The organism is Microcoleus sp. S13_B4, assembly GCF_036700885.1.
Lineage (GTDB): Bacteria > Cyanobacteriota > Cyanobacteriia > Cyanobacteriales > Microcoleaceae > Microcoleus.
Map to the genome: position 1 here is coordinate 57,672 of NZ_JAUBPU010000008.1, position 94,589 is coordinate 152,260.

A 94,589-nucleotide genomic window follows, 5' to 3' on the forward strand; every position below is an offset into this window, starting at 1 on the left:
CCTTAAGAAGGGGGACTTTGAGTGCCTCCGGTTCCCCCCTTCTTAAGGGGGGCTAGGGGGGTTCGGAGGGCTTAATCGTCAAACCCTAGTCTCGGAGTACCTTTGAGCTTCAGTTAGTTCGATCGACCCGATAATGCAAAAATACCTCTTGTCCCACCTGTTTAACCGCCAAAAGCTCCAATTTCGGAGCTAAATCCGCCAAAAAACCCTTTCCCTCCACTGGTGTCGGTGCATCCGCGCCGCCCAAAATTAACGGGCACACCGTCAGCCAAAGTTCGTCTACCAAGCCCGCAGCCAGCACAGACGCTACCAGTTTTCCGCCGCCCAGAATCGCCAAGCGTTTGATATCGAAGCTTGCTAGCTGTTGAAACGCATCAATCCAATCAATCTCTCCACCTGCGGTTTTCGCATAGATAATTCGATCGAACTTACTGTTTGTCATCCCGTAGGGAGAGGGCAATGCCGTTTCCCCGTCTTTCGTCCCAAGAGGAGACGGCAATGCCGTTTCCCTACTGTCTTGCCCCGTCAGCAGCCAGCGAGGCACCGGTTGCTGGAAAAATCGCAAGTTTGGGTCAAATTGGGACGATCGCGAACACACAATTTGCACCGGTTGTGGGGGCTTCCCTTGCAGTTCCCTCTGTTTGACCAATTCCGGCGAAATCACTCTCATCGTCGTCCCATAAGCCTGTAAAGTGCCGTTGCCGAACAAAACCGCGTCGCTTGCTGCCACTTGCTGTTCGAGGTGGGCTTTGTCGTTGGCAGAACCGAATCTCGCGGGCGATCGGACTACATCTGCAATTTTACCGTCAGCACTGATCGCGAGTATTACTGTTGCGTGAGGTTCAGTCATGACTTATCAGAATTTCGCAGAACAACATTTAACTGTACCAATTCACAACTATTTGTAAAGTTTGTTTTCAACTCGCTCGTACTGGTTTTATTTGACGGATAATGTCAGTTTATTTATTTTGCAACCGCAGCGATCGCCCTACCAAAGTATTTACTTTTCTTTACAAAGATCAGACAAAAAAACGGGGCGGGAGGTAAAAATTCCGTTGCCGACTTTAAATGCGCCGCGCGATCGACTAAAGTAAAAAAAATGGCTTTATCCGTTTATTCATCGCAAAGGAAACAAAGCTCATGGTTCAACGCGGTTCTACAGTCCGGATTCTCCGCAAAGAATCCTACTGGTATCAAGAAGTGGGCACCGTTGCTACGGTAGACCAAAGCGGCATTAAATACCCAGTTATCGTTCGCTTTAACAGCGTAAATTATGCAGGCGTCAACACCAACAACTTCGCCCAAAGCGAATTAGTGGAAGTAACAGCACCCAAAGCAAAAGCGAAAACAGGGACTCCAGTAGCTTCCGGCGGCAAACAAACCACGCTGGACGAGAAAACTCGGAAAACCGGCAGCGGTGGCGCCCCCCAGCAGCCGAAAACTTCCACGGACAGCAAACCGGGCGCCGAAGTAACCGGCAGCGTCGAAGGTTCGCCAAATCAAGGAACAGAACAACGCTAATTGTGCCAGAACTGCCAGAAGTTGAAACTATTTGCCGGGGTTTGAATCAAGCAACCCTCGATCGAGAAATGTTGGGCGGGGACGTGTTGTTAAACAGCACGATCGCCCGCTCAATCTCTGCGACCGATTTTTTGACGAAACTCAAAGGAAAGTCGATCGCCCGCTGGTACAGACGCGGCAAATATCTACTGGCAGAACTATCTCAATTCCCACAAGCAGAAAGGAAGACCGAGAAAGTGGGAGAATTCCCAACTCCTACTTCTAGTTCTTCCCTTCTGCCTTCAAAAGCCGGCTGGTTGGGCGTTCATCTGCGGATGACGGGACAACTGCTGTGGGTGAACCAATCCGAACCCCTGCAAAAACACGCGCGAGTGCGGCTGTTTTTTGAAGGAAACCAAGAATTGAGGTTTGTAGACCAGCGCACCTTCGGGCAAATGTGGTACGTGCCGGCAGAAACCGAGGTTTCCAGCACTGTCATCGGTCTGAAACTTTTAGGGCCCGAACCGTTTTCCGACGAGTTTACAACAGAATATTTGACCCGCAAGCTGCACCGGCGGGCGCGACCCATAAAAACAGCATTGCTAGACCAGTCACTGATAGCGGGTTTAGGAAATATTTACGCAGACGAAACTTTGTTTTTGTCGGGAGTGATGCCCACAACTCTGTGCGCGGATTTGACCGCAGAGCAAATTGGGCGCATCCATACAGCTATTATTCAAGTTTTACAGAAGGCGATCGACTCCGGCGGCACCACTTTTAGCAATTTTCTCAACGTCCAAGGTGTCAACGGCAACTACGGCGGCGTCGCTTGGGTATACAATCGCGCCGGCCAACCCTGCCGCACTTGCTCCGCAACCATCGAACGTATAAAATTAGCAGGGCGATCGACTCATTTTTGCCCCGCCTGTCAGCAATAAGGAGAAGGAAGAAGGAAGAGGGAAGAAGGCGGAAGAAGGAAGAGGGAAGAAGGAAGAGGGAAGAAAGAAGGAAGAAGGAAGAAGGCGGAAGAAGGAAGAAGGAAGAACTGATATCTTGTACCATTGTCAATAAGGCTGTCAGGGGCGGGCAGGACACCGAGCCCACAAGAATATTGAACTATTGTGGAACAGGTCGGAAATCTTGTTAAGCGAGAATGGTGCCAGAGGTCAGAAGAAAGAAGAAGTCCTTTCAAGGCAAATCTAGATTAAAATTTGTATAGTTTTTTAAACTAAACAAAGCAAGTTATGGCAATCAAGAAAGGCAGTATAGTTCGCGCTGTACGCGAAAAATTGGAAAACAGTCTAGAAGCCAAAGCCAGCGACCAGCGCTTTTCCTCGTATATATTTGAAACAAAGGGCGAAGTGATGGATGTTCGCGGCGACTATGCCTTCGTCAAATTTGGCAAAGTACCCACTCCCAACATTTGGCTGCGGGTAGACCAACTCGAAGATTTTAAGTAACTCACCAAAACTAAACATCACTGTTCTTAATGTAGCGAAGGGTGCACACCGCGCACCTTTCCGCAATTAAGCTGATTGCTAAAATCTAAAATCTAAAATCTAAAATCCAATGAATTCTCCATCAAACCGGGTATCAATTATTGGTGCAGGCAAAGTCGGTAGTACGTTAGCCCAGCGAATTGCTGAGAAAAATCTGGCAGATGTAGTATTGCTTGATATTGTGGAGGGTTGGCCGCAGGGCGTTGCTTTGGATTTGATGGAAGCCAGGGGAGTGGAACGCCACGATCGCCAAATTGTCGGTACAAATGATTATACAGATACGGCTAACTCAAATATCATAGTAATTGCCGCCGGAGTGCCGCGCAAACCCGGTATCAATAGGGAAGATTTAATTAAAATCAATGCTCGAATTGTCACCGAAGCCACAAAACAGGCGATCGAGCATTCTCCCGAAGCAATCTTAATCACAGTCACAAATCCCCTCGATATCATGACTTATTTAGCGTGGGAAGCTGCGGATTTGCCAAAACACCGAGTCATGGGTATGGGGGGAGTTCTCGACTCCGCCCGCTTTCAAACTTTTATTGCCATGGAATTGGGCGTTTCAAATGCTGAAATCAATGCAACTGTCATCGGTTCTCATGGCGATTTGATGGTTCCTTTGCCCCACTATTCTACTGTCAACGGTATTCCCATCACTCAACTTATGGATGCTGGGGCGATCGATCGACTCGTACAGCGGACTCGCCACGGCGGCGCAGAAATTGTAGAATTGATGAAGACTGGTAGTGCTTACTTTGCACCCGCCTCTGCTGTCTGTTTGATGGTAGAATCTATTTTATTTAATCAGTTGCGACTCTTGCCTTGCTGCGTTTATTTGCACGGCGAATACGGCGTGCAAGATATCTTTTTAGGAGCACCCTGCCGCTTGGGATATCAGGGAGTCGAACAAATAGTGGAACTCGAACTCAGCGATACTGAAAGAGCAGCCTTTATCGAGTCGGGCAAATTGGTTGCCCACAATATTGAAGAAGCCAGGGCCATACTGAAAACGGCTTCTTAATTTGGTAGCAGTTCGTCGATCATAGCAGCCTGCTCACCGCTTCAATATAATAATTTATATTGAGTATGACAGTGCGATCGCTCTGTCGGAATTGGGCTTCTCGGATTTCAACCGCGCTTTGATAAAAATATCATTTATCAGGCTTGTTAGGCTGTATTTCACAAGCCTGATAAATGGTCGCAATGAACCGATCGATAAATATAAAATTTACTCTCAAAAATTGGGTAAAAACGCAAAAACTGGCAAAAGCAGTTGAACTTGGTCTGCGCCACAATACAATCAGAGTTTCTCTAGAAATTAAAGCAAAAATCTGCCATCTTTTCTTTATTACTAAACCCACAGCAAAAGCAGTCGGTTTTGGGTGATCTCTCACTCGCGATATTATTGTCGAACAACACGGTGGCACTTTAAAGGTAGAAAGTGAAATGGGAGTTTATACGGAATTTGTCATTACTTTGCCCAAACTTTAATCCTCGTGAGCGGCCTTTGTATTGAGCGAGCTTGAAATACCTTTACTTTAGCCAAAAATGTGATACCCTAAATATTTATCTCATCTAAAATTTTTACACTTGTCAAAAATCGGGCAAAAAGTCTCCGCGCGTGCGGAAGCTATCCCGAACGCGCGTGCGAACCCATTGCGGTAGGGAATAGCCCTTGAGTTGAGCCAATTTAACCATAGCCTGCAACTACCTCAACTGTTTGACCTAAAACTAACCTTTGATGCGGTGAATTTTAATCAGTTAAAAAAATCCAATCCCTCGCAGGAAGTAACGAGAATGCAAGGACAAATTTCTCAAGTTTTGGCGGGTACAAAACCCTGTATACAATATAATTTAGGACAGATAAATCGAGAATAACGAAAACTCTACAAAAGGCGCTCGTCTCTATTTAAATTTGTTTAAATATAGGCGAGCGCAACAGGAGATGGGATCGCCAAACAAAGGAAACCATTGTTTGAGTTTGCGGTAATAATAAAAAGGTGACAATTGCAACCGAAGGCGAGCCAAAAAAAGGTCAAAATTAGTCAGGGACGCTCCTCTCGAACGCACAATGGAAGCGGGTTTCTTGTTTTCACTTTTGGAGTTTGCCTGACTTAATTACGTTGAGAAACCGGGTTTATGTGTAAGTTGTGTTACCATAACTATCAATTATTGACAATTTATTAAGTAGCAAATTATGCCACTTTTCCAGTAAATATACGGCAGCTAAGATGGTCGATTGACCTCCAAATAGCGAAAAAATACGGAAATGCAGTGTGAGTAGCTGCTAAGTGCTAGCAGAAGGAGGAAAATATGTTGTTTGCCTTTTTGAGTTACCAGGCTCAACTTGCAGATCACTATTGAGATGTCATCAACCTTGATAACAAACCCCAAAATAACTAAATAAAAAGCATTATGTTTCATGAATATCTGTATCACGAAGTAATCAACCTGCGCGACAAACTCGCTCACCTAGAAAGAGAAACGCAGTCTCAAACCTGGTTCAAAAAGCTGCAAGCGCTCATGGGAGTTATTAGCAAAATTCGTGAATCCCTAGACTTAGAAACAATATTCAAAATCACAGCCACCGAAGTTCGGCAACTCCTCAATGCCGATCGAGTCGTCGTCTACCGTTTCCTCCCCGAATCGGAATGGAACGAAGGCGAAGTAGTCTCCGAAGACGTACTTCCCCAATACAGCCCATCCTTGGGCGCAAAAGTCCACGATCGCTGCTTCGGCGAACAATTTGCAGCAAAGTACCAAAAAGGGTACGTTCAAGCTGTCAGCGACATCTATAAAGCCCGGTTGAGTCCTTGTCACCTCAACATCCTCAAGCGATTTCAAATCCGAGCCAACATAGTCGTACCGCTGCTGCAAGGGCAACATTTGTGGGGATTGCTGTGCGTTCACTCCTGCGGCCAACCCCGCGAGTGGCAGCAAGACGAAATCGAATTTGCCAGACAAGTAGGTGACCATTTAGCAATCGCAATTTATCAGGCCGAACTGCACTTGCAAACCCAGAGGCAGTTAGCAGAAATCGAATCCGCGCAGCAGAAACTCCGCGACAGCGAGCAAAAATATCACCAAATTCTCGATTCGATCGCCGATCTAGTATTAGTCAAAGGCCCTCAATCAAAAATCGTCTGGGCTAATAAAGCATTCCGCGATTATTACGGCATGACTCAAGAGGAACTTCAAGGAATCGTAGATGCACCTTTCTCCGCTCCCGACCATACTCTCGAGTACATTAAAGATGACGCCTTCGTATTTGAAACCGGACAGACTCTAGAAATTTCCGAAGAACCGATCACGCGGCACGATCGAGAAGTGCGGCTGTTCAGCACCGTCAAAACACCCATCCGCAACGAAGACGGCCAAATCGTCATGACAATCGCCGTCTCCCGCGACATGACCGAACGCAAAAAAACAGAAGAAGCCGTCAAAGCCAGTGAAACCAAATACCGCAGCCTGGTAGAAACATCCCAAGACATGATTTGGTCGGTGGATGCGATCGGGCGCTACACCTTCGTCAACCCAGCAGTTAAGTACATCTATGGTTACGAACCAGAAGAAATGCTCGGTCGGCCGTTCTCCGACTTTGCGACCCCAGAACAAAGCCAGAAAGATTTAGAAGTTTTCGCCCGCCTGTTTGCCGGAGAATCAGTTTTCCAGTACGAATGCACCCACATCGCCAAAGACGGCAGCATGAAACATTTGATGTTTAACGCGATCGCCGTGTTCGACGAAACTGGCAACTTCCTCGGCACCACCGGTACAGCCACCGACATTACCGATCGCAAGCGAGCAGAAGCAGCCTTACAACACGCCAACGCAGAACTAGAGCGCAGAGTAGAAGCACGCACCGCTGAACTGCGCCAGACTTTTGCCGCCCTCAGTGCCAGCGAAGCCAGGTTCCGGACGATCGCGGCCACCATCCCCGGAGCTCTGTTCCAATTTTGCAGCAGCCAGGGAGTGTGGAGAGTTGACTACATGAGCGATCGCATCTTCGATATTACCGGCGTCACAGCAGCAGAAATGATGCGAGACATTAGCTGCTTCATTTCCCGTATCCACCCCGAAGACTTGGAAAGCCACCTCGCTTCCGTCAACGAAGCCGTAGAAAATCTCTCTCCCTGGCACTACGAAGGGCGGTTAGTCAAGCCCGACGGTGAGATTCGCTGGTGGCAGGGCGACTCCATGCCCACCCGCAACGAGAGCGGCGAAATAATATTTTGCGGCGTTCTGCTCGACATTACCGATCGCAAAGTTGCCGAAACCGCCATCCGCAAAAGCCAGCGGCAGCTCAAAGAAGCCCAGAGACTCGCCCACGTCGGCAATTGGGAACTCGACGCAGCAACCGAAACCCTCACTTGGTCGGAAGAACTTTTCCGCATCTTCGGGCTCGAACCGGCAGCCTTTGCGCCCAACTTAGCCGAACAGGTCGCTCAGATTCATCCAGAAGATTTGGAATTGTGGCAAACTCAAGTGCAACAGGGACTCGCAACAGGCATCCCTTTTGATTTTGACTTTCGCCTGTACCGTCCCGACGGCACGCTGCGATACCTGAACGCCGTAGGCCGCGCTGAAACCGATGCCAGTGGCAAAGTGCTAAAATTGTTCGGTACGGCGATCGACATTACCGATCGCAAAGCCGCCGAAGCAGCACTACGGCAAGCCGCAGTCGAGTTAGAAGACAGAGTGAGCGATCGCACGGCCGAACTTTCCCAAGCAGTCGCCCAGTTAGAACAAGAAATTGGCGATCGGAAAGAAGCAGAAGCAGCGCTACAAGTTTCCGAACAAAACCTGCGAACCATATTTAACAATGTTTACGATGCTATCTTCATTCACGATGTAGAAGGCAACATTCTCGATGTCAATAATCGAATGTTAGAAATGTATGAAGTGAGCCAGGAACAAGCAACAAAATTATCAATTAAAAACGACTATTCAAGCGCCGACAATCCCCTGGAACAAACGGGAGAACTTTGGGAAAGAGTATTAGCCGGCGAAACACCCCGTGTGGAATGGAAAGCGAGGCGTCCCAACGACGGTTCAACCTTTGATGTAGAAATTGCCCTGTCCAGAATTCATCTCAACGGCAATCTCAGCATCATTGCCAACATCCGAGATATTAGCGATCGCAAACAGGCAGAAGCAGAACTGCAACAGGCTCAACATTTTATGGAATCAGTTCTCAAAACCATACCCGTCGCAGTAGTGGCCAAGGAGGCCCAAGAACTGCGGTTTGTACTGTGGAACCCGGCCGCCGAAGAGTTGCTTGGTTTCAGTGCAGCAGAAGTTATGGGCAAAAATGATTACGACTGTTTCCCAACAGAACAAGCTGATGTTTTCACCGCCAAAGACCGGGAAGTGCTCAACTGCGGGCAAATTGTAGACATCGCCGAAGAAGATATTGAAACTGGCCAAGGAGAATCGCGGATATTTCACACCAAGAAAACAGCAATACTCGATGCTGATGGCAAACCGCAATATCTATTAGCTGTCACCGAAGACATTACCGATCGCAAGCGGGGAGAAATTGCCTTGAGGCGATCGTCAGCGCAACTAAAGCAGCAGGCCGAGCGAGAAAAATTGCTCAACAACCTCACGGCTCAAATCCGCAATTCCCTCGACTTCGACAGCATCGTTACAGTCGCAGTTAAGGAAATTCGCGCTTTCCTGCAGATCGATCGTTGCAATTTTGCCTGGTATCGCGACGACGGAGAGGAGCCTTTCTGGGAAATTATTAAAGAATCTCGCCTTCGGGAACTTCCCGATTTAACAGGTAGCTATCAAGCTTCCGACTTCGGTCCTGTGGGAGAAAAAGTATTGCAGATGGAAATGCTGCGGGTGGATGATGTCGAAACAGTCGCAGATCCTGTTTGGAAACAAATCGTTCGATCGATGGGCTACCAATCTGTATTAATCATTCCCATGCAGGCACTTTCTGGAGTAATAAGTGCAGTTAGCTGCTCCTCCTGCTCTTCTGTACGACCCTGGAGCGACAGCGAAGTAGAATTGTTGCAAGCGATTACAGTTCAATTGGCGATCGCCCTCAACCAAGCCGATCTTTACGCCCAAACTCGCAATAAAGCTCTCGAATTAGAGCAAACGTTGCAGCAATTAACCAGCGCTCAATCGCAGTTAATTCAAAACGAAAAAATGTCATCTCTCGGTCAACTTGTAGCAGGAGTCGCCCACGAAATCAACAACCCAGTTAACTTTATTTACGGCAATCTCACCCACGCCAACGACTATACTCAAGACTTGCTGCACCTGATCGAACTTTACCAAAACCACTATCCCGATCCAGTCCTGGAAATTCAAGAGGAAGTAGAAGCTATTGAACTCGACTTTCTGATGGAGGACTTGCCGAAACTGCTTTCCTCAATGAAAGTCGGTGCAGACAGAATTCAGCAAATCGTGGCATCTCTCCGCACTTTCTCCCGCATGGACGAAGCCGAAATGAAAGAAGTCAACATTCATGACGGCATAGATAGCACCCTGATGATTTTGCAGCACCGGATCAAAGCCAAACACAATCATCCAGAAATTGAGGTGATTAAACAATACGGCAATTTGCCGTTAGTAGAATGTTATGCCGGACAGTTAAATCAAGTATTTATGAATATCTTGAGCAATGCTTTAGATGCTTTGGAAGAAAGAGACTCACGGCTTTCTGCCGCTCAAATCTGCAAAAATCCTAGTATTATTTCCATCAAAACTGAAATGCTGGCTCCCGATCGAGTGAGCATTCGGATTGCTGACAACGGCCCGGGAATGACAAAGACTGTCTGCCATCGACTTTTTGACCCATTTTTTACCACTAAACCTGTGGGAAAAGGCACGGGGATGGGCTTGTCGATTAGCTATCAAATTGTTACAGACAGACACAAAGGTTCGCTGAAATGTACTTCTTCCCCGGGACAAGGTACAGAATTGGCGATCGAGATTCCGCTCAAAGCTAATTGAAAAGTTGTAATTTGTAATTTGTAATTTGTAATGGGCAATTGGAAATTGGGAAAGCGTTATGGTGCGTGAGTTGGGCAATTATCAATCATATCAAATCCGGGCTTCATCGTCCTGATAAAATACAGTGAATAGTCAACAATCACGGACGGTGCAACCGGAATTGCTCTAATTCATCGGCGTGAATCTGTGTTTATCTGCCCTCATCGGCGGTTTTAAAAACAGAATTTCTTCACCCCAGACACCAATGGATTAACGCGGATTAACGCCGATGAAGAAAATAGATATATGAATAATTCCGATGCTAACAGATTTGATATCATCACCGAAAATCTAATTTTGATGTACCATTTATTCCCTGGTGCATCAGTTTTGAAATTGTGAGTTTGTAGCAAAAATGTCTTCACGGGGTGAGGCACCATTTACCAATCTATACCTCACTCAGTCCATAATTGCTCTATTACCGAGATTTATCAGCATTTCTGTCACTGCGGAACTATCCAAAGGTTTAGAAAACCAATATCCCTGAGCTAATTCGCAATCTAGTTCTCGAAGCTGTGCTAACTGTTCGCCTGTCTCCACACCTTCGGCGATCGCATTCAATCCCAAATTGTGAGCCAAAGTTACGATCGCCCGCACAATCTGCAAAGGCTGACCCCCGTCGTCACCGTTTTCGACAGCCCCCAAGCGGCTCACAAAAGATCGATCGATCTTCAGTGTATCCAGCGGAAAACGGTGCAAGTAACTCAAAGACGAATAGCCAGTACCGAAATCGTCGATCGACAATCGAATATTTCTACTTTTTAATTGGGCTAGCACAATATTGGCTTTCTTCACATTTTCCACGAGCGCGCTTTCAGTAATCTCCAATTTTAAACAGCTTGGAGCGCAGCCTGTTTCTGCTAAAATGTCATCGATTTCCTCGATTAGATTCGGCATACCTAACTGTTTAGGAGAGAGATTGACGCTCATTGTTAATTGCGAAGGAGCAATAATTGGTAATTTAAAATTCGGAATTGGTACCTGGGAACTTGTACTGAACGTAGCCGAAGTATTGGTAATCGGGAATTGGGAATTGGTAATAGCGGAGTGGAAATCGGTAATCGGGAATTGGTAACTGGGAATTGGTAATTTTTGAGCGATTCTTTCTTCCCTGTGACCAATACTGGAGCTACGCTCAGTAAAAGTTCCGTGTTCCTCATTCCCTGTATCTGTTACATCAGTTAAATCCCCTACATTGCCCGTTGCCCTCTTCCCTGTTGTTACCCTGAGCGAAGTCGAAGCGCCTTCTTCCTTTTTGTTACCTTGAGCGACTTGCCCAGACTGAAGCCGAAGGGAGTCGAAGTGCCTTGTTCCGACTTCCATTGGACTTCTTCCCTGTTCCTCGGTTAACATTTCTTGCCAAATCCGCAATTGCTGACAAGCTTCCCGCAGCACCCAGGCTCCCAGAGGCACGATCAAACCTGTTTCTTCAGCTACAGGAATAAAAGTAGACGGCGGAACTAGACCCCGAAGCGGGTGGTACCAGCGCACCAAAGCCTCAAAACCTTCGATCGCACCGCTGGCGATCGAAACAATCGGTTGGTAGTGCAACATAAAGTGCGAACATTGATCCTTGCTCTCTCCTAATTCCTCCTTGCCCAAAATAGCCAACCGCAGGTCAGTTTCTAACTGCAACAGCGACATAGTGTGGTCGTGCATCGCCAAATTAAACACTTCGTGCCGGGCCTTGCCCAAAGCTTTAGCACGGTACATAGCAATGTCAGCATCGCGTAGGAATTCTTCCGGGTGAGTGTACGAATTCGAGTGGCCACTGTCGGCTCCTTCGCCTCTACTGAAAACAATGCCAATGCTAGCGGTGGTAAATACTTCGTGCGCTTCGATATGAAACGGCCTAGTCAGTTCTTTTTGTATTTTTTTAGCTGCCAGGATAGCGTCGCTGAGGCTCGGAATGTGGTCTAGCAGAATGGTGAATTCGTCTCCCCCCAGCCGGGCGACGGTATCAGAAACCCGGACGCAGGTTTGCAGTCGCTCCGCGAGGGCGATTAGCAGTTTGTCGCCTAAAACGTGTCCTAAAGAATCATTAACTACTTTGAAGCGGTCTAAATCTAGGAAAAGTAAACCAAATTTGTAATCGGGGGACTGATTGGCTCGGCGGATGGCTTGTCCTAGCCTGTCGATGAACAAAACGCGGTTGGGCAAACCCGTCAGCGCATCGTGAAAAGCGCCGTGCAGCAGTTGCTGTTCTACTCGCTTGCGCTCGGTGACATCTCGGATGATAATCTGGGCAGCCGTTGAGCCTTGATAAGTAGCCGGGATGCCGGCAACTTCAACGTCTATTATTTGTCCGTCGAGCCGCATCAGTTTTTGTTCGGCAAGGTCGAGCGGCTGATTTTCTTGCTCGACTAGCCGAATGCGCTCTCTGGCTGTTTCCACATAGTTTGGATGGACGAAATGCAATACCGGAAAGCCGATTAGCGCCTCGGGAGAACTCGCACCGAGGAGTTTAGCGCCGGCAGCATTGATGTAGGCGATTTTCCCTTGACTGTGAACGGCGATCGCTTCGGGAGATAGTTCTACTAAACGGCGATAGCGTTCTTCACTTTCTTTGAGAGATACTATCAACTCGCATCGCTCTTTTTCAGCCTGCTGGCGTTCGACTTCCATTTTGTGAACCGCCAGAATTTTGCCAATACTTTGAGCCATCAATTCTATAATTTCTATTTCCTCATACTTGAACTTTCTTTTTTTTATTTCTGGCGAACTAAAACTTAAAGTTCCGTAGGTTTTATTGTTAACAAATATCGGCGTTCCGATGTAAGATTCTGATTTGCAGCTTTGATAAGCTGGATGTTCGCGCATCTCTATGTCTGCTCCTATATGAGAATACGCAACTGTTTTGTTGAGCTTAATGACTGCGGCGCAGTAAGTATCGCTGAGGTTCAATTCTAAGCCTCGCACGAAGTATCCTAAATCTGTTTTCGCTGCTTGGACAATAAAAGTTTCGCTCTCAACTTCAGCCAGGATACCTATAGAAAGTCCAAACATCAAACAGCCTGCTGTTAGATAATCGTCAACCAGTTCTTCAAAGTTTTGATAATGATAAGTTGTAATCCGGTGCAAATGTTTGAGATTAGCGCTAAAAGCTGCTAAAGCTTGAGAATTTAAAAATAATTCTTCTTCCGATCGCTGGCGGTCGGTAATGTCTGTTTGCACTCCAATAAAGTGGGTTAAGTGTCGCCGCGAGTTGTACACCGGAGCGATCGACAGTTCGTGCCAAAAAGGCGTGCCGTCTTTCCGAAAGTTACGCAAGATAACTTGAGCTTCTCTGCCTTCTTCAATCGCAATTCGCAATTGTTTGGCAGCGGGAGTGTCAGTGTCTGTCCCCTGCAAAAATCGGCAATTTTTCCCCATTAACTCGTCTCTGCCATAACCAGTAATCCGCTCAAAACTGGGATTGACATAAATAATCGGATTATCTGCAACGGTCGCGTCGGTGATTGCAATGCCGTTGCTGCAACTTTCGATCGCCCGTTCCATCATTTGTAAGCGCTCTTGCGATATAATGCGCTCGATCGCCGCAGCTAACACGTTGGCGATCGCTTCTACAAAATAAACGTCATCTTGACTGAAAACCCGCCTTTGGCTGGTATGAACCCCCAAAATGCCCCAGGCCTGCGAGGAGGAACTGTTTGTTGGTTCTGCTTGTCCCCAGTTACTCCCCAGTCCTCGATTGCCGGGAATGATCACAGTGACGCCACTGACAGCCCGGTGGTTGTGCAGCAGTGGCAACTCGCTAAAGCGCGTTTCCACCCGCAAATCTTCGACGATCGTCGGTTCACCCACTAGCAATGTGTAACCGGCTTGCGATCGGGCAGAAGCGGTAACAGTAGCGCTGCCGACAAGGCCCGGCTGCCACCCAACCCCCGCTCGCAGCATAAAAGCATGACCAGAGGGCAACAGTTCTAACAACTGGCAATAATCAACGTCCAGGGTTTGAGCAATTAAAACCGCAGCTTTTTCCATCAGTGCAGATAAATCGGTTTCGGCCAGAGCCTGCTGCCCCAAGTAAGCGACGGCCGCTTGCTGGCGGGCCCGCAAGTGGATTGACGTGAGCAATTCCTGCTCCTTCGCGGCCGCTCGCTTGCGATCGGTAATGTCGCTGAACACCGACAGAACAGCTTTTCCTGAAACCAATGTCAGATACTGCATCGATACACTTGCCCAAAACAGCGTACCGTCAGCTTTTTTAAGCCGGACTTCTGTCTCGCGGACGTGTTCGTTGCGGGCGAGCCGCACCAGCAGTTCCTGACGGTCTGCCGGGTTGTGGTAGAGCATTTCGGCCTTTTGGCGCTCGATCGACTTGAATGCTGTGAACCCGAAGGCCTGACGGCATAAATCGTTGCTATAAAGAATTGTGCTGTCCGCCAGACTGCTGACGATCAGGGGCATCGGCATCGAGTGGGCGATCGTCAGCAGTAATTCTTTGGTTCCTTGCGGCTCTTTGTACAAGTCTGGCTTGCAGGCCCAGCCGTGACTGTCTTCAGAGTTTTTAGGGATAAAATTTTCCATTATTTAATCGATCCATTAGCAGGACAACTTTTTTAAATTTGTGGTAAATGACGATTTCAGATGCAGAGCATTGGTAACAACTGAAGACTTAATTTGTCAATCAGTAAGATTACTCAAAAAAACTGCTTTTCTAGGATTAGAAAATTCGCGATTTGGGAGTGGGTGGGCATAAATATGGCGCTCGGCATGATTCCTTGATCGCGCCAATCTGAGTTTTGTACCCAAAATTCGAGTAAATTATGAGCATAATTGCTCATTGACAAATGCTTCCCTAGCTTTAGTTGTCAGGGATGGATGCAGAGGACGATCGACAGTAGCCCACAACACATTAATCTTAACCAGAATAATGCAACCGAACGGCCCTAAACTGCTCGGCTGAAGTTGGATCGGGAGCTCTCCGAGTCGAGAGCACATCTGTCTTTGGTATGACAATCTACTGTTTTTAAAGTTGCGTTAAGTTTTTATAAGAGCGAGGTACGTTGCCCAATGTGCAGCGGAAACTCCTAATCTAAAAAGTAAAGTCACCTGCAAACAACCACCGAATACTATCCGAGGAGAGAGGAGAAATGCTTGAATTTTACCGCCGTACCGCTGCCGAACGAGCCGCTTTGGGAATTCCCCCGCTGCCACTAGATGCCCAGCAAACCTCGGAACTGTGTGAATTGCTGAAAAATCCGCCGGCTGGGGAAGAAGAAACCTTAATAGAATTATTGCGCGATCGTGTCCCGCCCGGAGTAGACAGCGCCGCCTACGTCAAAGCTGGTTTTTTAACCGGCATTGCTAAAGGCGAAATCCACAGCCCCCTAATTGCTCCCAAATGGGCAGTTTACCTGCTGGGGACAATGATGGGCGGTTACAACGTCCAATCTTTAATCGATTTGCTCAATCCCACTGCCGAAACCGCCATTCCCGCCACAGCAGCCCGGGCCTTGAGCAAAACGCTGTTAGTATTCGACGCCTTCCACGACATTCTGACTTTATCCGATACCAATCCCTACGCCAAGCAGGTCGTCGATTCTTGGGCGGATGCCGAGTGGTTTACGGGTCGTCCTGTGTTGCCAGAAGCTATTACCGTTACAGTCTTCAAAGTTCCCGGAGAAACCAATACTGACGACTTGTCGCCAGCACCTCATGCTACGACGCGGCCCGATATTCCCCTGCACGCTTTGGCGATGCTCGAAAGTAAGATGCCTGGGGCTTTGCAAACCATTGCACAATTGAAGCAAAAAGGTCATCCCGTCGCCTATGTTGGTGATGTTGTCGGTACCGGTTCGTCACGGAAATCGGCGATTAATTCTGTGCTGTGGCACATTGGCAATGATATTCCGTTTGTGCCGAACAAGCGCAGTGGCGGTTATATTTTAGGAAGTGCGATCGCCCCGATATTCTTTAATACCGCTGAAGATTCCGGCGCTTTGCCGATCGAATGCGATGTCTCCAAAATGGAAACAGGAATGGTAATTACCATTCATCCCTACAAAGGCGAAATCACCAATGAAGCCGGAGAAATCATCTCCACATTCACCCTCAAACCCGACACAATTCTAGACGAAGTTCGCGCTGGTGGCCGAATTCCGCTATTAATTGGACGAACTTTAACCGACAAAACCCGCGCAGCTTTAGGACTAGCACCTAGCACTATTTTTACCCGTCCTACAATCCCAGTAGATACGGGCAAAGGCTTCACTTTAGCACAAAAAATGGTAGGCAAAGCTTGCGGTTTGTCCGGCGTTCGTCCCGGTACATCTTGCGAACCAGTCATGACAACAGTCGGCTCGCAAGATACTACCGGGCCGATGACTCGGGACGAATTAAAAGAACTTGCTTGTTTGGGATTTAGCGCCGATTTGGTAATTCAAAGTTTCTGCCACACCGCCGCTTATCCAAAACCAGTTGATGTCAAAACTCACCATGAATTACCCGATTTCATGTCACAGCGCGCCGGCATAGCTTTGCGTCCCGGAGACGGCATTATTCACTCTTGGCTGAACCGAATGTTATTGCCGGATACAGTGGGAACTGGTGGCGACTCACACACTCGTTTTCCTTTGGGAATTTCCTTTCCTGCGGGTTCGGGGTTGGTGGCATTTGCTGCGGCCTTGGGTGTCATGCCTTTGGATATGCCGGAATCAGTTTTAGTGCGGTTTAAGGGTGAATTGCAGCCCGGAGTAACGCTCAGGGATGTTGTGAATGCCATTCCCTACGTGGCGATTCAAAAAGGTTTGCTGACAGTCTCGAAACAGAATAAGAAAAATGTCTTTTCGGGGCGGATAATGGAGATTGAAGGTTTGCCCGATTTGAAGGTCGAGCAGGCTTTTGAATTGACCGATGCCTCCGCCGAGCGTTCTTGCGCGGGATGCACGATTAAATTGAGCGTGGAGACTGTTTCCGAGTACATTCGTTCCAATGTCGCGCTGCTGAAAAACATGGTGGCGCGGGGCTATCAAGATGCGCGGACGATGATGCGCCGGGTAGCGAAGATGGAGGAATGGCTGGCAAATCCGGTGCTGATGGAGGCGGATGCTGATGCGGAATATGTGGAGATAATTGAGATCGATCTGAACGAGATTACAGAACCCATTGTGGCTGCTCCCAATGACCCGGATAATGTTAAGTTGTTGAGTGAGGTTGCGGGCGATCGGGTTGACGAAGTATTTGTCGGTTCTTGCATGACAAATATCGGTCACTACCGCGCCACTGCCAAGGTGTTGGAAGGTGCAGGGGAAGTGAAAACTCGCCTGTGGATTTGTCCGCCAACTCGCATGGACGAACAGCAACTCAAAGAAGAAGGTTATTACAGCATTTTTGGAGCTGCTGGAGCGCGTACAGAAATGCCCGGTTGCAGTCTTTGTATGGGCAATCAAGCGCGGGTTAAAGACGCGACAACGGTTTTTTCAACTTCTACTCGCAACTTTAACAACCGCATGGGCAAAGATGCACAAGTTTATCTAGGTTCGGCGGAATTGGCGGCTGTTTGTTCGCTGTTAGGTCGCATTCCTACAGTCCAAGAATACAATGACATTGTGTCGAAGAGAATCGATCCTTTCGCTGGTGATTTGTATCGGTATTTGAATTTCGATCAAATTGCTGGTTTTGAGGATGAAGGTCGAGTGATTGCTTTGGAAGATATGCCTCGCATTGAGGATCTTTTGGGAATTCCCGATGGTGTATTGAGCAAGTAAAAAGCGGGGCGGGCTATCGCCCGCCCTTTGTTTATAATATGAGTAAATGAGAGAAAGGAAAAAAGTAATTATGTCCGAACAAGTTTTAAGCAGCGAAAGCCAAGGGACAGTAAAATCCGCGCCCGAAATTCCTACGGTTGCAGACAAAGAAAGCGATCGCCCCTTAAGCCAGCCCATCGCGGAATTTCTCCGCGTAATTCAGCAAACTCCCAGAGAATATTGGCCGCATTTACTTCAGATGATGCGCTTATTTATGGAAACGGTGACAGTAAAGCCCGTATTGTCCGAGCCTCCCCAGACATCTGAGAAAATAGACATTACTAAACTGTCGCTGGAGGAACGGATACAAAGAAATCAAGGTGCCATTGAATTATTGCGATCGTGGCGAGAAGAGGATGACGAACAAGAACAAAAAGAAACTGCGGAATATCTAGAACAAGTGATAAATGAAGATCGGATGTCTAATCGACCCTTGTTTCAATGAGCATAATAATTATTTTGGATTCTGACCCATTAGGGATGGTAACAAACCCTCAAGCCAAACCTCCTTATTGGGAATGCCAACTTTGGCTAGACTCCTTACTACAAAATGGCGAAATGGTAATCCTGCCTGAAATTGCTGATTATGAGGTGCGGCGAAAATTGATTCGAGCGGGAAAAGAGAGAGGTATCAGAAAACTTGACCTATTCAAGAATGTCCTTACATATCGTCCTTTGACTACAGAAGTAATGCTTTTGGCCGCTCAGTTGTGGGCGCAAGCGAGAAGGAGAGGAAGACCAACCGCAGAAGCCAATGCACTTGACGGGGATGTGATTTTGGCGGCTCAAGCAATATTGGAGGCAAGTGAAGGAAATCAGGTGGTAATTGCCACAACAAATGTGGGGCATTTGTAGCAATTTGTTGATGCTCGCGAGTGGCGACTAATTGAGTAATGTTTAAATCGATCGCACTTACCCTATCCCTGCTATACTTTGAACTACAGATATTTTTACAGACACCGTTAGCGAGATAAACAGCATGGTGGAAACAGTGGACACAATCGAAAAAATTGACGATCGCACACAAACCCGTTTTTGGGGCCAAGTTACAGTCATAGACGCGGGCGATCGTTATAAGATCAATCGCATTGAAGTCAAGCCGGGGCATCACATCAGAACCCAAATGCACTATCACCGCAGCGAGCACTGGGTTGTCGTCTCGGGTACGGCTAAAGTTATCTGCGACGACAAAGAGACGATTCTCATGCAGAAACAATCAACCTACGTTCCCATGAATACTGCTCACCGCGTAGAAAATCCAGGCGTTATTCCCCTGGTGATGATTGAAATCCAAAATGGCGAATACCTCGGCGATGATGACATTATCCGCTTTGCCCAAGATGCTCACGAGGAAGATTGATCTGACATCAAAATATGAAGCAATCGCAGATGGCAGGGGAAAGCGTCGCACACCGGACAATGACCCACGCAGCTACCGCAAACAAGATAAATCCTACCATTAAAAATGTAGGGGCAATTTCAGAATTGCCCCTACATTTTTATATTAAGTTTTTTAAGCACCAGAATTTGATATAGCAATTGGCGATCGTCCTACGGCAAAGAAGCGTTTTTCAAATCTACATTTGCCATATTGGCATCCTTTAAATTAGCACCTGTCAAGTCCGAACCGTTCAAATTTGCACCGTTCAAATTTGCATTCGTCAAATTTGCATCCCGCAAGTTGACTCCCTGTACGTCTATTCCCGACAAGCTGCCACCTCTGAGGCTGACATTCGCTAAATTTGCTAGAGACTGGCGAGCATTTCTCAGATTCGCACCTGCCAAATTGGCACTTTCTAAATTTGCACCGATTAAATTAGCGCTGGTGAGGTTGGTATTTTTCAAAGTGGCAATCACTAAACCCGCCAGACTCAGATTAGCGTGGCTCAAATCAGCACCCTCCAAATTAGCCCCGTGCATTTTAGCCCCAATTAAACTCGCACCTTGCAATTTAGCTTGTTTCAGATTTGCTTCATTCAGTTTGGCTTCGTTCAAATTTGCACCGTTCAAATTTGCACCGTTCAAATTTGCACCGCTCAAATCTGCACCGCTCAGGTTCTTACCAGCAAGCTGCGCTCCTGTCAAGTCACATTGGCTACATTGTTTAGTTTCTAATAATTGCTTGACTTGTGATACGTTTTCTGCCTTTACTCCCGAGGCACAACCCATCACAATTAGCAGCCCTGTTGTTAAAATCCCAAGTTTCATATACCCACCCTCAGCAATATCTCTCTTTTAATAATATCCCCGATTATTAAAGAGGTTAGGGTGATCAGTCTCTTTGATAAACTGTGACAATCATCACCCTATTGTGTACAAACTATGCAATAATTATTGACGTTTCAACTCCTGGAAATTCTTGTAAAGAATTATTGCTTTTTCAGGAACCAAAAAGGAAAAGATTGCGTCGGTTCAAGACGGACGCCGGAGATGCTGTTCTGAGCAAATGTATAGTCCTTATCTTGCCACAGAGGGATGAAAGGTACATCTTTACCCAGTATGTCTTGAATTTCGGCAAACAGGGCTTTGCGGGTTTCAGGGTTTGGTTCTTTTCGTTGCTTGTCGATCAGTTGATTTACCCGATCGCTATAATAAAACGAACCCTGACCTTGACTTTGACCCTTGGAGCAGCCCCCAGCCTCGGAACCCGTGGCACAATCTAAAAACGGCTGGATGTAATTGTCAGCGTCAAAAAAGTCGGCCGACCAATCCACTAAAACCGCAGGATAAATTCCCTTCTCTATGTTTTGAAACAAAGTCGGAGATTCAACGCTGTTAATTTCTACCTGCATTATCCCGTCCATTTTGAGTTTAGCTTGCGCCTCCATCATACTCACCACTAAAGCTCGTTTTGTGGAAGATGAAGCATACCAAATTGGCAGAACGAAAGGATTTGTGGCTGAGTATCCCGCTTTCGTTAAAAGTTCCTTAGCCTTGGTCGTGTTGGCATCGCCGTACAGTTCTTTAAAAACAGGTTTTTGAACGTCAAAGGTTGTGGGAATCAGACTGTAAAGAGGTTGTGCTTGTCCCCGCAGTACGCGCTCATTAATCAGGGGGCGATCCATGACTGCTGCGATCGCCTGTCTGACTTCTAACTTGTCCAGCGGTTTAGACTTGGTATTCAGCGTTATGTAATTAACCGTACTGCTTTCCCCGGCGATTTCCTGCCATTTCCCTTTTTTTGCTCCCTCGTCCAAGCTTTGAACTTGGTCTGCATCCAGAGACAAATAAGCCACATCAACTGCACCAGTCTGAAAAGTATTAAACAAATTTGACGAACTAGAAAGCAGCAAAATGTCAATTCCTTGATTAACCGGCTTTTCCCCCCAATACTTGTCAAACACGTCAAACTTAAGAGAATCGCTGCCGTACTTCGCCAGCTTGTAACGTCCAGTTCCCACAAACGTATCGGGTTTAAATTTACCCTGTCCAATCTCGTAAGCTTTCGGAGAAACCGCACACATACCGGAAAATGTCAACAGGGAAGGAAAAGCAGAAAAAGGCTTTTTGAGTTTAAAAGTTAATTCGTATTCGCCTGTGGCTTTCACCGATTCTACTGCATCGCTCAACAACATAGCCGGACTGCCGCCATTTTTGATAAACCGCTGCAAGGAAAATTCCATTGCTGCGGCGTTAAACGGTGTGTCGTCGTGAAAAACAACGCCTTGACGCAAGGGGATTGTATATGTCAATCCGTCTTGGCTAACTTTTGGCATTGCTGTCGCTAAGTGGGGGATTAACTTAGTAGTTCCAGACTCGTAGGCGTAGAGAGTGTCGCCCAAATTTCGCAGCAATTGTCCTGATAAGGTTTCGTAACCGTCCGCAGGGTCGATCGTCCGCAACTTCAAGGTTGTGCCAATAGTAATGCGGTTATTAGCATTTTCGCCGCTCGCAGTGACCGAGCGACGTGATCCCTGTCCACAACTTGCAGTTAACAAGCAGCACAGAAAGAACAGAGCTATAGCTTTAATCAGTGAAGGTTTTATAAATATTTTAGGCTGCTGCTTGTTAATTCTCATCGTCTTTTTTTGACACTCCAATTTACTGATTATATTATCAGGACTTACGCACTGTTAGACTAAAAACCGGATTTATTAATAGATTCTCCTGTAATACAAATATCGCTGCCTAACCAGAGCAACTTAAAAGCTTGGTGATGTTCGATCGGTTTGAGAGCCTTCGGCTCAATTTTTATAGCTTGCTGGGTCATAAGTGTTCTTGCTAAGAAGTGCGGTGATCGTCTTAATTAATTTATCCGGTTCGATCGGCTTTGCCAGATGTCGCTGAAATCCAGCTTGCAAAGCTTGCTGTTGATTAAACTCCCCCGCATAGGCAGTCAGGGCGATCGCGGGAATCAGCCCACCCCGTTCTGGCGGCAGGGCTCGCACTTGCCGCAACAGCATATAGCCATCCATCCCCGGCATTCCAATGTCGCTCAACAGGACATCTGGCTGGAACCTAGCCAACGCTGTGAGGGCTTCTTGAGGGACAGCAAAACTAACTACCTCTGCACCTGCATCTTCTAGCAAAAAGGAAATCAACTCTCGCATATCCGGCTCATCATCTACCACAAGTATCCGCATCCCGGATAACGGTTCATCCGCAGTCGATCGTTCCGAAAGTCCTGCAAGAGAGTTTTCTTGTCTTACCTTCCCTGATAGAGGCAGTCTTACGGTAAAGGTAGCTCCTAACCCTTCACCCTGGCTCTCTGCCCCAACGGTGCCACCGTGCAGTTCGACTAGATGCCGCACGATCGCCAGCCCCAATCCCAAGCCACCAAACTTGCGGGTTGTAGCGCCATCTTTTTGCCGGAAGTAGTCAAACACGTAGGGTAAAAACTCCCGTGCGATGCCAATCCCTGTATCAGTCACCGTAATTTGAGCGTGATTGCCAACACGAGTCAAATTCACCTCAACGCGCCCCCGGGCTGAGGTGAATTTGACCGCATTAGAAACAAGATTCCAGACAATCTGCTGCAAACGACCCGAATCCCCCAAAATCTGTCCGATCTGAGGCTCTAACACAGTCCGAATGTCAATGGATTTGGCAACAGCAGCCAAATTGACAGTTTCGATCGCCGATTCTACAGTTAAAGCTAAATCGACTGGACGAATATTAAGACTGAGCTTGCCTTGGAGAATTTTCGACACATCAAGCAAATCTTCAATCAATTCTGTTTGCAGCTTGGCATTGCGTTCGATCGTCGCTAGCGCCTGTGCAGTTTTGGCCTCATCCAGCTTGCCAGTTTGCAGCAGCTTTGTCCACCCCAGGATGGGATTGAGGGGCGATCGCAATTCATGGGACAGTACCGCTAAAAACTCATCCTTGATGCGATTTGCCTGTCTTAGCTGTTCCGCTTGCTCCTGGAGTGAAGCGTTCAGGTTTGTCCGTTCCAGAGCGATCGCGATCTGGTCACAGGTCGATCGCAGTAGCTCGATTTCTGCAGGCGTGAAGTGCGTCCGAGTCCGACTGGCAAATGAGAGCGTTCCTAATAACCGCCCCTGAGCGATTAACGGTTGACCCGCGTAAGCCGTGATGCCCATGTCACAGACGGCTTTAGCATTTGGATGAGTGGAAATTTGGGCTTGATTCAAGACAATTTGCTGCTGCGTTTGGGCAACCAGTCCACAGAGATATTCCCCTAATTCGATCCATGCGATCGCCTGCGCTGTTTCTTCAGAGATGCCATCGTAGTTTTTCAAATGCAGCATCAAGCGGTTGTCTTTTTCTTCCACCATGAAGTTGTAGTAAGAATGCAGATCGAGTTGCACAGCAAGTTTGCGGAATAGCGTGTCCATCAACGCCAGAGGCTGTTCTATCTGCATCAGATCGCGGGTAGTTTCATAGAGCAATTGCAGTCGCTCACTTGCTTGCCGTTGTGCGGTCTTGTCCTGTATGATTTTGACAAGTCCCTGCGGACAATCCGCATCATTAAGCAGGGGCATCATCAATCCACTTGCCCAAAAGCGATTCCCATCTTTACAAATATGCCAGCGTTCGTTTTCAGCTCGTCCTTGCGTTAGAGCCGTTTGTATTTCGTGCTCGGCTTGTCCTTGTTCGTTATCTTCGGCTGTGAACATCATCCGACTCGGGCAACCAATTGCTTCTGTCTCGGTATAGCCCAAGAGGCGTTCTGCCCCTGAGTTCCAACTGGAAATGAGGCCGTTAAGGTCGAGGGTGAAGATCGCATAATCTTTGGCGCTTTCAAAGATCAGACGGAGGCGGGATTCACTCTGGCGCAGGGCTTCCTCAGCTTGTTTATGGTCTTCAATATCAACACAGGAGCCGATGTAGCCCAAGAACTCACCTTCCAATCCGTACCGAGGAACAGCTTCATACATAATCCAACGGTATATGCCATCAAAGCGTTTCAAGCGATATTCCATCTTGAACGGTTGACGGGCATCAAAGGCAGTCACATAGGTGTGTAAACATCGATCGAGGTCGTCGGGGTGGACTCCTTCTGTCCAACCATTGCCCCTTTCTTGCTCGATCGTCCGTCCCGTAAAGTTTAGCCACGGGAGGTTGAAGTAATTACAGAGTTTATCGGTGCCAGCCATCCAAATCAGCACAGGGGCAGCATCTGCCATCAGCCGGAACCGTGCCTCACTCTCCCGTAGTGTGGCTTCGGCTTGTTTGCGATCCGTGATATCGTTGACCAGTGCTACAAACCCTTCAACTTTTCCCTGGCTATTGAAGCGGGGAACATAGGTTGCATTGACATAACGGGTTACACCATCTTTGTAGGGAATTTGGCTTTCAAAGGTTACTTCCTCTCCTGCCAAGACTTGCTCAACATAAGGACGAATCGCTTCATACCCCGTTTCGCCTAAAACCTCTTGGAGGTGCTTGCCATAGATTTGCGCTGCCGGATGTCCAAACCATTCTTCATATGCTCGATTGGTGAAGCGATAGCGCTGGTCTGAGTCTACAAAGGAAATCAAGGCCGGCACGGCATTGGTGACTAAACGAAGTTCTGCTTCTCGTTGTTGCAATACCTCCTCGGCAAGTTTTCGATCGGTAATATTTCGGAAATAAATGGTAATCCCGTTCGCGGCGGGGTAGGTGTGAACGTCATACCACCGATCGTGATCGGGATAAAACGCCGTCAGTGACAAAGCCACGCGCTCGTTTGCCACGCGGCGATGAACCCGCTCAAACTCGCTGCCCTCGAGTCCTGGGAATTCTTCCCAAAAATTCTTACCAATCAGATTGCCCGAAGTGCAATCTAGCAGAATTTCCGCTGATTGATTCACGTAAGTGAAACGCCAATTCTCATCAAGGGCAAAGAATCCATCATCAATGCTCTCGATAATGTTCCGACTCTGCTCTTCGCTTTGACGCAAAGCTTCTTCGGCTTGTTTACGATCGCTGATGTCAATGAATACGCCCCGCGTCGAAATTAGGATGCCATCAGCGTTGTAGGCGCAATCGCCCTTTGCCAAAATCCAACGAACGGTGCCATCTGCCCACAGCGTCCGATACTCTATTTCAGTATGCGCTTGATTCGCTTTTAGCTCACTGAGGACGGTGTGAACGAACGGGCGATCGTCGTGATGCACGGCTTCTAAAAACACCTGCACCGACATTGCTGTATTGACGGGTAAACCAAACATCGCTTTGGCTCTATCCGTAAAACTCAGCGTGTCAGTTTCTATATCCCAATACCACAAACCAAAATTGCCGCCTTCGGAAGCCAGTCGGAGTTGTTCTTCGCTCTCACGCAACGCCTGGAACGATCGATCGCGCTCGAAGGCGATGCTGGCAACTTGGGTGCCGAACTCGGCGAGTTTATGTTCCCAATCCGTCGGCCTCCGCACCTCGCTAAAGCACAGCATCAGCGACCCCAGAGGTAGATTGTCCTGCCTGAACACGGGCTGAGAATGACACGCTAGAATGCCATGAGCCACACATAAATTTCGCCATGCTTGCGACCAGCGATCGTCGTTGGCAATGTCAGCGCAGGTCACGGACTGACCGCTATACACTGCTTCGCCGCAGGTTCCAATGCACAAATCGTTAATGGGAGCATCTTGGAGTCCTTCAGCAAAAGACGGTGGAAAGTCTGGAGTAATGGATCGGTTAAAAGTTAACCGCTGAGCATCGACTAGCAGGAAGCAGGCGCGGGTACCCGGATTCAGCCTGGATACTGAGTCACACACGGCTGCCAGACAGTCGTCTAGCGGCTGCCCGAATGCGATCGACTCCAGCAGTCGTTTCTGCTCGACCAGGAGGAGTTGCGTCTGTTTGCGCTCGGTAATGTCAGCAAGCAAAACGGTCAGTCCACTCGGCGAAGGGTAAATTCGATGGTCATGCCAACCATTCCAAGGTGAGTACAGATAATCAAACTGGAGCGGCGTTTGTTCGCGCATTGCCCGATGAAACTGCACGTAAGCATCGGTGTCAACTGCCGCCGGAAATAGCTCCCAAACATTCTGACCCAGAATCGCTGACCGCTGCATTCCAACCATTTCACAGTAGCGATCGTTGGCATAGGTGTAGCGCCAATCGCGATCGAGGATGTAAAACCCATCGTTGATGCTAGAAAGTACCGTTTCTAGCTGTTCTTTTGCCTCAGTTGCCGCAGTTTGTGCTGCTTCGCTCCGAGCCTGCGCGTTGTGTTCTAGCGACCTTGCCTCCTGTAAAGTTTGCAAGGCTGCTGTGGCGTTTTTTTGAGCAGTGCGCCGGGATAAACTGAGTGAAGCGATCCATCCTGCGGCGATCGAAAATATACCCAGCCGAACAATTGTCTCTACATTAACTATCTGTAACGAATACAACGGCTCAATAAAAAAATAGTTGATGGCCAGCGTGGATAAAATTGTTGCCAGCAACCCAGCCCCCAAACTGCCATACCAGGCACTCACTATCACTGCGAGGAAAAACAGAGGCGTCGTGGTTGGGTAAAGCCACGGTAAAAGCGATCGCGTTAGCCCCAGTGCCAGAGCCACGGAGAGGGTCGCCACACCATAGGGAAGTAGTCGAACTCTGAAAATGCTGTTGATTCCCTCAAAAATCACCCTTTGTACTCCTTATCCGAAAAATATCTTGCTCGCAGTGCCTGACTGCATTCGCGAAGCACTGCATCTGGCAAATTACCTAACTCATCCAGCAATATCTAACTTTGCTTGAGTGCCCAGCGAGAATGCGTAGCCTGTCCATTTTCCCCACCATTAATCGGGGAAAGGTCATCCCTAATTCATCCGCCAACTTTTTTTGAGACAGGTTCAGCGCTGACCACCGTTCTGGCACCAAATTACCGATCGCTGGTTTTTGAGCCCTAAGCCGTTCAATTTTGAGAAACCTCAGAAGTAACAGCTATAAAGCTGTTTATATTTTACACCTTTGACAGATCCCAGAGGTCAGTCATCTCTCTCAAGATATAGAGCAATCCTTACAGGAGTCGTAAATTTTTTACCCCATCCCAACCCTTCCCGAACCTGCTCGGAGAAAGTAAGAAATTCACAAGTAATGGGAGGATTGCTATATGGAGTCAATCTAAAATCTCAAATAGAGTAACTTGCTTTAAATTCCTTTGAGGAGCGATCGCCAATCCCGACAGCGTTTCAGGTAAATGCGAGCTACATGATCGCTGGGATTTGTTCGCAAACACTCTTCAAATAATTTTCCAGCTTCTCGGAACTCCTTGCGCTCGCACAGTAACATAGCTTCATTATATACAGACAAATTTGCTCGCTTCGCTGACAGAATTTCCGGCGGATCTGCATCAAATACCTCATAAACTACCACATATTGAGATTTTCCTTTTACCTGTACTTTATCCACAATCCTAATAGCATAATCCTTCGGATTTCGCAACCGTTCCAAAGTCTGCTGAGAAATTAACAGAGGTACGCCGTAATCTTTAGTCAATCCTTCAATGCGAGATGCTAAATTAACAGCATCGCTAATCACAGTGCTGTCCATTCGGCTTTTACCCCCGACTGTCCCCAGCATCAAAGAACCCGAATTGATGCCAATTCCAATTTGAATCGGGACGTAGCCGACACCTTTACGGTGTTCGTTGTAACCAGTTAGAATATTTAGCATCGCAATACCCGCTTTCACTGCATCATCTGCACAGTCGCTAAACAAAGCCATAATTGCATCGCCGATGTATTTATCAATAAAGCCGTTATTGCTAGTAATAGCAGGCTCCATCCGCGAAAGGTAAGCATTAATAAAATTAAAATTTTCTTGCGGCGTCATAGTTTCCGAAAGCGCCGTGAAGTCGCGGATATCAGCAAACAGCACCGACATTTCCTGCTGCACTTGGTCGCCTAAATTGACATCTATAATACTTTCATATCCCAACAGATTGAGAAATTGATGTGGCACAAATCTACCGTAAGCATCCGTTAATTCTGATTCGGCATCCAGAAATTTTTCCAAGTTTAGATTGAGTTCAAATAGTTTTTTAATAGATTTATGGCGATCTGCTTCAGCTTGTTTGCGTTCCGTGACATCTTGAAAAACTGCGATCGCAAAAGCAACTTTGCCACCCTCCTCAAAAATTGGCGTTCCCCAAATTTCAAGGGGAATTTTCTTGTCAGGTTGATGAATTTCCATATCATCAGCAGTCGCGCTTTCGCCCCTCAAAGCTCGGACTATCGGCAAATTCTCGGAAGGGTAAATAGTATCAGTTCCCGCGATATAAATTTGATAACTTTCTGAAAAATCATTAACGTTATTTAACGGCAAAACCCCTTGACGGAATAACTGCTGTCCAGCGTGATTGACGTAGTAAGGTCTGCCTTGAGAATCGAGCACGGCCACGCCTATTGGAATCGCTTCCAAAAATTGAGCCAGCTTGTTTTCGCCTTCGCGCACCGCCTCGAATGCGCGAGATCGTAACTCAGTTTCAACCGTATCGGAATGTTGAGCAGTAGTTTCCAGCAAGATTTCCAGATCCGCTTTTTCCTCCTTCAAGTCTTCCACTTGCTGGCGCAATCTTTCTATCTCTAAAAGTAGCTGTTCTCTAGATGGTTGTTCTTCCAGCATAACTCGAGAATTGGCGCCTCGACTAACAAAAAATCGCTTAACAGCTCGCACCCTAAAAGTAATTGTGTTTCTAGAGAAATTCCAACTGCAAACCAGGCATCAGGCGCTGGAAATTCCTCAAAGATTTACCGTGCCAAGCTATACTTTGAGAGCCTTCCACCGCCATTTGCACCCTGGCTGTTTTGCGGATCTCGATAATAAACTTCGATAGCATATTGATGCCAGAACTATTCAAAAATTCTAACTGCTGCAAATTGAGGGTAATTTTCGTCGGTTCCAAGTCGGCAACCTTCGTCAGCAACTGCGCTATCGGCGCGTACTCCGCAGGCCCGCTCAGCCTTAGAGATCCAATAAAACTCACGGTTTCCGTTGCTGGATCGTAACAGATCTGGTAATCTTCTGTATAAATTTCCATAGCCACAAAAAAAAGTTCCTTAGATATTATCTACCGCCAGCGTGGCTTATACTGTTAATTGCACCATAGTTGTTACCGCAATTACTTCCGGGTCTTTGTGCACGGTCTGGAATTTCCAGCCAAGTTTGGCGGTATAATCGGTGAGCATGGTCAACAAACCCAATCCAGAACTGGTACAGCTTTCGTCAGCAGCATTTTTTTCCAACCGCTGAATGTAAAGTTCGCTGGGCTCGCAGGTCAGCAACTGGTGAATATAAGCCTGAAACTTGTCCACAGCTTGCGGAGAGATGCTGTTAGCAACTGAGAAAATCACTCCGTCGCTCTCTAATTGCAGTTTAATATCGATCGGGTACTCCGAGGTTTCATCATTAAACTTCATGGCATTTTCCAATAACTCGTTGGCAATGTAGCTAACAGCGCTTTTTATTTGAGCTTGTCTTTCAATTGTCGATGGTTCATCTTGGTTGCCGGGAAAAAAAGTCGTCAGGTAGTCAGCCAGAAAATCCGCTGACAAACCGTTGTTCCGCCACCGCTGCTTGAGAGGAACCGAACTCGGAGAAAATCCAATTATTAAGTATTCTTGGCTAGCGAACTGCTCGATGAAATCGCCGAAGATTTGAGTCATACCCATGTGAGAGCTAAAGTTTGAGAGGAGGGGGATCACTGAATATATTTTAAACTTTAGAAGCGAGCTCCAAGTATTTATTTTTGTTTTCGTACCAACAATGTGATGTCATCAAAAACTTTTTGTTCGCCGATGTGCGATCGCACGTCGTTAATTACAGCGTGCCTAGTTTCGGCAGCCGAACGCTGCCAATTAATCTCTATTACCTTAATTAACCTATCTAAACCATAAAGCAGTTTCTCCATATTTTCAGCTTCCGTAATCCCGTCAGTGTACAGCACAACCACATCTCCTGAACGCAAATACACAATTTTCTCAGCAACAAATTCAGCAATATCTACATCCAGCCCGATCGGGAAACCCAAATCGATCGTATCAAACCTCTCTGCACAACCGTTACACCGTACAACAATCATTTCTTCGTGCTGGCCGCTCAACTTCAGCATCCCCTCCTCATAGTCTAGCAAGGCTAGGCTAGCGTTTTTGTCGCATTTCATCCGCTGCACATTATCGTAAATTACACTGTTAATAGCACTTGAAAATCTTACTGGGCCTGGTTCATTTTAGGCGAGCAAAGTTCGCACTGCCGTTTGAACCATAATCATTAAAACACCGCTCTCCAATCCGTGTCCCGTCACATCGCCAATGCCAATTTTTACTCTCCCTTTGTGTTGGAGTACGTCGTAATAGTCGCCGCCTACTTCCTCAGCCGCCTCCATAAATCCCGCAATATCTAAGCCGATAACTTCCTTGAGTTCTCGGTCTTTCGGCAGCAGCATCTGCTGAATCTTGCGAGTAACGTCTAGTTCGGTGCTCATTCGCATATTTTCAGCTTTTAGGCGATCGTTGAGAACAGTAATTTCTTGATTTACACCAACTAAAGCATCGGTAATCTTGTTAAACGCACCCACAACTTGCCCGAGTTCATCTCGGTTATCCAAAATAATTTTGTGGTCGAGATTGCCGCTTGCCATTTTTTTTGAGGCTTCGGTCAGCACAAATACAGTTTGCATAACTGCCCTGTAGAAAGACACAAATAAATAACAATTTCTAAAATTGCTAACACAAAAATCAACATTAGGCGTTTTCTGGCAACAAAATTATCAATACGTTTTTGCAGGAGAAAGTCTACTTCATTGACTGTTTCGTCCCACAGTTCAAAACTCGAACTCAGAACTCGATCGCTCCCATCAATATAGGCATAATATTCCATTACGGCTGTGGAATTAATCAGTTTATCTATGTGCCCAGTTAGCTGCTCTACTACGGAGTTAAATTTTGTCCATGCTCGCTTAATTTCGGTCACAAATTCCCGCGAGGATTATTGCTAAATCCTACCTCCATATTAATTGATAAATCCTGAGTGAATTCTCTCACTTTGCCCACCAAAGTAATCAATTTCGCTCTTTCTTCAGGTGTGGCAGCGGAACGCGAGCTACTTTTTTGACAAATTAGCCTAATCTATGAAAATATTTTTTGCATTGCTGGAAGCTTCAGCAAAGTAGCATCCATCAAATAATAGGTATCTCGATCTGGTTCTAATGTTAGAGTGGAAGTATCACCGACGCGAGCGCTTAAATTATTAACATCTGATCTTAACTCTTGATATAAAAAATCGTAATTTTATAAACTCCACTGGCGGCGACGCAGTTTAAAATTTTGCCATTTTGATAAATTTTATTAAATTTATCGCCCGCCAGTAAAATTTGTCCTAACTGGCGGGTATTTGCCAGGAATTGAAAGTTCGCGTTAATCTTAGCTTCTAAATTAACCGGGGACTCTGGATTGCTTAAATTGGCATTTAAACCCTGATAATTTAACCGTTGAAGTTTCGGTATTTGTTCCCGCAACTGGCGCAGCGGGCGCAGGTATTGATTACCCTAGATTTCTTTTTGGGCAAAATCAACCCTGCTGTTAATTTCGGAAATCAGCAAGTACATGACCAAGGTTAACGGTATTGCAAATAGAAAACCGATTAAGGTAAATTTTTTTTAAGGATAGCTCAGCCGGTTCATTAAATGGATTCCTAGGGATTTTCTGTTCATAATCGATACATTTCAACAATCTTCTACTAAACAAGTAACCTTTGCTACTAAAGTAGTTTCGGGGACGCTCGCTCAAGAAAACCACAATACTAATACAATTAATCAGCAATAGCTGATTTTATTTCTAATGCGTTTTTGTCCTGTTGGAACAAACTTTGTGGCATCCTTGTGATATCCTTGGCTCAGCTCGCCTCCCACAGTCTAAAACACGTTTAGCAGTTTTGGAACGAAGAATAGTAATTTGTACTGAGATTGGGGGGCAGGATTAGAGGCTTTTAAGAATATTTACTTAAGCATAAATTTTTCTTAATACCCTGAGACAAAAAGTAAAAATTAAGTAATAACTGGGTAGTGCAAGTTTCCTGAAACACAACTGCAGGCAGCGAGTAGGAAATACTTGCGTTGCACCAGCAACCAGCAGTCAAGTCGGTTCTGCACAAAGGAACCAATAGCACCAGCAAGAGTGTCTAAATAAGTATCTGCAGTTGAGTGTTCAGGAGCGATCGCGCATTGTGTAAAGTGAGGCAGAGGGCGTATGATAGAAAGAATCTCCAAAAATAAAATTCAAAAAAATAAAAACCGAGACCAAAAGCAGCCCAATCCTGTAATCTTGGCTTTGGTGCTGACAGGAATTCTAGTATGGGAAATGTATCCGGCGCTAAGAAACACCGCAGCAGCTAAGGCGGGCGCCCTCAAAGATTCCCTTGCCCAGTTGGAAAGTCAACAGCAGCAAACCGCGCAGCAATTTTCCTCAGCCGCGGTGCGCCCAAAAATCAGCTATTCGGTATTGGCACTTAATACTCTAATTTCCGAACCGGGCAATTTGGCCGAGGCTACGCGCCAAAATCCCCCGAACAAATTGCCCGCAACTGTGGCAGCAGCCGTTCGCCAAGAGTTGTCGGACTCCACTGGCATTGCTGCTGAGAAGTTGAAAGTAACTGAATCCAGCGGACAAAGTTGGCCGAATACTTGTTTAGGACTCGCGAAAGCAGATGAAATTTGCGGTCAAATGATTGTCGAAGGTTGGCGGGTTGTGGTTTCTGATGGTAGGCAAACTTGGGTTTACCGTACTAATGCTAGGGGAAATATCTTGCGTTTGGAAAAAAAGTTACCTCGGTAAATTTGAGGCTGTGAAATCAAAAATAAACTTCCTTTTGGAACAGGCATCTTGCCTGTTCCACAAAGAGTGAGTTTTTTTGTGGGTGGGGATCACAACAGGCAAGATGCCTGTTCCACAAAGAGTGAGTTTTTTTGTGGGTGGGGATCACGCAAGATGCCTGTTCCACAAAGAGTGAGTTTTTTGTGTGGGTGGTTTCTTGTGGGGAGTAGGGGTTGGGCTTCTAGCCCGCCCCTTGCTTTAATTTGCGAGTTGGTTTCTTTCGATGATACCACCGCCCAACAGCACGTCTCCGTCATACCAAACAGCCGCTTGTCCGGGGGTAATGCTCAACTGCGGTTCATCAAAAATTAACTTAACTCTTGTACGGTAGGCGTTTTCTTCTCCCGCAGTTTCCAGGGGAATTACAGTGGCGGGGACAGGGTGCGATCGATATCGAATCTGTACCTGAGCCCGAATCGGAGCCGTCGGTGCAGCTACAGAAACCCAATTCACTTTATCGACAGTACACTCAGATTCTACTGCCAACTGTCGATCGCCCACAATTACCCGATTGCCAGCAGCATCAAGTTCAATCACGTACAGCGGTTCCGGTGCAGCAATTCCGAGTCCCTTCCGCTGACCGATGGTGTAGTGGTGAACGCCGTCGTGCTGTCCGAGCACCCGCCCTGACTTGTCCACAATGTCACCCTTTTGCGGCGCAATGTACTTGTCCAGAAAAGCCCGCATCGAACCGTTACTTTCCACCAAGCACAAATCCTGACTTTCCGGCTTATCAGCAGTTGTCAAGCCAAATTCCGCCGCAATTCTGCGAGTTTCAGTCTTGGTAATTTCCCCCAAAGGAAACTCCGTACCCGCCAACAAATCCTGTGTTAGATCGTACAGGAAATAAGACTGATCTTTCGCAGGGTCGATCGCCCGCAGCAACTGATAGCGACCTGTAGCAGCATCGTAAGCAATCCGAGCGTAGTGCCCTGTAGCGATTTTTTCAATTCCGAGTTCTTCGCGAGCATACTTAAGCATTGGCCCGAACTTCACAGTTTTATTGCACTGCGAACAAGGCAAAGGCGTAACTCCTGCACTGTAACCCTCCACCAAATAATCGACAATACTTGCCTGAAAGACCTCGCGGCTGTCAACAATATGATGTGGAACGCCCAAATCTTCGCAAATTTTAGCGGCATCGACCATTCCCTCAGAGCAACACTGACCTTTGCCCTTCATCAACCACAGCGTTAAACCCACCACTTCATATCCCTGATGGTGTAAAATTGCGGCTGCTGCGGAACTATCGACCCCGCCGGAGAGGCCTACAACAATCTTGTTCATGGTTGGAGAGAAATTGCTATTTTACTGTTACTTCGTTCGATCGAGCTAATTTATTATAACACAAGCATACTACAACCTGCCACGGCTGCTGTTAGCTGAAATTTTAGCACTAATATGACTATTCAAAAATTTGTTGTCACCGCCGACCAAATGCGGCAAATAGAAACTAGAATCTTTGCTGCTGGAATGCCAGTCGCAGCTTTAATGGAAAAAGTCGCGGGACTGATTGCCCTACGCATTCAGGAGCTTTTGAAAGCGGAAGGAAGTTGGGCAACGAGCAGTGTACGGGATTTAACGGATAGAAGGAAAAGGCAAGAAGGAAAAAATCTTGTTAATTCTCAATTGCCAATTATCGGCGTATTGGTGGGGCCGGGACACAACGGCGGCGATGCTTTGGTTGTTGCCCGCGAATTGCACTTTCAAGGGTTCCAAGTAGTTATTTACTGCCCGTTTTCTAAACTCAAAGAACTAACAAAAAGTCACGCTGATTATGCGCGTTCTTTAAATATTCCATTTGTTGATAAAATTGAAAATCTGAAAAACTGCACTTTGCTCGTAGATGGTTTATTTGGATTGGGATTAGAACGAGAAATTACTAACGCCGCTGCGACCGCGATTGACGAAATAAATAATTTAAATATACCCGTTTTAAGTATAGACATTCCCTCGGGAATTCATACAGATACCGGAGAAGTGTTGGGGACGGCAATCAGGGCAAAACATACATTATGTTTGGGTTTGTGGAAAATGGCTTTTCTGCAAGACAGAGCGTTAGAATATATCGGCACTTCCGAATTAATTGATTTTGATATTCCGGCCGCAGATATTGCCGAAATATTGGGCGAAACGCCAGCAATACAACGCATTACAACAGCCTCGGCAACTCAGCATTTGCCGTTACCCCGATCGCCAATTTCGCACAAATACACCAACGGTCACTTACTAATTATTGCAGGTTCCCGCCGCTACAGCGGAGCAGCAATTTTGGCAGCATTGGGAGCAAGAGCAAGTGGCGTCGGAATGCTGTCAATTGCTGTTCCCGAGTCAATTAAACCGATGTTGAGCAGTCAGTTGCCAGAGGCATTAGTTATAGGATGTCCCGAAACCCAGAACGGTGCAATTAGCCAGTTGCCAGTAGCCATTGATTTGAGCATCTATGATGCGATCGCGGCAGGGCCAGGTCTGACATTGGAAGCGGCAATAGCTGTAGAATCTGTACTGGAGAGCGATCGACCTCTGGTTTTAGATGCTGACGGTTTAAATATCCTCGCTCAACTTGGCACAGTCCCGATTTTGTCGGAACGTTCAGCACTGACAATTATCACGCCTCACCCGGGGGAATTCAAGCGTTTATTTCCCGAATTAGCCGACGAAACCGGCGACGATCGAATTGCCGCAACTCAAGCAGCAGCTCAGCTTTGTGGCGCAACGATATTGCTCAAAGGAGCCAGAGTGTGCATAAGTTGGAAGGATGAAGGCGATTCCCTACGGGATAGCTACGCTTCACGTACCATCACCTACCTCAATCCCGAAAGCACCCCAGCCCTCGCCAGAGGCGGCAGTGGCGACGTTCTCACCGGCTTGTTAGGGGGACTATTAGCAACAGCGATCGCCCGCAAATCCCCCCCCCAATCAGTTGCTGCAACAGCAGCTTGGTGGCACGCTCAAGCCGGAATCATGGCTGCCAAAGAACGGACGGAATTAGGAGTAGATGCCTTTACTTTGACACAGTATTTAATTCCAACATTGCGAGAATTGGCTGAGTAAACAATCAATAGTAATGGGTAGGGTGCGTACCCCGCATCTTTGTATTTTGTAGGGGTATTTTGTAGGGTGCACACCGCGCACCTTACCTGTTGGTTTGTAGTGATGACAAGTCCTCATAAAAATCTTAGGACTTGGATTCCTTACTAAAAACCAACGGGTAACTCAAACGAGTGTCACTCATTTGAGTGTCACTCGAAAAAGGGACTGTGCATTCACAAATCCCACCAGTTATACCTGAAATATCAAAAACCAAAACTTAAATGTTGATAGGAACCACATTATGTTCACCGAAGAAAGAAGCCTGAACAATGAAACTATGGCTCTCGTCGCCGATACTACTGCTCAATCAACTCTTGCATTTGCTGAAACCACTGGAGTAAACAAACCCACTTTACAAATCGGTTCAACAGGTCAAGCTGTCAAGGAACTACAACAGCTTCTATATCATTGGGCATATTATTTCGGCCCGATTGACGGTATTTTCGGCGTCCAAGTTCAAAACGCTGTCAAAGGCTATCAACACCGCGTCTTTTTAAAAGAAGATGGGATTGTCGGCCCTATAACTTGGGAAGCACTATACTCTGGTGCACCTGTGAATATGCCGATCGTCATGAAGGGCAGTTCTGGTAATGCTGTTAAAATTGTTCAGAATGTCTTGAAAATCAATGGATACTATTTCGGCTCCATTGACGGATTCTTCGGGGCGATGACAGATGTAGCAGTGCGACAATTGCAACTGAGCAAGGCTTTACCGCAAGATGGAATTGTCGGCTACAGAACTTGGCACGCCCTCAGCAAGTTACCCCACTAATGACTGCTTAGATTCCTAGGAATTACGCTCTAACTATAAATGTAGGGTGCGCACCGCGCACCTTACTTACCCGATCGTAGGGCGCGCACGGAGTATTTAAGCGCTTAACAGTTATTCCACATTGAGCACTCTAACAAACCAACTGCATCAAAACTCAATTCTATTTATTTAGCCAAGGCATTTGTCCTATGACAACCACACCTCTATATGTTCCACAGCCCAACGGAGATTTGTGTCAAAGCGCTTGTATTGCTATGGCTTTAGGTACAAGCGATGTTTGGGGAATTCGCTCTGACTTAGAAGCGATTGTTGCGAGTCAAGGAGCTGAGCAGACTGGTGATCCTTATGTAATGGGTGAGTACCTTACATCTCGGGTTTCATCTTATAAGTTTCTTGTTGATGGCTCCTTAAATGATGCCAAAGAAGCCCTCAACAATGGCTGCATTGTGATTACTCACGGATGGTTCACTCGTCTCGGTCACATCATTCTACTGTTTGGATCTGAGCCTGATATGCGCACGATGTCCTACCGTTTTATGCTTCACGATCCGAATGGAGAGTACGATTTTCCCAGTGGTGTACATGACACATCTACATCGGGCGCAAATATGCGTTATTCAAGCTACGGTGTATATGCTACCTGTGTCGCGTCACTGGACTACGACCATGCTCGTGCTATATACAGCGAAAAGAGGTTAGATTCAAATCTTCAGAACGCTTGGTTGCATATTATTAAAAACTAAATAACTTTTAGTTTGTAGGGTGCGCACCGCGCACCTTTGTGTTTCGTTTGTAGTGAGGACTGAAGTCTTCATAAAAATCATTTGAGATTTTAGATTTTAGATAGCATCCCCCTGGCGAGGGTCGCGCTGCCGCTGGACTCAGAAAATTATTATTCCGATACTTACCTAAAAAGACTTACGCATCGGGGGCTTCTTCCCGGTTTCTACGAAAGATTCCAGGTTTAGTAACGATAAATCTAGAAATCAACCGGGTTTTTAAGCCAAGCGAGCGCAAGCCCCGAACTAGCCTTTGATGAACTTTTCTAATTTGTGAGCCATCTTCTCGACAATTCCCTCTGAAGTATCTGCAGCCGATGATTCAGCTTCAATACGCTTGACCACATCCTCTGAAAGATTCAGCAACTGCACTAATTTTTGATAAGCTGCGGCTTCTTCAGCGTTAATTTTTGGTTCATCTGGAGTACGAGAACTAGAGGAAATCACTTCATAGCCGAGTTGCAGGACCAATTCCTTTTCATCTTGAGTTTCTAGTTGACCGATCAACTCATCAAGGGGAATATTTTGCATGATGTAATCCCGCAGTTCTTGTTGCATTTGTTGTCCGTCGGTATCTGGGGCAAACAAACGACAAAAGCGATCGAGCATTAAATTAACTTCTTCGGTGGCGAGTTGGCCGTCAGCCCAGGCCATAGAAGCAACAATTCTCAGCAGATTCATCTGGCGGGGCGTAATTGATGGAGGAGGTGGGGTTTGCATAATCAAAATTGGTTATTGGGAATTGGGAATTGGGAATTGGGAATTGGGAATTGGGAATTGGGGATTGAGGCTGATTCCTTCTTGTCTTTTATTTCCCTTTCCCCTTCATTTATGTCACAATTTCGATAAAGGAACTCCCAGCCATCCAGTAAAGTTTTGTTTCTGAATAGCCGTGGGCTGTTCCACCGGCACGATCGAGTAACGCGTCGGTCGCGGCGGGGCGAGAGTAACACGACGAGTCCGCAGTTCATCTTGGTGAAAAACTGTCACCTCTATTGTGTCCCCCGGCTGATAATCTTTTAGTCTCTCGCCCGCTTGTTCTGAATTTACCCGAAAACCTTCGATCGCTAGCAACTCGTCCCCAGCGTCAATTCCCGCCAATTGTGCCGGAGAGCCTATTTCGACAAATTTAACCATTTCCCGCCCGTTTTCCGTTCCCAACGTCCAACCAGTGCGAGGCGTTTGGTCACTTTTATCTACCCAAATTTGCAGCCCGAAAGGTTCCAGATATTGGTTGTAAGGCAGCTCTTCTGTGCCGTCTATATAGCGCGCAAAAAAGTCGCTCAAATCGATGCCGGCGACTGACTCGATCGTACTTTGCAACTGTTCGGGAGTAAAGCCTATTTCTGCTGGCAGCGACTGAGCATTTAACTCTCCGTTTGAGGTTAAATGCGCCAATTGGCCGTCTGTTTCCGACTTCAGGTCTAAATCGCCGTTTTCAGCCGAATTAGCATTGCCAAACTGCTGCCACATCAAACGCATCACATCGTCGAGCGATCGCTCGTTGCCGTGTCTGGCTCGAATCAACAAATCGAGCAAAAACGAAACAACTTCCCCTTTCAAATAATAGGAAATCTGCGAGTTGTCGCTGTTAGAATCCCTGCGATAAAGTTTAATCCAAGCATCCCAGCTTGACTCACTGACAGGCTGTACGCTCCGTCCTGGAGTCGTCTGCAAGCGAGTGATTTCCTTACCCATACATTGGAAATAACTTTTCACGCTGTAGAGACCAGCTCGAAAAGGAATCACCAAATCGTAATAACTGGTCGTACCTTCAGAGAACCATAAAGAAGGAGTGTAGTTCTCTTGTTCGTAGTCAAATACTTCCAGAGCTTTCGGTCGAATGCGCTTGACATTCCAGAGGTGAAAAAACTCGTGAGCCACCAATTGAATAAAACGTTCGTACTTTTCCTTAGCCCTAAAATTAAAACGCGGATAGTTGAGAGTGCAGCTCTCCTTGTGTTCCAAACCGCCAAAACCTGAGCTGGACAAATGCAGAAAAAAGACATAGCGTTCGTAAGGCAAACCGCCAAACATTTTGGCTTCAACCTCAATGACTTTTTGAATGTCTTGAATCGCCCGCTCTGGTTCTAAATTGCCTTTTCCCCAAACAACTAGCTGGTGGGGTTTTCCCATCACTTCAAAATCGTATACTTCGTGACAGCCAATCTCAAAAGGACTATCGACAAGGGTATCAAAATCCGCAGCAGCGAAAGTAAGATTTTGGCCAGAAACAGGCGGCAAAGCAGTAACGGTGTGCCATTCCGGCTGCGGCGGCACAACTGTCACGGTGTAACAGTTGCGCTCAAAACCGGGCAAGAAAAAGCACAAAGCCGCCGGATTGAAATAACCGTGAGTCGAGTCTAAATGATTGGTTCGCACTGTCAGTTCGTTGGCAAAAATGCGGTAGCGAACTGTGACATCTGACACCGAATCGGTCTCAATTTGCCAGTGATTTTTGCTGAGCTTGCGCCAAGGTAAAGCACGCGCGGCGTAGCTATCCCGTAGGGAATCGCCCGCCTGGGAGCTAAAATCTTGCAAGTGGCGGGCGTACTCTCGAACCAAGTATGAACCGGGAGTCCAGACAGGCATTTTTAAATCCAGAACCGGCTTCGACCAACCTTGCACGCGCAAAGTTACTTCAAACAGGTGGGATTCCGGATTGGGCATCGCCACCGAATATTGAATTGTCGGTGCTGTTAGTTGCCCCTGACGGTTGCCCGCAGCCGACGAGGTATCCACAGAAGTAACATCAGTCATTGACTTGCCAAATTAATCAAGTGCTTGAGGTTGATCAAATGGATAGTTTGGCGGTCTGGATCGATTTTGATCCAACCTTTACTATCGAGTTTTTCCATAATTTTGCTGGCTTCATCTAGGGTGATATCTGTGACATCAGCTAAGTCTTCATAAGGAATATTGAAGATCTCTTTGCCCTCAGCAGTTTTCTGACCGTAGTTTTCTGCCAGCTCGACTAAAGTATTTGCTAGTTTAACCGCTGGCTGGCGGTTTCGGAGTTGATAGCGGAGATTGGTTTGGCGCAGTCGCCGCACCATCAGTTGCAACATCCGGTGGTGCAATTGCGGGTCTTTAAACAGGGTTTGGATAAATCGCTGAGCTGTGACGCTCAGCAGTCGCACGGGCGATAGAGCAAGTACGTCATTTGATCGGGGAGATTCGTCAAGAATGGCCATTTCGCCGAAGAAGGCACCCCGTCCTAAAATAGCCATTGATACAGCTCGATCGTCTGACAAGCGCCGGACTTTTACCCAGCCAGACACGACAAAGTAAATCGCGTTGCCCCAAGAATCCTCCATCACCACAGCTCGGCCCGGGGGATACTCATGCTTGACGGCATTTGATAGCAGCCCTCCCAAGGTTTCTGGGTTAGCACCCTTAAATAGAGGAAATAGCTCACTGAAAGCTTCTGTCTTCATGCAAACTCGCGGAGGTGGGAAATATGATTAGGCGACACCCAACAGCTAGGGAACGATCGATGTTTGGGAACACAAACAATCCGTTGCTCCTTTAATTGATGATAAGGGTGCAGAGGCCCGGTTCACGTAAAATTGGCAGATTCTTTAATCTTAAACAGGTTTACAAGCCTGCCACTGCCTGTTGAACTTTGCCCAACAGAGGTTCTATGTATTCCGGCCAGCCGATCGCGATTGACTGCGTGTGGGCCAGAGTGTCGGGCTCGATCACATCTTTAGTCCACCTCAGCGGTTGACCTTGCAAGTCGCAACAAACCAATCCGGCTGCTTTTGCTAAAGCCAGAGGGCCGGCGGTATCCCACACTTTTACTCTGCCGTTGAGATACAGGTACAAACCAGCTCGACCGAAGATAACTTCCATCACTTTTAGGCCAAAGCTGCCCAGCGAGTAAAATTCTGCTCCGGGGATGCTTTGGGCGATCGCCCGGGCGTAGTTTTTTTGGTCTTTGTCTCCGAGAATAATTTTACAATTTTCCGCTGTCGGGGCCGGGGGTTTGCACAGCGCGATCGGCTGCGGCGTTTGGGTTCCGACTGTTTGGAACAATCCCCAATCTTTGCCACCAAAATACATTTGGTCAAAAGCCTGGGCGTAGATCCAACCGGCCACCGGTTCCCCCTCAAGCAGCAGCCCCACCATCGAAGCGTAGTGCAGTTTTCCCCGAATAAATTCTTCTGTCCCGTCGAGGGGATCGATGCACCAGAGGCGCTGGTAATTAGCCCCGTAAGCTGCTCTGGAGGCGGCATTTTCCTCGGTGATCCTGCCGTCTTCAGGAAACAAAGCGCTAAATGCTGCCGATAGTTGTCGGTCTAGGTATTGATCGATACTCGTCACGTAGTCGTTGGGCCCTTTCTCGGAAACTTCAAAAGGTTGGGCTGCGAGCTTGTAAGCTTCTTGACCGCACTCGCGCATGGTGTAGCGAATTTTTTGGTCTTGCTCTGGAGAAATATACATGAGGTTAAACATAAATGCTTTAGCTAACTTCAGCATAAAAGCTTAAGTCCTTGGAATCGATCGGCGCGTGTCACTGTTTTTGACTCGTACAGGATTTGCGCCCGGGTGTCGAGAAACCCGGTTTCCTAAGCATCAGTCGCGTTGGGATACAAGCCCAAGACAGGATGGGTGGAACTCACAAAAATTTAGACATTCGGGAGAACCCCCCAGATTAATCTTTAGAGTAAAATCTAAAATCTAAAATCGACTGACCGATCGCACTAGCACTTTCAACAGTAGAGGATAGAATCTCTGAAGTTAGATAATTTGTGCCAGCACCAGCATAAATAAGGAGAATAATTTGAAATACCATTTGGCATTAGGTCGAAAAATAGACCTAGATGGAATAGAGCGCGATGCCCAACTCGGCAAATGCCCCCGCCACGTCCTGCGCGCCCTCAGAGAGCGCTTAAATGCCACCGTCCACGCCCCGGATGGCGAAGCAATATCGTTGAGTGACAAACTGCGAGCGAAAATTTCTTCTAAACCCGAACATTGGGCCGCCGCCCGCAAATTGTCCGAGCAAGTCAGCAGCGACGACGTGATATTTTGTACCGGCGAGGACATTGGCATCCCAGTGGCGGCGGTGTGCGGTGAATTGTCCCAGCGCCCGAAAATTGTTGTATATTTCCACAATATCGATCGGCTGCGCGGCCGCGTCGCCCTGAAACTATTCGGTTTGGCTGACAAAATTGACGTGTTCATGGCCTGCGCCAGCCCTCAAACAAACTTCCTCCGTAGCTATTTAGGTATACCTGAATCGCGCATCTTAGTGCTTCTAGAACAGACAGACACCCAGTTTTTCACACCGGGTCCAGTTTCGGGGGAAAAAAAGCGGCAAACAGTTGTTAGCGTCGGATTAGAAAAGCGTGACTACCGAGTTTTAGCAGCAGCAACTGCTGACTTAGATGTTGACGTAAAAATTAGCGGCTTTTCTAAAGATGCCAAAGCTTTATCGCAAGCTTTCCCCGATACTATGCCAGAAAATATGTCCCGCAAATTCTACGAATGGCCGGATTTAGTGCAGCTTTACCGGGATGCAGACGTAGTTGCAGTTTGTTTGGCAGACAATAAATATGCTGCTGGAGTGCAGGGTTTAGTCGAAGCAATGGCCTGCAAGCGACCGGTCGTCATTACTCGGACTCAAGGTATCGTCGATTATTTAACGGGCCCGGATATTGCCAAAGTGGTAGATGTGGGAGATGCACCAGGTTTGCGCGAGGCGATCGTCCATTTGCTAAAAAATCCTCAAGAAGCTGAATCTCAAGCGCAGCGGGGCTACGAAATGGTTGTGAACCAGCACAGCAGCGAACGTTATATCGATGTTTTAGTCGAGAAATTGCGATCGCTTTAATAAAACTATAGGGTGTGCATTGCCCACCATAAATCATGTCCAAAGGATGCACAATGCACATCTTACTGCTATACATAAAATGTCAAAGTATTTGTTATCTAAGCCCCCTTTAAAAAGTAATAATTTATGAAGTTTAATTACGAATTAAATCTCCCAGGAATTACGGCACAAATACTAGAAAAGATTGCATTTCCAAGCTCGCCTATCCTCAAATTATCTGCGTTTATCTGTGTGTAGCTGTCTTACATCTGCGGTTTCTGGATCGAAGACTTGTGCAAGAGGTCTAGTAAACAAACGGGGTTTTAAAACATAATCGAAAGCCTTAAGGAAGTATTTTCCTCCATCAAATCCGGCTTATGCGTCCAGGAATGTCTCACTCAAAACTTAAAACTATTAAGACTCCCGTCCACTCGCCCACTTATCCCGCCATTTCACAGTTCCTTCCGAAACTAAAACCCAGCGGCGACAAACCAGATTTTCTCGCAGCGGCGACAGTCCTTCCCGTAGCAGCGCATACTTATAAGAAATCAACTTCCCCGCACTTTCATTAAAAGGAATTTCCCCAAACCAAGTATTAGTATTTATATACTCCAACGGGTAACCCTTACTAATATCCCAATTCCCCAATTCAGGACAATCTCCAATCACCACAATTCTTTCACCAGGCTGAGTTCTAACGCTGTTAAGCTGCGCCCGCACAATAGTTTTCGCCTTAACTCGCTCTCCGACGCGACTAAAAATCATTACTTCCCGCGCACCCAACTCTAAGTTGTACAGCATTCCATCTTTAACTTCAAACTTACGGCGCGATAAAACCTCCGTATGCTCTCCATCAGGCAGCTCAGTATCCACCTCTTTAATTGTAACATAATTGCCACGATTCATCGCTACAAACACCACGGAATCGCGATAGCGGCGCACGTAACAATAAACATCAGCAGTTAGATATTTTGGCCACTGACTCCCCATCGAAATAGCTGGATTCAGTCGCCTCAATCCAGACAGCAACCGTACATCTCGGTAAATCGGGGAATCAGTATCCCACTTTTCCATCATGGGGCGGTTGTAAGGGTCATTTCCCCCTTCAGTATCATCGTGCAGATACTGTTCGGTGCCGTAATAAATGCAAGGAATGCCGCGAGTCGTCATCATTAAACATATCGCCAACCTGAGCATTTTTGGATCGGGATTCAACGACTGAAACCTGGGCATATCGTGGTTGTCAATAAAAGTAATCAACTCCGTCGCCCCGTAGTAGCGGTGATCCAAATTCAGTACATCTTGGACTAACTGAAATCCCGCGCCAGCGCCCTTCCCCAATACTTCTCGAATTGCCACGCACAAACCAAAATCTAAAATAGTCATCCCCGACTCGTTGACAAATTCCACAGAACGATCGTTTCGAGGATCGCTGTAAATCCATTCGCCAAAAATGAAAACATCAGGTCTGTGTGTTAAAATGTCAGCATTAAATTCCTGCCAAAACCAAATAGGCATATGCTTAACTGTATCCACCCGCAAAGCATCAACGCCTCTGTCGAGCCATTGTTTAATTGCTGACTTAATGTAATTCCGGTAGGCAATATTGTTTTCGTTGAAAGTTGCTAAACCCGAGAGTTCGCAATTTTGGACTTGCCATTCATCTTCCCAGTTTGTGACTTCGCCGTAGTGGTGATACCAGTTATCTTCATCGTCGTTAAAGTCAGCTATTTTTACGCCGTCATCGTAGAGTTCCCCTTTTTTTCCGCTAAAATCTGGGTTGCTGTGATTGCAGACAATATCGAGTACGATTTTCATGTTTCGCTGGTGCAACTCGTGTACTAATTTGTCAAATACGGTATCTTGAGTTTCTTGTGTTTGGTTGATAGAAGGATTATCGTTTTTGGCAATAAAGCGGGGATTGAGTCGCTTGAAATCTTTAGTCCAGTAGCCGTGAATCGCCGCTTGTTCGACAAATAATGCTTCTACTTGCTCGAACAGTGGCGTCAGCCAAACTGCGGTAACACCCATATCTTTTAAGTAGTCGAGTTTGTCAATAACTCCTTGCAAGTCGCCGCCCCAATATCTGCCCCAATCTTTGCCTTCTGGATCGTAAAGTTCTGGGTTTGGGCCTTCGTTATTTGTGGGGTCGCCGTCGCAAAAGCGATCGACTACAATGAAATAAATTGTTTCTTGTCGGAATTCAATGTCTCGGGTGTAGAGGAATTCTAAATCTAGTTCGCTTTCTGGCTTAACTTCTTGTACCAGAGACTCAATTTTTTCTTCTTGTTCGCTAACTTCGTATTGAGAGGAAGTTTGATTGGGAGTGACTGATGTCATGAGATGTATTTTTTTATATTGTAAGATTGGTCAGTTATTCGGAGCTAGAGTCGGAGATAGCTTTCCCCTCTGACTGACTTTTACAGCATCATACGGAATTTACTGGTTTAATGAAATCTTCCTTTAGACGGAGGGCAGACTCATCCTTGAGCATTAAGTTGATGAGTGTTAATATTTAGGATAATTCTCAATCAAAGAGGCAGAGCATCAAAAACCTACCCTACCAGGCTGAGGCTCGTAACGATAAAAGGTAGAGTAATTGTGCGATCGCACTTTTTCCCTTCCTTTCATTCCTCCCGCAAGTTTTGGATATCTTCAACGCTCAAACCCGTAGTTTGACTGATGGTTTGAGTGTCAAGAACATTGAGAAGTTACCTAGCGATTTCTACAGCTTTTTCTCTCATTCCTAGCCCGAGTCCTTCTTCTCTGCCTTCTTCTCGCCCTTGTGCGAGTCCTTCTTCAATTCCCTTTCGCAAGATTCCCTGCTGATCCAGAATATACCTTTCGCGTGCTTCTAAATCTGCCAACTCTTCTGCATTCAAGTTAGTTTCATTAGCAATCGCAAAGGCTTTCCGAGACTGTTTCCATTGTTTGCGGTATCACTTCCAAACTGGGAGCATTTTTCATAAAATAAACCCACTTGTCAGTCAAAGTTTCTAATTCATCCAATTGTTTATTGAATTTGGGCAACTCGATAAAGATGAGTTCTATCTCTGGATCGACATAATCAAATAAACGCTTTTTTTCCTTAAACACAAAGTGAGAAATGACTTCTCGGCCATTGAGAAAAAGTAGCTTGTTAAATTTTTTTTTATAGTTATTGTTTTGGCTGCTACCGTTTGATGTTATTTTTGACTTAAGCGCCACGATGGATACCCGCCCCTATTTACAGGCATCGACTGGTATTATGAACGATTATGGCTTTAATTAGCGATCGAACAACTAGCAGGTTCGCGCACCCCGTACACAATTCACATCAACGGGCAATCGAGGTATGACACCCCTCAATCAGCAGTACGGCGTTACATCTTCCCCCTATACGTCAGTCAAATACGAGAGCAATCGAAAACGCAACCCCACTAATTCCTCATACACAGGATTAAGGTTGCATATAGGCGGTATGTGGAAAAGATGGTGTCCCCATAGCTGGATATCTCTCTCACAAGAACCCCGTAGGGGTATAAGTTGGCACAACCACCGAGGTACTTGCGGATCTCCCACGGCAATGTTATCAAGCCACTGTCGCACGGGTTCGACGAGGCGATCGCGAAAAGTTAAGTCTTGGTACTGATTTTCTGGGAAAATACTTGTAGTCAAGTTCATGATTGATCTCAGTAATCATTACTAACAAAAACTTATGAATCACCCGACTTAATCCTCAACGAAACCTGCTGTCGCTCCGGTGACGTGAATAAGTTTTATCCGTGACACTCGCCGCCCCCAAATGTGATGGGAAGAGCTAGCATTTGTGATTTAAAATTCGCAAAACCGTGAGGCAGATCACCGCCGCTGTTCCCTACAGAATCTATACTTAGATAGATGGCAATAAAATAAGACAGAATAACTTGCACCCCTCCCTCGCAGCTCCCCTCTCCCATCATTTGCGATATACGACTCTGTATACTTACTAATATAAGGTTTCAGGCAATGATTAAACAAAAACATAAATATGCCGACCTTGCTCAACTCCCCCACACAGATACCGTGCTCCAAAAACTCCCTGTAGAAGTTAAAGATTGGGCTCAAAGCTTGCCTTGGAACCAACGGCGCTATGTCTTGTCCCTCTGCTACATATTGTGTGCATCTACTCCCGACTTGCAAGCCGAATTTTTAGATAATTATACAGCCGACGGTTTAGTCTCAAAAATGTTTGAAGATGTAGATACTCTACACCGAGTCAAAGAGTATTTAATCAGGTTCCGAGTCAAAAAACAATTAAACGAGTCAGATTTAAGAAGCTACATCAAACAATTTTATATCCACTCAGCTCAACAATCGCGCCTAGAAACAGACCAATATTTAGAATCTGCACTCCGCTTCGTCTTGAGTACAGAAGAACGTAATAATGTTTTTAACTACATTTTGGGCTTTGAATTTATTAAAATTGTGTTTCAAATGAGCTGGTTGCAACACGAAAGATTAGCGAGACTGCAAAAAAATCAGTCCCAGTTTATTGAAACCTATATCAAGCCGATTCAACACGCACACAGAATTAATGGCATAATTCTACCGAAAGATGAGAGGATATTTTTTGCCAGACGCACCTATTACGTTCAACTACCTAACATTCCCTACAGAAGGCTCATTGAGTTAGTCATGGCAACTTTTACTACAGAAATGGTGAGTAATTGCGGATTTTCTATCAGCCGCCACTCTCAAGCTCTGCGTTTTGACTGCGATTACATTTATGATCCAGAACCAGAAGAAGAAAGATTTCCTACTGACTTGCAATTTATTCATTGACTTTAGGTAGTAATTTGTACCATAAGTTGCTTTTTTCTCTTTACTTTTAGTTGGGCGTTGGGTACAGGAGAGTTTTTGAAACATGGGACTTGTAGTCGGTAAGTTGAAACCGAATTTTTCAGGCGGATTTGATATAAAATAGGAGGGCTGTATCAATTAACCTTCCGCTTGCATTTCTTCAATGTCAAACCAGCTAACTATCACTCCCGCTAGCGGAATCGCCAGAAATATACCTAAAAGTCCTGCGGCTCTAGCCCCGACTAACAATGCAAAAAATACGACCACCGGATTTAGGTTAAGCGAATTTTGCATGAGTCTCGGATGAATAAAGTTGTCTTGAATTTGCTGCAAAACAATGCAAGTTGCCAATACTTTTAAAGTTAGCCACACACTTTGAGACAATACAATAAAACAAACTAAGCTAATTCCCAGGGTCGCTCCAATCCCCGGAACTAAATCAAACAATCCGATAATAAAGGCTAAAATTAAGGGAAATTTCACATTTAACAGCAAAAAAATTAAAAAAGTTGCTGTTGTCAAAAATAACATTAACAGGATTTGTGCCTGAAAAAATCCTAAAAAGTTTTTCTCTATTGTTACACTTAAACGCCTGTGCAGGTGTAGAGGTATAAATTTGAGAACCAGCAGCCACAGCCTCTCTCCATCAAGTAACATGAAAGAAGCCACTACCATAATTAATATTAAATTCAATAAATTGGTTAAAAATACTTGTAAAAAAGCAATACTCGAAACAACTCCAGCTAAAACTTGATTTCGCAGTTGTTCCTCAATAACTCGGAGGTTAACTAGCAGGTTTCTCGCCCGCAGGAATGCTTCGAGGCGCTCGGACAGAGGCGCCAGAGCATTCACAAATTCAGTCATGCTGTCAATTAATTGCTGTCCTTGAGATAAAAGAGTGACGCCTACGGTGACGGTGAGACCGCCCAAAACTAAAAGGGTGAGCAAGACAACAAACGCGACAGCTAAACTTCGCGGTAAAAATCTCTGGAGAGTTCGCACCGGATAGTTGAGCAAAAAAGCTACGAGTGCAGCAATGGTGAAAACCGCGACTGCTGTTTCAAAGTAAGCTAAAAGTTGCAGTCCAGCCCAACCAGAAGCAAATAAAAGCAAAAATCGGACTAAGGCTAAATTGCTTAGCATATTCCAAAAATTGGGAGGGGTTCTTTCTTGCTCTTTCACAGGGATTTTTAGGGGTTAATAATAGCTCAAAAATATTGCAGAGTCCTCTTTTAGAATCGCACCCAAGATATATCTGCGGCTATCCCCCTCAAGGCAGAAAACAGATGTCGAACTGAGGCAGGAGTGGGTTCTATTCACCATAAGTTCGATCGTCACGAATGCCCAATGAAACACGCCCGCGATCGAACAAACAACATTTGTGGGGCTAAAACCGCCTCGGAAACTATTTGCGAGGGAAGTATCTGTCGTGGCAGGCCCTCAACTAACACACAAACGCTCAAACTTGCTGGCGCCGAAAAACCCGGTTTCAGTGCCAGTCGCGAAAAATTTCAACTCTGCCTCTTGGAAGATAGTATGAACAGGTCAATTTTTGGGATACTAGAAACTAGCACTCAACTTAGCTGAGGAACAAACGTGCTGCTATCAAAAGGCTTTGAAGTAGAAATGTATACCGGCACTCCCGAAGGTGAGGTTGTCGGTCTCTCCGATCGCATAGTTGCCGATCTAGAGGGATTTGTGCGGGAGCCTGATAGCCGCAATGTGGAGTACACGACCGCCCCGCTGTGCAGCTACGATCGCCTGCTGTGCGCCTTAGTCAAGCCGCGAGTCCGGCTGCGGGAGTATCTCAAAGAATTGGGCGACTATACCTTGCTGCCGGGAAGTACCCTGTCTCTCGGAGGGAGCGATCGATTTTACAGATCCGATCCCAACAACCCCTACCACACCTACATCGAGCAAACCTACGGCACCAAAGTCGTCACCGCCAGCATTCACATCAACATCGGCATCTCCCAGCCAGAAATGCTGATGCGCGCCATCCGCCTCGCCCGCGTCGAAGCACCGCTATACCTTGCCTTGAGCGCCTCTTCCCCCTTCCTCGACGGCGAAGTCACGGGCTATCATTCCACTCGGTGGGGTTTGTTTCCCAAAACTCCCGCCATCGTCCCTCTGTTTGAAAGTCACAGGCATTACATTCAGTGGACTGAAGAACAGCTAGAACTCGGTACTATGCAAAACGTCCGTCATTTGTGGTCGGCAGTGCGACCCAATGGCGATCGCCGCCCATACTGTCTCAACCGCCTCGAACTGAGAATTTGCGACCTCGAAGTCAATCCTCTGGCTTTGTTAGCCATCACTGCCTTACTAGAAGCTCGCATCTGGCAGATGATGGAAGACCCCAGCTTAGACCCCTTAGAACTCAGCACCTTGCCGGCGGCCACCCGCAACCAAGACTTAGTTGCTCTCACAGATGCCAACGAAATTGCTGCATCCCGGCAAAGTTTGGATGCCGAACTTACCCACTGGCAAGACGGCAGAACTATTCTGGCGCGAGATTGGATTGAGGAAATTTACCGCGAAGTGTGGCCTATAGCCAAAAAACGTGGTTTTAGTTGCTTTCTCTCGCCACTCAAAAAGATTCTCCGGGAAGGCAACACGGCCCAGCAGTGGTTGAAGCTACACGAGGGCGGTTCGGACACCCGCAGTATTATTCTGCAAGGGATTCAGGGGATGGCTCACCAAGAATGGGAGCTAGAAGACAACTTGTGCGCCCAGTTAGTTGCCTGAAGTCCCCGCCGTTATTATAAGGGGGGCTTTCACTAGCCCCCTGGCTATGCGTACTCAGCCAATACAAATAGCCCAAACCTCCTGAGAAAAAGTTGCAGAGCGACTATCAAAAACAAATCAGAATATTTAATCAATGGAGCTGGACAAAGGTTATAAATAAAAGCTATAAGGTATATCTACCTTTGGGTAGTTTTATAAATTTCCCCATGGCTGTATTTTTCGCTTTTAATTAGCTTCATGCCCCAACTTGTCTTGATTCACCCGCAAATCCCCCCGAATACTGGCAATATCGCCCGCACTTGCGCTGCCACAGGCACGGAACTGCATTTAGTAGGCCCGCTGGGGTTTGAAATTAGCGATCGCTACCTGAAACGGGCAGGCTTAGATTACTGGCCCTACGTCAACCTCCACTGCCACGAAGACTTAGCGGCTTTTGGGGCCTATCGGGAGCAGCGCGGGGGACGAACGATCGGATTCAGCACTGGCGGGCGATGCAATTACGCGCAATTCCAATTTCAGCCCAGCGACTGGCTGATGTTTGGCTCGGAAACTGTAGGCATTCCCCAATTCGTCTTAGATGCCTGCGACGCCACAGTTTTTATTCCTATGAGCCAGCCTGGAGTCAGGAGTTTGAACCTCTCCGTCAGCGCCGCTGTAGGTTTATTTGAGGCTAAACGACAGTTGGGCGAGCTGGGATAAATCATTATCAACACATAAATATATAGATATTTAATAGCTGCCGGAGGTTGCCAAATCTCATTTTTAATATAAGAAATTTGTATCAAAGGGGTGAAAATCTAGATAGCCGAGATTAATATATTTTATTCATTCAAAAACCGATTGTTATCCGCAACACCAAATTACTCGCAAGATGATTCAGCAACAAAAACAAAGGATTTTAGCGATTTAGGGCGTCAGCGAGCACCAGCTTGGGTCTGAACACTATATCTAGTAAATATACGGTTGTAGGCTGTCCGGAAATTAGCATAAAGTCAGATAATAGGTAAGAGTTCAGAGCCTTACCGGAACGAAGATTTTATATATTCGTTCCAGCTATTGCGGTGTAAGGCTTGTGGGATTAATTGGAGCAGGTTTGACCGAGAATTTTAAAATTTATGACGGTTTGAGCTTGTCTAAATTTAAAAAGCAAGGTAATCTGGCCTAAGCATGATAGCTTTCAACAATCAGAATATTTTTGCTTGTTGATTTAAATTCAGCGTCATGCGATCCCCTTGAGTGTTTCCAAGGACAGTTAGCGCTTCTCAGTAGGAGGTCGTTTTTTTGAAACGAACATATCCCCAAATCAAGCCTGTTCAGGCTAGTGAAATCGACAGAGACGGTTCTGCGGAACCGTCCAAACAGACAACGCTCAGCACAGGCAGAGTTCGCTCTCTCGCCACGATCGGGCTGGCAATATCCGTAGGTGCTTCTGGCATCCTGCTACCAAGAAATGGAGACAGCGCTCGCGCGTCTGAACTCGCACCGACATCTGAATCCACCGCTGAAGTACAGCCATTCTCGGCCAACGGGCCCGCTACCTCCGCACAAGTTGACGGTTCCACGGCCCAACAGCCCGGATCACCTTCTGACCCAGTGACGGTTAAGGTGCAGCAGGGGCAAAGCCTTTGGGAGCTGTCTCGGGATTATGAAGTTGAACCGTTGGCACTAGCAACTGCCAACGACATCAAACCCGATACCCAACTCCAAGTTGGTCAAGAACTGACAATTCCTATGGCTCCGGGAGCCGCGCCACAACAGAACGCCGCCGATACCGCTGTGGCTTCGCGAGACCGCGCAGCGGCGGTCAATCCCGAAGAAAAGTTAAATCTGGCTGGCTCCGAGCCGTTGGATAGTGCTGCCCTGACAGCGCAGCCATCAACCGCAGCGACCCCGCTGGTCACGACGGTACCGGAACAAAGTTCGATCGACATCCCGAACGCAGACGGGGCGATCGACAGTTTGAAAAAACAGGAAAACCGCACCACAGAAGCTGGTCGGGCCCTGTTAGGGTATGAAGGGGGAGCAAATTTATCTACACCTGCGGCATCTTTGCCGGAGTCAGCAACGACGCTGACATCCCCCGGCTCTGCAACTGGGACAACTATCCCAGACCTCGGTGCCACACCTGTAATTTCTAATGCCGGGGTCGGTCAAGCAGCATCGCCCGATCGAGCATTCGAGTCAATTGAACAGTCTTTGGCAACACCCAGTTTGCCCCCGGCTGTGGTAGTCCCCCCTGCGGGAAGTACCGCCGCGCCGGCTGAGGTTCTCTACAGCGTGCGTCCTGGAGATACGGTAGATGCGATCGCCAAAGGTCACGGCGTATCGCCCAACGATCTGATCTCCGTCAACAAGCTCGGCAACCCCAACTTGCTGAATGTCAATCAACGGCTAAAAATTCCCCAAGTTGGGTTGAAAAATCCAGGGGTGCAGGCGGCAGCCTCTTATTCTGCCTCCAACTCTACATCTGTCTGGGCGGCGAGTTCGGTTCCCGCATCTTTGAACCCCAGCTCGTCTACCTCGGAAATAGCCGGTGCTGGCGTTGCAGCACCCGCGCCCACAGTGCCTGTTGTCTCTCCCCTGGAGAACGTGGAAGGTCTGAACAATATTTCAGCGCCCATGGTTCCCCAAATTAACAGCATTCCGCTGACTCAAGTTTCTCAAACCATTAGCGATCCACGGAAGCTGGATCTTCAAGGCGAATCAACATTTACAGGTGCAGTTGACACCAGTGCCCTGCCGGGGCAAGCCAGTGCAACTGCTACGGGAGCATACCCGCAGCAGATCAGCTTCGTGGCAAATACTAGCGCTCAGGGTTCAAATGCCGCTCCAACTAGCGCTTTACCTGAGTCGAATTCGGAGGCTCTCCCCACCGCAGAAGCTCTCAACCCTTATTCCGAACGCTTGAGGGCAGAAGTGGTCAGGCTGCGAGAGGAATATCGTGCCTCGCGCAATTCGATCGGCGCCAATGCGGTGTCCCTGACTCCAACTGACGGGTCCTCGGTCAACCCGTCTGAGGATAGGCCAAGTGTCAATCCATATCTCTACACCCCCGACTATACGGAGGCGGTGCAGAATGAAATCAGCAGACCGCCATCGAGAGCCTGGTCTGAGCAGGTTCAGAAGCAGCAGCAAGAGCGTTTAGACCCCGCTCGCGCAGCGGAACTACAACCGATAAACCTGACGCCGACCTCTGCTCAGCAGGGGCCTGTGGTAGCCACTGCTCCTTTGGGAGCAGACGGTTACGATCCCCTAAGCAACCCGTCTTTGGGACGCATGGTTTCTCCGGAACTGCCTCCGCTTTCTAACCCTGATACTTATCTGCCTAACGGCAAAAAACAGTCGGCTAACGGGTTTATTTGGCCGTCTAAGGGCGTTCTTACTTCTGGCTACGGATGGCGGTGGGGACGGATGCACAAAGGAATTGATATAGCAGGGCCGATCGGCACGCCAGTTGTGGCAGCATCAGACGGGGTGGTTACCTATGCTGAGTGGAACGATGGTGGCTACGGCAATCTGGTGGAAATCACCCATGCAGACGGCACTGAGACTATCTATGCCCACAACAGCCGAATTTTGGTGCAAAAGGGTCAGAAAGTCGCTCAAGGCGAACAAATTTCCGAAATGGGCAGCACGGGCTTCAGTACCGGGCCGCACTTGCACTTTGAAATTCATCCCGCCGGGCAGGGTGCTATCAATCCTATGGCTTTTCTGCCAGACGATGCGTCCAGCGCTTCTCGGTAACGACTGGTCGGAAGTTATGGGTTTTGAATGATTACCAAAACTCATAACTTTTACTGGAAGTCATTAGAAAGAGTGTTGTTTAAAAACAAGACATAGCTAGCCCTACCGTGCTACGATAGTAAATCGTGAAGTAGATTTGGCTCAGTGGCGCAGTGGTTAGCGCAGGGGACTCATAAGCCCAAGGTCGCAGGTTCAAATCCCGCCTGAGCCATTATTTAATCAAAAAAGCTGCGCTCTCAAATTTGAGAGCGTCTTTTTTTGATTGGTCGAGAAGATACTTGTAGTCGTTATGAGTATGATATATTTGTAACAGTTCGTAAAAAAGGAAACAAAATTTATGACCAGTGAATGCCTCCGGGTTGGTCAAGCTGCACCCGATTTCGCAGCTACAGCCGTAGTGGATCAGGAATTCAAGACAGTTAAACTGTCAGACTATAAAGGCAAAAAGTATGTAGTCCTGTTCTTCTACCCCTTGGACTTCACCTTTGTGTGCCCGACTGAGATTACAGCATTTAGCGATCGCTTCGAGGACTTCAAGAAAATCGATACCGAAATCCTCGGCGTATCCGTTGACAGCGAATTCTCTCACCTCGCTTGGATACAAACAGACCGCAAATTAGGCGGTGTCGGCGACCTCAACTATCCTTTAGTTGCTGACCTCAAAAAAACAATTAGTTCAGACTACAACGTCCTCGACCCAGAAGCAGGCGTTGCCCTCAGAGGTCTGTTCATCATCGACAAAGAAGGCATCATCCAACACTCTACTATCAACAATCTTGCCTTCGGCCGCAACGTGGATGAAACTCTCCGTACTCTGCAAGCTATCCAACACGTCCAGTCTCACCCCGATGAAGTTTGTCCCGCTGGCTGGCAGCCCGGTGACAAAACCATGACTCCCGATCCTGTCAAGTCTAAGGTATTCTTTGCTGCGGTTTAAGCAGATTATATTTGTAGGGACACGGCAGTGTCGTGCCCCTACCCGCAGGGGCATTCATTGAACCCGATTTTTAATTAGCAATTAGCACTTACCCAATTAGGAAATATGCTGACTTCTACTAATTTTAGCGGCTTGTTAAATCAGCGGTTTTTCCAAAATTTATTGCCTGTTCCGGCGACTAATGTTCTGAACCTGGGGCTGATGACGCCAGATTTTGAATTGCCGGATATTAATAATGGCAAATTGGTGCGGCTGTCGAATTATCGCGGGGATAAGCCGGTAATTCTGGCTTTTACGCGGATTTTTACGGAAAAGCAATATTGCCCTTTCTGTTTTCCTCACATTAAAGCTTTGAATGAAAACTGGGAAAAATTTGCGGATCGCAATATAGAATTATTGATGGTTGCCAGTACCGACGATCGCCAAAGCCAAATTGTGGTTAGAGATTTAGGCTTGAAAATGCCTCTGCTTTCTGATCCAGGCTGTCAAGTTTTTCGGGCTTATCAAGTCGGTCAGGCTTTAGGTGCTCCTTTGCCGGCTCAGTTTGTTTTGGGTGCAGATGGAAAACTCCTCTTCAAACATTTGTTTTCTTTCATAGACCACAATGCTAGTGTAGACACTTTGCTGCAATATGTCGATCGGTAAGGAAACCGCTGCTGTGTCCTAATTGGGAGTTTTTCACCGCTGATGTACGCTGGTTTAGGCCCATCAGCGGGATTTTTTCCTCGGTTGACACTGGCTGCGACAGATCTTTAGTTATAAATACTTATTGTGCCAATTGCGATGGCGGAATGTTGCCATGTTCGATCAACATTAATCTAGGCTATAGCTTGAAGGTACTTAGTACAAGTTTAAGCCGATGTCGTCTCCCAAAGATCGATCGAGCAAAATTGAATTGAGCGTCTTAGCGTCCCATCCTGAGTTGTTGACAGGTTTAGAAGCCTGGCTGCGGCTGGGCTTGCTTTCGCCTGCGGAGGTTGAGCAATTGTGCCGACAGTATTTAGTCTGCCCGCTTCCCGATCGCGCTGTAGACCTTTCTGAAATTGACGGCCCGCGAACTCCTATTAACGAGCCAAAAATACCTGCCTTATCAACGCCTCAAGCCTTACCTAGCAGCAGAGAAAGCGTTGCTAGGCCCACAGAAACTACTCAAACCCCTAATTTTATCGCTCAAATTTTGCACTCATTAATGGCAGAAATTAGCGTGGTGTGGCTGTTGTTTTTAGGAGTGTTCATGGTAGTTGTCTCCTCTGGAGTCTTAGCGGCCAGTCAGTGGGAAAGATTTCCGGCCGCCGGACAATATGGAGTTTTGTTAGCTTATACTTTAACTTTTTGGGCGATTAGCAGTTGGGCAAACAGACAGCATAATTTGCACTTGACTGCTAAAACTTTGCAAGAAGTGACGCTGTTGCTAGTGCCGATCAATTTTTGGGCAATGGATACTTTTGGATTGTGGCGGTATCCTTGGGATTGGGCCGTAGCAATCACAGCGGCACTTATTTTGACTTGGATAACTGCCCGGATTATAAAAGATCAATATCAAAGCTTTTCAGGAAAAAACATCACTCGCTCGATCGCCCTAAATCACTTGGGATTGAGTTTTTTGCACTGGGGGTGGGCATTTGCAGGCTTTTCCCTTACTGCGGTTTATGTGGGTACAGTGGGAACTGCTGCTACTACAGTTTATCAAGTTCAGCAACAACGATTGCAATCTATCCAACGTGGGGGAAATACTGAAACATTCCCCGCTGCTTTCAGTTTGAGCAGAGATTTTTTGACTTACAAAAAAGCGGCTTTAGTAGCTTACTCGTTAGGAATTTTACTGGGTCGAGCGATATTTGTCAAGGATGTAAATATCGCTGAAATGGGTTTAGCTTTGGCGATTTGTGGTGTGCTTTTAGCATGGCTAGATTGGCAGCAACCCCGGCTATCTGGGACTATTGAAAACAATATATCCGACCAGCCAAATCCCAGCAACTTTTTTTACTGGCAATTAGCGGGAGGGGGTTTGTTGGGTTTGGGGTACCTGGTTTGTTTTCGGGACCTTCCGCTACAGGCGATCGCACTTAGCGGATTGGCTGTTTGGTTTTTTTATAACCGTTTAGTGCGGTTTTGGCAAAAGTTTGATTTGCTAATGCTTGAGGCCGTGGGACTTCAGAGTATTTGGCTGTTTTGGCGAGTGCTTCCTTTAGGGATTAAAACACAATTTGTTGCATTTTTAACTCAGCTTACAAACTCTCAGAACACTCCTTGGGCTTTTTGGGGTGTTCTGCTGTTGCCTTATTTAATTTTAATGGTAAGTGTGGCGCAGTGGCTCTACCGCAAGCGAAAGTTTCAACTTGCCCGTTTTGGCGAAAACCTTGCTCTCGGTTTGGGGATTGTTTTAACTGTTATTAGTTTAGTCAATCCGTTTTGGCGATCGCTCAATTTATTGGTATCTACTTTAATTTTAGGTTGGATCACTTGGAAATACGTAATTACCGATAATTCCCGGCGAGTTTCGAGGCCGGCTTCTGCGGCTGAACAACAGGGAAATCCGGCAATTTTGGTTCCCATAACTCACATTATGGGTTTAGGCGCGCTCGCTTCGGCAATTGACTTATTTTTTCCCAACCAACCACCCAATATTGGCTCGGCCATATTATTGATTTTTATGGCGGCTGAGTGGATATTTTTTGTCTGGATGAAAGCGGCTAATTTCCGCGAAAATTCTGCCTTTTTTCGCTGGCATCCTGCATGGTTCCAAAGTTCCTGGTATCTGGGCTTAGTATTAGCAGGATTCACCTTTATATTGTTGCAAAATTATTTAATTGCGGGTACTGCCACTCATCGCCCTCAGTGGAGTTTGGTCTGGCTGGCGACTCCTTTGGCTTTGACTGCTGTTGCTAAATATACTGAGGTTCCTCACAAACGAGTTGCCAGTACCTTTAGTGCGCTATCCTTAATATTCGCACAATTTCTAATTTTTACTTTTCCGGGATATCGGTTAATTGGTTTTGGCTTGGCAGCCGGATTAATGTTGGTCAATACTTACTACTTAGTAGAGCTACCAGCGGCTGTGATTGGAGTGGGGTTTGGCTTGAGTTTCGTAGCGGCGGCGATCGAGCAATTAGGTTTTGTGTCGGGTTGGGATTGGGGAATTGCCGGGGCGATCGCTCTTTTGTCTCTGTGGTTGCTTCGCAGCATAATAGTTAGTTTTTCCCGGGGTTTACCTGAGCCTTCTCAATTAGGTGAAATTTACGATCGAGCTTTAGATGGGTGGGCAATCTTACTGGCAAGCTTGCTGTTAACAACTATTACTTTTTATTCCTATGAACTCTACGCCGCCAGTAGCTTGAGTTTCCCGCCTTCTGCTGAAGCTTTGGCGGCGATTTTGGTGATAATGGCTGCGATTATTTTCCGAAGTTTACGCCAACTTTCCCCTCTGGCAATTTATGCCTGGGCGTGGAGTTTGGAGTTGTTGACAGCAGTGGGTTTGAGTTTTGTCGATCGCACTACGATTAATTTGGCAGTTGCTAATATCGCTCTCGGATTGTTTACTCAATTATTGGGTGATGTGTGGCGGCGGCGCCACCCCGATCCAACAATTTTACCTAGCATCCATTTTATACCTTTAGTTTACGGGGTATTGGGTTTGATTTTCCGATCGCACACTTTTGCGAATTGGACTGGTTTAACTGTGTTGGGTGCGTCTTTAATTGCGATCGGCATTGGCAGACGGGAGCAAGAATTCAAACCTCTGGTTTATTTAGGATTAATTGGCGTGTCGGTTGCTGCTTACGAATCGCTACTCTATCAACTTTTTCAAACACCAGGAGGAGTTTTTGGCGACGGCTTAATTGTCCTGGCCACTCTCGGCACAACTTTAACCTATATCTATCGCATTTTATCTCCTTGGCTGAGCAATTATTTACATTTAACCAATGCTGAACTAAAAATATTTACTCACCTGCACTGGGTTTTGAGCAGTTCGCTCCTGATTTGGGCTTCGGCAAATGATATTAAATCCGGCCTCAATTTAGGATTAGTCACTGGTGCTTTATTAATTCAATACGCTTTCTTGCAAGGGCGCAATAATGTCGATCGCCAATGGGCAGAAATTTGGATTTACTTGGGTTGGCTAGAAGCTTTTGCAATCCGGCTTTACTGGATCAATACGCCTTTAGTTAAGTATATTTCCGGGCCCCTGGGACCTTGGAAAGTTGCCCTCGCTTCTCTATTTGCCTATTTTATTTACATTTTGCCTTGGGACAACTGGGGTTGGTCAAAAAAACCTTGGCAGGTAATTGCTTCGCTGATTCCAATAGTTACTATTTTGGAAAGTCCGGCTAAGTTTTATCCGATTAGCTTGCTGATAGCTGCCGCCTTCTATGTTTTCCTAGCTTGGGAAAGGCAGGAAGTCCGTTTTACCTATGTGAGTGTGGCGATAATTGACTGGATATTGCTGCGGTGGTTCTGGCAAATAGGATTGACTCCGCCAGAGTTTTATGTTACTCCTTTAGGACTTTCTTTACTTTACATTACTCAGTTCGATCGCACTCTGAAATTACCAGCAGAAAAACCGCTGCGCCACAATCTGCGGATGCTCGCAACGGCGCTGATTTGCGGGATACCTCTTTTTACTCAGCAAAGCCACGGTTTAGTTGCGGGAGCTTTTAGTTTAGTGGCTATTGCAGCGGGTTTGGCACTGCGAATTCGGGCATTTTTGTTGGTGGGAACGGCTGTATTTTTAATCAATGTTTTCTATCAGTTGGTGGTTCTGATCTTCGATTATCCGCTGATAAAATGGGCGATTGGTTTGGCTTTTGGGATTGTGTTTATCTGGATTGCTGCTACTTTTGAAACTCGGCGCGATCGCATTTCTGCTTTGGTACAGCATTGGGTTGTGCAATTGCAATCATGGGATTAGATTCATCGATTGTAAGGCTGGCAAGGCCTGCCCTACTGAAGCACTACTGTTCGATGTAGTATAATCACATTATTAAACCTGCGGTGGCAGACAAAAACTATAATATTCCTGGACGAACCAATGACCACAACTCAGTTAATCAAGCGGTTATTTACAGTAAAAGAATATCATCATATGATTGAAGCTGGCATCTTGACAAAAGATGATAAAGTTGAATTAATCCGAGGAGAAATTGTTCAAATGGCCGCCGTCGGTAGAAGGCATACATCTCATGTCAAGCGTCTGACAGAGTTATTCTATATCCGCTTATTATCGAGAGTAACCATTGGAGTTCAAGATCCGGTTGAATTGGACGATCGCTCCGAACCTGAACCGGATATTTCCTTACTGCGACGGCGCGATGATTTTTACGAATCGGGACATCCTCAGTCTGAGGATATTTTACTAATTGTGGAAGTAGCGGATGCAACCGCTGAAACTGACAGAAATATCAAAATTCCTCTTTATGCCGAAGACAATATTGTAGAAGTTTGGCTGGTAGATATTAACGAGCAATGTGTAGTAGTTTATCGCGAACCTTCTCCCTCGGGATACCAAAATATTCAAAGATTCCAGCGAGGTCAGACTTTATCTATTCTAGCTTTTCCAGATATAGAAATTGCGGTAGATAATGTGTTGGGCTAAAATAGCCAAAACTCATACCATTTTAGATTTTAGAATTGGGAAGGATATCGCCCCCGGTTGCATGAGAATTAATATTACCCACAGTCAGGACACGGCAGTGCCGTGGCCCTACAATTAATGCTTGCGATATAGCAATCCGATCTGAGTCTCACAACACAACGCTCTCTTGTATTCCTAGACTTCTTGTATAGCAAGACTTTCAGATTTTACATATCTAGAAAATCACTTAGGATTGCTATAGTTACATATCGAAAGAGCATTATAGATTATTTTGGGGTAGGGAAACGGTACTGCCGTGTCCTCCGTTGCTTGCTGGTTTTATTTAATTAAAAACCCGGTTTCTCGAAGAAACCGGGTTTTTAATTAACAGTATTTATCCGTTTGTCAATCGCATTAATGGCTTAATGCGAATTCGGGCAATTTTGGCTCAGATGGACCATCCGGCAACACCTTAACCTGACCGTTTTCATCCACATCTACGATCGCCTTTTGGCCGTCTTTCAGCTTCCCGGAGAGCATTTCCTCAGCCAGTACATCTTCCAACAACCGCATGATTGCACGGCGCAAAGGTCGAGCACCGTAGCTGGGATTGTAGCCTTCTGTAACTAAAAGTTCCTTGAACCGTTCCGTCACCGACAAAGTAATACCCTGTTCGGTTAAGCGGCTGAAGACTTGCTGCAACATAATGTCCGCAATCTGCTTGACTTCTTCCCTGTTCAACTGGCGGAAGACGATAATCTCATCCAAGCGGTTGATAAATTCGGGACGGAAAAACTGTTTGAGTTCTTCGTTTACCAAGCTGCGAACGCGGTTGTACTGACCGTCTGCGGCACTTTCAGCAAACTCGAAACCGAGACCGCCACCACCTTTTTCAATCACTCGCGAACCGATGTTTGAGGTCATGATCAGCAGCGTATTCTTAAAGTCAACTGTCCGACCTTTAGCGTCAGTTAAGCGGCCATCTTCCAAGATTTGCAGCATCATGTTGAAGACATCCGGGTGAGCTTTTTCGATTTCGTCGAACAAAATCACCGTGTAAGGACGGCGCCGGACTGCTTCTGTTAGTTGACCGCCTTCATCGTAGCCCACGTAACCGGGAGGCGAACCGATGAGTTTGGAAACCGTGTGACGTTCCATGAATTCGGACATATCTAACCGAATCATGGCTTCTTCGGAACCGAAGAAATAAGTTGCCAGGGCTTTTGTAAGTTCGGTTTTGCCGACGCCTGTGGGGCCGGAAAAGATGAAACTGGCGATCGGGCGATTCGGATTTTTCAAGCCTACCCGCGCGCGGCGGATAGCCCGAGAAACTGCGGTGACAGCTTCTTCTTGACCGATCAAGCGCTGGTGCAAAGTATCTTCCATGTGCAGCAGCAATTCCGATTCGGATTCAGTCAGCTTGCTGACTGGTACTCCCGTCCAATTAGCCACGATGTGGGCGATGTCTTCTTCGGTGACGATGGGAGAGGTTTTGAGTTGGCTTTTGTTGATCGTAGCTTCGGCGATTTCGGCTTCAATTTCTAATTCGCGATCGCGCAATTTTCCAGCTTTGTCGAAGTCTTGCTCGCGCACTGCTGCATCTTTTTCTTTTGTTACTGCCGGCAGTTGCTTTTTGAGCTCTTTAACTTCGGGCGGGGTTTGTGAATTCATCACGCGGACGCGGGAACCTGCTTCGTCAATTAAGTCGATCGCCTTGTCTGGCAAAAACCGATCATTAATGTATCTGTCTGACAGTGTGGCCGCTGCTTCTAAAGCTGCGTCGGAAATTGTCAGTCTGTGATGCTGTTCGTAAGCCGATCGCAACCCGTACAATATTTCTATTGTTTCAGCCACGCTCGGTTCACCGACTTTGATCGGTTGGAAGCGGCGTTCTAAGGCAGCGTCGCGCTCGATGTGCTTACGATATTCGTCCAAGGTAGTTGCGCCGACACACTGTAATTCGCCTCTAGCAAGGGCTGGTTTGAGCATATTGGATGCGTCCATGCTGCCTTGAATTGCGCCTGCACCGACTAAGGTGTGAATTTCATCAATTACCAGAATGATGTTGCCGGCAGCGCGAATTTCGGCCATGATTTTCGTCAGCCGTTCTTCAAATTCGCCTCGGAACTTTGTACCTGCAATCAGCGAACCCATATCGAGGCTGATTACTTGTTTGTCTTCTAAAATTTCCGGGACGTTTCTATTAACAATCCGCTGGGCTAGGCCTTCGGCGAGGGCTGTTTTGCCTACTCCCGGTTCGCCTACTAAAACAGGATTGTTCTTCGTGCGGCGGCCGAGCACTTGGATCACGCGCTCGATTTCATTTTCGCGGCCCACTACGGGGTCGAGTTTGCCTGCTGCGGCTAACTTGGTCAGGTTTGTGCCGAATTCTTCTAAAGTCGGGGTTTTGCGATCGCCGCTATCTCCCCTGCCTCCGGGTACGGCCGCGACTTCTCCCACGGCACGAATTACCTGCGTGCGGACTCTCTGGCGATCGATCCCCAAGTTTTGCAGCACCTTCGCCGCCACCCCTTCATCATCCTGAATCAGCCCCAGCAGGATGTGCTCGGTGCCGATGTAATTGTGGCCTAACTGCCGCGCTTCGTTCAGCGCCGTCTCAAAAATGCGCTTGACACGGGGCGTAAAAGGAATTTCAGGCGGGAGGAACCCGGAACCTCTACCGATGATATTTTCGATTTCATTGCGCGCCTCTTTCAAGTTGAGGCCCATATCCAGTAATACTTTTGCAGCGATGCCAGTGCCTTCGCCGACGAGCCCCAGAAGAATTTGCTCGGTGCCTACAAAATTGTGACCGAGGCGTCGCGCTTCCTCTTGGGCTAGCATGATTGCTTTAATGGCTTGTTCTGTAAAGCGTTCAAACATATTTTTTCTATCCTACTGTCTGGGCGAGGGCTGTATCGCTGCTGGTGAGGAGCGATTTGGAACACTACACAAATTATAGATGTAAATTTTTGTGTATTTCCTTCTCTAACAATGTATCTTGCTAAGGGAGGAGGGACAGTGGGGAGACCCGAATAGTAGGGGTGTGGTTGCCGTCCGCTGTCGATCGGATATTAATTGAGAATAATAGTAGCAAAATGGCTTGATTCCATGAATACTATCATTTTATCTCTAACTAGATTCTTCTACGAGTAAATAAAGCTGGATTTTTTTTGTACCTAAGTACGTGGTTTAATTAAGCATATAAAAGTTTTCCTGTCAAGACTTTTGACGGTTGAGGATGCTCGTGCTGTCAGCAAACAGCCAACACTCAACAGCGAACAGCGACTCGAATCAGATATATTTTCAACTCTGAGGAGAACTCCATGCAATTTCTATCGCAATACCAAATCCACTCCACTCTCCACGAAGGTATCGAAACGATTATTTATCGAGGAAAAATCCCCACCCACCAGGATACAACCATACTCAAAATCCTGAAAGCGGAATATCCCACCCTCGATGCAATTACCCGGATCAAGCACGAGTATCGCATTCGGAAACATTTAGACCATCCGGGCCTAGTTAAAGTCATTAGCCTAGAAACCTTTGACAACCGTCTCGGCTTGCTTTTAGAAGACTTTGAGGGCGAATCTCTCGATCGACTGATGTCGAGACAAAAGCTCGAAGTCATAACCTGTTTGAGGTTTGGCATCCAACTCATAAAAGCCTTAGAATATCTGCACGTTGAAAAAATAATTCACAAAGATATTAAGCCTAGCAATATCATCATCAACCGCGAAACAGGAATTATTAAACTGACAGATTTCGGGATTGCTTCACGATTGTCCAAAGAAAATCCCCAAATTAATAATATTAACTCGATAGTCGGTACTTTTGCTTATATGTCTCCGGAACAAACCGGGAGAATGAACCGCACCCTCGACTACCGCACCGACTTTTATTCTTTCGGGATTACCTTATATGAAATGCTGACAGGTCAGTTACCATTTATGAGTAACGACCCCTTAGAAATAGTTTACAGTCACATAGCCTCTCAAGCAGTTTTAGCCCATCAAATTAATTCATACATTCCACCAGCTATCTCACAAATTGTGAGGAAATTGATGGCCAAAAATGCCGAAGACAGATATCAAACAGCAGGCGGATTGTTAGCCGATTTAGAAATTTGTTTAGATCAGTTAGAAAATACAGGCAAGATAGCCGATTTTACGCCTGGAAATTTAGATATATTGAGTCAGTTGTTGATTCCTCAAAAATTGTACGGTCGCGAAACACAAGTCAGTGAACTACTGGCAGCATTTGAACGTGTAGCTAATCCTTGCGACGAAAATTCTTTCCCTTCCCAAATTGAGCTGATCTTAGTGTCGGGTTATGCAGGTATAGGCAAATCGGCCGTAGTTAGCGAAATTCAAAAACCCATCACCAGACAGCGGGGCTATTTTATTTCTGGTAAATTTGATCAGTTCAAACGGAATATACCTTACGCATCTTTAATTCAAGCTTTTCAATCTTTGAGCCAGCAGTTACTTGCAGAAAATAACGAAAAATTACAAAATTGGCAACATCAACTTTTAGCCGCCCTAGGCGATTCCGGGCAAGTAATTATTGACGTAATTCCCGAACTAGAATTGGTAATTGGCAAACAGCCTGCCGTTGCGGAACTTGCCCCCACAGAAGCACAAAACCGCTTTAACAGGCTATTTAAAGAATTTATCCACGTATTCGCGCAAAAAGATCATCCATTAGTCATATTTATCGATGACTTGCAGTGGTCAGATTCAGCGACCTTGAAATTAATGGAATTGCTGGCGACCGACCCAGATAGCAAATATTTACTATTAATTGGAGCCTATCGAGACCATGAAGTTAGCTCTACACATCCTTTAATGCAAACAGTAGATTACCTTCAAAAAAGGGGAATTATTCTCAACAAATTTGTGCTGGAACCTCTTTCTTTAGCCCAGGTAACAGAGTTAATTTCTGAGACATTGAATGACTCAGAAAGAATTCACCCCTTAGCGGAGTTAATTTGGAATAAAACTGGTGGTAATCCTTTTTTTGTGACGCAATTGCTCAACACTCTTTATCAAGAAAAACTTTTGAAATTTGACTTTACCCGGCTGCTCTCTTCCGGAATAAAAGGGCAGTGGCAGTGGAATATTGAGGAGATTCAAGCTATTGGTATTACAGATAAGAGTGTAGTTGAACTGGTAGCCCGTCGGATTCAAAAACTGCCAGAGATTACACGAGAAATTTTGAAATTAGCCGCTTGTGTTGGGGACAAATTCACTTTAGATGTTCTCTCTACTGTCAACGCAAAATCTCCATCAGTCACTGCGAGTGAGCTCTGGGATGCTTTGCAAGCGGGGTTAATACTTCCCTTGAATGAGAGTTACCTCATTCCTTTATTTTTAGATGGAGAATCAGCCGTTAATTCAACTTTCGATTCTTCGCGAATCAGCTATAAATTTTTGCACGATCGCGTCCAGCAAGCTGCATATTCGCTGATTCCTGATGATGAAAAGAAAGCTACTCATCTTAGCATCGGTAAATTGCTACTTGAAAATACGCCAGCCGATAAAGTAGAAGAGAGAATTTTTGATATTATTAACCAGTTGAATGTAGGAATTGATTGTCTCACCCGGCAATCAGAAAAAGATGAATTAGCACGATTAAATTTAATGGCTGGGCATAAGGCAAAAGCAGCTAACGCTTATGAGCCGGCTGTTAAGTATTTGAATGTGGGAATTTCCTTATTAGCACCGGATAGCTGGGTTCGCAACTATAACATGACGCTGCGGCTGTATGTAGAGACACTGGAAGCGGAATATTTAAACACTAACTTTGAGCAAGCAGAAGTTTTGGCAGAAGTGGTTTTGCGATCGGCGAAACACCAGCTTGACATAGTGAAAGTATATCAGCTAAAGATCATATTTTATCAGGCTCAAGGCCTGATGCTAAAAGCTGTTGAAACAGGTCTAGAAGTGCTGCAAATGCTGGGAGTAAACCTATTAGATAACAAAACCATTGCAGTGCCAAAATTGCCGCGACTTGAGGAATTAGAAAACCTGCCAGTTATGACAGATCCTTATCAACTGGCAACTATGGAAATCCTGACAGCCCTCTATCCTCCTGCTTACATTGCCAAACCAGAAATTGTGTCCTCTCTCGTCTTGACTATGGTCAATCTTTGTATTGATCGCGGTCATTCAGCATTAGCTAGTTTTCCCTATACTCTTTATGGAATGATATTATGCGGCGTCGAAGGCGACACCGAAGCTGGCTACTACGCTGGGCTAATCGCTTTAAAGCTGCTAGAACAATTTAATGCTAGCCAACAGAAAGCTAAGGTTTATGTAATGTTTAATGGTCATATAAGAATATGGAAAGAGTCTACTAAGAATACACTTGCTTCCTTTCTAGAAGGAAGAAATTTTGGTGTGGAAAGTGGTGACTTAGAATGGGCTATTTATAATTCTAAGCACTACATTACCAATTTATTTTTGGTGGGAGAACCGCTAGAATATGTCCAAGAAAAACAAAGCATTTATATGGAATTTTTGGTAAAAAATAAACACGAATTTGCCATAGGTTATGCTAAAATTTGGCAAGTAATTGCTTCAAGCTTAAGAAGCAAAACAGCAGAGCAAGTACGATTAGTTAGCGCCAGGTTGGATGAACCTGCTGTGATGTCGCGTTGGCAGAAAGAAAATAATCGAATGTCGCTGTTTGCAGCTTATGTTGCTAAATTGATGCTGCTTTATTTACTTAAAGATTATGCTCCGGCTGTTGCCAGCGGTAAATTAGCGGCAGAATACGCAGATGGGGCGATCGGCTTAATCACTGTTGGGGTACACAATTTCTATTATTCGCTGGCCCTCCTCGCTCACTATCCTGACAGTGACAATCAAGAAGCATACCTAGCTATTGTTAACTCTAATCAGCAAATTATGAAAAAATGGGCCTATCATGCACCCATGAATTATCAGCACAAGTACGACTTGGTTGAAGCTGAGAAAGCTCGACTTTCCAGCGAGAAACTTGCAGCCATGAATTATTATGACTTAGCTATTAAAGGAGCGGCTGCTAACGGTTACATCCAAGAAGAAGCATTAGCTTATGAATTAGCTGGAGAGTTTTATCAATCTTTGGATAAAGAGATAATTGCTCGAACTTATCTGACACAAGCTTATTATGCCTATATCGGCTGGGGAGCTATAGCAAAAGTTAAACACTTAGAATCCCGTTATCATTATTTAGTCGATCGCAATCAAGGAGCCATATCTAAAAATGTTGATCTCACCACTGCCACAACTACTATCAACAATAGTTTGGTGCTGGATTTGTCCACAGTTGTCAAAGCATCTCAAGCTGTTTCGAGCGAAATAATTCTGAGCCGCTTGCTAGAGAAACTCGTACAGCTTGTCAAGGAAAACGCAGGTGCTGAAAAAGTATTATTTCTGGCCAAGACAGGTAATCAATTATTCATAGAAGCGGCGATGACAGGTGACTGTAAGAATGTAACTGTGTTGCAATCTGTGCCAATTGCCGAATCCGATCTGCTGCCAATTTCCTTGATTAACTATGTAGAAAGAACCAAAAAATACTTGGTTTTAGATGATGCTACCCGAGCCGAGCAATTCCAATTTGACCCTTATATTGCGGTCAATCAACCCCTATCTATCCTGGTATTGCCAATTATCCATCAAGGCAACCTTACGGGAATTATTTATTTAGAAAATAATTTAACAAAAAGTGCTTTTACTAGCGACAGGGTAGAAATTTTGGGATTCCTGTCTGCACAAGCAGCTATTTCTCTAGAAAATGCCCGTTTTTATACTATTCTGGAAACGCGAGTAGCGCAAAGAACTGAAAAATTGCAAACTGCACTGGAAGAACTCCGGCACACTCAATTGCAGCTAATCCAAAGTGAAAAAATGTCTAGTTTAGGAGAAGTGGTAGGGGGAATTGCTCACGAAATTAATAACCCAATTAATTTTATTTATGGAAATTTACATTACACCAATGAATACGCTCAAAATTTATTAGATTTAATACGTTTATACCAAAATAAATACCCAAATTACGAGTCCGAAATAGTAAATAAAAGTGAGGAAATAGATTTAGATTTTTTGATGAATGATTTCACTAAAATGATTGATTCCATGAGAGTGGGTGCTGCGAGGGTTCGCGATATTGTGCTGTCGCTGCGAAACTTTGCTCGACTAGATGAATCCGATAGAAAATGGGTTAACCTCCACGAAGGTATCGATAGCACGTTGATGATTTTGGCTCACAAATTAATTAATATTCAAGTTATCAAGGAGTACGACAATTTGCCTTTAGTGAACTGCTATGCGGGAGAAATTAATCAGGTATTTATGAATGTACTGACCAATGCGATTGATGCTTTTTGTCGCGAAAGAGAAAGTGAAGTTGACTCGAAACAGACTCCGACAATTCAGATTTGCACTGAAGTCGCGGAAGGAAATCAAGTAGCGATTCGCATTGTTGATAATGGTGTGGGGATGAATTCGGAGGTGCTGGGTAAAATATTCGATCCGTTTTTTACTACTAAACCCGTAGGTAAGGGGACTGGTTTGGGATTGTCTATCAGTTATCAAATTGTGGTAGAACAGCATGGAGGAAAGTTAATTTGCAAGTCGGAACCTGGAGAGGGAAGCGAGTTTACTCTACTGCTGCCGTCTTGATGAATTAAAGCCATCGTGAAAGCAACTGTTCCATTACTTTCACAAAGCCGATCGCAATTTGAATCAACGGCCAACCCACGAAACAAATTAACACCGCCCAGCGAGTTTGAATATCCAAACCTTGGCGAACCGCAACAATTACAGCTAGCAAACTCCACACAGCTAATATTCGCTCTATTCCTTCTCCCAGCAAAGGAATTAACGTTAAAAAATTCAGCACTTGGGGGGCGTAGGCAAAGCCGATCGGAACCAGCAACTCCCTATAAGTTACGTGCCCCGGCTTCAACCACTCCCCGATTTTAAAGATAGTGAAAGTCCAAAAATAATAACCCCCTGCGACTGCCAAACCCTCTATCCAAAGTGCTAAAAATAACACTGATAGCTCAGTTCGATTGATTAACAAAATGACGGCGCTGCCCAACACGCGGGACAGCGCAGCTAAAATTACAATTGTTAAAGCTATTCGCTTAGTTCTGCCAGTGTAGGGAGTTTTTTCGTAAAAATTGCCGTTCAAAGAAAGTGCGTTCCAAAGCGTTGCCCCCAAACCAGCAATTGAATCTTCTCCCTTCACGTTGAACTCCTGCTCCTCAAGATAGTTGACAACTTTTACAAAATAAGCTCTAATACAGCAGAATCACCGAACTATTTCTAGGTAATTAGGTAATTAAGTGGCATTCTACCAGATTTTATTAAATGCTAAGATTGATTTTACGGATACTTGCATGGCTGCGCGGGGGAAGTTTAAATTTGTTGCTCATCGCAGGTGTAATCCTGATAATTTGGGGCATTCTTTCGCCGGTGGGTACTGTTATATGGTGGCTGAATCAAAGTGCCGAAACTTTGGGTTTCAAGAAAAATCCGCCGGAGATATTGCCCTCTAACAAGGGCAACCTAGAAGCGCGCAAGTCTTCGCAGCTCAATTGCTATATCATCTTTTTACCGGGAGTTGGCGATTTTTCGGGGGATGAATTAACCCCTGGCGAAGAGTTTTTTCTCAAGCGTTTAGTTAAAAGTCACCCGCAGTGCGTAGCAGTGGGCGATGTTTTTCCTTATTCAGCGTCTAACAAAAGTTTAGGAGGAGAGCGGTGGCTAGCTCCTTTTTGGCGATTTGCAGAACAGGCCAAAAGCGGGCCGATTGCGGGGGATATATTCATCAAAATTCGCAATCTCTGGAGGTTTGCAATTTCTCTAGATTATCGCTACGGCTTTGCATACAATCAGGGAATTGCTAATGCAATTATCGATCGCATGAATGCTCAATCTCCCATTTCAGTTAATCCTCAAAAACCTTTGAAAGTTATTTTAATTGGCACTAGCGGCGGCGCACAAGTTGCTTTGGGTGCTACTCGTTATCTTAAAGAATGGCTGAAGGCAGAAATTACGGTTGTTTCGGTTGGGGGCGTGTTTTCCGGAGAAAAGGGTTTTGCAGAGGCCGATCGCATTTTCCACTTTCGCGGCACTCGCGATTCAATTGAGGATATTGGCGGCATAGTTTTTCCGAGTCGCTGGTACTGGTACGCGACTTCTCCTTTCAATCAAGCTCGTTTGCAAGGCCGCTATGCAGAAGCTTTGAGTGGCCCTCACAAGCACGACGGCGATGATGGATATTTTGGGGAAAATCGGGCGGCGGACGGTAAAAAGTATGTAGATATCACCCTGGACAAGATTAATCAATTGCCTGTTTGGTCTAAGGGCGCGCGCGATTGATGAGTTCTTGCATATTCGATGCCTGTACAATTATAATTTAGTTAGGAGGAAAAATTTTACTTTTAATTTATTCATAAAGAGAGGAGTGGCGTTCATCATTAAAAACAAATTTTATTATAGTCACTCGACCGGAGAGCATATCAATTGCTAACATAAGCTAGTCAGCCTTTAAATTCATCTAAAATAATCATAAAACTCTTCGGGGCAGTTGCTCAGAGCAAGGTTACGGATATACAAGTTAAATACACAACCGCTTAGTCATTAGTCATTAGTTATTAATTGTGTCATTGTTGGTTGTGCGTCGCTTGAAGCTTGCCCTTGTTGCTTTCCAGTCTCTATTTCCAATTCGCAATTCCCGATGCCCGATGCCCGATGCCCAATTCCCAATTCCCAATTCCCAATTCCCCATTCCCTATTATCAATGTCTCGACCAACATTATATATTGCCATCACGAATCACGGATTCGGCCACGCTGTCCGAGTTGCGTCCGTAGCGGCCAAAATTCAAGAATTAAATCCAGATATTTTACTAATTATCACAACAACAGCACCTCGCTGGCTGCTAGAATGTTACATTGGCGGTGACTTTATCCACCGTCCCCGCGCTTTTGATGTGGGTGTCGTGCAAGCTGACAGTTTGAATATGGATAAAGACGCGACGCTGGAAAAATTGCGGGAAATTCGGAAAAAGCAAAATTCCCTAATTGCCAGCGAAGTTAATTTTATCAAACAAAATCGGGTGGGCTTGGTGCTGGCAGATATTCCTCCTTTGGCAACGCGAATGGCGGCATCGGCTGGGGTTCCTTGCTGGATGATGAGCAATTTTGGGTGGGATTTTATCTATCGCGATTGGGGCGGGGAATTTGTAGAAATGGCAGATTGGATTGGGGAATGTTTCGGAATGTGCGATCGGCTTTTTCGTCTTCCTTTACACGAACCGATGCCAGCTTTCCCCAATATTCAAGATGTGGGCTTGACGGGTGGCAATCCTCGCTACAGTAACGAAAAAATTCGGGAAGTATTCGGCATCGAAACACCGCTGGAAAAAACTGTATTGTTAACTTTCGGCGGACTGGGTTTAGAGGAAATTCCTTATCATAATTTACAGCTATTTAGCGACTGGCAATTTATTACTTTTGATGCGGGAGCTCCCGATTTGCCGAATTTGATTTATGTCAAAAAGCAGGATTTTGCACAATCTTTCCCGATTTTACCGCGTCCGGTTGATATTATGCCTGTCTGCGGGCGCTTAGTTTCTAAACCGGGATACAGCACTTTTGCAGAAGCTTTGCGCTTGGAAATACCTGTTATTTCTATAATGAGAGAAGGTTTTGCAGAAGCTGCGGTTTTGCTGGAAGGAATTCAAAATTATGCGGAACATCAAATCTTGACAGAAACGGAGTTTTTTGAGGGGGATTGGGAGTTTTTGCGAAAACCGCTGCATCCGCCCCGTTTGTCGGGTAAATTGGATAAAAATGGTACGGAGGCGATCGCCCAAGCTGTTGTAGACTACTTTTCATAAGTGCGATTAGAAATCGATCTTACACAAACAAAGTCTACCTCCGCCGACAGAAGACTTTTGCATCAGTTTCATCCAAAATCTCAAATCTAAAATCGAATGAATCACTATCAACAGATACTCAAGATTCAAACTACAGGGAAATCTTTGGGCAAAATCACTCCTAAGATAGAAGAGGTGGTGGCAAATTCCGGTATTAAAACGGGACTTTGTAGTTTATTTTTGCGCCATACTTCTGCTAGTTTGGTGATTCAAGAAAATGCTGACCCAGATGTACTTAAGGATTTGGCTAACTTTTTAGCTAAACTGGTACCGGAGGGCGATCGCTACATTCACGATGCGGAAGGCCCAGACGATATGCCGGCGCACATTCGCACTGCGCTGACTCATACTTCTGAACAAATCCCGATCGATCGCGGCAGGTTGCTGTTAGGAACTTGGCAGGGAATTTACCTGTGGGAACACCGCCAGCGGGGTCACATTCGCGAATTAGTTGTTCACGTCAGCGGCACTTGATCGGAATTTGTACCTCGCTGATTTTAGTTGCTTCCGGCGTCATCGGGGAATTGTAAAAAAAGCGGCGCGGCGGCCCGACTATTTCGTATTCGGGATGTTCTTGAAGCCAATCTTTGAGTTTCTGGAGGTTATTTTCGTAGCTTTCCCAAGTGTAGGCCCCGCCCACGCCGATGCTGACAACCATCATCGGCGAAGTATCTGTGACTTCTACAGCGGAGTTAACGCTGCTGGGGGCGATATTTGGTTCGGGATAGAGGAACGAAACTTCTGCTTGGGGAACTCCATCGATTTCCCCGGAAGTTGCAGTGTAGCGCGCTTCTACTGGCGTTGTCATCGCAATTTGGTTGTTGCTGATGTGTTGAAATAAGGGATTGAACGCGATGCCAGTTGCTTGTCGCAAATCGCCCGCGTGGGTGTAGGTGACAGCGCGGTACTGAGGATATTGCTTAACTTCTATGACCCCAATCTGTGCGGGTTCAGGGAATCCAGTAGGTAATACCATTTGAGATTTAAAAGTTGAGATTTTACATTGAAGAATGGGGAAGACTGACTCCGCAAGGGTTTGGAACTTGCTTGCAGTTGCATGGTTTTTGGCAACTGGTATAAATAGGCTGAGATTGTTTGCAGACAATCGTTCAGGTGGCACAATTAGTTTAGCAGTTATTTAAGGCGGTGCTAACTGTCGATCGCCTAGAATTAGTTTAGAGATTATTAATTAACCTCGTAATAATACGGACGGCACTGAGTAAGCAGAGAAACATTAATCTAGTTGTGCTTGAAAAATTAGCGTTTTTCAGGCGTTTGCTATTTGTGTCGGAAAATATTCGGCTGTTGGGCCGATCGAGCTGTGCGTTCTCAGTTATTGCCACGCTTCTAGCGTTCAGTAACGCCTGTCAATTATACTGCTTTCAGGGAATGATGTATGAAAAAGATTCTAGTGATTGAGGACGACCAAGTAATTCGGGAGAATATTCTCAAACTCCTCAAAGCTGAAGGTTTCGACGTGACGGGTGCAGAAAATGGAGCACAAGGTTTAAATGCGGCGGTGTCAAATGTTCCCGACGTGATTATTTGCGACGTGATGATGCCAGAACTTGACGGGTATGGGGTGCTGGTGGCCTTGCGATCGAATCCTGTTACTGCTACAGTACCTTTTGTGTTTCTCACAGGTAAAGCCGATCGCTCCGAAATGCGGCAAGGTATGGAATTGGGAGCAGATGATTACCTGACTAAACCTTTTAGTAAAGCTGAACTTGTGGGCGCCATATCCAGTCGCTTGAAAAAACAAGAAGCTGTCGCCGAACAGTACCATACTTTGCGCTCGCAAAGCAGCGAATTTATCCAAGATACGGCCCACAAATTACAGCAAATAAAAACAAATTTGTGCCACGCATTGGAACGAGAAGAATTCCAAGTTTACTATCAGCCGCAAGTCAATGTCCACACAGGTAAAATTATAAGTGCAGAAGCTTTAGTGCGCTGGCTGCATCCACAAAAAGGGCTGATTTCGCCCGCAGAATTTATTCCGGCGGCCGAAGAAACTGGTTTCATTGTACCGTTAGGCGAGTGGGTTTTGCAGACAGCTTGCAAGCAAATGCAAGTTTGGCAAAATGCTGGTTTTTCGCTCCGAATAGCTGTGAATCTGTCGCCACGCCAATTTCACCAACCGGATCTCAGCAGCAGAGTTGCTCAAATTTTAGCAGAAACTGGTTTGGAACCGAACAGTTTGGAATTAGAGCTGACAGAAAGTTTGATGGTGGAGGATGCCGAAAGTGCGATCGCAACTTTGCAACACTTGAAAAATTTGGGAGTTTGTATATCTCTTGACGATTTCGGCACTGGGTATTCTTCTTTAAGCTATCTAACGCAATACCCATTCGATACTTTAAAAATAGACCGCTGTTTTATCAGCAACATCACCGATGGTTGCACCAATGCAGCGATTGTGAAAGCTATTATTGAAATGGCGCACAGTCTCTGTCTTGAGGTAATTGCCGAAGGAGTTGAGACGGAAGCAGAAAAAGATTTTCTCTGGCGCTACGAGTGCGATACAATGCAAGGATATTTGTTCAGTCCTCCTTTGACAGCAGCGGATTTTGAACACTTGTTGATCGAAGGCAAATAGAAGATTTGTTAAGTCAATATTTGTCCTCTAATTAAGTTCGTTCGGGGTGGAACATGGTTTTAGAATCCAGCAGTAACGTTGACTCACTTAAATCAACCAATAAAAAAAATAATGAATTTTACCTAGCTGTTCAACTAGCTATAGTGATAGTGTTTCTCGCTATTTTGTCCAAATTTTTTATCATAGTCAACGCTGGAGAACGGGGCGTCCTGATGCAATTTGGTAAAGTTCAAGAACAGGTACTCGGAGAAGGAATTCACGCAATATTCCCCACTGTTTATACTGTAAAAAAGTTGAGCGTCAGGGTACAAAAACAGGAAAGTTCCGCTGAAGCTTCCTCAAAAGATTTGCAAGATGTTTTTACAGATGTAGCGCTCAACTGGCATATTATCCCAGAAGAAGCAAATGCTATTTTTCAACAAATAGGTGACGAAAAAGAAGTCGTTGCTCGCATTATAGATCCGGCGGTTGAAGAAGTATTAAAAGCAGTTATGGCAAAATACACGGCTGAAGAAATTATTACTAAACGGGGAGAAGTTAAAGCCGCAGTTGATGATTCTTTGACCTTGAGGCTGGTTACGTATCACATTGCCGTTGACGATATTTCTTTAGTACACGTTCACTTTTCGGAGCGGTTTAGCGAGGCAGTGGAGGCGAAACAAATTGCCGAACAGGAGGCAAAAAGAGGGGAGTTTTTAGCGCTGAAGGCAGTAAAACAGGCCGAGGCTAATGTGAATTTAGCCAAGGGAGAAGCCGAAGTGCAAAGGTTGCTGCGGGACAATTTGACTCCGGAACTTTTGGAAAGGCAGGCTATAGAAAAATGGGATGGGAAATTGCCGCTGATTGTTGGTGATGGGGGTAAAAATTTATTGGATTTGAGGAAACTGGTTGAGAGATAATTATAATCCGGGACGCAGGGGTGGGCAGAAACCGGGTTTTTTACGAAAATACACGGCGTTTAGCTTTTGATGTCGGTAAAAAACCCGGTTTCTTGAGTATTGGTGCGTAAGTCCTGAATTACCAATTACCCGCACCTTGACTTAATATCTCTTCAAAGGCCTTAGTAATTCTAGTTTGAAAACGCTGTCGGTGCTTCAGTTTCAAAACTGGTTTAATTATTTCAAGACCTACATTAGAATTTAGTTGGCTATCTATAATTTTAATCGATCGCAGTGTAGATAGCTGCAATTCTTTTTTTACCATCAATTCAGGAATAGCCGCTGCCCCTACGCCGCTTTCTACTACCGCTTTGACCATTTCACTGCTGTTCAAAACTAAAGTTACATTCAATTCAGGGAGATTAATGCCCCAACTTTGTAAAGCTTGTTCCAACATTTGCTGAACTCCCGAACCAGGTTCTCGCATCACCCAATCCGTTTTGGCAATTTCCGTTAAACTCACCTCTGGACGCTCAAACCAAGGGTGAGATTGGCCCACTACAATCAGCAAGCGTTCGCTGCCTACAACTTCTTCCTCCAGAGTGTTCTTAAGCGAAGCTTTAATATCTCCCGTCACTAAACCCAAATCAAATGTTCCCGTCCCCGTCCCCGCACAAATTTCTTCGGCATTTGCCAGAGTACAATTCACGTAAATACCAGGATATTTCTGTTTAAACTTGCTAATTTTATCAGGCAACCAATAATTACCAATGGTCAGACTGCAACCCAAGTTTAATTCGCCTCGCTGCAAGTCGTTCAACTCCCGCAAACCTCTCTCAGTCAAAGCAACTTGGTCGATAATTTTCTGCGTTTCAAGTTGCAGCAACTTCCCAGCTTGTGTGATTTCTATATGGCGGCCGATGCGGTGAAACAATTTTACTTGGTATTGCTCCTCTAAGTTTTGGATTGCTGCACTTACCGCGGGTTGAGTGATGTAAAGTTCCTCCGCTGCGCGGCTGAAGTGCAGGTGTTCCGCTACAGCTAGAAAAACTCGCAGTTGGTCTAGCGTCATTCCGGCCATTCTGAGTACCCCTTTACCAAATACAGTTAATTTTTGAGACTAAAATCTATTGCGGCTAAGCTTTAACCTGAACTTTTCGATCGACTTTATTCTACAGGTTGGAATTAACAAGAAAGCACGGTTGCCAGCCGCTATTTAATTTTCCTTTTAACGTCAAGGGTTTGAGCTTGTGGCGACAGATACGTCTGGTATTCCAACAGTTATTTTGCGGTGGCACTGCATCACTTGTATTTATTAATTCGATAAAAAACAACATTTGATTTTACCTCAGAAGGGGATTAGAGTTATATTCAAGCTTCTCATGCAGGGCCCCATGCTGAAGCAGCACCGACAAGTTTAAGCCGATCGCCAAAAGTCGATCGACAAAAAGAGAGAAGATAAATGACCAAGAAAACGCCAAAAAATCAGAGTGCACACGGCTTAAAGCCGGACTGCCTCTCCTTCGGGGAGGTTTTAGCTCAATCCTTTGCCGTCATTGCACCTACAACTATACCCGCATCTAATATAGGGTTAATTGTCGCTCTTTCGGGTAACGGGGCTTGGCTGAGCTTTCTCATCGGCTTGATGGGCCTAGTATTTGTCAGCATCAATATCAACCAATTTGCGAGTCGATCGGCTTCTGCAGGTTCTCTTTATTCTTATATTGTTAAAGGACTAGGCCCGACTGCTGGCGTAATTTGCGGCTGGAGTTTGGTACTGGCTTATCTATTTACTGCGATGGCCGTTTTGTGTGGTTTTGCCAACTTTACGGGTACTTTCATCGGTCATTTAGGCATCCATCCGTCACCGATTACCCTGTTATCGATCGGGGCTGGCGTTGCTTGGTATGCAGGTTATAAAGATATCCAGCTTTCAGCTATGGCGATGCTGTGGTTGGAGGGAGCATCAGTGGCGGCGATCGCACTTTTAGGAATGATCGTCTGGGCGCACAAAGGTTTTGCTTTAGATATGTCCCAACTGACTTTGGAAGGCGTAACTCCGGGGAACATAGCGACGGGACTTGTCTTAGTAATGTTTGGTTTCTCTGGTTTTGAAAGTGCTACATCTCTGGGCGACGAAGCGAAAAAACCCTTAAAAAATATCCCCAGGGCTGTCATGGGCAGTGCTGTCATGGCAGGCTTATTCTTCATTTTGATGACCTATATTGAGGTTTTGGGTTTTAGCGGTACGGGAGTTTCTATTACTAATACTGAAGAACCTCTGAGTTTTCTGGCGCAACAAGTGGGCATGGGTTGGCTGGGAGAGTTAGTGGCTTTCGGCGCTTTATTTAGCTTTTTTGCTTGCGTGCTCGGCAGCATCAATCCAGCGGCTAGAGTGTTTTTTATGATGGCGCGCCACGGTTTGTTTCACTCTTCATTAGGTGTAGCGCATTCATCTAATAAAACTCCCCACGTTGCAGTAACGATGTGTACATTTCTGACATTCTTGGTGCCTGCTGTGATGTCTATGTTTAACATCAAACTGTTCGATTGTATGGGTTATTTGGGGGCAATTTGTAGCTACGGATTTTTAACCGTGTACGTCTTAATTTCGATCGCAGCCCCGGTTTACCTGCACAAAATTGGTAAGTTGCGTGTGCGAGATGTCGCGTTTTCGGCTGTGGCGATCGCATTTATGATGATTCCGATTGCGGGCAGCGTGGGCATTCCCGGCAGCACTATGTTCCCACCTCCCGAAGCTCCTTACAATGCCTTTCCTTACTTGTTCTTGATGTACTTGGTGGCTACTTGCGGATGGTTTTTCTGGCAACGGCTGCGTTCTCCTGGACTGGCGGGATCGATGCAGCAGGGTATTGACGCAATTCATGCCAAGTTCGAGGAAGAAAATGCAATTTATGGTGGTGTTCGATTGAAAGCAGTATCGATCGACAATCAAGGCTTTGATTAGTAGTTGTAGGGCCGGCCACACCCCGCCATTGGTGTCAACAAACAGGTTAAACGATAAGTATACCGTCTGACGATGAGCAACCTCGATCCCCCCTAGCCCCCCTTAAAAAGGGGGGAACCGGAAGCACTCTTAAAGTCCCCCTTTTTAAGGGGGATTTAGGGGGATCGAGACTCGGCTACCATCCAGACTTAGACACGGTTTTAGTCTTAAGTAGACACTAATGCAATGATCACCAAAATATTTGTAACTAAGGAGACACAGAAATGAATGAATTACTAACAGCAATTTCTACGGCAATGACGGCTTTTACGGCTACGAATCTAGACGACATTCTGATTCTGCTGCTGTTTTTCTCGCAGGTGAATGCAGTATTTCGGCACAGGCATATCGTCTTCGGTCAGTATCTGGGTTTTACTGCACTGGTTTTTGTTAGCCTTCCCGGCTTTTTTGGCGGCTTGATCTTTCCGCCAGATTGGATTGGAATGCTGGGTTTTCTGCCAATTGCGATCGGGCTTAGCCGTTTGCTGAATCCAGAAACTGACGATTCGGAAGTTGAAGCAGAATTAGAGCAATCTGAGAAATCTTTTTTTAGCAGTTTTCTGTCTCCTCAAACTTACAGCGTAGCAGCGGTGACGGTGGCAAATGGGGGCGACAATATCGGGATATATGTGCCAATTTTTGCTAGCAATACTTTAGAAAGTTTGGCGGTGGTTCTCACTGTATTCTTCGGGATGGTGGGCGTTTGGTGCTACGCTGCTTATCGGTTAATTCAGATGCGGGCGATCGCGGATACTTTGACTCGCTACGGCAATCAGCTTGTGCCTTTTGTTTTGATCGGATTGGGAATGGCGATTCTGGCTAAAAGTGGCACTCTGGCAAGCCCAACTTTAAGTATAATATCTTTAGTTGGTTGCTGTTTCTGTTTGATAACTATGAGCAGAAGTAACGCCAGCGAAACAGAAGTTTAGAAAAATTGTAGGGACAGCACATGAATTGGATTGCAGCAGCGATTATTGCCGGGATTACATCTTTTGCCGCAACCAATATAGACGATATGGTGCTTTCGATGCTGTTCTTCGCCCAAGTCAATGATACTTTCCGCCCCCGGCATATCTTTGTCGGTAAGTACCTCGGATTTGCTGCACTCATCGCTGCTAGTTTGCCCGGTTTTTTTGGCGGTTTAATTGTGCCGCAAGCTTGGATTGGCTTGCTGGGTTTGGTTCCGATCGCGATCGGCATCAGTCACTTAGTCAAGAGAGAGAATGAGGAAAATGACGTACAAGCCGTATCGGGCGAATTTAAGCGTCAATCTAACTCATCTCCTGTGTCAAAGTTAGCAAATCTTTTCAATCCCCAAACTTTGAATGTGGCTGCGGTAACAGTGGCCAACGGGGGTGACAATATAGGCATTTATTTGCCGCTGTTTGCTAGCAGCGATTTGCCGAGCTTGGTGGTGATTTTGGCGGTTTTCTCGGTGATGGTAGGTGTTTGGTCTTATGTCGCTTACCGATTAACTCGCCAAAGGGCAATCGCCCATATTTTGACTCGCTATACCAAGGCTGTTGTCCCTTTCGTTTTGATTGGCTTGGGAATATTCATCCTGATTGACAGCGGTAGTTATCGGCTGCTCCCGCCATTTCCCTCTAATTTAAAATTAGCCACACTTCTGCTACTTCCATCCCTCTATAGGTAGATAATTTGCCATAATTCATAAGTCCTAGCTCATCACTTTCACCTTAACAATTGTTTTCTGAAAAAGTTGTCTAAAGCGCTTGCAAGATATCAACAAATATGCTAAATTAATAATGAAGTAACTGACTAAGCTAAAAGCAGCTTCAAACTAATTTAGCCTGTAGTCTTTACGAACCTTAAAACCATTTTTTGAGCGAGCAAATTGCCAGACTTAGGCAACAATCTACCTGTGGTTTCAATAAACTCTGTAGTGCTGAATCAAACGGAGCTAAAAATTTGAGGATTAATCCATAAAATATCGCCCGAACACTTCCCCACTACCCCAGGTCGATCGACTTTGACAATAGGTCTAATCCTAAAAAACCATATTTTTCGATTCGGTCAAATTTGGTTTCTCATGCAAACCAGTTAAAGAGAGTTCGTTTTTGCCTAAGTCCTAAAATAGCAAGCAAACAGAAAGTTGGAAAAAACCGGACAATCTAGAAAAGGAGAAAAATTGTGAAAATCTTCAAATTTGTTTTAGTGCTCTTGGTAATGACCGCCAATTTAGTATTCGTTCCCCCATCCTGGGCAGACGCTCCAAAAACGCCGAAATATGCGAGCAATCCCGACTACATAGAGGTGACTCAAGCTCTGAACACTCTCAAGACAGCGAAAGACACACCCGATGTCGCCCAGAATTATACCGCTGAGGAACTCCAGAAAAAAATCTCTCAATTGGAGTTTCAAAAATACACTCTAGAAACGGGAAAACCTTGGGGTCAGTGCCGCAACGAGACCGGAAAAACCCTGGCTGTCTACGGCCCGAAACGCAAAAAAGCAGCTTCCTCTTCTTACGAGAATGCCCTTTATTTTCTAGCTGACGGCCAAACAACTGAACATAAATGGGATTGCGATGGAATTTATCTACCCAGCGATATCAAAGCAACCGATTTAAGAACGACCGATCAACCTTCAGAAGAATTGACTGGCGGTCTAGCTGTTAAGATAGTTGACGGAACTCAAGTTGTAGCCAGAGCTAATCCCGATACGGGGGCTGTAGAATTCAACGTTCCTAGTGCTAAAGTTTTCCAGCCTGGGGATGCTAATTGGTTTGTTCCTGACGTGACTCAGGCGTACATAGATACGCAAGTTCCCAACGCACCTACTGAGGAAAATGATTAGGTTTGGTGAGGTTGTAATGCGATCGGCTGTGTAAAGCCCGTTGCAACGCAAGAACCCGCCGGGGATCGCTCCCCCGGCGGATAATCGTCCCAGCGAAAATATATCGGTTTCCCTTCTTAATTTGGCGTTAAAATTAAAAGGTTTATCTATGCTATTAAATTGGAAATCCACGAAAGTAAATACAGAAAAGACTAAGCGACCAAATCCGTCGCGGGTGCGGGATCACTTGGCAAACGAGCGCACTTATTTAGCATGGATGCGGACAGCAATATCGCTGATGGGTTTTGGCGTTGTTATAGTGCGCCTTCGCGCCTTCCATCCCCCTCTGCTGCCAACTCCCGGCAATGGTTGGAAGTTGGGTTTGCTTTTTTCAATAGTGGGTTTGCTGACGGTGCTCTTATCAACTAAGCACTACTTCGGTGTTCGCCACGATATCGATTACGATACTTATGAACCTACCGATCGCTGGGTAATTCTTTTCAGCCTCGCGATCGCCATCCTAGGGGCTGGGGTAATTTATTATATGTTCACCATTCCTTCTAGCTTAGAAGGTTTGATGGCACCAGAATAATGGCGCTGGTTTTATATTAATCTTAAAGAGTTCGATCGCGTGCAATTATCGTTCCAACCGATGCAAGTAGATGATGAGAAACCAAAGCAGCACAATCTGTCGCGGGCGATCGATCGATCGGCAAATGAGCGAACCTTCTTAGCATGGATGCGGGCTGCGATCGCCCTCATGGGTTTTGGCGTCGTCATCATCCGACTTCGCGTCGTGCAAATACCCGTACATTACCGCCAGGCGATGGGGTGGAAGTTGGGTTTAATCTTCTCTCTAATAGGTTGGGCGACAGTCTTAATCTCAACTATGCACTACTTCACCGTTCGCCACCAAATTGACCGCGATACCTACAATCCCCCAGACGCCATGGTTTTATTTTTCAGTTTCGCTGTGGCCTTATTGGGAATTGGAGTAATTTATTCGATTTTGGCAGCCGGCCTGGGCCCAAGTAGTTTTGTAATACCCGATTGATTGTCAACAGGAGTTAACCATGAACAGCGATACAGTTGCCACGATCGCTTCCATTATCATCTTAGCTGCTGCTATCTGGGCAGCATTCGTAGTGCTGGAGACTGTCGCGAAAATAGTCCCTAAATTGCTGGGCGTCACAGTCGCGATCGGGCTTTTACTCGTTTACCTGCAATTTTACTGGGGTATCGATACAGCATATCTTTGGCAAACTGTCAAGCATTTGCCTGAAGCTTTCAATTTCTCGCTCGCAGCCTAAAATACCACTAGCCAGCATTCTCCACAACCTCTCCCGGAGCCATAGTTTTGTACCGCAAACACAGTATATTTAGCCGATTCCATAAAATACGGTAACTAGATTGACTTACTAGACATAAGTGATTTGTGCTGTTAAACTACGGTAAGTCGATCGAGTAATGAGCTATTAACGTGGAAAACGCTAAAAAAGTCATTGAAGAGTACCAGCTTGCAGGACAACTGACCCAACAGTTGCCACAAGCTAAGGGCTTGAAGGAAGTCTGGTTTAAAAAGATCAGAGGCGGCTTGCTTCTGGCAATTGGATATTTGCTATCACCGCTGTGTTGGTGGAACGACATATTTTTCAATCTGCCAATTGCCTACGCCTTTGGGTATATCTTTAGTTGGCTTTCCCCAGATTTACTGTTTCCTTGCACAATTGTCGGCTACTGGCTTTCCAATATTGCGGGAATTCTGTTGATGCAGCTAGGAACTTTAGATGTTTTCACAGACAAAGCCAAGGAAAAAAACCTCAAAAAAGAGTTATTGACGGGTTTAGTTTCCTCAACCGCCTTCACTGTGGTCATTGTGGTATTGATTCATTTTAATGTTCTCGATACTCCCGATTTCTTTGCCGGCAAGCAGTCGGTTAACCTCAGCTCTACTTTACCTATGACGCTCGTCACTTCAAGGTAGAAGGCCGAATATAAACCCCATAAATGAATCCAGGGTTTTTCATCAGTTACACAGGTACATATAAGAAAATCAGGGAGCTTTTACACTACAATTTTTGTAGTTTGGTTAATTTGCATTTACTTACTTTTACCAAGATTTTTGTAGCTTAAGACGCGGGAAATCTCAAGCGTTGAAAATCAAAATTCCTGGCAACGCATATTGAAATGCAAGCGATATTTAGCCTGTGTAGCTGTGTTGTTGTAGTCGCCAAAGTTATCTATTTGTTGGTTGGCAGCGCTTAAATACACAGTTTTTGGGCATAACCGTGAACTACTTATTACTATCGTTTCTCAGCTTTTTCGTGGGCATTATCGTTGGTTTGACCGGAGTGGGCGGAGCGTCGCTCATCACCCCAATGTTAATTTTTGTTTTCCAGGTTCCGGCGTCAATTGCTATTAGTTCGGATGTCGTAGCTGCCACACTGATGAAAGTTGTTGGTGGCTTCAAACACTGGCAGCAAAAGACCCTCGACTTGCAAATAGTGAAGTGGCTGGCTTTGGGCAGCGTGCCCGGTTCGCTGACTGGCGTGTGGATTTTACACTGCATCAAATCCAGCGGAAGTCACGACTTAGACAGCATATTGCTGCGCTGTCTTGGAGTAGGGATCGCACTAATTGTCGCTTTATCGCTGACCCAATTAGTGGCCAAAACATTTTTCCCGAGTTTTAAATTGCCTTCGCCCGCTAAATGGGACTTAAATACTAATTATGGCCGTATTTGTACTGTGAGTGCGGCAGCAATTTTAGGCTGCATAGTGGGAATCACTAGCGTGTCTTCCGGTTCGATGTTTGCACTGTTGCTGATTGCTTTTTTCCGCCTGGATACTTCTAAATTGGTGGGTACAGATATTTCGCAGGCGGCAATTTTGTTGATGTTTACATCTCTAGGACACCTCAGCCTCGGAACAGTAGACTGGAGTTTAGTTTTGCCAATTTGGTTGGGTTCGGTGCCGGGAGTTTTGGTAGGTGCTAAATTCTGCCAAATTATGCCTCAACGCCCGCTTAAGTTTGTGATTTACGGAATGTTGGCGATGGCTAGTTGGAAGTTGTATCAAGTCTGAAAGCTAGGGAGAGTACCCAGCCCATTGGTATCAACAATCCCATAAAAACCTTTGTATATCTTGTTTATAGCCAAGTCTAGATCCCCCTAAATCCCCCTTAAGAAGGGGGACTTTGAGAAGAATCTTGTCCCCCCCTTATTAAGGGGGACTTTGAGAAGAATCTTGTCCCCCCCTTATTAAGGGGGGTTAGGGGGGATCTAGACTTCGATATAACAAGAAAGACGGTCGGTTTGACGTTAAGTTGTCACCAATGCCCTACTACTTATTAATAATTGCTGACTAATGATTCGAGTTCGCGGATCGTCGGCAATTCTAAATCTTTGAACAAGGCTGTACTGAGGTAACGTTCGCCATAAGAAGGCTGGACAAAAACTATCAATTTTCCAGCATTTTCGGGACGCTTGCCGACTTGAATTGCAGCACACAAAGCGGCGCCTGCAGAAATTCCTGACAACAATCCTTCTTCTCTGGCAAGCCGACGGCTGTAGGCGATCGCATCTGCGTCGCTAACTGCGATAACCTCATCAATTAACTCTGGTTTCAACACTTCAGGGATGAATCCTGCGCCAATCCCTTGAATTTTGTGAGCACCAGATTTACCTCCAGAAAGCACGGGGCTGGTGGCTGGTTCAACTGCAATTACCCTAAAACTAGACTTTCGCGGTTTAATTACTTCAGCAACTCCCGTAATCGTACCGCCGGTGCCAACTCCAGCCACTAAAAAATCTACTTTACCTTCTGTATCTTCCCAAATTTCCTCGGCCGTTGTTTCCCGGTGAATTTTTGGATTAGCGGGGTTGCGAAACTGTTGCAGCATGAAAGCATTGGGGGTTTCTTCTACAATTTCTTCCGCACGGGCGATCGCGCTTAACATCCCTTCATGTCCCGGAGTTAATTCTAACCGAGCTCCGTAAGCTTTCAGCATCGATCGGCGTTCCGTACTCATCGTATCCGGCATCGTTAAAATCAGACTGTACCCTTTCGCCGCCGCGATCATTGCCAAAGCAATTCCCGTATTGCCTGAAGTCGGTTCAACTAAAATAGTTTTCCCAGGTTGAATTAACCCCGCATCTTCTGCCGCCTGAATCATGCTCGCCCCGATTCGATCTTTCACCGAAGCAGCCGGATTCATCCCTTCCAATTTGGCCACAATTTGAGCAACTACTCCTTCCGATTGTGGAATTTTGTTGAGCTGAACTAAAGGAGTTCTGCCAATTATTCCTGTAACATCTTTAGCAATTCTCATGGCTTAATTTCTCTCCCTTTAAATGTAGTACATGGGATGTGCTTGTTTGCGAACATCCCGCTGTTCGCACAAATCTTGTAATGTGTATTTGCCCAAAACAGCCCAAGATGCCTGTTGAGCTTCCTGCCAGATTTCTAGCACCGCAGTTTTTTCTATTGTTACAGATTCCGAAACTTTTTGGGTCGGGCCGCTGCCGTCGCCTTCGAGTGTCGAAAACACCTCTAGCAAAGTAATCTGCCAAGGCTCTTTCGCCAGCAAATAACCGCCTTTAGCACCCCGCAGACTCTGGACAATACTTGCACGCCGCAGCACGGCAAGAATTTGGTCTAAATAGCGTTCCGGTATCTCTTGAGAAGCAGTAAGTTCGCTTACTGTTAGGGGCGAATCCTTCGGGTGGTGGCTCGCCAGTTCCAAGAGCGCTAACAGGGCATATTGTACTCTAGAAGATAGTTCCACATTCCCCACTGGCGATCGAGTTTAAATTGTACATTATATCATAGTACACAATTCCGGTAGGTGTACAGGTGTTAGTATATTTTTATTACAAAAACGGTTGGAGAAATCCCGTGAGCAACGTAAATGTAGGTTTAAGCTGTCGGCATTGTCGGTATTACGAGCAGCACGGGCACAGGGGCGGAAACTGCCTGATGCTCGGCGTGGGGGTACAGGGTGGGTGGAAAGCTTGCTCCTTCTTGGTTCCGCCCTTTGTACCGTCTTGGGAATACCCAGAAGCGGGTAGAGCCCTAAAGTCTCAAATATTGCAGGGAGCGAGTATTTTAGAGGCCATACCGCCCCCTTAAAGTAACTGCTAAGTAGGTAGGCGGATATATCCTGTCTCATCGTTAAGTTTATTCATACTCGCCTACTTAGCAGCAGTCAACAAATGCGAGATATCGCATCTGTTGGCAGTGAGAAGAAAGAAATCAGGAGAAAGAAAAAAGCAAGGGCGACGATCGCACTTGCTTTTGAACTTATTGACGAGTCGATGAGAAAATTTAATTAACGCACATTCGATACAAATTATCTGTTGCCCAGACCATTCTGAATTTGATCGAAGATTGCACCGTCACCAAAGAACTTGCTTTGCGCCCCCTTCCAGCCACCCATATCAGTGACTGTAAACAGTTTACCAATTCTGGGAAACTGACTGTTAAATTGTCCGGCTACCGTGGAGTTAACAGGCCGAAAACCCACTTTAGCAAATTCTCGCTGAGCTTCCGGCGTGTAAAGATATTTCACAAAAGCTTCCGCCACCTTAGTAGTTCCGTGTTTGGCTGCGTATTTATCAACTACAGCCACGGGGTTGTCAATGGAAATATTCACTTGGGGGATGATGAAAGGTTCAGCTTCGCCCTTCTGTTTCGCCAACAAAACTTCATTTTCATAGTTGATCAGCACATCCCCTTGGTTTTGTTTGTAGAAGGTATCAGATGCTTCGCGGGCATCTTTGGGAAGCACTGGCACGTTTTTATAAACCTGGCTGACAAAGGTGCGGGCTGCTTGTTCGTTTCCTCCGTTTCGAGTTATCGAACCCCACAAAGCTAAGAAGTTCCAGCGCGCGACACCAGAGGTTTTGGGATTAGCAGTAATTACTTTGATACCGGGTTTGGCTAAATCGGCCCAGCCTTGTATTTTTTTGGGATTTCCGGCCCGCGCTACTAATGCTACGACTGATTTGCTCACAATCCCGCTATTTGGCACTTCTCGTTCCCAACCCTGTTTAATTAAACCGGCTTCTTGGATGCGATCGGTATCATAAGCTAAGGCTAAGTGTACGACATCGGCTTCCAAACCGCTAATCACAGCACGGGCTTGAGAACCTGAACCGCCGTAGCTTTGGCTGATAGTGACATTCTGGTTGTTTTCTCGTTTCCACTTCGCTACAAAGTCGGGAACAATCTTTTCGTAGGCGGATTTGGTAACAGAAAAGGAAACTAAGGTGAGTTCGACATCTTTTGGTTTTGGCTGGCTGATTGCAGGCTGAGGGATTAACCAGCTCAAGCCTAAACCTACTGCAAAAAAGAAAGTAAAAACTTTAAACAGCGACGATTTCAGGAATTTTGCTGACTTCCGAGAAAAACCTGCCGAACCAGTCTTTTTTTGCGAGAACCAAAAAAATCTACTTTTTAGACGTTCATACCACATTAAGGAGAGTTCCTGTTGTTGTTTTAGTTTCAGGTGAATTGAGCGCAAAACTTAATGTAATGCGCTGGCAAGCAGTGCAAATGCAATCCAATTATATTTGCCACGAACATCTATAACATTTCGCTAGGGCAGTAATTTTTGCTAATGGCAACAGTGGCACTATTGAGAGACTTTTTTGCCCGCTGTTGGGCCTCACACTCAAGGAGCGATCGCAAACTCTCTCTACTTAATTTAACAGAATACACGATTAAATACTTAATGTCTATAGGTCAACCGTAGTTTTTGTGGAGCTTAATTTTGGAGTCGCAGGATCGATCGCAATTTAATTTTCGTAACACTACCCACTTCATCAGCCGCAATCCACAGCCCACCGTGCAAACTGATGGAAGCAATGCCACTAAAAAAAAGCGCCGACATTGCAGCCAAAAGCTAGCAGCGCTCCATAGCCCATCACCAATACCTCACAAACTCCATCCATATAATTTTTTGTGAAACATGAGACAATATCTGGAATTGAAAAGGTTAACAGTTAACTGTTAACGGTTAATTTCCTTTTATATTTCGTAGTGCCACACCTCGGAAGGTTGTAGAATAATCCGGTGGAGCGGCAGACGATCGATCAAGCCTTGCTGCTCAAAATGACCGAGGGTGCGAGTGACAGTTACGCGACTTGTACCGATATTTCTGCAATGTCCTGATGCGTTAAAATCATATCTATTAGATGTCCTTGCTCTACCTCAGAACCAAACCTCTTAGCCAGCCAAGTTAATAGTTGATAGAGCATAAAATCAACTCTTTTGTAACCTCGCATTACCATAAATTCTTCAGCCTGCTGAATGTGATTGAGCAAAATATCTCTATTTAGCCAGCGATCGCCACATAGTAAAATTGCTTCGACTTTAGTGAGGCATTCAATTTGAAAAGGATCGCATTTTGATATCGGTTTGCCGATCGTATCACCAGGCCCCCATAATCCCAAGGTGATAATTGTGCCATCTTCAAGCCACGTTACAGTTCGCACTACTCCAGTTTCAATTCGCCACAGAGCATTGCTTCTGTTGGGCAAGTGCGAGCGACGAGAAAATATATGTCTGCTTGTTTCATCAAAAGTTTTAGTGGAAAGAGAAGCAATAGTCATAGCCAGTTACTGAATAAATCAAAGTTATTTCGTACATTGCAGCACGATAGTGTTGCGGGCAAAAATCTATATAAATTAAAGCTTTACTAGATTCCTGCGCCGTCTAAAAACTGTGTGATAAATAAATCCGAAGACAAGAATAATTCATGTTTTTCGACATCTGCTTGCTCTGAGTGAGTTGTTTTGAGCGGAGATAATTGAGATTTTAAAAAATCAACCTGCTCTTCTAAATCCTTAATTCTATCGAACAAAGCTCGAATCGCTTGAGCTTCCAAATCCGGTAGGCCTTGAGAATTTAGAGGATCTTCCACCTGCTTTTTCCGAGAGATAATGCGGCCGGGAATTCCCACAACTGTGCAATCGCTAGGGACATCTCGCAGCACTACCGAACCCGCACCAATCCGAACATCATTGCCAATTTGAATATTGCCTAAAACCTTAGCACCGGCTCCTACCACTACATTTTCTCCCAGCGTGGGATGCCGTTTTCCTATTTCTTTACCCGTGCCGCCAATGGTCGCTCCTTGATAAATGACAGCATAATCTCCAACGATCGCAGTTTCGCCAATTACCACCCCCATGCCGTGGTCGATAAACACGCCCCTACCAATTTTCGCTCCTGGGTGGATCTCAATACCTGTTAAAAAGCGGCTCAGTTGGGAAATAAAACGCGGTACAAACGGCAGGCCAGCGGAATAAAGCCAGTGTGCTATCCGGTGCAAAAAAAGTGCTTGCAGTCCGGGATAGCAAAATAATACTTCCAGCCAGTTGCGCGCCGCCGGGTCACGTTCGTAAATAATTTGCAAGTCACTGAACATATTTAGCCTCGCCGTGTTTGGGTTATACAGTATCGGCAGTGCCAACGGTTTAAGCTGCATAAAGCAGTATTGATTGTGGCATTATTACCTATAATACTATAATCCGACCGAATTACAGTAGTTAATGAGAAAAAAATTTTCCTTCCCCAGCCCTTTCTAAGCTGCCTCGGATATTTTCCGCGAAACAAACGGTACAGCTTGTCTGACTTCTTGTCGCAGCGGAATCTCGATCGAGAATTCCGTCCCCAATCCCGGTGTCGAATCGCAGCGCAGCGTACCTTTGTGCTTTTCTACGATAATTTTATAACTGATTGACAGTCCCAAGCCTGTCCCTTTTCCTACTGGTTTCGTAGTAAAGAACGGGTCAAACAGCAGTTTTTTGACATTTTCCGCCATACCAGGGCCGTTGTCAGATATCCGCACAATTATTTTGTCAGGACTTGAATATTCTGTGGTTATGGCGATCGCCATCGGATTGGCTTTCGCTGCTTTGGGCCCGCGATCGAGGTTGTAACTCTCAAGGGCGTCGATCGCATTAGCCAGAATATTCATAAACACCTGATTTAATTGTCCGGCATAGCACTCTACTAAAGGTAAATGGCTGTAGTTTTTAACAATCTCGATCGCCGGGCGATCGGCGGTAGCTTTCAGGCGACTTTGCAGAATTAGCAGAGTGCTGTCAATGCCTTCATGAATGTTGACAGGTTTCATTTCGCTTTCATCTAAGCGAGAAAAATTCCGCAAAGATTTGACTATTTCAACAATGCGCTCGGCTCCTATTTTCATCGAGGACAGCAGTTGCGGCAAATCTTTGCTGAGAAAGTCCAAGTCAATATTTTTTAAATACTCTGAAATTTCCGAGGGAGGGGATAAATAGTTTTTTTGGTAAAGTTTTACCAACTCGAACAGATCCCTAGTATATTCGCTGGCGTGGTGAATGTTGCCGTAAATAAAACTAATAGGATTGTTAACTTCGTGGGCTACACCAGCAACTAATAAACCCAAACTAGACATTTTTTCCTGCTGAATCAGTTGAGCTTGAGTTTGTTGCAACTCTTGCAAAGTTTGCTCTAACTGTTGAGATTTAGCCGTGCGCTCTGCTGCGATTTTTTCAATTTTTTCGGTATAAGTTAATAAGCTCATTAGATAAAGTGTCGCCACCAAAGTTAAGATTGTCCCCAACATTAAAACAGTCAAAGAACGCCAAAATTTTAGAGGAGTAATATACTCTGGCGTTAGCCGTAATTGCAGCAACCACCTGCGATTTTCAATATTGAGAATGCGGGTGCAACTGCTGCCGTCCGGGCAGTAAGCTCTTTCCCCCATAGCGAGTTTATTTTTGATATTTTCGTCGGTAATTATCCTTTTGGTCTTCGCTTCGTAAAAAGCCAGAAATTTATCTGATTCAGGAGCCATAGCATCTTGAAGATACACGTTAACAAAGTTAAGTTTAGTTTCCTGCAACGCCGATTTTACAAGAGCATCAATGAGCAAAACTCCGAGAGTAAAACCTTTGAGATTTTGTGGTTCCTGAGTAGTCAAATTTGTCGGCAATGCTGCGGTATTGCCAGCCGAAATTTGACTAAAAATTGGCATAAAGACGAAGATGCTGGCTTGATTGTGCGATAAATTTTTTTGGCGGTCAGTCGCAGTAATTTCTTGTCTTTTTGCGCCTTTTTCTAACGCGAGCCGATTGGCAGTCAAATCTAAACCTAAATCTATTTCCTCTGTCAGGAATTGCGGAGAGTCAGAAACACGGGGCAGCCAAGCGATCGCCTTCAGGCTCGGATGGCGGTAGAGAGCCGAACCAACAAATGTCTTAATTTCGGGTTTGTTAACGCCGTCAACTACGCTATAAAATGCTCCTGCTGCCCGAATTATTTCTAAATTGCCGCTAACATCTCTCTGAATGTCTGTAGCTATTTTGTCCAGCCGGTCTTGCAGTTCGGCTTGCATGGATTTGTATTCCCAATTGTACGCGACTGAAGAGGCGATCGCAGACAGTCCCAATCCTGCACAAAGTGTTAATCCTGCCTGGATGTAACGGCGATAAGCAAATAAAGTGCTAGTTGCTAAATTCCAGAATTTGTTAGCATTCATATTCTTCGCTGACCTTTTTTTATGGTTCCCACTCAAAATTTCAGAAGGAAGCTTTTTCCCCTTCCCAGGCAGAGCCTGGGAATGAATTTCAGGAGGCTTGGCCTCCGATTTAGAGCCACGAGACAGCATTACCAGGCTCGTGCCTGGTAACGATGTGGCAGCAGTGTTTTGTAGAAGCTCCCCGATAGTATTTTGAGTAAGATGCAGCCGCTGATTTAAATTGAATAAGCAGGGAAAGTCATCGCGTGTTTGGGCTTGACGTAAACCTGCTGATCTCGTGTTAACTGTAGAGAATCGAAGCGCTCGCGACTCACGTAAGCTGTTACTATCTGCTGCGATTCTAACACTAACTCGGTTTGTATTTCCCGCCCTAAATGAATGATGCGACTGACTTTTGCTAATGAAAAACCATACTCCGGCTTAGTTTTAATTTCCACGTCGTGGGGGCGCAAAAACACTACGTCCGAATGAGCTGCTCCATTATTGCGAGCGGTTGTGGCGTTGCTGGCGAACAAACCCGCAGCATTCGACAGCACATTGACCGGCCCAATAAAACTCATCACAAAAGCTGATGCTGGTTTGTCGTAAATTTCCGCAGGAGTGCCAACTTGTTCGACTCTACCTTTGTTCATCACCACAATTTCATCGGCTACTTCCATAGCTTCTTCTTGGTCGTGAGTCACAAAAACTGTGGTGATGTTAACTTCTTTGTGAAGGTTGTGCAGCCACGATCGCAATTCTTTGCGGACTTTAGCATCTAATGCTCCAAAAGGTTCGTCTAGCAGCAGCACTTTTGGTTGAACTGCTAGAGCTCTGGCCAAAGCCACCCGCTGCCGCTGGCCGCCGGAAAGTTGCGAAGGATAGCGATCGCCCAAACCTGTCAACTGCACTAAATCCAAAAGTTCATTAACCCGCCTGCTAATAGAGTCTTTAGGAACTTTGCGAATTTCCATCGCAAAAGCAATATTTTTCCGAATACTCATGTGTTTGAATAAAGCGTAGTGCTGAAACACAAAACCGATATGCCGTTCCTGCACCGACTGATGAGTAGCATCTTCACCGATCAGGTAAATCTGACCGCTGTCCGGCGGTTCTAGCCCCGCGATCATCCTCAGCAGAGTCGATTTCCCGGAACCCGAAGGCCCCAACAGCGCGACTAAAGATCCCTTTTTAATTTCCAAATTCACGTTGTCAATTGCGTGGAAGGAGCCGAAGTGTTTCGATACGTTCTGAACTGTAATACTCATGAGTCTATTTACCTATTTTTGGAGTGAAAAAACCTAACTCCGCTTATCTGACCGGGTTACAGTAGTATATCCTGAAAATAATATTTATTTTGCAACCCGTGTAACTTTTTGTATTGGATCTCGATGCCCTCCTGATGGGGACTAGGCTTGAAAGTTGACGCTGGCGGGTCGTCCGAGGTAACCCGCGAGGGTTTCGAGATGTGGCTGTATATGCGATAAATGCGATAAATGCGATAAATGCGATAAATGCGATAAATGCGATAAATGCGATAAATGCGATAAATGCGATAAATGCG

The 94,589-nt window shown here is 45.9% G+C and carries 72 protein-coding genes, 1 tRNA gene and 2 pseudogenes; 40 read left to right on the top strand and 35 right to left on the bottom strand.

The window, feature by feature from the left end; translation table 11 throughout:
- Positions 1 to 109: 109 nt before the first annotated feature.
- Positions 110 to 850 (bottom strand): RibD family protein, encoded by a 741-nt coding sequence (locus tag QT994_RS07295; protein ID WP_333172988.1) that lies wholly within the window; start codon positions 848 to 850, stop codon positions 110 to 112.
- A gap of 290 nt (positions 851 to 1,140) precedes the next feature.
- On the opposite strand from QT994_RS07295, the gene QT994_RS07300 reads away from it, so the two are divergent.
- The 6 genes from QT994_RS07300 (at position 1,141) to QT994_RS07325 (ending at position 9,974) form a co-directional block, all read left to right on the top strand.
- Complete coding sequence (locus QT994_RS07300) at positions 1,141 to 1,521, top strand: photosystem I reaction center subunit IV (RefSeq protein WP_333046509.1); 381 nt, start codon at positions 1,141 to 1,143, stop codon at positions 1,519 to 1,521.
- 2 nt (positions 1,522 to 1,523) lie between these two features.
- Positions 1,524 to 2,438 (top strand): DNA-formamidopyrimidine glycosylase, encoded by a 915-nt coding sequence (locus tag QT994_RS07305; protein ID WP_333172991.1) that lies wholly within the window; start codon positions 1,524 to 1,526, stop codon positions 2,436 to 2,438.
- Entirely contained in the window at positions 2,417 to 2,647 is a 231-nt protein-coding gene (locus QT994_RS07310; protein ID WP_333172993.1) for a hypothetical protein, read from the top strand. Before QT994_RS07305 ends, QT994_RS07310 begins: the two co-directional genes overlap by 22 nt.
- Before the next feature lie 97 nt (positions 2,648 to 2,744).
- Positions 2,745 to 2,960 (top strand): NAD(P)H-quinone oxidoreductase subunit O, encoded by a 216-nt coding sequence (locus QT994_RS07315; RefSeq protein WP_015178120.1) that lies wholly within the window; start codon positions 2,745 to 2,747, stop codon positions 2,958 to 2,960.
- A 109-nt stretch (positions 2,961 to 3,069) separates the two neighbouring features.
- Positions 3,070 to 4,023 (top strand): malate dehydrogenase, encoded by a 954-nt coding sequence (gene mdh / locus QT994_RS07320; RefSeq protein WP_333172995.1) that lies wholly within the window; start codon positions 3,070 to 3,072, stop codon positions 4,021 to 4,023.
- A gap of 1,394 nt (positions 4,024 to 5,417) precedes the next feature.
- Positions 5,418 to 9,974, top strand: coding sequence for a PAS domain S-box protein (locus tag QT994_RS07325; protein WP_333172998.1), 4,557 nt, complete (start codon positions 5,418 to 5,420; stop codon positions 9,972 to 9,974).
- A 438-nt stretch (positions 9,975 to 10,412) separates the two neighbouring features.
- Here QT994_RS07325 and QT994_RS07330 read toward each other — a convergent pair whose 3' ends face one another.
- Positions 10,413 to 14,543 carry an EAL domain-containing protein gene (locus tag QT994_RS07330; protein WP_333173000.1) on the bottom strand — a complete coding sequence of 1,377 codons (4,131 nt, stop codon included), beginning with the start codon at positions 14,541 to 14,543 and terminating at the stop codon, positions 10,413 to 10,415.
- 566 nt (positions 14,544 to 15,109) lie between these two features.
- On the opposite strand from QT994_RS07330, the gene acnB reads away from it, so the two are divergent.
- From acnB to QT994_RS07350, 4 genes are all read left to right on the top strand, one after another.
- Positions 15,110 to 17,725: a bifunctional aconitate hydratase 2/2-methylisocitrate dehydratase gene (gene acnB / locus QT994_RS07335; RefSeq protein WP_333173002.1), complete on the top strand. Its 2,616-nt coding sequence runs from the start codon at positions 15,110 to 15,112 to the stop codon at positions 17,723 to 17,725.
- Positions 17,726 to 17,795: 70 nt separating this feature from the next.
- The gene (locus QT994_RS07340; protein ID WP_333173004.1) at positions 17,796 to 18,209 is read left to right on the top strand and encodes a hypothetical protein; all 414 of its coding nucleotides are present in this window, start codon (positions 17,796 to 17,798) and stop codon (positions 18,207 to 18,209) included.
- 35 nt (positions 18,210 to 18,244) lie between these two features.
- Positions 18,245 to 18,619 carry a nucleic acid-binding protein gene (locus QT994_RS07345; protein WP_333173007.1) on the top strand — a complete coding sequence of 125 codons (375 nt, stop codon included), beginning with the start codon at positions 18,245 to 18,247 and terminating at the stop codon, positions 18,617 to 18,619.
- Between the two features lie 124 nt (positions 18,620 to 18,743).
- On the top strand, positions 18,744 to 19,124 hold the full coding sequence (locus tag QT994_RS07350; RefSeq protein WP_445243879.1) for a cupin domain-containing protein: 381 nt from the start codon (positions 18,744 to 18,746) through the stop codon (positions 19,122 to 19,124).
- 191 nt (positions 19,125 to 19,315) lie between these two features.
- Here QT994_RS07350 and QT994_RS07355 read toward each other — a convergent pair whose 3' ends face one another.
- From QT994_RS07355 to QT994_RS07400, 10 genes and pseudogenes are all read right to left on the bottom strand, one after another.
- On the bottom strand, positions 19,316 to 19,972 hold the full coding sequence (locus tag QT994_RS07355; RefSeq protein WP_333046012.1) for a pentapeptide repeat-containing protein: 657 nt from the start codon (positions 19,970 to 19,972) through the stop codon (positions 19,316 to 19,318).
- Between the two features lie 161 nt (positions 19,973 to 20,133).
- Positions 20,134 to 21,783 (bottom strand): ABC transporter substrate-binding protein, encoded by a 1,650-nt coding sequence (locus QT994_RS07360; protein ID WP_333173009.1) that lies wholly within the window; start codon positions 21,781 to 21,783, stop codon positions 20,134 to 20,136.
- Positions 21,784 to 21,842: 59 nt separating this feature from the next.
- A complete protein-coding gene (locus QT994_RS07365; protein WP_333173011.1) occupies positions 21,843 to 21,974 on the bottom strand; it encodes a hypothetical protein in 132 nt (43 codons plus the stop codon).
- On the bottom strand, positions 21,949 to 26,784 hold the full coding sequence (locus QT994_RS07370) for a PAS domain S-box protein (protein ID WP_333173013.1): 4,836 nt from the start codon (positions 26,782 to 26,784) through the stop codon (positions 21,949 to 21,951). The genes QT994_RS07365 and QT994_RS07370 overlap by 26 nt, the downstream gene beginning before the upstream one ends.
- A 505-nt stretch (positions 26,785 to 27,289) precedes the next feature.
- Complete coding sequence (locus QT994_RS07375; RefSeq protein ID WP_333046007.1) at positions 27,290 to 28,765, bottom strand: adenylate/guanylate cyclase domain-containing protein; 1,476 nt, start codon at positions 28,763 to 28,765, stop codon at positions 27,290 to 27,292.
- 70 nt (positions 28,766 to 28,835) lie between these two features.
- On the bottom strand, positions 28,836 to 29,180 hold the full coding sequence (locus QT994_RS07380) for a slr1659 superfamily regulator (RefSeq protein ID WP_333173123.1): 345 nt from the start codon (positions 29,178 to 29,180) through the stop codon (positions 28,836 to 28,838).
- Between the two features lie 46 nt (positions 29,181 to 29,226).
- Positions 29,227 to 29,805 carry a DUF6272 family protein gene (locus QT994_RS07385; protein WP_333173015.1) on the bottom strand — a complete coding sequence of 193 codons (579 nt, stop codon included), beginning with the start codon at positions 29,803 to 29,805 and terminating at the stop codon, positions 29,227 to 29,229.
- A gap of 77 nt (positions 29,806 to 29,882) precedes the next feature.
- Positions 29,883 to 30,695: pseudogene (locus QT994_RS07390) on the bottom strand (PP2C family protein-serine/threonine phosphatase); the annotation flags it as partial.
- 48 nt (positions 30,696 to 30,743) lie between these two features.
- Positions 30,744 to 30,818, bottom strand: a pseudogene (locus tag QT994_RS07395) (hypothetical protein); the annotation flags it as partial.
- Positions 30,797 to 31,111 (bottom strand): hypothetical protein, encoded by a 315-nt coding sequence (locus QT994_RS07400; protein WP_333173017.1) that lies wholly within the window; start codon positions 31,109 to 31,111, stop codon positions 30,797 to 30,799. The gene QT994_RS07400 and the pseudogene QT994_RS07395, both read right to left, overlap by 22 nt.
- 1,274 nt (positions 31,112 to 32,385) lie before the next feature.
- Between QT994_RS07400 and QT994_RS07405 the strand changes: the two genes are divergently transcribed.
- Positions 32,386 to 32,970 (top strand): hypothetical protein, encoded by a 585-nt coding sequence (locus QT994_RS07405; protein WP_333046001.1) that lies wholly within the window; start codon positions 32,386 to 32,388, stop codon positions 32,968 to 32,970.
- Positions 32,971 to 33,207: 237 nt separating this feature from the next.
- Here the strand turns inward: QT994_RS07405 and mnmA are convergent, their stop codons facing one another.
- Positions 33,208 to 34,296, bottom strand: a complete 1,089-nt coding sequence (mnmA, locus tag QT994_RS07410; RefSeq protein ID WP_333173020.1) for a tRNA 2-thiouridine(34) synthase MnmA — start codon at positions 34,294 to 34,296, stop codon at positions 33,208 to 33,210.
- Positions 34,297 to 34,410: 114 nt separating this feature from the next.
- On the opposite strand from mnmA, the gene QT994_RS07415 reads away from it, so the two are divergent.
- The 3 genes from QT994_RS07415 (at position 34,411) to QT994_RS07425 (ending at position 37,617) form a co-directional block, all read left to right on the top strand.
- Positions 34,411 to 36,063, top strand: coding sequence for an NAD(P)H-hydrate dehydratase (locus QT994_RS07415; RefSeq protein WP_333173023.1), 1,653 nt, complete (start codon positions 34,411 to 34,413; stop codon positions 36,061 to 36,063).
- 280 nt (positions 36,064 to 36,343) lie between these two features.
- Positions 36,344 to 36,874: a peptidoglycan-binding protein gene (locus QT994_RS07420; protein ID WP_333173026.1), complete on the top strand. Its 531-nt coding sequence runs from the start codon at positions 36,344 to 36,346 to the stop codon at positions 36,872 to 36,874.
- Positions 36,875 to 37,062: 188 nt separating this feature from the next.
- Complete coding sequence (locus tag QT994_RS07425; protein WP_333045997.1) at positions 37,063 to 37,617, top strand: hypothetical protein; 555 nt, start codon at positions 37,063 to 37,065, stop codon at positions 37,615 to 37,617.
- A gap of 282 nt (positions 37,618 to 37,899) precedes the next feature.
- On the opposite strand, the gene QT994_RS07430 is transcribed toward QT994_RS07425, so the two are convergent.
- From QT994_RS07430 to QT994_RS07445, 4 genes are all read right to left on the bottom strand, one after another.
- On the bottom strand, positions 37,900 to 38,373 hold the full coding sequence (locus tag QT994_RS07430; protein ID WP_333045995.1) for a TerB family tellurite resistance protein: 474 nt from the start codon (positions 38,371 to 38,373) through the stop codon (positions 37,900 to 37,902).
- Positions 38,374 to 38,487: 114 nt separating this feature from the next.
- Complete coding sequence (locus tag QT994_RS07435) at positions 38,488 to 40,413, bottom strand: M61 family metallopeptidase (RefSeq protein ID WP_333173028.1); 1,926 nt, start codon at positions 40,411 to 40,413, stop codon at positions 38,488 to 38,490.
- Positions 40,410 to 41,090 (bottom strand): Crp/Fnr family transcriptional regulator, encoded by a 681-nt coding sequence (locus QT994_RS07440; RefSeq protein WP_333173031.1) that lies wholly within the window; start codon positions 41,088 to 41,090, stop codon positions 40,410 to 40,412. The genes QT994_RS07435 and QT994_RS07440 overlap by 4 nt, the downstream gene beginning before the upstream one ends.
- A gap of 160 nt (positions 41,091 to 41,250) precedes the next feature.
- The gene (locus tag QT994_RS07445) at positions 41,251 to 42,135 is read right to left on the bottom strand and encodes an inositol monophosphatase family protein (RefSeq protein ID WP_333173034.1); all 885 of its coding nucleotides are present in this window, start codon (positions 42,133 to 42,135) and stop codon (positions 41,251 to 41,253) included.
- A 304-nt stretch (positions 42,136 to 42,439) separates the two neighbouring features.
- Between QT994_RS07445 and QT994_RS07450 the strand changes: the two genes are divergently transcribed.
- Positions 42,440 to 43,492, top strand: a complete 1,053-nt coding sequence (locus QT994_RS07450; RefSeq protein ID WP_333173037.1) for a glycosyltransferase family 4 protein — start codon at positions 42,440 to 42,442, stop codon at positions 43,490 to 43,492.
- 393 nt (positions 43,493 to 43,885) lie between these two features.
- Here the strand turns inward: QT994_RS07450 and QT994_RS07455 are convergent, their stop codons facing one another.
- The 4 genes from QT994_RS07455 to QT994_RS07470 all read right to left on the bottom strand — a co-directional run bounded on the left by QT994_RS07455 (position 43,886) and on the right by QT994_RS07470 (position 47,134).
- Complete coding sequence (locus QT994_RS07455) at positions 43,886 to 45,811, bottom strand: alpha-amylase family glycosyl hydrolase (RefSeq protein ID WP_333173040.1); 1,926 nt, start codon at positions 45,809 to 45,811, stop codon at positions 43,886 to 43,888.
- A 371-nt stretch (positions 45,812 to 46,182) separates the two neighbouring features.
- Positions 46,183 to 46,353 carry a hypothetical protein gene (locus QT994_RS07460; RefSeq protein WP_333173042.1) on the bottom strand — a complete coding sequence of 57 codons (171 nt, stop codon included), beginning with the start codon at positions 46,351 to 46,353 and terminating at the stop codon, positions 46,183 to 46,185.
- Between the two features lie 10 nt (positions 46,354 to 46,363).
- Positions 46,364 to 46,678, bottom strand: coding sequence for a PD-(D/E)XK nuclease family transposase (locus QT994_RS07465; protein WP_333173044.1), 315 nt, complete (start codon positions 46,676 to 46,678; stop codon positions 46,364 to 46,366).
- Between the two features lie 168 nt (positions 46,679 to 46,846).
- Positions 46,847 to 47,134, bottom strand: coding sequence for a Mo-dependent nitrogenase C-terminal domain-containing protein (locus QT994_RS07470; RefSeq protein WP_333173045.1), 288 nt, complete (start codon positions 47,132 to 47,134; stop codon positions 46,847 to 46,849).
- A gap of 324 nt (positions 47,135 to 47,458) precedes the next feature.
- Between QT994_RS07470 and QT994_RS07475 the strand changes: the two genes are divergently transcribed.
- Positions 47,459 to 48,274, top strand: coding sequence for a cobyrinic acid a,c-diamide synthase (locus QT994_RS07475; protein ID WP_333173047.1), 816 nt, complete (start codon positions 47,459 to 47,461; stop codon positions 48,272 to 48,274).
- Positions 48,275 to 48,430: 156 nt separating this feature from the next.
- Here QT994_RS07475 and QT994_RS07480 read toward each other — a convergent pair whose 3' ends face one another.
- Entirely contained in the window at positions 48,431 to 49,474 is a 1,044-nt protein-coding gene (locus QT994_RS07480; RefSeq protein ID WP_333045975.1) for an AI-2E family transporter, read from the bottom strand.
- A 414-nt stretch (positions 49,475 to 49,888) separates the two neighbouring features.
- On the opposite strand from QT994_RS07480, the gene gshA reads away from it, so the two are divergent.
- The 8 genes from gshA to QT994_RS07520 all read left to right on the top strand — a co-directional run bounded on the left by gshA (position 49,889) and on the right by QT994_RS07520 (position 61,314).
- Complete coding sequence (gene gshA / locus QT994_RS07485; protein ID WP_333045973.1) at positions 49,889 to 51,040, top strand: glutamate--cysteine ligase; 1,152 nt, start codon at positions 49,889 to 49,891, stop codon at positions 51,038 to 51,040.
- A 237-nt stretch (positions 51,041 to 51,277) separates the two neighbouring features.
- Positions 51,278 to 51,739 carry a tRNA (cytidine(34)-2'-O)-methyltransferase gene (locus tag QT994_RS07490; protein ID WP_333173050.1) on the top strand — a complete coding sequence of 154 codons (462 nt, stop codon included), beginning with the start codon at positions 51,278 to 51,280 and terminating at the stop codon, positions 51,737 to 51,739.
- A 582-nt stretch (positions 51,740 to 52,321) separates the two neighbouring features.
- The gene (locus tag QT994_RS07495) at positions 52,322 to 54,784 is read left to right on the top strand and encodes a peptidoglycan DD-metalloendopeptidase family protein (protein ID WP_333173053.1); all 2,463 of its coding nucleotides are present in this window, start codon (positions 52,322 to 52,324) and stop codon (positions 54,782 to 54,784) included.
- Between the two features lie 138 nt (positions 54,785 to 54,922).
- Positions 54,923 to 54,995: transfer RNA gene (locus QT994_RS07500), tRNA-Met, on the top strand.
- Positions 54,996 to 55,121: 126 nt separating this feature from the next.
- A complete protein-coding gene (locus QT994_RS07505) occupies positions 55,122 to 55,721 on the top strand; it encodes a peroxiredoxin (RefSeq protein ID WP_006631731.1) in 600 nt (199 codons plus the stop codon).
- A 105-nt stretch (positions 55,722 to 55,826) separates the two neighbouring features.
- Entirely contained in the window at positions 55,827 to 56,366 is a 540-nt protein-coding gene (locus QT994_RS07510) for a redoxin domain-containing protein (protein ID WP_333045968.1), read from the top strand.
- A gap of 214 nt (positions 56,367 to 56,580) precedes the next feature.
- Positions 56,581 to 60,630: a hypothetical protein gene (locus QT994_RS07515; RefSeq protein WP_333173056.1), complete on the top strand. Its 4,050-nt coding sequence runs from the start codon at positions 56,581 to 56,583 to the stop codon at positions 60,628 to 60,630.
- A gap of 120 nt (positions 60,631 to 60,750) precedes the next feature.
- Positions 60,751 to 61,314, top strand: coding sequence for a Uma2 family endonuclease (locus tag QT994_RS07520; RefSeq protein ID WP_333173059.1), 564 nt, complete (start codon positions 60,751 to 60,753; stop codon positions 61,312 to 61,314).
- Between the two features lie 393 nt (positions 61,315 to 61,707).
- Here QT994_RS07520 and QT994_RS07525 read toward each other — a convergent pair whose 3' ends face one another.
- Positions 61,708 to 64,176, bottom strand: a complete 2,469-nt coding sequence (locus tag QT994_RS07525) for an ATP-dependent Clp protease ATP-binding subunit (protein WP_333045966.1) — start codon at positions 64,174 to 64,176, stop codon at positions 61,708 to 61,710.
- Positions 64,177 to 64,619: 443 nt separating this feature from the next.
- Between QT994_RS07525 and QT994_RS07530 the strand changes: the two genes are divergently transcribed.
- A complete protein-coding gene (locus QT994_RS07530) occupies positions 64,620 to 69,968 on the top strand; it encodes a protein kinase domain-containing protein (RefSeq protein ID WP_333173062.1) in 5,349 nt (1,782 codons plus the stop codon).
- Positions 69,969 to 69,972: 4 nt separating this feature from the next.
- Here QT994_RS07530 and QT994_RS07535 read toward each other — a convergent pair whose 3' ends face one another.
- Complete coding sequence (locus tag QT994_RS07535; protein ID WP_333173064.1) at positions 69,973 to 70,539, bottom strand: hypothetical protein; 567 nt, start codon at positions 70,537 to 70,539, stop codon at positions 69,973 to 69,975.
- Positions 70,540 to 70,661: 122 nt separating this feature from the next.
- Here QT994_RS07535 and QT994_RS07540 point away from each other — a divergent pair, with 122 nt between their 5' ends.
- The 3 genes from QT994_RS07540 to QT994_RS07550 all read left to right on the top strand — a co-directional run bounded on the left by QT994_RS07540 (position 70,662) and on the right by QT994_RS07550 (position 73,710).
- On the top strand, positions 70,662 to 71,675 hold the full coding sequence (locus QT994_RS07540) for a hypothetical protein (RefSeq protein ID WP_333173066.1): 1,014 nt from the start codon (positions 70,662 to 70,664) through the stop codon (positions 71,673 to 71,675).
- A 421-nt stretch (positions 71,676 to 72,096) separates the two neighbouring features.
- Positions 72,097 to 73,197: a glycosyl transferase gene (locus QT994_RS07545; RefSeq protein ID WP_333173069.1), complete on the top strand. Its 1,101-nt coding sequence runs from the start codon at positions 72,097 to 72,099 to the stop codon at positions 73,195 to 73,197.
- A 96-nt stretch (positions 73,198 to 73,293) separates the two neighbouring features.
- Positions 73,294 to 73,710, top strand: coding sequence for a secondary thiamine-phosphate synthase enzyme YjbQ (locus QT994_RS07550; RefSeq protein ID WP_333045960.1), 417 nt, complete (start codon positions 73,294 to 73,296; stop codon positions 73,708 to 73,710).
- Here the strand turns inward: QT994_RS07550 and QT994_RS07555 are convergent.
- Positions 73,697 to 74,212 carry a heme-binding protein gene (locus QT994_RS07555; RefSeq protein WP_333173072.1) on the bottom strand — a complete coding sequence of 172 codons (516 nt, stop codon included), beginning with the start codon at positions 74,210 to 74,212 and terminating at the stop codon, positions 73,697 to 73,699. The genes QT994_RS07550 and QT994_RS07555 overlap by 14 nt on opposite strands.
- Positions 74,213 to 74,632: 420 nt before the next feature.
- Here QT994_RS07555 and QT994_RS07560 point away from each other — a divergent pair, with 420 nt between their 5' ends.
- Positions 74,633 to 75,835 (top strand): EAL domain-containing response regulator, encoded by a 1,203-nt coding sequence (locus QT994_RS07560; RefSeq protein ID WP_333173075.1) that lies wholly within the window; start codon positions 74,633 to 74,635, stop codon positions 75,833 to 75,835.
- Positions 75,836 to 75,888: 53 nt separating this feature from the next.
- Complete coding sequence (locus tag QT994_RS07565) at positions 75,889 to 76,734, top strand: prohibitin family protein (protein ID WP_333173078.1); 846 nt, start codon at positions 75,889 to 75,891, stop codon at positions 76,732 to 76,734.
- A 118-nt stretch (positions 76,735 to 76,852) separates the two neighbouring features.
- Here the strand turns inward: QT994_RS07565 and QT994_RS07570 are convergent, their stop codons facing one another.
- Positions 76,853 to 77,785: a LysR family transcriptional regulator gene (locus tag QT994_RS07570; protein WP_333173080.1), complete on the bottom strand. Its 933-nt coding sequence runs from the start codon at positions 77,783 to 77,785 to the stop codon at positions 76,853 to 76,855.
- Between the two features lie 390 nt (positions 77,786 to 78,175).
- Between QT994_RS07570 and QT994_RS07575 the strand changes: the two genes are divergently transcribed.
- The 9 genes from QT994_RS07575 to QT994_RS07615 all read left to right on the top strand — a co-directional run bounded on the left by QT994_RS07575 (position 78,176) and on the right by QT994_RS07615 (position 85,599).
- On the top strand, positions 78,176 to 79,681 hold the full coding sequence (locus QT994_RS07575) for an APC family permease (protein ID WP_333173082.1): 1,506 nt from the start codon (positions 78,176 to 78,178) through the stop codon (positions 79,679 to 79,681).
- A 263-nt stretch (positions 79,682 to 79,944) separates the two neighbouring features.
- Complete coding sequence (locus QT994_RS07580) at positions 79,945 to 80,649, top strand: cadmium resistance transporter (RefSeq protein ID WP_333173084.1); 705 nt, start codon at positions 79,945 to 79,947, stop codon at positions 80,647 to 80,649.
- Positions 80,650 to 80,669: 20 nt separating this feature from the next.
- Positions 80,670 to 81,374, top strand: a complete 705-nt coding sequence (locus QT994_RS07585) for a cadmium resistance transporter (RefSeq protein WP_333173087.1) — start codon at positions 80,670 to 80,672, stop codon at positions 81,372 to 81,374.
- A 497-nt stretch (positions 81,375 to 81,871) separates the two neighbouring features.
- Positions 81,872 to 82,537, top strand: coding sequence for a hypothetical protein (locus QT994_RS07590; RefSeq protein ID WP_333173089.1), 666 nt, complete (start codon positions 81,872 to 81,874; stop codon positions 82,535 to 82,537).
- A gap of 148 nt (positions 82,538 to 82,685) precedes the next feature.
- Positions 82,686 to 83,108 (top strand): DUF202 domain-containing protein, encoded by a 423-nt coding sequence (locus tag QT994_RS07595; protein WP_333173091.1) that lies wholly within the window; start codon positions 82,686 to 82,688, stop codon positions 83,106 to 83,108.
- A gap of 39 nt (positions 83,109 to 83,147) precedes the next feature.
- Entirely contained in the window at positions 83,148 to 83,570 is a 423-nt protein-coding gene (locus QT994_RS07600) for a DUF202 domain-containing protein (protein ID WP_333173095.1), read from the top strand.
- A 19-nt stretch (positions 83,571 to 83,589) separates the two neighbouring features.
- Positions 83,590 to 83,826: a hypothetical protein gene (locus QT994_RS07605; protein ID WP_333045941.1), complete on the top strand. Its 237-nt coding sequence runs from the start codon at positions 83,590 to 83,592 to the stop codon at positions 83,824 to 83,826.
- 170 nt (positions 83,827 to 83,996) lie between these two features.
- A complete protein-coding gene (locus QT994_RS07610; RefSeq protein WP_333173097.1) occupies positions 83,997 to 84,500 on the top strand; it encodes a hypothetical protein in 504 nt (167 codons plus the stop codon).
- 304 nt (positions 84,501 to 84,804) lie between these two features.
- The gene (locus tag QT994_RS07615; RefSeq protein WP_333045938.1) at positions 84,805 to 85,599 is read left to right on the top strand and encodes a sulfite exporter TauE/SafE family protein; all 795 of its coding nucleotides are present in this window, start codon (positions 84,805 to 84,807) and stop codon (positions 85,597 to 85,599) included.
- A 265-nt stretch (positions 85,600 to 85,864) separates the two neighbouring features.
- Here QT994_RS07615 and cysK read toward each other — a convergent pair whose 3' ends face one another.
- Entirely contained in the window at positions 85,865 to 86,845 is a 981-nt protein-coding gene (gene cysK / locus QT994_RS07620; RefSeq protein ID WP_333045936.1) for a cysteine synthase A, read from the bottom strand.
- 18 nt (positions 86,846 to 86,863) lie between these two features.
- On the bottom strand, positions 86,864 to 87,301 hold the full coding sequence (locus QT994_RS07625) for an Rrf2 family transcriptional regulator (RefSeq protein ID WP_333045935.1): 438 nt from the start codon (positions 87,299 to 87,301) through the stop codon (positions 86,864 to 86,866).
- A 110-nt stretch (positions 87,302 to 87,411) separates the two neighbouring features.
- Between QT994_RS07625 and QT994_RS07630 the strand changes: the two genes are divergently transcribed.
- Positions 87,412 to 87,645 carry a hypothetical protein gene (locus tag QT994_RS07630; RefSeq protein ID WP_333045934.1) on the top strand — a complete coding sequence of 78 codons (234 nt, stop codon included), beginning with the start codon at positions 87,412 to 87,414 and terminating at the stop codon, positions 87,643 to 87,645.
- 220 nt (positions 87,646 to 87,865) lie between these two features.
- Here QT994_RS07630 and QT994_RS07635 read toward each other — a convergent pair whose 3' ends face one another.
- The 7 genes from QT994_RS07635 to QT994_RS07665 form a co-directional block, all read right to left on the bottom strand.
- Positions 87,866 to 88,846 (bottom strand): sulfate ABC transporter substrate-binding protein, encoded by a 981-nt coding sequence (locus QT994_RS07635; protein ID WP_333045933.1) that lies wholly within the window; start codon positions 88,844 to 88,846, stop codon positions 87,866 to 87,868.
- 698 nt (positions 88,847 to 89,544) lie between these two features.
- The gene (locus QT994_RS07640; protein ID WP_333173126.1) at positions 89,545 to 89,670 is read right to left on the bottom strand and encodes a helix-turn-helix domain-containing protein; all 126 of its coding nucleotides are present in this window, start codon (positions 89,668 to 89,670) and stop codon (positions 89,545 to 89,547) included.
- Entirely contained in the window at positions 89,652 to 90,128 is a 477-nt protein-coding gene (locus QT994_RS07645; RefSeq protein ID WP_333173102.1) for a Crp/Fnr family transcriptional regulator, read from the bottom strand. Before QT994_RS07645 ends, QT994_RS07640 begins: the two co-directional genes overlap by 19 nt.
- 86 nt (positions 90,129 to 90,214) lie before the next feature.
- On the bottom strand, positions 90,215 to 90,946 hold the full coding sequence (gene cysE, locus QT994_RS07650) for a serine O-acetyltransferase (RefSeq protein WP_445243880.1): 732 nt from the start codon (positions 90,944 to 90,946) through the stop codon (positions 90,215 to 90,217).
- 156 nt (positions 90,947 to 91,102) lie between these two features.
- A complete protein-coding gene (locus QT994_RS07655) occupies positions 91,103 to 93,046 on the bottom strand; it encodes an ATP-binding protein (protein ID WP_333173106.1) in 1,944 nt (647 codons plus the stop codon).
- Positions 93,047 to 93,261: 215 nt separating this feature from the next.
- On the bottom strand, positions 93,262 to 94,293 hold the full coding sequence (locus QT994_RS07660) for a sulfate ABC transporter ATP-binding protein (protein WP_333045924.1): 1,032 nt from the start codon (positions 94,291 to 94,293) through the stop codon (positions 93,262 to 93,264).
- Between the two features lie 56 nt (positions 94,294 to 94,349).
- On the bottom strand, positions 94,350 to 94,589 hold a 240-nt coding region (locus tag QT994_RS07665; RefSeq protein ID WP_333173108.1), incomplete at its 5' end, for a hypothetical protein.

Bases quoted from the DNA above. Each gene is read 5' to 3' on its own strand.
- QT994_RS07295 (WP_333172988.1), bottom strand. From the start codon at position 850: ATGACTGAACCTCACGCAACAGTAATACTCGCGATCAGTGCTGACGGT.
- QT994_RS07300 (WP_333046509.1), top strand. From the start codon at position 1,141: ATGGTTCAACGCGGTTCTACAGTCCGGATTCTCCGCAAAGAATCCTAC.
- QT994_RS07315 (WP_015178120.1), top strand. From the start codon at position 2,745: ATGGCAATCAAGAAAGGCAGTATAGTTCGCGCTGTACGCGAAAAATTG.
- mdh (WP_333172995.1), top strand. From the start codon at position 3,070: ATGAATTCTCCATCAAACCGGGTATCAATTATTGGTGCAGGCAAAGTC.
- QT994_RS07325 (WP_333172998.1), top strand. From the start codon at position 5,418: ATGTTTCATGAATATCTGTATCACGAAGTAATCAACCTGCGCGACAAA.
- QT994_RS07330 (WP_333173000.1), bottom strand. From the start codon at position 14,543: ATGGAAAATTTTATCCCTAAAAACTCTGAAGACAGTCACGGCTGGGCC.
- acnB (WP_333173002.1), top strand. From the start codon at position 15,110: ATGCTTGAATTTTACCGCCGTACCGCTGCCGAACGAGCCGCTTTGGGA.
- QT994_RS07340 (WP_333173004.1), top strand. From the start codon at position 17,796: ATGTCCGAACAAGTTTTAAGCAGCGAAAGCCAAGGGACAGTAAAATCC.
- QT994_RS07345 (WP_333173007.1), top strand. From the start codon at position 18,245: ATGGTAACAAACCCTCAAGCCAAACCTCCTTATTGGGAATGCCAACTT.
- QT994_RS07350 (WP_445243879.1), top strand. From the start codon at position 18,744: ATGGTGGAAACAGTGGACACAATCGAAAAAATTGACGATCGCACACAA.
- QT994_RS07355 (WP_333046012.1), bottom strand. From the start codon at position 19,972: ATGAAACTTGGGATTTTAACAACAGGGCTGCTAATTGTGATGGGTTGT.
- QT994_RS07360 (WP_333173009.1), bottom strand. From the start codon at position 21,783: ATGAGAATTAACAAGCAGCAGCCTAAAATATTTATAAAACCTTCACTG.
- QT994_RS07365 (WP_333173011.1), bottom strand. From the start codon at position 21,974: ATGACCCAGCAAGCTATAAAAATTGAGCCGAAGGCTCTCAAACCGATC.
- QT994_RS07375 (WP_333046007.1), bottom strand. From the start codon at position 28,765: ATGCTGGAAGAACAACCATCTAGAGAACAGCTACTTTTAGAGATAGAA.
- QT994_RS07380 (WP_333173123.1), bottom strand. From the start codon at position 29,180: ATGGAAATTTATACAGAAGATTACCAGATCTGTTACGATCCAGCAACG.
- QT994_RS07385 (WP_333173015.1), bottom strand. From the start codon at position 29,805: ATGACTCAAATCTTCGGCGATTTCATCGAGCAGTTCGCTAGCCAAGAA.
- QT994_RS07405 (WP_333046001.1), top strand. From the start codon at position 32,386: ATGATAGAAAGAATCTCCAAAAATAAAATTCAAAAAAATAAAAACCGA.
- mnmA (WP_333173020.1), bottom strand. From the start codon at position 34,296: ATGAACAAGATTGTTGTAGGCCTCTCCGGCGGGGTCGATAGTTCCGCA.
- QT994_RS07415 (WP_333173023.1), top strand. From the start codon at position 34,411: ATGACTATTCAAAAATTTGTTGTCACCGCCGACCAAATGCGGCAAATA.
- QT994_RS07420 (WP_333173026.1), top strand. From the start codon at position 36,344: ATGTTCACCGAAGAAAGAAGCCTGAACAATGAAACTATGGCTCTCGTC.
- QT994_RS07425 (WP_333045997.1), top strand. From the start codon at position 37,063: ATGACAACCACACCTCTATATGTTCCACAGCCCAACGGAGATTTGTGT.
- QT994_RS07430 (WP_333045995.1), bottom strand. From the start codon at position 38,373: ATGCAAACCCCACCTCCTCCATCAATTACGCCCCGCCAGATGAATCTG.
- QT994_RS07435 (WP_333173028.1), bottom strand. From the start codon at position 40,413: ATGACTGATGTTACTTCTGTGGATACCTCGTCGGCTGCGGGCAACCGT.
- QT994_RS07440 (WP_333173031.1), bottom strand. From the start codon at position 41,090: ATGAAGACAGAAGCTTTCAGTGAGCTATTTCCTCTATTTAAGGGTGCT.
- QT994_RS07445 (WP_333173034.1), bottom strand. From the start codon at position 42,135: ATGCTGAAGTTAGCTAAAGCATTTATGTTTAACCTCATGTATATTTCT.
- QT994_RS07455 (WP_333173040.1), bottom strand. From the start codon at position 45,811: ATGACATCAGTCACTCCCAATCAAACTTCCTCTCAATACGAAGTTAGC.
- QT994_RS07470 (WP_333173045.1), bottom strand. From the start codon at position 47,134: ATGAACTTGACTACAAGTATTTTCCCAGAAAATCAGTACCAAGACTTA.
- QT994_RS07475 (WP_333173047.1), top strand. From the start codon at position 47,459: ATGATTAAACAAAAACATAAATATGCCGACCTTGCTCAACTCCCCCAC.
- QT994_RS07490 (WP_333173050.1), top strand. From the start codon at position 51,278: ATGCCCCAACTTGTCTTGATTCACCCGCAAATCCCCCCGAATACTGGC.
- QT994_RS07505 (WP_006631731.1), top strand. From the start codon at position 55,122: ATGACCAGTGAATGCCTCCGGGTTGGTCAAGCTGCACCCGATTTCGCA.
- QT994_RS07510 (WP_333045968.1), top strand. From the start codon at position 55,827: ATGCTGACTTCTACTAATTTTAGCGGCTTGTTAAATCAGCGGTTTTTC.
- QT994_RS07515 (WP_333173056.1), top strand. From the start codon at position 56,581: ATGTCGTCTCCCAAAGATCGATCGAGCAAAATTGAATTGAGCGTCTTA.
- QT994_RS07520 (WP_333173059.1), top strand. From the start codon at position 60,751: ATGACCACAACTCAGTTAATCAAGCGGTTATTTACAGTAAAAGAATAT.
- QT994_RS07525 (WP_333045966.1), bottom strand. From the start codon at position 64,176: ATGTTTGAACGCTTTACAGAACAAGCCATTAAAGCAATCATGCTAGCC.
- QT994_RS07530 (WP_333173062.1), top strand. From the start codon at position 64,620: ATGCAATTTCTATCGCAATACCAAATCCACTCCACTCTCCACGAAGGT.
- QT994_RS07540 (WP_333173066.1), top strand. From the start codon at position 70,662: ATGCTAAGATTGATTTTACGGATACTTGCATGGCTGCGCGGGGGAAGT.
- QT994_RS07545 (WP_333173069.1), top strand. From the start codon at position 72,097: ATGTCTCGACCAACATTATATATTGCCATCACGAATCACGGATTCGGC.
- QT994_RS07550 (WP_333045960.1), top strand. From the start codon at position 73,294: ATGAATCACTATCAACAGATACTCAAGATTCAAACTACAGGGAAATCT.
- QT994_RS07555 (WP_333173072.1), bottom strand. From the start codon at position 74,212: ATGGTATTACCTACTGGATTCCCTGAACCCGCACAGATTGGGGTCATA.
- QT994_RS07560 (WP_333173075.1), top strand. From the start codon at position 74,633: ATGAAAAAGATTCTAGTGATTGAGGACGACCAAGTAATTCGGGAGAAT.
- QT994_RS07565 (WP_333173078.1), top strand. From the start codon at position 75,889: ATGGTTTTAGAATCCAGCAGTAACGTTGACTCACTTAAATCAACCAAT.
- QT994_RS07570 (WP_333173080.1), bottom strand. From the start codon at position 77,785: ATGACGCTAGACCAACTGCGAGTTTTTCTAGCTGTAGCGGAACACCTG.
- QT994_RS07575 (WP_333173082.1), top strand. From the start codon at position 78,176: ATGACCAAGAAAACGCCAAAAAATCAGAGTGCACACGGCTTAAAGCCG.
- QT994_RS07580 (WP_333173084.1), top strand. From the start codon at position 79,945: ATGAATGAATTACTAACAGCAATTTCTACGGCAATGACGGCTTTTACG.
- QT994_RS07585 (WP_333173087.1), top strand. From the start codon at position 80,670: ATGAATTGGATTGCAGCAGCGATTATTGCCGGGATTACATCTTTTGCC.
- QT994_RS07595 (WP_333173091.1), top strand. From the start codon at position 82,686: ATGCTATTAAATTGGAAATCCACGAAAGTAAATACAGAAAAGACTAAG.
- QT994_RS07605 (WP_333045941.1), top strand. From the start codon at position 83,590: ATGAACAGCGATACAGTTGCCACGATCGCTTCCATTATCATCTTAGCT.
- cysK (WP_333045936.1), bottom strand. From the start codon at position 86,845: ATGAGAATTGCTAAAGATGTTACAGGAATAATTGGCAGAACTCCTTTA.
- QT994_RS07645 (WP_333173102.1), bottom strand. From the start codon at position 90,128: ATGACTATTGCTTCTCTTTCCACTAAAACTTTTGATGAAACAAGCAGA.
- cysE (WP_445243880.1), bottom strand. From the start codon at position 90,946: ATGTTCAGTGACTTGCAAATTATTTACGAACGTGACCCGGCGGCGCGC.
- QT994_RS07655 (WP_333173106.1), bottom strand. From the start codon at position 93,046: ATGAATGCTAACAAATTCTGGAATTTAGCAACTAGCACTTTATTTGCT.
- QT994_RS07660 (WP_333045924.1), bottom strand. From the start codon at position 94,293: ATGAGTATTACAGTTCAGAACGTATCGAAACACTTCGGCTCCTTCCAC.